At 71.4% G+C, this 111,121-nt stretch carries 106 protein-coding genes and 1 pseudogene (2 of these 107 cut by a window edge); 57 read left to right on the forward strand and 50 right to left on the reverse strand.

All coding sequences use genetic code 11. The features are described 5' to 3' along the window. Positions 1 to 854 carry the 5' portion of a fumarylacetoacetate hydrolase family protein gene (locus tag ACWDY5_RS00280; RefSeq protein ID WP_449720181.1) on the reverse strand. The gene continues 592 nt to the left of window position 1, outside the view, so 854 of the gene's 1,446 nt are visible here — the first part of the coding sequence; its start codon is at positions 852 to 854; its stop codon lies off the left edge, out of view. A gap of 136 nt (positions 855 to 990) precedes the next feature. On the opposite strand from ACWDY5_RS00280, the gene ACWDY5_RS00285 reads away from it, so the two are divergent. The 4 genes from ACWDY5_RS00285 to ACWDY5_RS00300 all read left to right on the forward strand — a co-directional run bounded on the left by ACWDY5_RS00285 (position 991) and on the right by ACWDY5_RS00300 (position 6,034). Further along, entirely contained in the window at positions 991 to 2,577 is a 1,587-nt protein-coding gene (locus ACWDY5_RS00285) for a PucR family transcriptional regulator (RefSeq protein ID WP_449720182.1), read from the forward strand. A 155-nt stretch (positions 2,578 to 2,732) separates the two neighbouring features. Beyond that, positions 2,733 to 3,005 carry a hypothetical protein gene (locus tag ACWDY5_RS00290; protein ID WP_449720183.1) on the forward strand — a complete coding sequence of 91 codons (273 nt, stop codon included), beginning with the start codon at positions 2,733 to 2,735 and terminating at the stop codon, positions 3,003 to 3,005. Continuing rightward, entirely contained in the window at positions 2,998 to 3,609 is a 612-nt protein-coding gene (locus ACWDY5_RS00295; protein WP_449720184.1) for a DUF6879 family protein, read from the forward strand. Before ACWDY5_RS00290 ends, ACWDY5_RS00295 begins: the two co-directional genes overlap by 8 nt. A 4-nt stretch (positions 3,610 to 3,613) precedes the next feature. Then, positions 3,614 to 6,034, forward strand: coding sequence for an ATP-binding protein (locus ACWDY5_RS00300; RefSeq protein WP_449720185.1), 2,421 nt, complete (start codon positions 3,614 to 3,616; stop codon positions 6,032 to 6,034). On the opposite strand, the gene ACWDY5_RS00305 is transcribed toward ACWDY5_RS00300, so the two are convergent. The 3 genes from ACWDY5_RS00305 to ACWDY5_RS00315 form a co-directional block, all read right to left on the reverse strand. Beyond that, positions 5,994 to 6,857, reverse strand: coding sequence for a methionyl-tRNA formyltransferase (locus ACWDY5_RS00305; protein WP_449720186.1), 864 nt, complete (start codon positions 6,855 to 6,857; stop codon positions 5,994 to 5,996). The two genes, ACWDY5_RS00300 and ACWDY5_RS00305, sit on opposite strands and share 41 nt — an antisense overlap. Positions 6,858 to 6,887: 30 nt before the next feature. After that, positions 6,888 to 7,427 (reverse strand): DUF2017 family protein, encoded by a 540-nt coding sequence (locus tag ACWDY5_RS00310; RefSeq protein WP_449720187.1) that lies wholly within the window; start codon positions 7,425 to 7,427, stop codon positions 6,888 to 6,890. 131 nt (positions 7,428 to 7,558) lie between these two features. After that, on the reverse strand, positions 7,559 to 7,948 hold the full coding sequence (locus tag ACWDY5_RS00315) for a glycine cleavage system protein H (protein ID WP_449720188.1): 390 nt from the start codon (positions 7,946 to 7,948) through the stop codon (positions 7,559 to 7,561). 112 nt (positions 7,949 to 8,060) lie between these two features. Here ACWDY5_RS00315 and ACWDY5_RS00320 point away from each other — a divergent pair. Beyond that, positions 8,061 to 8,436 (forward strand): annotated as a pseudogene (locus ACWDY5_RS00320) (RNA polymerase sigma factor). Positions 8,437 to 8,487: 51 nt separating this feature from the next. Then, entirely contained in the window at positions 8,488 to 9,015 is a 528-nt protein-coding gene (locus ACWDY5_RS00325) for a hypothetical protein (RefSeq protein WP_449720189.1), read from the forward strand. A 12-nt stretch (positions 9,016 to 9,027) separates the two neighbouring features. Here the strand turns inward: ACWDY5_RS00325 and ACWDY5_RS00330 are convergent, their stop codons facing one another. Beyond that, positions 9,028 to 10,239 (reverse strand): cytochrome P450 family protein, encoded by a 1,212-nt coding sequence (locus ACWDY5_RS00330; RefSeq protein ID WP_449720190.1) that lies wholly within the window; start codon positions 10,237 to 10,239, stop codon positions 9,028 to 9,030. Positions 10,240 to 10,348: 109 nt separating this feature from the next. On the opposite strand from ACWDY5_RS00330, the gene ACWDY5_RS00335 reads away from it, so the two are divergent. Next, a complete protein-coding gene (locus ACWDY5_RS00335) occupies positions 10,349 to 11,005 on the forward strand; it encodes a GNAT family N-acetyltransferase (RefSeq protein WP_449720191.1) in 657 nt (218 codons plus the stop codon). Positions 11,006 to 11,008: 3 nt separating this feature from the next. Here the strand turns inward: ACWDY5_RS00335 and ACWDY5_RS00340 are convergent, their stop codons facing one another. Next, positions 11,009 to 12,493: an FAD-dependent monooxygenase gene (locus ACWDY5_RS00340; protein ID WP_449720192.1), complete on the reverse strand. Its 1,485-nt coding sequence runs from the start codon at positions 12,491 to 12,493 to the stop codon at positions 11,009 to 11,011. A gap of 86 nt (positions 12,494 to 12,579) precedes the next feature. On the opposite strand from ACWDY5_RS00340, the gene ACWDY5_RS00345 reads away from it, so the two are divergent. Then, a complete protein-coding gene (locus ACWDY5_RS00345) occupies positions 12,580 to 13,209 on the forward strand; it encodes a TetR family transcriptional regulator (protein WP_449720193.1) in 630 nt (209 codons plus the stop codon). A gap of 179 nt (positions 13,210 to 13,388) precedes the next feature. On the opposite strand, the gene ACWDY5_RS00350 is transcribed toward ACWDY5_RS00345, so the two are convergent. Then, positions 13,389 to 14,369: a LacI family DNA-binding transcriptional regulator gene (locus tag ACWDY5_RS00350; RefSeq protein WP_449720194.1), complete on the reverse strand. Its 981-nt coding sequence runs from the start codon at positions 14,367 to 14,369 to the stop codon at positions 13,389 to 13,391. Between the two features lie 195 nt (positions 14,370 to 14,564). Between ACWDY5_RS00350 and ACWDY5_RS00355 the strand changes: the two genes are divergently transcribed. Continuing rightward, positions 14,565 to 15,737: a Gfo/Idh/MocA family protein gene (locus ACWDY5_RS00355; RefSeq protein WP_449720195.1), complete on the forward strand. Its 1,173-nt coding sequence runs from the start codon at positions 14,565 to 14,567 to the stop codon at positions 15,735 to 15,737. Here ACWDY5_RS00355 and ACWDY5_RS00360 read toward each other — a convergent pair. After that, positions 15,730 to 16,761 (reverse strand): LacI family DNA-binding transcriptional regulator, encoded by a 1,032-nt coding sequence (locus ACWDY5_RS00360; RefSeq protein ID WP_449720196.1) that lies wholly within the window; start codon positions 16,759 to 16,761, stop codon positions 15,730 to 15,732. The genes ACWDY5_RS00355 and ACWDY5_RS00360 overlap by 8 nt on opposite strands. Positions 16,762 to 16,900: 139 nt before the next feature. Between ACWDY5_RS00360 and ACWDY5_RS00365 the strand changes: the two genes are divergently transcribed. The 14 genes from ACWDY5_RS00365 to ACWDY5_RS00430 all read left to right on the forward strand — a co-directional run bounded on the left by ACWDY5_RS00365 (position 16,901) and on the right by ACWDY5_RS00430 (position 29,078). Next, positions 16,901 to 18,184 carry an ABC transporter substrate-binding protein gene (locus tag ACWDY5_RS00365; RefSeq protein WP_449720197.1) on the forward strand — a complete coding sequence of 428 codons (1,284 nt, stop codon included), beginning with the start codon at positions 16,901 to 16,903 and terminating at the stop codon, positions 18,182 to 18,184. A 3-nt stretch (positions 18,185 to 18,187) separates the two neighbouring features. Further along, positions 18,188 to 19,153, forward strand: coding sequence for a carbohydrate ABC transporter permease (locus ACWDY5_RS00370; RefSeq protein WP_449720198.1), 966 nt, complete (start codon positions 18,188 to 18,190; stop codon positions 19,151 to 19,153). Continuing rightward, entirely contained in the window at positions 19,150 to 19,980 is an 831-nt protein-coding gene (locus ACWDY5_RS00375; protein WP_252478734.1) for a carbohydrate ABC transporter permease, read from the forward strand. Before ACWDY5_RS00370 ends, ACWDY5_RS00375 begins: the two co-directional genes overlap by 4 nt. A 5-nt stretch (positions 19,981 to 19,985) precedes the next feature. Beyond that, positions 19,986 to 20,525: a DUF624 domain-containing protein gene (locus ACWDY5_RS00380; protein WP_449720199.1), complete on the forward strand. Its 540-nt coding sequence runs from the start codon at positions 19,986 to 19,988 to the stop codon at positions 20,523 to 20,525. Then, positions 20,522 to 21,637 carry a Gfo/Idh/MocA family protein gene (locus ACWDY5_RS00385; protein ID WP_449720200.1) on the forward strand — a complete coding sequence of 372 codons (1,116 nt, stop codon included), beginning with the start codon at positions 20,522 to 20,524 and terminating at the stop codon, positions 21,635 to 21,637. Before ACWDY5_RS00380 ends, ACWDY5_RS00385 begins: the two co-directional genes overlap by 4 nt. Then, positions 21,625 to 22,671 carry a DUF6807 domain-containing protein gene (locus ACWDY5_RS00390; RefSeq protein WP_449720201.1) on the forward strand — a complete coding sequence of 349 codons (1,047 nt, stop codon included), beginning with the start codon at positions 21,625 to 21,627 and terminating at the stop codon, positions 22,669 to 22,671. The genes ACWDY5_RS00385 and ACWDY5_RS00390 overlap by 13 nt, the downstream gene beginning before the upstream one ends. Further along, positions 22,671 to 23,927 (forward strand): pectate lyase family protein, encoded by a 1,257-nt coding sequence (locus tag ACWDY5_RS00395; RefSeq protein ID WP_449720202.1) that lies wholly within the window; start codon positions 22,671 to 22,673, stop codon positions 23,925 to 23,927. The genes ACWDY5_RS00390 and ACWDY5_RS00395 overlap by 1 nt, the downstream gene beginning before the upstream one ends. Before the next feature lie 30 nt (positions 23,928 to 23,957). Then, complete coding sequence (locus ACWDY5_RS00400; RefSeq protein WP_449720203.1) at positions 23,958 to 24,749, forward strand: pectate lyase; 792 nt, start codon at positions 23,958 to 23,960, stop codon at positions 24,747 to 24,749. 130 nt (positions 24,750 to 24,879) lie between these two features. After that, positions 24,880 to 25,383: a hypothetical protein gene (locus ACWDY5_RS00405; protein WP_449720204.1), complete on the forward strand. Its 504-nt coding sequence runs from the start codon at positions 24,880 to 24,882 to the stop codon at positions 25,381 to 25,383. Positions 25,384 to 26,063: 680 nt separating this feature from the next. Further along, positions 26,064 to 26,672, forward strand: a complete 609-nt coding sequence (locus ACWDY5_RS00410; RefSeq protein WP_449720205.1) for an RICIN domain-containing protein — start codon at positions 26,064 to 26,066, stop codon at positions 26,670 to 26,672. A 106-nt stretch (positions 26,673 to 26,778) separates the two neighbouring features. Beyond that, positions 26,779 to 27,261, forward strand: a complete 483-nt coding sequence (locus ACWDY5_RS00415) for an SRPBCC family protein (RefSeq protein ID WP_449720206.1) — start codon at positions 26,779 to 26,781, stop codon at positions 27,259 to 27,261. Between the two features lie 161 nt (positions 27,262 to 27,422). Then, on the forward strand, positions 27,423 to 27,722 hold the full coding sequence (locus ACWDY5_RS00420; protein ID WP_283665567.1) for a putative quinol monooxygenase: 300 nt from the start codon (positions 27,423 to 27,425) through the stop codon (positions 27,720 to 27,722). Continuing rightward, positions 27,719 to 28,471 (forward strand): AraC family transcriptional regulator, encoded by a 753-nt coding sequence (locus tag ACWDY5_RS00425; RefSeq protein WP_449720207.1) that lies wholly within the window; start codon positions 27,719 to 27,721, stop codon positions 28,469 to 28,471. The genes ACWDY5_RS00420 and ACWDY5_RS00425 overlap by 4 nt, the downstream gene beginning before the upstream one ends. A 37-nt stretch (positions 28,472 to 28,508) precedes the next feature. Further along, complete coding sequence (locus tag ACWDY5_RS00430) at positions 28,509 to 29,078, forward strand: GrpB family protein (protein ID WP_449720208.1); 570 nt, start codon at positions 28,509 to 28,511, stop codon at positions 29,076 to 29,078. On the opposite strand, the gene ACWDY5_RS00435 is transcribed toward ACWDY5_RS00430, so the two are convergent. Then, entirely contained in the window at positions 29,075 to 29,680 is a 606-nt protein-coding gene (locus ACWDY5_RS00435) for a TetR/AcrR family transcriptional regulator (RefSeq protein WP_449720209.1), read from the reverse strand. The two genes, ACWDY5_RS00430 and ACWDY5_RS00435, sit on opposite strands and share 4 nt — an antisense overlap. Positions 29,681 to 29,773: 93 nt before the next feature. On the opposite strand from ACWDY5_RS00435, the gene ACWDY5_RS00440 reads away from it, so the two are divergent. After that, positions 29,774 to 30,556 carry an alpha/beta fold hydrolase gene (locus tag ACWDY5_RS00440; protein ID WP_449720210.1) on the forward strand — a complete coding sequence of 261 codons (783 nt, stop codon included), beginning with the start codon at positions 29,774 to 29,776 and terminating at the stop codon, positions 30,554 to 30,556. A gap of 7 nt (positions 30,557 to 30,563) precedes the next feature. Here ACWDY5_RS00440 and ACWDY5_RS00445 read toward each other — a convergent pair whose 3' ends face one another. The 5 genes from ACWDY5_RS00445 to aztB form a co-directional block, all read right to left on the reverse strand. Then, positions 30,564 to 31,367: a class I SAM-dependent methyltransferase gene (locus ACWDY5_RS00445; RefSeq protein ID WP_449720211.1), complete on the reverse strand. Its 804-nt coding sequence runs from the start codon at positions 31,365 to 31,367 to the stop codon at positions 30,564 to 30,566. A 68-nt stretch (positions 31,368 to 31,435) separates the two neighbouring features. Further along, positions 31,436 to 32,623, reverse strand: coding sequence for a zinc metallochaperone AztD (gene aztD / locus ACWDY5_RS00450; RefSeq protein WP_449720212.1), 1,188 nt, complete (start codon positions 32,621 to 32,623; stop codon positions 31,436 to 31,438). A 48-nt stretch (positions 32,624 to 32,671) separates the two neighbouring features. Further along, a complete protein-coding gene (gene aztC, locus ACWDY5_RS00455; protein ID WP_449720213.1) occupies positions 32,672 to 33,583 on the reverse strand; it encodes a zinc ABC transporter substrate-binding protein AztC in 912 nt (303 codons plus the stop codon). Beyond that, on the reverse strand, positions 33,580 to 34,794 hold the full coding sequence (locus ACWDY5_RS00460) for a hypothetical protein (RefSeq protein WP_449720214.1): 1,215 nt from the start codon (positions 34,792 to 34,794) through the stop codon (positions 33,580 to 33,582). Before ACWDY5_RS00460 ends, aztC begins: the two co-directional genes overlap by 4 nt. Before the next feature lie 43 nt (positions 34,795 to 34,837). After that, the gene (gene aztB / locus ACWDY5_RS00465) at positions 34,838 to 35,659 is read right to left on the reverse strand and encodes a zinc ABC transporter permease AztB (RefSeq protein ID WP_449720215.1); all 822 of its coding nucleotides are present in this window, start codon (positions 35,657 to 35,659) and stop codon (positions 34,838 to 34,840) included. Between the two features lie 47 nt (positions 35,660 to 35,706). On the opposite strand from aztB, the gene aztA reads away from it, so the two are divergent. Continuing rightward, on the forward strand, positions 35,707 to 36,417 hold the full coding sequence (aztA, locus tag ACWDY5_RS00470; RefSeq protein ID WP_449720216.1) for a zinc ABC transporter ATP-binding protein AztA: 711 nt from the start codon (positions 35,707 to 35,709) through the stop codon (positions 36,415 to 36,417). Here aztA and ACWDY5_RS00475 read toward each other — a convergent pair whose 3' ends face one another. Then, positions 36,418 to 37,578, reverse strand: a complete 1,161-nt coding sequence (locus ACWDY5_RS00475; RefSeq protein WP_449720217.1) for an FAD-dependent oxidoreductase — start codon at positions 37,576 to 37,578, stop codon at positions 36,418 to 36,420. A 267-nt stretch (positions 37,579 to 37,845) separates the two neighbouring features. On the opposite strand from ACWDY5_RS00475, the gene ACWDY5_RS00480 reads away from it, so the two are divergent. The 4 genes from ACWDY5_RS00480 (at position 37,846) to ACWDY5_RS00495 (ending at position 39,903) form a co-directional block, all read left to right on the forward strand. Further along, complete coding sequence (locus ACWDY5_RS00480) at positions 37,846 to 38,328, forward strand: hypothetical protein (protein ID WP_449720218.1); 483 nt, start codon at positions 37,846 to 37,848, stop codon at positions 38,326 to 38,328. Positions 38,329 to 38,331: 3 nt separating this feature from the next. After that, a complete protein-coding gene (locus tag ACWDY5_RS00485; RefSeq protein ID WP_449720219.1) occupies positions 38,332 to 38,895 on the forward strand; it encodes a hypothetical protein in 564 nt (187 codons plus the stop codon). Positions 38,896 to 38,982: 87 nt separating this feature from the next. Beyond that, positions 38,983 to 39,450 carry an ATP-binding protein gene (locus tag ACWDY5_RS00490; RefSeq protein ID WP_449720220.1) on the forward strand — a complete coding sequence of 156 codons (468 nt, stop codon included), beginning with the start codon at positions 38,983 to 38,985 and terminating at the stop codon, positions 39,448 to 39,450. Positions 39,451 to 39,504: 54 nt separating this feature from the next. Beyond that, entirely contained in the window at positions 39,505 to 39,903 is a 399-nt protein-coding gene (locus ACWDY5_RS00495) for an STAS domain-containing protein (protein WP_449720221.1), read from the forward strand. Between the two features lie 16 nt (positions 39,904 to 39,919). On the opposite strand, the gene ACWDY5_RS00500 is transcribed toward ACWDY5_RS00495, so the two are convergent. Together ACWDY5_RS00500 and ACWDY5_RS00505 are read right to left on the reverse strand one after the other, a co-directional pair. Continuing rightward, positions 39,920 to 40,519, reverse strand: a complete 600-nt coding sequence (locus ACWDY5_RS00500) for a response regulator (protein ID WP_449720491.1) — start codon at positions 40,517 to 40,519, stop codon at positions 39,920 to 39,922. A 47-nt stretch (positions 40,520 to 40,566) separates the two neighbouring features. Beyond that, positions 40,567 to 41,757: a sensor histidine kinase gene (locus ACWDY5_RS00505; protein WP_449720222.1), complete on the reverse strand. Its 1,191-nt coding sequence runs from the start codon at positions 41,755 to 41,757 to the stop codon at positions 40,567 to 40,569. A gap of 242 nt (positions 41,758 to 41,999) precedes the next feature. Between ACWDY5_RS00505 and ACWDY5_RS00510 the strand changes: the two genes are divergently transcribed. After that, positions 42,000 to 43,637 carry a carboxylesterase/lipase family protein gene (locus ACWDY5_RS00510; protein ID WP_449720223.1) on the forward strand — a complete coding sequence of 546 codons (1,638 nt, stop codon included), beginning with the start codon at positions 42,000 to 42,002 and terminating at the stop codon, positions 43,635 to 43,637. 28 nt (positions 43,638 to 43,665) lie between these two features. Here the strand turns inward: ACWDY5_RS00510 and ACWDY5_RS00515 are convergent, their stop codons facing one another. Then, positions 43,666 to 44,262 carry a molybdopterin-dependent oxidoreductase gene (locus tag ACWDY5_RS00515; protein WP_449720224.1) on the reverse strand — a complete coding sequence of 199 codons (597 nt, stop codon included), beginning with the start codon at positions 44,260 to 44,262 and terminating at the stop codon, positions 43,666 to 43,668. Positions 44,263 to 44,602: 340 nt separating this feature from the next. On the opposite strand from ACWDY5_RS00515, the gene ACWDY5_RS00520 reads away from it, so the two are divergent. From ACWDY5_RS00520 to ACWDY5_RS00530, 3 genes are all read left to right on the forward strand, one after another. Continuing rightward, the gene (locus ACWDY5_RS00520; protein WP_449720225.1) at positions 44,603 to 45,559 is read left to right on the forward strand and encodes a hypothetical protein; all 957 of its coding nucleotides are present in this window, start codon (positions 44,603 to 44,605) and stop codon (positions 45,557 to 45,559) included. 76 nt (positions 45,560 to 45,635) lie between these two features. Beyond that, entirely contained in the window at positions 45,636 to 46,358 is a 723-nt protein-coding gene (locus ACWDY5_RS00525) for a class I SAM-dependent methyltransferase (RefSeq protein ID WP_449720226.1), read from the forward strand. A gap of 92 nt (positions 46,359 to 46,450) precedes the next feature. Next, positions 46,451 to 47,074: a TetR/AcrR family transcriptional regulator gene (locus ACWDY5_RS00530; RefSeq protein WP_449720227.1), complete on the forward strand. Its 624-nt coding sequence runs from the start codon at positions 46,451 to 46,453 to the stop codon at positions 47,072 to 47,074. Between the two features lie 119 nt (positions 47,075 to 47,193). On the opposite strand, the gene ACWDY5_RS00535 is transcribed toward ACWDY5_RS00530, so the two are convergent. The 8 genes from ACWDY5_RS00535 to ACWDY5_RS00570 all read right to left on the reverse strand — a co-directional run bounded on the left by ACWDY5_RS00535 (position 47,194) and on the right by ACWDY5_RS00570 (position 58,470). Beyond that, positions 47,194 to 50,406: a bifunctional cytochrome P450/NADPH--P450 reductase gene (locus tag ACWDY5_RS00535; RefSeq protein ID WP_449720228.1), complete on the reverse strand. Its 3,213-nt coding sequence runs from the start codon at positions 50,404 to 50,406 to the stop codon at positions 47,194 to 47,196. 393 nt (positions 50,407 to 50,799) lie between these two features. Further along, complete coding sequence (locus ACWDY5_RS00540) at positions 50,800 to 52,326, reverse strand: golvesin C-terminal-like domain-containing protein (protein WP_449720492.1); 1,527 nt, start codon at positions 52,324 to 52,326, stop codon at positions 50,800 to 50,802. Between the two features lie 2,451 nt (positions 52,327 to 54,777). Further along, positions 54,778 to 55,344 (reverse strand): RICIN domain-containing protein, encoded by a 567-nt coding sequence (locus ACWDY5_RS00545; RefSeq protein WP_449720229.1) that lies wholly within the window; start codon positions 55,342 to 55,344, stop codon positions 54,778 to 54,780. A 191-nt stretch (positions 55,345 to 55,535) separates the two neighbouring features. Then, complete coding sequence (locus tag ACWDY5_RS00550; protein WP_449720230.1) at positions 55,536 to 55,931, reverse strand: MmcQ/YjbR family DNA-binding protein; 396 nt, start codon at positions 55,929 to 55,931, stop codon at positions 55,536 to 55,538. A 39-nt stretch (positions 55,932 to 55,970) separates the two neighbouring features. Then, entirely contained in the window at positions 55,971 to 56,891 is a 921-nt protein-coding gene (locus ACWDY5_RS00555; RefSeq protein WP_449720231.1) for an SDR family oxidoreductase, read from the reverse strand. Positions 56,892 to 56,943: 52 nt separating this feature from the next. Next, a complete protein-coding gene (locus ACWDY5_RS00560; RefSeq protein WP_449720232.1) occupies positions 56,944 to 57,375 on the reverse strand; it encodes a MarR family winged helix-turn-helix transcriptional regulator in 432 nt (143 codons plus the stop codon). A 58-nt stretch (positions 57,376 to 57,433) separates the two neighbouring features. Continuing rightward, positions 57,434 to 57,559, reverse strand: a complete 126-nt coding sequence (locus ACWDY5_RS00565; RefSeq protein WP_449720233.1) for a hypothetical protein — start codon at positions 57,557 to 57,559, stop codon at positions 57,434 to 57,436. A gap of 5 nt (positions 57,560 to 57,564) precedes the next feature. Continuing rightward, positions 57,565 to 58,470 carry an NADP-dependent oxidoreductase gene (locus ACWDY5_RS00570; RefSeq protein WP_449720234.1) on the reverse strand — a complete coding sequence of 302 codons (906 nt, stop codon included), beginning with the start codon at positions 58,468 to 58,470 and terminating at the stop codon, positions 57,565 to 57,567. A gap of 204 nt (positions 58,471 to 58,674) precedes the next feature. Between ACWDY5_RS00570 and ACWDY5_RS00575 the strand changes: the two genes are divergently transcribed. Further along, positions 58,675 to 60,912 (forward strand): NACHT domain-containing protein, encoded by a 2,238-nt coding sequence (locus ACWDY5_RS00575; RefSeq protein WP_449720235.1) that lies wholly within the window; start codon positions 58,675 to 58,677, stop codon positions 60,910 to 60,912. Then, positions 60,905 to 62,689 carry an NACHT domain-containing protein gene (locus ACWDY5_RS00580; RefSeq protein WP_449720236.1) on the forward strand — a complete coding sequence of 595 codons (1,785 nt, stop codon included), beginning with the start codon at positions 60,905 to 60,907 and terminating at the stop codon, positions 62,687 to 62,689. The genes ACWDY5_RS00575 and ACWDY5_RS00580 overlap by 8 nt, the downstream gene beginning before the upstream one ends. A gap of 4 nt (positions 62,690 to 62,693) precedes the next feature. On the opposite strand, the gene ACWDY5_RS00585 is transcribed toward ACWDY5_RS00580, so the two are convergent. Continuing rightward, entirely contained in the window at positions 62,694 to 63,275 is a 582-nt protein-coding gene (locus ACWDY5_RS00585; protein WP_449720237.1) for a dienelactone hydrolase family protein, read from the reverse strand. Between the two features lie 102 nt (positions 63,276 to 63,377). On the opposite strand from ACWDY5_RS00585, the gene ACWDY5_RS00590 reads away from it, so the two are divergent. After that, positions 63,378 to 63,563 (forward strand): hypothetical protein, encoded by a 186-nt coding sequence (locus ACWDY5_RS00590; RefSeq protein WP_449720238.1) that lies wholly within the window; start codon positions 63,378 to 63,380, stop codon positions 63,561 to 63,563. Between the two features lie 2 nt (positions 63,564 to 63,565). Here ACWDY5_RS00590 and ACWDY5_RS00595 read toward each other — a convergent pair whose 3' ends face one another. Further along, a complete protein-coding gene (locus ACWDY5_RS00595) occupies positions 63,566 to 64,531 on the reverse strand; it encodes a tetratricopeptide repeat protein (RefSeq protein WP_449720239.1) in 966 nt (321 codons plus the stop codon). Between the two features lie 165 nt (positions 64,532 to 64,696). Between ACWDY5_RS00595 and ACWDY5_RS00600 the strand changes: the two genes are divergently transcribed. After that, positions 64,697 to 64,831 (forward strand): hypothetical protein, encoded by a 135-nt coding sequence (locus tag ACWDY5_RS00600; RefSeq protein WP_449720240.1) that lies wholly within the window; start codon positions 64,697 to 64,699, stop codon positions 64,829 to 64,831. A gap of 351 nt (positions 64,832 to 65,182) precedes the next feature. Next, on the forward strand, positions 65,183 to 66,166 hold the full coding sequence (locus ACWDY5_RS00605; protein ID WP_449720241.1) for an aldo/keto reductase: 984 nt from the start codon (positions 65,183 to 65,185) through the stop codon (positions 66,164 to 66,166). 31 nt (positions 66,167 to 66,197) lie between these two features. Here the strand turns inward: ACWDY5_RS00605 and ACWDY5_RS00610 are convergent, their stop codons facing one another. Continuing rightward, positions 66,198 to 66,953 carry an SDR family oxidoreductase gene (locus ACWDY5_RS00610; protein ID WP_449720242.1) on the reverse strand — a complete coding sequence of 252 codons (756 nt, stop codon included), beginning with the start codon at positions 66,951 to 66,953 and terminating at the stop codon, positions 66,198 to 66,200. A 9-nt stretch (positions 66,954 to 66,962) separates the two neighbouring features. Continuing rightward, complete coding sequence (locus ACWDY5_RS00615; RefSeq protein ID WP_449720243.1) at positions 66,963 to 67,370, reverse strand: RidA family protein; 408 nt, start codon at positions 67,368 to 67,370, stop codon at positions 66,963 to 66,965. 143 nt (positions 67,371 to 67,513) lie between these two features. Here ACWDY5_RS00615 and ACWDY5_RS00620 point away from each other — a divergent pair, with 143 nt between their 5' ends. After that, on the forward strand, positions 67,514 to 67,849 hold the full coding sequence (locus ACWDY5_RS00620; RefSeq protein WP_449720493.1) for a winged helix-turn-helix transcriptional regulator: 336 nt from the start codon (positions 67,514 to 67,516) through the stop codon (positions 67,847 to 67,849). Between the two features lie 11 nt (positions 67,850 to 67,860). Further along, positions 67,861 to 68,334 (forward strand): GNAT family N-acetyltransferase, encoded by a 474-nt coding sequence (locus ACWDY5_RS00625; RefSeq protein WP_449720244.1) that lies wholly within the window; start codon positions 67,861 to 67,863, stop codon positions 68,332 to 68,334. Here ACWDY5_RS00625 and ACWDY5_RS00630 read toward each other — a convergent pair. Continuing rightward, on the reverse strand, positions 68,331 to 69,344 hold the full coding sequence (locus ACWDY5_RS00630; RefSeq protein WP_449720245.1) for an RNA polymerase subunit sigma-70: 1,014 nt from the start codon (positions 69,342 to 69,344) through the stop codon (positions 68,331 to 68,333). The two genes, ACWDY5_RS00625 and ACWDY5_RS00630, sit on opposite strands and share 4 nt — an antisense overlap. Positions 69,345 to 69,417: 73 nt before the next feature. On the opposite strand from ACWDY5_RS00630, the gene ACWDY5_RS00635 reads away from it, so the two are divergent. Further along, positions 69,418 to 70,083 (forward strand): maleylpyruvate isomerase family mycothiol-dependent enzyme, encoded by a 666-nt coding sequence (locus ACWDY5_RS00635; protein WP_449720246.1) that lies wholly within the window; start codon positions 69,418 to 69,420, stop codon positions 70,081 to 70,083. A 68-nt stretch (positions 70,084 to 70,151) separates the two neighbouring features. On the opposite strand, the gene ACWDY5_RS00640 is transcribed toward ACWDY5_RS00635, so the two are convergent. Further along, complete coding sequence (locus tag ACWDY5_RS00640) at positions 70,152 to 71,342, reverse strand: cytochrome P450 (protein WP_252478654.1); 1,191 nt, start codon at positions 71,340 to 71,342, stop codon at positions 70,152 to 70,154. Next, on the reverse strand, positions 71,339 to 73,246 hold the full coding sequence (locus ACWDY5_RS00645; protein WP_449720247.1) for a B12-binding domain-containing radical SAM protein: 1,908 nt from the start codon (positions 73,244 to 73,246) through the stop codon (positions 71,339 to 71,341). Before ACWDY5_RS00645 ends, ACWDY5_RS00640 begins: the two co-directional genes overlap by 4 nt. 203 nt (positions 73,247 to 73,449) lie before the next feature. On the opposite strand from ACWDY5_RS00645, the gene ACWDY5_RS00650 reads away from it, so the two are divergent. Genes ACWDY5_RS00650 through ACWDY5_RS00670 form a run of 5 tightly spaced genes read left to right on the forward strand, consistent with a single transcriptional unit; the run spans position 73,450 to position 79,730 of the window. Continuing rightward, complete coding sequence (locus tag ACWDY5_RS00650; protein ID WP_449720248.1) at positions 73,450 to 74,640, forward strand: cytochrome P450; 1,191 nt, start codon at positions 73,450 to 73,452, stop codon at positions 74,638 to 74,640. 14 nt (positions 74,641 to 74,654) lie between these two features. Next, on the forward strand, positions 74,655 to 75,812 hold the full coding sequence (locus ACWDY5_RS00655; protein WP_449720249.1) for a cytochrome P450: 1,158 nt from the start codon (positions 74,655 to 74,657) through the stop codon (positions 75,810 to 75,812). A gap of 42 nt (positions 75,813 to 75,854) precedes the next feature. Further along, entirely contained in the window at positions 75,855 to 77,804 is a 1,950-nt protein-coding gene (locus ACWDY5_RS00660) for a KedN5 family methylcobalamin-dependent radical SAM C-methyltransferase (protein ID WP_449720250.1), read from the forward strand. Next, complete coding sequence (locus ACWDY5_RS00665) at positions 77,797 to 78,501, forward strand: class I SAM-dependent methyltransferase (protein WP_449720251.1); 705 nt, start codon at positions 77,797 to 77,799, stop codon at positions 78,499 to 78,501. Before ACWDY5_RS00660 ends, ACWDY5_RS00665 begins: the two co-directional genes overlap by 8 nt. Then, positions 78,498 to 79,730 carry a cytochrome P450 gene (locus tag ACWDY5_RS00670; RefSeq protein WP_449720252.1) on the forward strand — a complete coding sequence of 411 codons (1,233 nt, stop codon included), beginning with the start codon at positions 78,498 to 78,500 and terminating at the stop codon, positions 79,728 to 79,730. Before ACWDY5_RS00665 ends, ACWDY5_RS00670 begins: the two co-directional genes overlap by 4 nt. Here the strand turns inward: ACWDY5_RS00670 and ACWDY5_RS00675 are convergent. Continuing rightward, positions 79,651 to 80,826 carry an FAD-dependent monooxygenase gene (locus ACWDY5_RS00675; RefSeq protein ID WP_449720253.1) on the reverse strand — a complete coding sequence of 392 codons (1,176 nt, stop codon included), beginning with the start codon at positions 80,824 to 80,826 and terminating at the stop codon, positions 79,651 to 79,653. The two genes, ACWDY5_RS00670 and ACWDY5_RS00675, sit on opposite strands and share 80 nt — an antisense overlap. 23 nt (positions 80,827 to 80,849) lie before the next feature. Between ACWDY5_RS00675 and ACWDY5_RS00680 the strand changes: the two genes are divergently transcribed. Continuing rightward, positions 80,850 to 81,830 (forward strand): UbiA family prenyltransferase, encoded by a 981-nt coding sequence (locus tag ACWDY5_RS00680; protein ID WP_449720254.1) that lies wholly within the window; start codon positions 80,850 to 80,852, stop codon positions 81,828 to 81,830. On the opposite strand, the gene ACWDY5_RS00685 is transcribed toward ACWDY5_RS00680, so the two are convergent. The 3 genes from ACWDY5_RS00685 to ACWDY5_RS00695 are packed head-to-tail and all read right to left on the reverse strand — an operon-like array spanning position 81,827 to position 85,861. Then, on the reverse strand, positions 81,827 to 82,831 hold the full coding sequence (locus ACWDY5_RS00685) for a polyprenyl synthetase family protein (protein WP_449720255.1): 1,005 nt from the start codon (positions 82,829 to 82,831) through the stop codon (positions 81,827 to 81,829). The genes ACWDY5_RS00680 and ACWDY5_RS00685 overlap by 4 nt on opposite strands. Before the next feature lie 10 nt (positions 82,832 to 82,841). Further along, positions 82,842 to 84,161: a cytochrome P450 gene (locus tag ACWDY5_RS00690; RefSeq protein WP_449720256.1), complete on the reverse strand. Its 1,320-nt coding sequence runs from the start codon at positions 84,159 to 84,161 to the stop codon at positions 82,842 to 82,844. Next, positions 84,158 to 85,861 (reverse strand): hypothetical protein, encoded by a 1,704-nt coding sequence (locus ACWDY5_RS00695; RefSeq protein WP_449720257.1) that lies wholly within the window; start codon positions 85,859 to 85,861, stop codon positions 84,158 to 84,160. The genes ACWDY5_RS00690 and ACWDY5_RS00695 overlap by 4 nt, the downstream gene beginning before the upstream one ends. A gap of 435 nt (positions 85,862 to 86,296) precedes the next feature. On the opposite strand from ACWDY5_RS00695, the gene ACWDY5_RS00700 reads away from it, so the two are divergent. Then, on the forward strand, positions 86,297 to 88,180 hold the full coding sequence (locus ACWDY5_RS00700; RefSeq protein WP_449720258.1) for a BTAD domain-containing putative transcriptional regulator: 1,884 nt from the start codon (positions 86,297 to 86,299) through the stop codon (positions 88,178 to 88,180). Here the strand turns inward: ACWDY5_RS00700 and ACWDY5_RS00705 are convergent. After that, the gene (locus tag ACWDY5_RS00705) at positions 88,162 to 89,502 is read right to left on the reverse strand and encodes a glycosyltransferase (RefSeq protein ID WP_449720259.1); all 1,341 of its coding nucleotides are present in this window, start codon (positions 89,500 to 89,502) and stop codon (positions 88,162 to 88,164) included. The two genes, ACWDY5_RS00700 and ACWDY5_RS00705, sit on opposite strands and share 19 nt — an antisense overlap. Positions 89,503 to 89,689: 187 nt before the next feature. On the opposite strand from ACWDY5_RS00705, the gene ACWDY5_RS00710 reads away from it, so the two are divergent. Further along, positions 89,690 to 91,402, forward strand: coding sequence for a tannase/feruloyl esterase family alpha/beta hydrolase (locus ACWDY5_RS00710; RefSeq protein WP_449720260.1), 1,713 nt, complete (start codon positions 89,690 to 89,692; stop codon positions 91,400 to 91,402). 500 nt (positions 91,403 to 91,902) lie between these two features. On the opposite strand, the gene ACWDY5_RS00715 is transcribed toward ACWDY5_RS00710, so the two are convergent. From ACWDY5_RS00715 to ACWDY5_RS00725, 3 genes are all read right to left on the reverse strand, one after another. Further along, positions 91,903 to 92,502, reverse strand: a complete 600-nt coding sequence (locus ACWDY5_RS00715) for a transglycosylase family protein (protein WP_449720261.1) — start codon at positions 92,500 to 92,502, stop codon at positions 91,903 to 91,905. A 386-nt stretch (positions 92,503 to 92,888) separates the two neighbouring features. Next, positions 92,889 to 93,236, reverse strand: a complete 348-nt coding sequence (locus ACWDY5_RS00720) for a hypothetical protein (RefSeq protein WP_449720262.1) — start codon at positions 93,234 to 93,236, stop codon at positions 92,889 to 92,891. Positions 93,237 to 93,273: 37 nt separating this feature from the next. Beyond that, positions 93,274 to 94,647 (reverse strand): FAD-dependent oxidoreductase, encoded by a 1,374-nt coding sequence (locus ACWDY5_RS00725; RefSeq protein ID WP_449720263.1) that lies wholly within the window; start codon positions 94,645 to 94,647, stop codon positions 93,274 to 93,276. A gap of 369 nt (positions 94,648 to 95,016) precedes the next feature. Here ACWDY5_RS00725 and ACWDY5_RS00730 point away from each other — a divergent pair, with 369 nt between their 5' ends. Further along, positions 95,017 to 95,400 (forward strand): STAS domain-containing protein, encoded by a 384-nt coding sequence (locus tag ACWDY5_RS00730; protein WP_449720264.1) that lies wholly within the window; start codon positions 95,017 to 95,019, stop codon positions 95,398 to 95,400. Here the strand turns inward: ACWDY5_RS00730 and ACWDY5_RS00735 are convergent. Further along, the gene (locus tag ACWDY5_RS00735; protein ID WP_449720265.1) at positions 95,397 to 96,068 is read right to left on the reverse strand and encodes a hypothetical protein; all 672 of its coding nucleotides are present in this window, start codon (positions 96,066 to 96,068) and stop codon (positions 95,397 to 95,399) included. The genes ACWDY5_RS00730 and ACWDY5_RS00735 overlap by 4 nt on opposite strands. A gap of 112 nt (positions 96,069 to 96,180) precedes the next feature. Here ACWDY5_RS00735 and ACWDY5_RS00740 point away from each other — a divergent pair, with 112 nt between their 5' ends. Next, positions 96,181 to 96,384 (forward strand): hypothetical protein, encoded by a 204-nt coding sequence (locus ACWDY5_RS00740; RefSeq protein ID WP_449720266.1) that lies wholly within the window; start codon positions 96,181 to 96,183, stop codon positions 96,382 to 96,384. Here ACWDY5_RS00740 and ACWDY5_RS00745 read toward each other — a convergent pair. Further along, entirely contained in the window at positions 96,381 to 97,757 is a 1,377-nt protein-coding gene (locus ACWDY5_RS00745; RefSeq protein WP_449720267.1) for an ATP-grasp domain-containing protein, read from the reverse strand. The genes ACWDY5_RS00740 and ACWDY5_RS00745 overlap by 4 nt on opposite strands. After that, positions 97,754 to 97,915, reverse strand: a complete 162-nt coding sequence (locus ACWDY5_RS00750; RefSeq protein ID WP_449720268.1) for a hypothetical protein — start codon at positions 97,913 to 97,915, stop codon at positions 97,754 to 97,756. The genes ACWDY5_RS00745 and ACWDY5_RS00750 overlap by 4 nt, the downstream gene beginning before the upstream one ends. 191 nt (positions 97,916 to 98,106) lie before the next feature. Here ACWDY5_RS00750 and ACWDY5_RS00755 point away from each other — a divergent pair, with 191 nt between their 5' ends. After that, positions 98,107 to 98,541: a hypothetical protein gene (locus ACWDY5_RS00755; protein ID WP_449720269.1), complete on the forward strand. Its 435-nt coding sequence runs from the start codon at positions 98,107 to 98,109 to the stop codon at positions 98,539 to 98,541. 173 nt (positions 98,542 to 98,714) lie between these two features. Continuing rightward, positions 98,715 to 99,380 carry a dioxygenase family protein gene (locus tag ACWDY5_RS00760; protein WP_449720270.1) on the forward strand — a complete coding sequence of 222 codons (666 nt, stop codon included), beginning with the start codon at positions 98,715 to 98,717 and terminating at the stop codon, positions 99,378 to 99,380. Between the two features lie 81 nt (positions 99,381 to 99,461). On the opposite strand, the gene ACWDY5_RS00765 is transcribed toward ACWDY5_RS00760, so the two are convergent. Then, entirely contained in the window at positions 99,462 to 99,644 is a 183-nt protein-coding gene (locus tag ACWDY5_RS00765) for a hypothetical protein (protein WP_252478631.1), read from the reverse strand. A 135-nt stretch (positions 99,645 to 99,779) separates the two neighbouring features. Between ACWDY5_RS00765 and ACWDY5_RS00770 the strand changes: the two genes are divergently transcribed. Continuing rightward, the gene (locus tag ACWDY5_RS00770) at positions 99,780 to 100,793 is read left to right on the forward strand and encodes an NAD(P)/FAD-dependent oxidoreductase (RefSeq protein ID WP_449720271.1); all 1,014 of its coding nucleotides are present in this window, start codon (positions 99,780 to 99,782) and stop codon (positions 100,791 to 100,793) included. A 2-nt stretch (positions 100,794 to 100,795) separates the two neighbouring features. Here ACWDY5_RS00770 and ACWDY5_RS00775 read toward each other — a convergent pair whose 3' ends face one another. Further along, on the reverse strand, positions 100,796 to 101,557 hold the full coding sequence (locus ACWDY5_RS00775) for a maleylpyruvate isomerase family mycothiol-dependent enzyme (RefSeq protein ID WP_449720272.1): 762 nt from the start codon (positions 101,555 to 101,557) through the stop codon (positions 100,796 to 100,798). Between the two features lie 89 nt (positions 101,558 to 101,646). On the opposite strand from ACWDY5_RS00775, the gene ACWDY5_RS00780 reads away from it, so the two are divergent. Beyond that, the gene (locus ACWDY5_RS00780) at positions 101,647 to 102,762 is read left to right on the forward strand and encodes a nucleotide disphospho-sugar-binding domain-containing protein (protein WP_449720273.1); all 1,116 of its coding nucleotides are present in this window, start codon (positions 101,647 to 101,649) and stop codon (positions 102,760 to 102,762) included. Here ACWDY5_RS00780 and ACWDY5_RS00785 read toward each other — a convergent pair. The 4 genes from ACWDY5_RS00785 to ACWDY5_RS00800 form a co-directional block, all read right to left on the reverse strand. Then, on the reverse strand, positions 102,752 to 104,785 hold the full coding sequence (locus tag ACWDY5_RS00785; protein WP_449720274.1) for a serine/threonine protein kinase: 2,034 nt from the start codon (positions 104,783 to 104,785) through the stop codon (positions 102,752 to 102,754). The genes ACWDY5_RS00780 and ACWDY5_RS00785 overlap by 11 nt on opposite strands. Then, entirely contained in the window at positions 104,782 to 105,411 is a 630-nt protein-coding gene (locus ACWDY5_RS00790) for a hypothetical protein (protein WP_449720275.1), read from the reverse strand. Before ACWDY5_RS00790 ends, ACWDY5_RS00785 begins: the two co-directional genes overlap by 4 nt. Before the next feature lie 75 nt (positions 105,412 to 105,486). Next, positions 105,487 to 106,665, reverse strand: a complete 1,179-nt coding sequence (locus ACWDY5_RS00795; protein WP_449720276.1) for a S8 family serine peptidase — start codon at positions 106,663 to 106,665, stop codon at positions 105,487 to 105,489. A 211-nt stretch (positions 106,666 to 106,876) separates the two neighbouring features. After that, complete coding sequence (locus ACWDY5_RS00800) at positions 106,877 to 107,284, reverse strand: winged helix-turn-helix transcriptional regulator (protein ID WP_449720277.1); 408 nt, start codon at positions 107,282 to 107,284, stop codon at positions 106,877 to 106,879. Here ACWDY5_RS00800 and ACWDY5_RS00805 point away from each other — a divergent pair. Continuing rightward, positions 107,261 to 108,493: an MFS transporter gene (locus ACWDY5_RS00805; protein WP_449720278.1), complete on the forward strand. Its 1,233-nt coding sequence runs from the start codon at positions 107,261 to 107,263 to the stop codon at positions 108,491 to 108,493. The two genes, ACWDY5_RS00800 and ACWDY5_RS00805, sit on opposite strands and share 24 nt — an antisense overlap. Before the next feature lie 48 nt (positions 108,494 to 108,541). After that, positions 108,542 to 111,121: the 5' portion of a BTAD domain-containing putative transcriptional regulator gene (locus tag ACWDY5_RS00810; RefSeq protein ID WP_449720279.1), read on the forward strand. The gene runs 390 nt beyond the window's last position; 2,580 of the gene's 2,970 nt are visible here — the first part of the coding sequence; the start codon lies at positions 108,542 to 108,544; its stop codon lies beyond the right edge, outside the window.

Below are 111,121 nucleotides of genomic sequence, written 5' to 3' on the forward strand. Positions count from 1 at the left end.
AGGTCGCCCCGGGTGGGGCGCACGCCGGTGATGAGGTGGTTGGTGACGCCGTGCTGGCGCAGCTGCGCGGCGACCGTGGCGGTGCGGACCTCGCGGAAGCGGGCGGCGGTCTCCGCGGTCAGCGGCAGGCCGCCGGGACCGTGCGCGGCCAGGCGTTCCCGGTCGCCGAAGACGGGTTGCGCGCCCGGCACGCCAAGGGGTTCGGGGTCCTGTTCGATCCGGGTGCGCAGCGGCGGGCACCCGGTGAGGGTGACCTCGATCCGGTCGCCGGGTTCGACCAGTGGGACGCCCGCCGGGGTGCCGGTGAGGATGAGGTCGCCGGGTTCCAGGGTGAGGGTGCGGGACAGATCCGCGACCAGGTAAGCGAAATCGAAGATCAGCTCGGCGGCGGTGGCGCGCTGCGCCGGTTCGCCGTTGACGTGGCAGGTGAGCTCCAGTCCGGGGACGCCGGCCGCCCTTAAGTCCACAAAGGACTGTCCAATCGGGGTGGAGCCGTCGGAACCGTTGCTGCGCAAGGCTGATCCTTCGTCGGCGGCATGCAGGTCGAACACGGTGAGCTCCAGGGCCGGGGTGAGCCAGCCGATGTGGTCGAGGGCCTCGGCCTCGGTGACCCGGCGGGCGGGTTTGCCGATCACCAGCGCGATCTGCGCGGCCGCGCCGAAGGCCGCACAGCCCTGCGGCCGCAGCACCACCTCATCGTCGCCGGTCAGCGAGGTGGCCGGTTTGAGGTAGTAGGCGGGGTGCGCGGGCGCGCAGCCGAGCTCCGCCGCGCGGCCGTGGTGGTTGAGCCGGACCGCGATGACCTTGCCGGGGCGCGCGGGTAGCGGACCGTCGGCATCGGCGGCAGCGGACATGGGCGGACCCTTCCTCATGGCGGTGAGTGCAGGGTGTACGCAGCTTCCTACTCCGGCAGGACGCCGGGCAATGGCGGACTCGCCATACTTCACCAAACAACCACTGTCGGATCCGACATCCGCGCCGGGAGGCGGCATGACGGCCCGCGTCGCACTCGCCGAGCTGGTCGAGGTGCTGGGCCCGGCCGTGCTCAGCGTGGTGTGCGCGCCGCGCGGCCTGGACCGCCCGGTCAGCGCGCCCGAACTGCTGGACATCACCGACCCCGCCCAGATCGAACCCGCCGCGCTGCTGCTGGGCATCGGGCTTTCCCCGGGCCAGGATCGGCTGAGCACCGCGATCCGGCGGGCCGCGGCCGGGCAGGCGGCCGCGTTGGTGATCAAGAGCAGGGGCCTGCCGCTGGCGGAGGTGCGCGCGGTGGCCGAGCAGGCCGGGCTCGCGGTGCTGGACGCGGCCGCGGAGATGCCCTGGCCGCGGCTGCAGGTGCTCTGCGGCGCGGTGTTGCGCTTCGGACCGGCCAGTGCGGCCGGCCTCGGCCCGCCACTGGCCACGGTGCCCACCGGCGACCTGTTCGCGCTGGCCAACGCCACCGCCGCACTGGCGGGCGGCGCGGTGGCGATCATGGACACCGACCACGTGATGCTGGCCTACTCCAGCCTGGACGGCCAGCGCATCGACGAGACCCGGCGGCGCGGCATCCTGCTCCGCCGGGTGCCCGAGGATGCCCTGCCTTACCACCTGCTGGCCGAGGTGTGGAACAGCCAGGAACCGGTCCGGCTGGCCAGGCCCGGCGACATGGTGCGCTTCGGCCTGGTCATCCGGGCCGGTCCGGAGGTGCTGGGCTCGATCTGGGTCGCGGTGGAGGACGACGCCGACCTGTCCCGGTGCGCGCCCGCACTGCAGGAGGCCGCGAAACTGGCCGCGCTGCACCTGGTGCGGCTGCGCCGCCAGGCCGACGCCGACCAGGACCGCCGCAACGCGGTCCTGGGCTCGGCACTGGACGGCGCGGGCGGGGCCGCCGGGCTCGAACTGCCCGCGCACCTGCTCGCGCTGGCCCCGCCGGTGGCCGCCGACCCGATCCAGCGCAGGCTCACCGGCGGCCAGCTGCTCGACCTGGCGGTGCTGGCCGGGCGCGCCATCGGCGTCGAGATCGCCGCGAGCCTGGTCCAGGACCGGCTCTACCTGCTGCTGCCCGGCAGCCACGCCCAGGCCACCATCTTCGCCAGGCAGCTGCTCGACCGCGCCGGGGCCAGCCTGCGCACCCCGGCCCGCGCCGTGCTGGGCCCCGCGGTGACCACCCCGGCCCAGCTGCCCGCCCAGCGCGCCGACGCCGACGCCGCGCTGGACCACTTGCGGGACAACGGGATCACCGGCCTGGTCGAGCTGGACTCGGTGCGCACCCAGCTCGTGCTGCACCGCCTGGCCACCCTGGTCCGCACCCGCCCCGACCTGCGCACCGGCCTGGCCGAGCGCATCCGCGCCCACGACGAGCGCGGCGGCGCCGACTACGCCCGCACCCTGCTCACCTACCTGCGCGCCGCCGGCGACATCAGCACGGTCGCGGAAACCCTGCACCTGCACCAGAACACCGTCCGCCAGCGCCTGCGCCGCGCCGAGGAGCTCTTCGCGCTGGACCTGGCCAGCCCGGAGCTGCGCCTGACCCTGTGGCTGGAACTGACCGCGGATGTTCCACCCGGACGCGGCCGCGGGACCCACACGGAGTGAACTCGCCGTCAAATCGGCAATTGTAAGACAGTTATTACAACTGCACGCGATCGGCGATTACTGCTTTCGGTCTATACACTCCCCCCAATGTGTGCAGCGATTACGTGCGACAATTTGCGTGTTGTCGTGGATTTTTTCCAAGAGGGGGGAGTGGCATGCCACAACGCAGGTGGGAAGCTGATCCGGCGGCCTTGTTGAACCGGAGATGGGGAAGGCCACCGGGAGATCTCGGCACGACCAGCGGGGAGAACAGTTGTCCGGACATCTGGGAACTGGACAACGGTGATGTCGCGGTGATCGGGCGCGACCTCACCGAAGCGCACCGGTCGCGGCTGCCGGCCGGAGTGTCCATTGCGGAGGATGAGCGACTCGTGGTCATTCCGCGGATTACGATGCTGGCCGCGAAGGGGGATATCCCCGATGCGTGAACTGCTCGCCGGCGCACCCGGCGCCGAGCTGACGCTGGCGGAGTTCGACCGGCTCTCCGAGCGGGACATGGGACGGATCGGGCCGCCGGGTTTCTGGAAGCTGGAACGGCAGCAGAGCTTCGCCGAACCGGACAACGACAGCTGGGTGGCCTTCGACCGCGGCGACTGGGCCGAGGCGCTGCGGCTGGTGGCGCGGCAGCGGGCCGGGTTCCTGGACTACTACCGGCGGGCCGCGGCCGGTGGGTCGCGGTACTGGCGGGTCCGGGTGGTGGAGTCGCCGCTGACCCCCTACCTGCGCTGGGAGCTGGAGGTGCTGCGCCTGCGGGCGGCTTGCGGCGCGCGGATCCGGGTGGTCGGGCCGGAGCAGGTCGAGCCCTTCGAGCGGGCCGGGCCGCTGCCGGAGGTCTTCACCGTGGGCACGGAGGTGATGTACGAGGCGGTCTACGACCAGCAGGGCAGGCTGGCCGGTGGCAGGCGGTTCACCGACTGCGACCTGGTCCGGCGCTGCCAGCGGCTGATCCAGGAGCTGTACGACACCGGGGAGGAGCTGGCGGCCTTCTTCGACCGGGAGGTCGCCCGGCACCGGGCGCCGTGCGGAGGATGACCCGGTGAGCCACGGCGGGCCGGAGGAGCAGGACCGGGCACGGCCGGAGAACCGGGCTGAGCTGTCCGGTCCGGCCGCGGAGGTGGTGCAGGCCGGTGCGGTGCACGGCGGTGTGCACTTCCACGGCGCACCCCGGCCCCCGGGTCCCATGCCGAGGCAACTGCCGGGCGAGGTGCGCGGCTTCGTCAACCGGCAGCCGGAGCTGGACCGGCTCACCCAGATCCTCACCGGTGACCCGGACGAGCCCGCCGCGGCCGGGCTGCTGGTGCTCACCGGCACCGCGGGCGTGGGCAAGACCTCGCTGGCGCTGCACTGGGCGCACCGGGTGCGCGAGCGGTTCCCGGACGGCCAGCTGTACGTGAACCTGTGCGGCTACGACCCTGGTCCGCCGGTCACCGCCGGGCAGGCGCTGGACCGGTTCCTGCGCGCGCTCGGCGTTCCGGTCACCGGCATCCCGGCCGGGGTCGAGGACCGCGCCGCGCTGTACCGGTCACTGCTGTCCGACCAGCGGGTGCTGGTGCTGCTGGACAACGCGGCCACCCCGGCCCAGGTCCGGCCGCTGCTGCCGGGCACCCCGGCGAGCCTGGTGGTGGTCACCAGCCGGAGCAGGCTGTCCGGGCTGGTGGCCAGGGACGGGGCCTGGCGGGTGCCGGTGGACGTGCTGCGCGAGGCCGACGCGGTCTCGTTGCTGCGCAAGGTCACCGCGGGCTACCGCGCCGAGGACGAGGCGGCCGAGCTGGCTGAGCTGGCCCGGCTGTGCGCCCGGTTGCCGCTGGCGCTGCGCATCGCCGCCGAACGCGCGGCCAGCCGTCCGCACCGGCGCCTGGCCGAGCTGATCGACGACCTCAGGGACGAGTCCGGGCTGTGGGACGCGCTGACCGCGGACAACGACGAGGAAGCCGATGCCGTGCGCACCGTCTTCGCCTGGTCCTACCGAGCGCTTGGGGCTGCGGCGGCCCGGCTGTTCCGGCTGCTGGGCCTGTGCCCGGCCGGGGAGTTCAGCGACGCGGCGGCGGCCGCGCTGGCCGGTACGGAGCTGGCGCAGGTCCGCCGGCTGCTGGACGTGCTGGCCGGCGCGCACCTGATCGAACAGGGCCCCGGCGACCGGTACCGCTTCCACGACCTGCTCCGCGCCTACGCCACCGACCAGGCACAGCGGATGGAGAGCGAGGCGACCCGGCTGGCCGCGCTGACCCGGTTGTGCCTGTGGTACCTGCGCACCACCGATGCCGCGGTCGCCGTGCTGACCCCGTTCGCCGCGCGGGACCCGCTGCCCGAGCAGGCGCTGACCACCCCGTCGCCGCGGTTGGCCACCGAAGCCGACGCCCTGCGCTGGTTCGCCGAGGAGCGCGCCGCGCTGGTGGCGATGACCCGGCTCGCCGCCGACCACGGCCTGCCAGGGCCGGCCTGGCGGCTGGCCGCGCTGCTGCGCGAGTTCTACCAGCACCGCAACATGTTCGACGACTGGATCGACACCGCGCGGACCGGCCTGGACGCGGCCAGGAGCCTCGGCGACCGGGCAGGCGAGGCCGAGACCCTGACCAGCCTCGGCGTGGCCTACCTGCAAAGCGGACGGCTGGCCGAGAGCGCGGACTGCCACCGCACCGCACTCGCCCTGCGGCGCGACGCTGGCGACGAACCCGGCGCCGCCCGGTCGATCAACTCCCTCGGCCTGCTGGCGCTGCGCCAGCGACGGCTGACCGAGGCCAGGTCGCAGTTCGAGCGCGGACTCGCCGCGTTCGAGGCACTGGGCGAGCGGCGCTGGGCCGCGGTGCTGCGCGGCAACCTCGGCGACGCGTGCCTGGAGGAAGGCGACCTCGACCAGGCCGCCGACCACCTGACCAGGGCGCTGGCCGTCTACGCCGACCTTGACGACCAGGTGAGCCGGGGCAACGCGCTGCACCTGCTGGCCAGGGCACACCGGGAACGCGGACGGCTCGCCGAGGCCAGGGCCGCGATCGAGGAGGCACTGGAGATCGCGCGGCAGGCGGACAACCAGCTGTGGGAGGCGCACTGGCTGATCGAGCTGGCCCGCCTCCAGGTGGCCGAGGGCGCCGCCGAGCTCGCCCTGACCTCCTGCCAGCACGCCGTGACCATCCAGCGCCAGCTCGGCGACCAGGGCCGGGAGGCGATCGCGCTCAACGCCACCGGCGAGGCCTACCGCGCACTGGGCCGCCCGGCCGAGGCGGTGCGCTTCCACCAGGTCGCCGCGGTCACCCGGCGCAGACTGGGCCAGGACTGGCAGCTGGCGGTCACGTTGACCAACCTGGCCGACGCGCACGCCGAGACCGACCCGCCCGGCGATCCCGTTCCGCTGTGGACGGACGCGCTGGCCAACCTGGACCGCTTCGGCGACCAGCGCGCGGCGGCGTTGCGCGAGCGGATCAGGACGAGGCTGGCTCAGTGGCCGGAACGGACTCGGTGATCCAGATCGGCGCGTCCGCGCACCGCACCCGCAGGCCCTCGGCAGGCGTGAGACTGGTGCGCAGCAACCGGATCCGCGCTCCGTCCACTTCGGCCACCGGACCGCGCCCAGGCCCCATGAACCGGTGGGTGCGCACCTGGTTGTGCACGGCGGCCGCGGTGTCCGACCAGTCGACCTCGCCGAAGTCCGCACCCAGCGGCCCGGCGTAGGAGGCGCCGGCCTCCTGCTGCGGCTCGCCGGGATGACCCGCGACCACCCGGTCCAGCGCGGTGGTCAGCAGCTTGGTCAGCACCGGCCGGGTCAGCTGCCACAGCCCGGCCGCGGTCACCTCCTCCGCCAGCGGAATGCCGCCCCGGCTGGCCAGCACCGGCCCGGTGTCGAAGCCCTCGTCCATCCAGTGCACGGTCAGCCCGATATCGGGGTCGCCATTCCGGATGGCGTGCAGCAGCGGCGCGGGACCGCGATAGCGCGGGAGTAGCGAGGGATGGATGTTGATAGCGCCCAGTCGGGTCATCTTGCGTACCGCGGCGGTAATTTTCCAGGAGAAACCGTAAACAACAAGAAGGTCCGGACGGTGACCGGCGATGCTTTTCGCCAGTCCCTGGGCGCTGCCCGGGAGAATGAGGTCCATGCCCGGCGGCAGCGCGTCGGTGATTTCCGCGGCCGCTTTCGCGCTGCCCGGATCGGTGGGAGTCCCGGGTTTGAGGGAACGTGAGTAGGCGTAGGCGACCGGGATGTGGCCGCCGCGCGCACAGGTCTCGTGCAGGGCGGCGAACCGGTCGGCGGAAAAGGAGACGAGAACGATTCGCAGTGGCGCGTCCACACACACATGCTCGCACTCCCGGCCGGGTGGTCAGCTGACCGCGAAGGCGTGCAAGGTGTTCACCGCGTCCCACAACCAGGCCGCGTGCTCATAGACCAGCCGCCGATCATCGGACGGGTCCGGCAGTTCCCCGGCGGTCAGCAGTTCCGGGGTGCGGGCCGCGGCGTAGGCGATCCGCAGGTTCAGCAGCACCGAGCTCCACTGCCGCACCGCCTCCGGGTCCACCGCCACCGTGATCAACCCGTACTGGTCCTCCAGCGTGGCCAGGGTGGCGGTGATGCCGTCCTGGAGCCAGGCGAGGAACTCCGGTTCGTGCCAGAGTTGGATCTCCGGGGGTTCGTCCGGGTCCAGCAGGCCGGTGCGCAGCAGGGTGGCCAGGGCGGGGTCCGCGGGCGGGGCGCAGGGCATGGGCAGGCCGAGGCGGTCACCGAGGGGGTAGTCGGTGGAGTACTCGGCGGTGCGGCGGTCCACCAGTTCGCGCAACAGGATCAGGCGGGCGTGCAGCCAGCGGATGCGCTGCGGCTGGGTGATGCCGACGAAACGGCCGCCAGCGCGTCCCCAGCGGATCACCCGTTCCACCCCCGTCGGCCATGGTCAGTACCGCCGGACGTTACCCGTACGGGTTGTCGGTCCGGAGTGAAGGGAGCCGGGTGCCGGAAATGTCGCCCGCGCGGACACCGCACCGCGCGGCGTTGCCCGCCTCAGCCCTGCTGGCTGGTCAGCTCGAGGTAGCCGAGGCCGTCGAGCAGCCGGTGGGGCACCGTGGTCACGCGCACCTCGAACAGCCAGCCCGCGCCGTAGGGCTCCCGGCGGAGCAGGCCCGGCTGGTCGAGCACGAGGTGGTTGACCGCGGTCACCGTGCCGGTCACCGGGGCGAACAGGTCCCCGCACCAGTGGCGGGTGGCCAGCAGACCGCACGGATCCCGTTGGCGCACCAGGGCGCCGGGGTCGGGCAGGGTCAGCTGGCGCAGGCCGGTGAGCCGTTCGGCGAAGCACGCGGTGAGGCCGATCCGCGCGGTGCCGCCGTCGAAGCGGACCCAGTTGTGGTCCGAGGTGAAGTGCACCGCCTCGAAATCAGTGGACGCGGCCATACCGATATGGATCGACCGATCCTGGCCACATCTTGAGCCGTGGCCGGGATGGCCGGAAAAAAGTCTGGTGACCACCCGACGGAGTTCCGGTCCGGGCGACGACGGTATGGATGTGAGCAAGCCGCGGGTGCAGCCAGATCCGGCGCTGGCGCTGCTCGACGTCTACGACGCCGCGCTGCCCCAGGTCTACGGCTACCTGCGGTCCAGGTGCGGCAACGACACGGTGGCCGAGGAGCTGACGGCGGAGACGTTTCTCGCGGCCGTTGGCGCCGCTCGCCGCCAGGACGCGCTGGAGGTCAAGTTGGGTGCTGGCTCGGCTCTGCGCCCAGCACCGGGCCGCGCTGACCTTGCGCTACCTGGACGGGCTGCCCGTCGCGGAAGTCGCCGAACACCTCGGCCGCACCGTGCACGCCACGGAATCGCTGCTGGTGCGGGCGCGCAACGCGTTCCGGCGCGTCTACCAGGGACGGGAGGGTGGCCATGACTGATCCGTTCGACGCCCTCCACGAGCCGGTACGTCCGCTCGCCCCGGATCCGCGGTGGTCCAGTCGGCGGACGGCGGTCCCGGCTCCGCACTGCGCATCGCCGAGTCCGATGTGGACGGTCTGATCAGTCGGCTCGTCGAGCATGGCGGGCAGCTGGTGGGGACCACCACCGTCCGGGACCCGTTCGGCCACCAGTGGACGGTGACCTCGGTCGAGCCGGCCGCGGCGGAGGAGCAGGTGCAACCGGCGCACGGGGAGGTGGGCAACTTCACCCTCACCGTGGCCGACGACGAGGCCGCGAAGGAGTTCTACGGTGGCGTCTTCGGCTGGCGGTTCGAGCCGGGGCAGCTCGCCCGCGCCTGGGGTGTCGACGGCGCCGGGCTGACCGTGGCCGGCCTGTGGGGCGGTCAGCGGCAGAGCGGCTGGCGGCCGATGTACGCCGTCGAGGACATCGAAGCGGCGGCGCGCACCGTGCGCAGGTACGGCGGCCAGGCCTCCGCTCCGAAGCGGGAGTCCTACGGGCTCACCGCGGAGTGCGCCGACAACCAGGGCATCGAGTTCTGGCTGTGGCAGCGCGCCTGAGGGCCGGTCGGCTCAGAACGTGACCGGCAGGGCGTAGAGGGCGCGGATGATCGGGCTCGGCCACCAGCGCAGCCGGTCCACCGGCTCGGCCAGGGCCAGGTCGGGGAACCGGCACAGCAGCGCACCGAGCAGGGTCGCGCCCTGGATCCGGGCCAGCGTTGCGCCAAGGCAAGCGTGCCTGCCGCGGCCGAACGCGAGATGGTCCTCGGGATCGCGGCCCAGCCGGAAGGTGTCCGGGTCGGTGAACTGCTCGGCGTCCCGGTTGGCCGCCAGGATCGAGAGCAGCACGGGTTCGCCGGGCATCAGGTCCTGGCCGCCCAGGCGCATCGGCTCGGTGGGGAAGCGCCAGCTGACGTTGCGCACCGGGCAGTCCCGGCGCAGCGACTCCTCGATGAAGCCGGCCAGCTGGATCTCGTCCTCGCGGATCCGGGTGGCGAGGTCGGGGTGGGTGAGTGCGGCCAGGACCGAGTTGCCGACCAGGGCGGTGGTGGTCTCGTGCCCGGCGATGAGGATGAGGAAGGCGGTGGAGGTCAGCTCGTCGTCGGTCATCGCGCCGTGGTGCTGGCGCTGGATCATGTGGCTCATCAGGTCATCGCCCGGTTTGGCCTTCTTGCGGGCGAGCAGGTCCGCCAGGTACGCGTCGATCGCGTCGGTGGCCGCCAGCAGGTCCTCGCGGTCGGTGGCGTCGGAGGCGTCGATGACCGCGGCCTGGCGCTGGAGCTCGGCGCGGTCCTCGGCAGGCACCCCGATGAGGTCGCAGATGATCGTGGTGGACAGCGGGTAGGCCAGGTCGTTGACGATGTCGGCCTGGCCGTGCGGTGCGATGCGGTCCAGCAGCTCGTCGGTGACCTGCCGGACGCGGATCTCCAGCCGGTGCAGGCGTTCTGGGCTGAACATGCCGCTGGCCAGCCGCCGCAGGTCCTGGTGCCGGGGCGGGTCGGCGTTGGTCATGTGCTGGGCCAGCGACGGCCGGTGGTCCAGCGGCAGGCCCATGCCCGAGTTCCGCCAGAACGGGCAGCCGCGCGCCGGGTCCTTCGCCAGCCGGGGGTCGGTCAGGGCCGCGTGCACGTCGGCGTAGCGGGTGACCAGCCAGGCGGACAGGCCGGCCGCGAACTCCACCCGGTGCACCGGCGAGTGCTGCTGGAGCCAGTGGTAGGCCGGGGCCGGGTCCGCGTCGAACTCGGGTCCGTGGAGCTGTGGTGGCTGGGAATCGCCGGATGCCATCGGAGCCCTCTCGGTGGGCGTCTTGCTGACCGGACCTCGCGGCCACCACTATCGCACGTGGACCGCACTGGTCCGGCTGAGTCCGAAGTGGACGAGAGGACAAGAACACATGTCGGAGTTGGTCCGCCGCTGGCAGCGCGGCTGGCGCGAGTGCCGAGGCTGGCCGGAGCCGGTGGAGGCGCGGGGCGCGATGGACTTCCTGCTGGGCCAGCCGGACCGGCACCGTGAGCTGATCGCGCTGGACGTCGACGCGGACCCCGGCTCGGTGCGGCCACTGGCGGATGAGGTTGCCGCGCAAGCGGAACCGACCCTGCTGACGGTGCCGACGCACCGGCCCGAGGAGGTGCAGCAGGTGCTGCGCGCGGCGGGACTGACCCTGCGGGCTTACCGCGAATGGATCATGACCCGCGAGCTCGGCACCCACCCGCGTCCGCCCGCCGCCGCGCCGTACACCTGCGCCACCACGGTGACCGGCCGGGTGCTGCGCGCCGAGGTCCGGGACGAGACCGGGGCACTGGCCGCCAGCGGCCTGGCCGCGGTGATCGGCACGGACGCCATCCCCGACAAGATCGAGACCGATGGCGCGCACCGTCGCCGCGGCCTGGGCAGCGTGGTGATGGGGGCGCTGATGGCGGAGGCGGTGGCCAGGGGCGCGACCACCGGCATCCTGTTCGCCAGCCCCGACGGCGAGCGGCTCTACACCCGGCTGGGCTGGACGAGCCGGGCGACCGTGGTCATGGCCACCAGCCCCCGCCGCGCCGCCTGAACCTCAGCCGGTCCGGGCCCCGAACCAGCGGGTGAGCGCCGTGGTCAGCGCCGAGGGATCGGATCCGGCCCAGCACACGTGCCCGTCCGGCCGCAGCAGCACCGCGGCCGCGCCGGGGTCCTCGGCGGTCTTGGCCGTGACCTCCTCGACCCGGTCCGCCCAGCCCTCGGCGGTGACCTCGGTCCGGTCGTCGAAGCGCAGCAGCAGGCCGCGGCCGGTGTGGGTGAGCGCGGAGACCCGGTCCGCGCCGCCGGCGGTCACCAGGTCCAGGTCGGGCATCCGGCGGCCGGTCAGCGGGTGGTCCGCGCCGGCCAGGTCGTAGCGGATGTCCAGGCCGGACATCATGCCGGAGAGGTGCCGGTTGACCTCGGGCAGGCGCATCAGCTCGGCCATCAGCGCGCGCAGCTGGGCCACGTCCGCGCTGCCCTCGGGGTTGAGCAGCACGCCCTGGGCCTGGGTGTTGGCGAGCACGCCCGCGGCGACCGGGTGGCGTTCGCTCTGGTAGGTCTCCAGCAGACCCTCCGGCGCCCATCCGCGCAGCTGGGCGGCGAGCTTCCAGCCCAGGTTCATCGCGTCCTGGATGCCCAGATTGATGCCCTGGCCGCCGACCGGCAGGTGGATGTGCGCGGCGTCCCCGGCGAAGAACACCCGGCCCTGGCGATAGTTCTCCAGCTGCCGTGAGGCGTCGGAGAACCGCGAGGCGGCGCGGATCGCGGTCAGCTCGGCGCTCGGCCCGTACACCGCGAGCAGCGCGGCCCGCACCTCCGCCTCGGTGACCGGCTGCTCGCGCGGCGGGTTCGGGTCGGCGATGCTGCCGAAGATGAACCGGAAGACGTTGTCGCCCAACGGGTGTAGCACGGTCCAGTAGCCGTTGGCCGCGCGGATGCGCTCGCTGAAGTGGCGCCTGCCCTCGGCCAGGGTGTCCGGGTGCGCGGCCAGCACCACGTCGGCGACCACCGAGCGGGCGGTGGCGGCCTGGCCGGGGAAGGGCAGGCCGAGCAGCTTGCGCACCGTGCTGTGCGCGCCGTCGCAGGCCACCAGGTACTCGGCGGACAGGGTGCGGCCGGTGTCGGTGCTGACCTGGACGTCGTGCGCGGTCTGGCCGACCTCGACCACCGCCGTGCCGCGCAGCACCGTGCCGCCGCGCGCGCTGACCCGCTGTGCCAGGAAGCCCTCCAGCGTGCCCTGGGAGACCGGCACCGGCACGGGGTAGCGGGTCTGCCACGGCGTGCAGTCCAGCGGCACCGGCAGCCCGGCGAAGTGCCCGCCCAGCAGCCCGGTCAGCGGCACGCCGGCGAGCAGCGGCGCGAGGAGTCCGCGCAGGTCCAGCACCTCGGCGGTGCGCGGTTGCAGGCTGTCCGCCCTGGACTGGACGTTCGCCCTGGGCAGTCGCTCCACCACCACCGTCGACACCCCGGCCAGCAGCAGCTCGTGCGCCAGCATCAAGCCGGTCGGCCCGGCGCCCACGACGATCACCTGAGTTCGCATGACTCTCCCTCCAAAAGGTCCACTCAGTAGAAATATATACCAGGTTTACTTATCGCCCCGGTGTACGAGCTGGCTAGGATGGGCGGGTGAGTGAGCCAACGGGACTGCGCGAACGCAAGAAGCAGCGGACACGCGAGGCCATCGCCGCGGCCGCGATCGAGCTGTTCCTGGACCGCGGCTTCGACCAGGTCTCGGTCGCCGACGTGGCCGCGGCCGCCGAGGTGTCCAAGCGCACCCTGTTCAAGTACTTCCCGAGCAAGGAAGACCTGGTGGTGCAACGCTTCGCCGACCACCAGGACGAGTCGGCCCGCCACGTGCGCGCCCGGAAACCGGGGGAGTCCCCGCTGGCCGCGCTGCACCGGGGCTGGCTGGACGCGCTGCGCCGCCAAGACCCGATCAGCGGCCTGTGCGACGAGCCGGAGGTGGTCCGCTTCTACCAGTTGATCACCGGCACGGAGAGCCTGACCGCGCGGCTGCGGCGGTATGCCGAGCAGTCGGAGGCGATGTTGGCGGAGGCGCTCACCGAGGCCGGCTATCCGCTTCGGCGGGCGCGGTTGGTGGCCGTGCAGGTCGTGGCGCTGGAGGAGTTGCTGATGGGGCAGAACGCGCGGGCCATGGCCGAGGGACGGTCGGCGGCGGAGGTGTATACGGAGGCGGTGGCGACGCTGGGGGAGGCGTTCGAGCTGCTGCGGCACGGGGCCGAGCCCGACGACTGACGAACCAGTCGATGGTGGGGGCTCGATGAGGTCCGCGGCGGGCGGCGGCTGCACGAGGTGTTCCTCGACCTGGCCGGCGGGTTCACCGCAGGCCGTCAGTGGCTACAGTGCGGCGTGGGAGCGCTCCCGGTTTTCCCGATGCTCGGTTCTCGAGGAGGGGGACGGCATGGCGGACGCCTCTAGGCGGTGGGAGGGGCGGTGGTGGCGCGCACGATGAGGTATGTGTCCAGCGACTGGTGCATGCTCACCCGGTGCTCGCCGTCCAGTTGCGCGAGCAGGACGTTGACCGCGGCGCGCCCGGCCGCCTCCGCGGGCATGGCCACCGTGGTCAACGGTGGCGCGGAGACCGCGGCGAAGACCAGGTCGTCCGAACCCACCAGGCTGACCTCCTCCGGCACCGGCACGCCGCGGGCGTTCAGCCTGGCCAGCACACCGAAGGCGACCAGGTCGTTGTACGCGATGATCGCGGTGACCCCGGCGGCCAGCGCGAGATCGGCACCCTGCAACCCGCCTTCGAACCGGGGCGGGAACGGCCCGAACTCCACCAGTTCGATGCCGTACTCCTCGGCCGCGGGCCGCAACCCGCTCAGCCGGGCCTCGTTGGGCCAGGAGTCCCTGGGGCCGCCGATGAACGCGCATCGCCGGTGGCCCAGCGCGGCCAGGTGCTGCACGGCCTGGCGCATCGCGCCTGGGCTGTCCATCACCACCGACGGGATGTCCTCGATCTCGCGGTTGAGCAGCACCAGGAAGGTCTGCCGGGCCAGGTCGTGCACCTGCTCGTCGGACATGCTCGGGCTGCACAGCACCAGCCCGTCCACCTGCTTGGCCATGTTGCGGGCCAGGTTCTCCTCGACGACCGGGTCCTCGTCGCTGTTGGCGAACAGCACCGCGACATCGTCCTGCCTGGCCCGCGCCTGGACCCCGTTGAGCACGCCGGTGAAGAACGGGTTGTCCAGGTCGGAGACGATGATCCCGATGTGCCCGGTGCGACTGGTGAGCTTGCGCGGCCCGCCGGGCGGCTGGTACCCGAGTTCTTCCGCCGCGGCCAGGATGCGGCGGCGGGTCTCGGGCTTGACCACCTCGGGTGAGGTGAACGCGCGGGAGACCGTGGAGATGGAGACCTTCGCCCGGCCGGCGACATCGTGGATGGTGACAGTCACAGGGCTCCTCCGGCGCGCACTTGCGCTCATCATGTAAACCGTCTGCTTTCCTGTCAATTCAACGCGCCCGGACCGCTGACTTCGCGCTGCCTACGATCAGGCTTCTACCTGCCCCTTTGTTCTTGACAGCGCTTCCGGTGCGCACTTAGCGTCGTTTGCAGAAAGTAGCCGGACGTTTGCAGGATCGGAGACCCAATGGCGGGTACCGCACGTCTTGCCGTGATCGGCATGGCCGGGTACGCCTTCACCTACCTGCGGCGGGCGCGGGATCTGCACGATGAGGGCCGCGCCGAGTTCGTGGGCGGGTGCGATATCCGGGAGCCCTCGGCCGAGGCCGGCGCGCTGCTGCCGCCGGGCGCCGGGGTGTACCGCGACGTCGAGGCGTTGCTGCGCGGGGCGAAGCCGGATGTCGTCGTGGTGGCCACGCCGCCGCACGCGCACGTGCCGCTGGCCGGCGCGGCGCTGCGAGCCGGTGCGGACGTGCTGGTGGAAACCCCGCCGGTGCTCGACCTGGCCGGGCACACCGAGCTCACCCGGCTGGCCGCCGAGGCCGGCCGGGTCTGCCAGACCGGCTTCCAGAGCTTCGGTTCCGCGGCGATCCCGGTGCTGGCCCAGGCGATCGAGCGCGGTGAACTCGGCCTGGTGACCGGGGTCGGCGCCGCGGGCGCGTGGATCCGCACCGACGCCTACTACGCGCGCAACCCCTGGGCCGGGCGGCGCTGGCTGGACGGCCAGGCCGTGGTGGACGGGGCGCTGACCAACCCGTTCTCGCACGCGGTGGCCACCGCCCTGCTGGTGGCCGGGGTCGCCGAGTCCGAGCCAGCGGACATCGCGGTCGAGCTGTTCGGGACCAGGGACCTGGAGGCCGACGACACCGCCTGCGTGCGGCTGTGCTTCGAGACCGGGCCCGAGGTCGTGGTGGCGGCTTCGCTGTGCGCGGAACAGGACCACGAGCCCTACGTCGTGGTGCACGGCACCGAGGGCAGGGCGAAGTTCTGGTACAAGACGCACCGGCTGGAGATCAACGACGAGCGGATTCCGGTTGCCCCGCCGGCGGATCTGCTGCGCAACCTGCTGGCGCACCGCGCCGATCCGGACACCGTCCCGCTGCTCGCGCCGCTGAGCCGCACCAGGGCCTTCACCTGCCTGGCGCAGGCGGTGCGGGACGCCCCGGAACCGGTGCCCATCCCGGAGGGCTGGATCCGCACCGTGGGCGTGGGCCCGGGCCGTCATCCGGTGGTCCGCGGGATCGGCGAGGAGGTGGCGGTGGCCGCCGAACGCCTCGCGCTGTTCTCCGAGATCGGTGTGCCCTGGGCCGGTCCGCACCACCGGCGGCGCGGGTCGCCCAGCCAGCCCGCGATCACCTGACCCGCCCGGTGGTCTCGCGCACCACCAGCTCCGCGCCGAGTGCGATGCGGCCGGCGGCCGGTGGTGCGTCCCGGCCGCAGGCGATCCGGCCCGCCAGCGCGCCCGCCTCGCGCAGCGGCAGCCGGACCGTGGTCAGCGGCGGATTGGTGTCCTGGCAGAACTGCGTGTCGCCGAACCCGGCCACGGACAGCTGCGCCGGCACCCGGCGGCGCTGGGCCGCGGCGGCGGCGAGTGCGCCCGCGGCCATCAGGTCGCTGGCCGCCACGATCGCGGTGATGTCCTCCTGCCGCAACAACTCCAGGCCTGCCGCGTAGCCGGACTCCCTGGTGCCGGAGCCCTCGATGATCAGCCTGCGCGCCAGCCCCCTGGCGGCCAGCCGGAAGCCGTGCCGCCGTTCCCAGGCGGTGCTGCGCAGCGCGGGCCCTGCGAGGTAACCGATGCGACGGTGGCCGAGGTCGATCAGGTGCTCGACCAGCCGGACCGTGCCACCGGTGTTGTCGAAGGTGATCGCGGTCGCCTCCGGCACACCCGGGATCGGCGGCCGCCCACACAGGACGACGCGCGCGCCGCGCCGGAGGAACTCGCCAAGCTGGCGGTTCAGCTCCACCTGGTGCGCGGCCTCGCGCAGCGCCCCGCCGACCAGGATCACGCCGCGGGCGCGCAGCCTGCGCAGCTGCTCCAGCTGGTCGATCTCCCGGTGCGGGTCGCCGCCGGTGCCGCACACCAGCGCCAGCTGACCGGAGGTCATCGTCTCCTCCTGCACCCCGGCCACGATGGGCGGGAAGAACGGGTCGGACAGGTCGCCGACCAGCACGCCGACCAGGTCCGACGTGGCGGCCGCCAGGGCACGGGCGTGGCCGTTGACCACGTATCTGAGGTCGGTGATCGCCTGTTCGACGCGCTCCCGGACCTCGGGGGAGACCGGTGCGCTCCGGTTGAGCACCCGGGACACCGTGGCGGTGGAGACCCCGGCCCTGGTGGCCACGTCGACCACCGTCGCCGGCCGGCTGTGATCCCCGCGCATGCCCACCTCACGTCGTTTTCAGAAAGTGCTCAGCCACTCACTAACCGTTGACAGGCAAGGAAGCCGGGTCTTACGGTTTCGAGCCAATGTCAGAGTTTGCTGAAAATCCACAAATCATGCAAGCGAACGGAGCCACGTGATGGTCGCTGCAGGACTCAGGTGGCGGACGGTGGTCGCCGCGCTGGCGGTGGCACCGCTGCTGGCCGCGTGCGGCGGGGCGGCGGGTGGGGGCGCCGGCGGTGAGGTCACCATCTCCTTCGCCTGGTGGGGCAGTGACGGCCGGGCCAACATCACCAAGCAGGCCGTGGAACTGTTCGAGCGGCGCAACCCCGGCATCAAGGTGAACACCACCTTCGCCGCCTACAACGCCTACTGGGACAAGGTCGCCACGCAGACCGCGGGCGGCAACCCGCCGGACGTGATGACCATGGACACCCGCTACCTGTCCGAGTACGGCGAGCGGCGGGTGCTGCTGGACCTCAACGAGGGCGCGGGCAAGCAGGTCTCGCTGGCCGAGATCAACCCGGAGCTGGCCGCCACCGGCACCCTGAACGGCAAGCGGTACGCGGTGCCGTGGGCGCAGAACGCCTCCTCGCTGGTCTACGACCCGGCGGCCTACCAGGCGGCCGGGGTGGACATGAGCAAGCCGATGACCTGGGAGCAGTTCCGCGCCGCGGCCGAGAAGGTCAGCGCCGCCAACGGGTTCAACCGGCGCGGGGTGACCGACTTCGGCATCCTGGACAGCGCGCTGGAGATCTGGCTGCGGCAGAACGGCAAGACGTTCTACACCCAGGACGGCAAGCTGGGCTTCGGCGCCGAGGACCTGCGCCGGTTCTGGCAGCTGGCGAGCCAGTTCCGCACCAGCAAGGCCGGTTCGACCGCCGAGGTCACCGCCTCCAACAACACCTCGCCCGAGCAGTCCCCGCTCGGCAAGAAGCTCACCAGCGCCGAGTTCGCCTACGACAGCGTGTACCCCAGCTACGAGAAGGCGCACGGCTCACCGCTGATGGTCACCGCCTACCCGACCGACAACCCGGCTAGCACCGGGCAGTACCGCCGCCCGGCGATGTTCCTGTCCGTCTCGGCCAGGGGCAAGGCTCAGGAAGCCTCGGCCAAGCTGGTGCACTTCCTGATCAACGACCCGGAAGCGGGCAAGATCCTCGGCACCGACCGCGGCCTGCCGCCGAACCTGAAGATCCGGGGGCAGCTGGCCGCGGAGGCCACTGGCACCAACAAGACGGTCTTCGACTACGAGGCCCGCATCGAGAGCCGGCTCGGCCCGGCGCCCGCGGTGCCGCCCAAGGGCGCGGGCGCGATCCAGAAGCTGCTGCAGCGTTCCTACGAGGAGATCGCCTTCGGGCGCCTCAGCCTGGACGACGCGGTCAACCGGTTCATGTCCGAAGCGCAGAAGGACCTGAAGTAGCCCATGTCGCTCCTGCAGGAAACGCCACCGCCCAGCGCCGGCGCGCCGCCGGCCGCACGGGGCCGCCGTCCCCGTGTGCCCGGCCGGAGCCGGAGTCACCAGCCACAGGCCTACGTCTTCCTCACCCCCTGGCTGATCGGCGCCATCGGGCTCACCGTCGGGCCGATGATCGTCTCGCTGTACCTGTCCTTCACCGAGTACGACCTGTTCACCGAGCCCCGGTGGATCGGCCTGGACAACTACGTCCGGATGTTCACCGAGGACGACCGCTACCTCCGCTCGGTCCAGGTGACGCTGGTCTACGTGCTGGTCGCGGTGCCGCTGAAGATGATCGTCTCCCTGTTGGTGGCCATGGCGCTGAACACCAAGGTGGCCTCCAGCGGCTTCTACCGCGCCGCGTTCTACGCGCCCTCGCTGCTGGGCGCCAGTGTGGCGGCCGCGCTGGTGTGGCGAGCGATGTTCGCCGAGGGCGGCACGGTCAACGAACTGCTGGACTCGATCGGCCTGGAGACGCCGAGCTGGGTGGACGATCCGGGCTACACGATATGGGCGATCATCCTGCTCGCGGTGTGGCAGTTCGGCGCGCCGATGGTGATCTTCCTGGCCGGGCTCAAGCAGATCCCGCGTGAGCTGTACGAGGCGGCCGAGGTGGACGGGGCCAGCGCGGTGCGCCGGTTCTGGCACATCACGCTGCCGATGCTGTCCCCGGTGATCTTCTTCAACCTGGTGCTGGAGGCCATCCACGCCTTCCAGGTGTTCACCCCGGCCTTCGTCATCGGCGGCGGCCGCGGCGGACCGGCGGACTCGGCGCTGGTCTACACCCTCTACCTGTACCAGGCCGGGTTCGAGGACTTCGAGATGGGCTACGCCTCGGCGATGGCCTGGGCGCTGCTCGTGGTGATCGCGATCATCACCGCGGTGATCTTCCGCAGCGCGAAGCTGTGGGTGTTCTACGGAGACCGGTCATGAGGGCCAAGGCGGTGCTCTGGCACCTGGTGTGCCTTGCCGCTGTCGCGGTGGTGCTGTACCCGTTGGTGTGGCTGGCCTTCGCGTCGGTGAAACCGCCGGAGGAGGTGCTCTCCAGCCTGTCCCTGCTGCCCAGCCGGTTCGTGCTGGACGGCTACCGGCAGGGCTGGGAGGGCGCGGCCGGGATCGGGTTCGGCACGTTCTTCCTGAACTCCTTCATCGTGGCCTTCGCCTCCGTGCTGGCCAACGTGTTCTCCTGCACGCTGGCCGCCTACGCCTTCGCCCGGCTGCGCTTCCGGCTCGCCGGGCCGCTGTTCGTGTTCATGATCGCGACGCTGATGCTGCCGCACCACGTCACCCTGATCCCGCACTACGTGATCTTCCAGCAGTTCGGGCTGGTGAACACCTTCGTCCCGCTGGTGCTGCCGAAACTGCTGGCCACCGAGGCGTTCTTCGTGTTCTTGATCGTGCAGTTCATGCGTGGCATCCCGCGCGAGCTGGACGAGGCGGCCACCATCGACGGCTGCGGGGTCTACCGGACCTTCTGGCACATCGTGCTGCCACTGGCCAAACCGGCGCTGGTCACCACCTCGATCTTCACCTTCATCTGGACCTGGAACGACTTCTTCACGCAGATGGTCTACCTCAACGACGCGGAGAAGTTCACCGTCCCACTGGGACTCCGGCTGTTCGTGGACACCAGCAGCCAGTCCAACTTCGGCGCCATGTTCGCCATGTCGGCACTCGCGCTGGTGCCGATCGTGTTGTTCTTCCTGGCCTTCCAGCGGTTGCTGGTGCAGGGCGTGAGCACCAGCGGTTTGAAGGGGTGAGTGCGATGTGGCGGGACCGGCTGACCGAGTTCGCCGACTGCCTGCAGCTCGGGATCCTGGTGTGCGTGGCGGCCGTCCCGGTGGTCACCATCGGGCCGTCGCTGGCGGCGGGCTGCCAGGTGGTCCGCCGCTGGCGGGACGGTGACTCGCCGCCGCTGCTGCGCACCTTCGCCGCGGAGTTCCGCCGCCAGGCGGGCGGCGGGATCCCGTTCACCGCCGGGGTGCTCGCGGTGGTGCTGGCGCTGAGCGTGGACCTGGCGCTGCTGGGCCACGGCCTGCCTGGCGCACGGGTCCTCTCCGTCGCCCTGCCGGTGCTGCTGGCGGTGCTCCTGGTGGTCGCGGTGCGCACCTGCGCCCTGGTCGGCGCACAGCGGGGCTGGCTGGCCGCGGCGCGTGCGGCGGCCGACTTCAGCCTGAACCCCAAGGGATCCCTGCTGCTCGCCGCCGCGGTGGCCACCGCAGGGGTGCTGGTGTGGCTGCAGCCGCTGATGCTGCTGCTGGTCGGTGGGCCGCTGACGCTGGCCGCCGTGGGGACCACCCGATGACGCCCCGGGTGGTGGTCTTCGGCACCGCGGGATACGCCACCACGCACCTGCGCCGGGCCAGGGCCATGCACGAGGCGGGCGAACTCGTGCTGGCTGGCGCCTGCGACGTGCGGGATCCCGCCCCGGAGGCCAGGGAGCTGCTGCCACCCGGCGCGGTGTTCGCGGCCGAGGCGGCGGAACTGCTCCGGCGCACCACCCCGGACATCGCGGTGGTGGCCACCCCGCCGCAGACCCACCTGCCACTCGCGCTGATCGCGGTGGAGGCCGGCTGCCACCTGCTGGTGGAGAAACCGCCCGTGCTGGACCTGGCTGGGTTCGGCGAGCTGGCCGCCAGGGCCGAGCGCGCGGGCGTGCGGGTCCAGGTCGGTTTCCAGAGCTTCGGGTCCAGGGCACTGCCTGTGCTGCGCGAGGCGATCGGCGCCGGGGCGCTCGGCGAGCTGATCGGCATCGGCACGGCGGGCGCGTGGATCCGCCGTGATGCCTACTACGCGCGCAACCCGTGGGCGGGTCGCAGGCGGCTGAACGGGATGTCCGTTGTGGACGGTGCGCTGACCAACCCGTTCGCGCACGCCATCGCCACCGCGCTGCTGCTGACCGGCCGGGCCGACCAGCTCCCGGCGGAGATCGAGGTCGAGCTGCACCACGCCCGCCCGATCGAGGCCGACGACACCGCCTGCGCCCGGGTCCTGCTGCCCGGCGGCCCTCCCGTGGTCGCCGCGGCCACCCTGTGCGCGGAGCTGGAGAGCGCGCCCCGCGTCGTGCTGCACGGCAGCAGGGGCAAGGCCAGGTGGTGGTACAAGACGGACCTGTTGGCGCTCAACGGCGAACGCGTGCCACTGGGCACGCCGGTCGACCTGTTGCGCGACCTCGTGCGGCACGTCGGCGAGGGCACGCCACTGGCGGCGCCGCTGGACCAGACCCGGGCCTTCACCGCGTTCGTGCAGGCGGTGCGGGACGCGCCGGAGCCCAAGGCCATCGCGGCGGAGTGGGCCGAGCAGCTGGAGAGCGGGCCGGAGCGGCGCTACGCGGTGTGCGGGATCGGCGAGGCGATCGAGTCCGCGGCCGAGCGGCTGCGGCTGTTCTCGGAGCAGGGGGTGCCATGGGCGGGGTGAACGAGGCGGCGGAGGTGGCCGCGGCCACGGCGAGGGCCGAAACGGCCGGGGGAGTCGAGGTGATCGCGGCGGCCGGCACCGCCACGGCCGCCAGCGTGAGCGGCGCGGCGGGAGTTGTGCGGCTGGTCGTCGACGACGGCCAGGTGCGCGTCCGGGCGGGCGCGATCGACCTCGCCGAGTACGTGGTCACCCCCAGCAGCCCCCGCGCCGACTCACCCAAGCCCTATCTGCATCCCCTCCGCACCACTGCCGGCGAAGTGGTAAGCGCCTTCCGGCCGCACGACCACACCTGGCACAACGGGCTCCAGTTCACCGCGGCCAACCTCTCCGGCGAGAACTTCTGGGGCGGCCGCACGTTCGTCCGCGGCCAGGGCTACACAGACCTGGACAACAACGGCTCCATCCAGCACATCCGCTGGCACGAGGCCGGATGCGAGGACGGCCGCGCCGAGCTGGCGCACCGGCTGGAGTGGCTGACCCGGCGTGGCGAGTGCTGGCTGGTGGAGGACCGGTCCATCGAGGTGGACGAGGTCGACCCGCTCGACGGTTCCTGGTTGCTCACCTGGCGGACCCGGTTGCACAACACCAGCGGGCGGCGGCTGCGGTGGGGCAGTCCGGTGACGGAGGGCAGGCCGACCGCGGGGTACGGCGGATTGTTCTGGCGTGGCCCGCGGTCCTTCACCGGTGGTTCCGTGGTCACCGCCACCGGTGTGCACGACGACGAGGCCATGGGCGTGCGGGCGCCCTGGCTGGCCTTCACCGGCAGGCACGACGTGAGCCTGCGGCAGTCCACGGTGGTGTTCGTCGACTGCCCGGCCAACATCCGCTACCCGACGCCCTGGTACGTGCGCACCGAACCGTTCCCGGTGGTCAGCTTCGCCGCCACCTTCCACGAACCACTGTTCATCGAACCCGGCGCGACGCTCGAACTGACCCACCACGCGATCATCGCCGACGGCCACTGGGAACCCGAGCGGATCGAGCGCTACCTCGTGCTGCGGGTAGTTCCCCGCTGGGACAAGGAGAACGCCTGATGCTCAACCGGCTGCTGGCGGTCGTGACCGCCCTGATGCTGTTACCCGGGCCGGCCGGCGCCGGCGATTTCGAACACCTCGGCAGGCAGGTGGCCGGTCCGCGCGACGGCTGGGGCGCGGGCACCACCGGCGGTTCGGCCGCCACCCGGGACCAGGTCGCGTACGTGGACAACCGTGCGGAACTCGTGGCCGCGCTGGCCGGTGGCCAGAGCAAAATCGTCTACCTCCGCGGCACGATCGACGGCAACACCGACGACGCGGGTCGCTCGATCAGCTGCGAGCAGTACGCCGATCCCGGCTACAGCCTGCCCGCCTACCTCAAGCAGTACGACCCGGCGACCTGGGGCCGGGCCGAACCCTCCGGACCGCTGGAGGAAGCCAGGGCACGTTCCCAGGCCAACCAGGCCCGCCGGGTTGTGGTGCCGGTGGGATCCAACACCACGATCATCGGGCTCGGCGACGACGCCACCCTGCGCGGACTCACCCTGCGCGCCTCCGGTGCGCACAACCTGATCATCCGCAACCTGCGGTTCGAGGACGCGCACGACTGCTTCCCGCAATGGGATCCGACCGACGGGCCCACCGGCAACTGGAACTCCGAGTACGACAACCTGGTGCTGACCGGCGCCACCCGGGTCTGGGTGGACCGCTGCGAGTTCAGCGACGGCGGCAACACCTCGAAGCCCACCTACTTCGGCCGCGGGTACGAGGTGCACGACGGCCTGCTGGACGTGGTCAACGGCGCGGACCTGGTGACCCTGTCGTACAACCACTTCCACGACCACGACAAGGCCCTGCTGATCGGCAACACCGACCGCCCGGCGCACGATGCCGGCAAGCTGCGGGTCACCCTGCACCACAACCTGTTCGAGAACCTCGGTTCCCGCGCCCCCCGGGTCCGCTACGGACAGGTCCACCTGCACAACAACCTCTACGTCATCCCGGAGGCGGCGGGCTACGAGTACTCCTGGGGCGTCGGCGTGGAGTCCAGGATCTACGCGGAGAACAACTACTTCGAGACCGCCCGTGCGGTGTCCCCGGCCACCTTCGCCAAGTGGTGGAAGGGAATCGCGTTGCACGCCACCGGAACCGTGGCCAACGGGCGGGCGGTCGACGTGGTCGCGGCGCACAACGCCGCCTACGACCCTGATCTGGGCACCGACGTGGGGTGGACGCCCACCCTCGTCGCCCACCTGGACCCGGTCGGGTCCGTCCCCCGCCTGGTGCGGGACAAGGCGGGTGTCGGCCGGAACTGAAAACCCACCAGTACCAAAGGAGGTACTACGGTGTTCCCTGCAACACTCAAGAAACTGTCCACTGTGGCCGCTTCGGCGGTCGCCATGGCCGCCGCGGTCTCGCTCTCCCTGCCCGCGATCGCGTCGGCCGCGCCGTGGCCCAAGCCCACCAGTTCCCAGGCCGTGCCGAAGACGATCAAGGTCAACGGCACGTTCGACGGTGGTCTCACGCGGTTCTACGGCACCGGCGACCTCGGTACCGGTGGCGGCAGCGAGAACCAGGGCGCGATCTTCGAGCTGGCCGACGGTTCGGTGCTGAGCAACGTCGTGCTCGGCAGCCCGGCCGCCGACGGTGTGCACTGCCTCGGCACGTGCACGCTGCGGAACGTGTGGTGGGAGGACGTCGGCGAGGACGCCGCGACCTTCAAGGGCACCTCGGCCAACCAGACGATGACCATCGACGGCGGCGGCGCGCGCAAGGCCTCGGACAAGGTCTTCCAGCACAACGGTCCCGGCACGATGATCATCCGCAACTTCCAGGTCGAGGACTTCGGCAAGCTGTACCGGTCCTGCGGCGACTGCCGGGCGCAGCACAAGCGCTCGGTGGTGCTGGAGAACATCACCGCGGTCGTGCCGGGCAGCGCCCTGGTCGGCATCAACACCAACTACGGTGACACCGCGCGCTTCCGCAACATCACCATCGTCGGTGACAGCAACAAGAAACTGACGGTGTGCGAGAAGTACAAGGGCGTGATCAAGGGCCAGGGCTCGTCCAAGAAGATCGGTTCGGGCGCGGACGGCACGCACTGCCTGTACCAGTCCTCGGACATCACCTACAGGTAACCCCGGCCAGCTGAACCGGAGCGAGCCCGCCGAGGGGCGGTGGGCTCGCTCCAGCACATACTTGACACGATCTACAGTCGTGGCTATAAGAAAAGTATTCGGTCAAGGACCTGGTGATGGTGAGCTGGGAGTGATCGAGATGCGTGGCGTGAGCACCGGACGGGCCGGTTTCGCCGACCTCATCTGCGCCGACCCGGCCTGGCTGCACGCGGAGTTCGACGCCATCATCGCCGCCAACTTCGGTGTCGCGGCAGGACAGCCGCCGCTGCGCGGTTCGCCCCGTCCCGCACCGGAAGCCCGCGACCGGCCTGGTGACCAGACCCAGGGGCGCGGCCCGGCAGCACGGACATCTCCCGATGATCTCGCGCGGACGGCGCGCCGGGTCAGGGCTCGGGAGCGATCTCCTCCGCCGCGCGCGGTGTGGCCGTCGGAACAGGTGACCGGCCAGCGAAAGGAGGTGGTGTCAGGAGGTGTGACGGAACCGGCCCGCGAGCCTGCGGTGGCAGCCTTCGCCCCGCTTCGTTCGCCGGCATCCACCCGCGAGGAAGCCGGCCCGGCGTCTCGCGACGTGACCAGGCGAGGTACCCAGCAGCGCTCGCGGCGGTGGCCGTCGATCCCTCTGGTGCCGGTGTGACTCCCTTTGCTTCCGCTCGACAGCTGAGTCCGTCCTGCCCGCCACGGTGCGCGTTGCCGTGGCGGGCATCGCGCTGACCCGACTGGTGTGGAAGGAGACAGCGAGATGTTGATGCGTACCGCCCCGTCCCGCGGGCACGGGGCGGGAGCGGACACCAGGGCGGCAACGAACTTGCTGGCGAGCTCGCCGATCTTCTCCGCGTACCTGCTGAGGAACTCGATGTTCGCCTGGGCGATCTGGATCAACCACTTGCTGATGGCGTCAGTCATGTACGCCTCCCAGCGTGCGGTGGTCCGGTCAGCCTGGCCCGGAAGAGGGAGTGGCCACGGCAACCAACTGCCGCGCCTTTCCTGAGCCGCCCGAGAAGGTGGGGACCTGAAGGTGGTCAGGAAGCGGCGCACGGCCGGTCGGTGGCCGCCAAGGTGCCGCTGCCGTGATCGGTGTGCCGCGGGCGGCCGCCATCGAGCACGAACGGTTCCTCCGTCGTGCCGCAGCTGCAACTTCGACGGCGACGCCGCGACCGGCGGCGGTCGCTGCTCCAAATCGGTGATGCGGCAGGTGTCCCTTGACTTCATTGCGATGGCAACGATAGAAATAGTTGCTTTCCTGCGGAAGGAATGCGGCATAACGGGGGCGTTTGATTATCGCGACGAGCGCCATGTCGCTGCCTACTGCTCCGGGTGCCGGAAAAATCCATTAGCGAATCGCGGATGTTTGTTCAAGGGGGAAAAGTGTCATCTGTTCGTGCGTCGTTGGCTGTGGTCACCATGTCCGCAGCCGTTGCGCTCGCGTTACTGACCGCTCCGACTTCTGTTGCTTTCACCAGCGATGCGAGCACGACCGCGGCGCATCCGCCCACTCGGGGCACGAAGGCGCCGCCGTGGCTGAGGAACGTGCACAGCGGACAGTGCCTCGCCATCCCGAACGGAGATCCCGCGGACGGGCTCGGCGCGATCCAGTATCCCTGTGACCAGGCAGAGAGTGACAAGTACTGGTTCTTCGATCCGGCCCCGGACGAATACACGATGCTGCGCAACGAGCGCACGAACAAGTGTTTGGCCATCGCGCAGGGCAATCCGGCAGACGGAGTCCCGGTCATCCAGTTCGAGTGTCACGAAGAGTGGACCGATCAGCACTGGAAGTCCAATGCCATTGGCGAGGACGCCTTCGAGATGCGCAATCGAGTCACCGGCAAGTGCGTCACCGTCCGCGATGGCAGTGTCAGTGACGGGGCGCCGGTGATCCAGCAGGGTTGCCTCAACCAGACCTATCAGCACTGGTACCAGTAGTCCCGTCCTGGTCTGGCTCGCCGGCGCGACGATGAATTAGCGTGAATTCATCCAAGGCGGAGCTGTTAGTGTGCGTCCGTTCCCTCGAGAACTGGAGCGCTCCGCCATGAAGTACACCGTCTCGATGGAGATCGCCCTGCCGCGGGAGCGGGTGGTCCAGCTGCTCGCCGACCCGGAACACCTGCCGAAGTGGCTGCGGGGCCTGGTGCTGCACGAGCCGCTGAGCGGGGTGCACGGGCAGGTTGGCACCACGTCGCGAGTGGTGCTGCAGACCGGGCAGCAGAAGATGGAGTGCACCGAGACCATCACCCGCCGGGAACTGGTGGACCTGGACGGGATGGGCGTCGTCCATTACGAACGCGAGATCGTCGGCAACGGCATGTGGAGCGCCGCGCGCGAGCGCCTGACCCAAACCGGCCCGGAGACGACGCTCTGGGTGAGCGAGAACGAGTACCGGTTCAGCAGCCTGCTGATGCGGCTGGTGGGGCTCCTGATGCCCGGCACCTTCCGCAAGCAGTCGCTACAGCACATGCGGGACTTCAAGGCCTTCGCCGAGCACGGAAAGGACGTCCGCGAGGCGAAGGGCTGAACCGCGGTCTCGACCAAGGCCGGACCGGCTCGTCTTCGACTGCCGCATCGCGGGTCCGAGCAGCTGTCCGATAGGAGCGTGAAGCTGTCCGACTGACGGCAGCGTGCCATGTGGTGCTCGGGCGAGGATCTTCTCAGCAACCACGACAGAGGAGACGCCACATGTTGATCGCCACCGTAGACTTCAGCACCGCGCCCGCCGACCGGGCCGCCGCGCTCGCCCAGTTCGACGCCGAACGGGACCGGGTGCGGGCCATGCCGGGCAACCGCGACTTCCGGGTCTTCGCCTCGCGGGAGGACGAAGGGCAGATCACCGTGCTGCACGAGTGGGTGGACGAGGAGTCCTTCCGCGGCTACCTGGCTTCGGAGTCCTTCGCCAGCTTCGGCGCGGTGGTCCGGCCGCTCACCGTGGGGGCGCCGGTGAGCCGGCGTTTCCTGGCCGAGCCGGTCGAGATCGGATGACGGCCAAGGCGTACAGCTTTGTGCGGGAGGTCGAGGCCGGTCCCGAACGGGAGCTTCGCACCGACCGGCACTACCTGCTGTACGCCTCGGCCGGGGCCCTGCGGCTGACGGCGCAGGGCCAGGTGTGGCTGCTGCCGCCGGCCAGGGCCGCGCTGGTGGAGGCGGGGCGGCCCATCCAGGTGAGCATTCCGCGGCCGGTCCGGACGGCCTCGGTGCTGTTCGACACCGGGTTCGCCCCGCCCCCGCCCGCGCCGCTGACCGTGTTCGACCTCAGCCCACTTGCCCGGTGCCTGGTGGCCGAGTGCGGCGCGTGGGGCGATCCCGACGCGGTCCTCTCGCCCTACGCCGAGACCATGTTCGCCGCGCTCGCGGCGGTGACCTGGCGGCTGGCCGAGCAGCCGAGCCCGGTCACCATCCCGGCCGGGCGTTCGCCGGAGCTGCGGTTGGCGCTGCGGCTGACCGAGGCGCGGCTGGCTGAGGAAGTGCGCTTCGAGGAGGTGGCGGCGCAGGTGGGGCTGGCGCCGCGGTCGCTGGCCCGCCGCTTCGCCGAGGAGACCGGGACGACGTGGCGGGCGGTGCTGCGGCGGATGCGGCTGGCGCGCGCGATCGAGGAGCTGGTGGCCGGTGACGACCCGGTGACCGAGGTGGCGTTCCGGGTCGGCTACGCGTCCCTGTCGGCGTTCAACGCGGCCTTCCTGGAGCTGACCGGTCGCACCCCGACGGAGTACCGGGTCAGCTGCCGGGGCTGAGGTACGTTGGCCTGATGCCCACCGGAAGGGACCCACCATGTCCAAGCCGCTTGACGACGCCGCGTTGGCAGCCGTGCTCCTCCGTCCCCTGCAACCGGCCCAGGTGACGCTGGCCGAGTACGACCCGGACTGGCCGCGGCGTTATGCACGACGGGCCGGAGAACTCCGGGAAGCGTTGGGGGACAGGCTGCTTTCCGTCGACCACATCGGCTCGACCTCGGTGCCGGGACTGGCCGCCAAGCCGGTCGTGGACATCATGGTCAGCGTCGCCGACCCCGAGGACGAAGCCGCCTACCTCGCCGAGCTGACCGCGCTGGGCTACCGGCTCAGCGCCCGCGAACCCGGACACCGGTGCCTGCGCGGGTTCGACCCCGAGGAGCCGGTGAACCTGCACGTCTACGCGCCCGGGCACGTGGAGCTGGCGCGGTGCCTCGCCTTCCGCGACCGGCTGCGCGCGAGTGCGGCCGACCGGGAGCGGTACGAGGCGGTCAAGCGCGAGCTGGCGCGGCGGGAGTGGCGCGACATGAACTACTACGCCGAGGCCAAGCGCCCGGTGATCTTCGAGATCCTGGCCGCGGCGGGCTGGCAGGAGCCCGCGGAGTCCTAGACCGGGTCTGGCCAAGCTCGCATGGCCAAGTCCACGACCTGCTCCAGCTCGCTACGGGACGCTCCATCCCGCGCCTGCTGGCTCATGCCTTGGATGATGGACGCGTAGAAGGCCGCGAGGCCTGCGGCGTTCGTCTCCGGGGGCAGGCGTCGCGCCTCGACGTCCTGGCGGATGCGGGCCGCGATGGCCGCCTTCCCCGCCTCGCGCATCGCCCGAAGCTCCAGTTCCACCTCGTGCGACTCGGGTCCGCAGTTGGTCGCCGCGGTGACGATCATGCAGCCCGGCGGGTGGCGGGCGTCGGTGTAGTCCGTCGCCAGCTGGCGGAGCATGTCCTGTATCGCCGTGCGCGCGTCCGGGGCCTCTGGTGACAGCACTCTGCCGTGGGTGCGCTGGTACAGCCGCACCGCTTCCTCGAAGAGCCGCCGCTTGTCGCCGAAAGCCGCGTACAGGCTGGGTGGGTTGATGCCCATGGCCTTGGTCAGCGCGGCCACCGAGGTCGCCTCGTACCCGTGCGACCAGAACTCGCGCAGCGCCGTGGCCAGGGCCTTGTCGCGGTCGAAGGCGCGGCGGGACCGCGTTGCGGAGGGGCGGTTCTGGGTCACAGGGACATGGTAGCCGGACTGTAGCGATCGCTAAAGATCCGTGCTACGGTCTGCGTCGTTCCCCAGTTGTAGCGATCGCTAAAGGAATCCTTCATGACCACAGCGACCTCGTACGCGCGCACTGTCCGCGGCTCCGGCCCCGGCCTGCTCCTCGCCCATGGCGCCAGCGGAGGCATCGAGGCCAACTACGGGCCGATCCTGGACGGGCTCGCCGCCCGGCACACCGTTGTCGGCGTCGACTACCCCGGTTCCGGAGCCACGCCGGCCACGCAGAACCCGCTGGAGCTGGACGAACTGGCGGACCAGCTGGTCGCGGCGGCGGACGCGGAAGGGCTGGACACCTTCGCCGTCTCCGGGTTCTCGCTGGGGGGCCCGGTCGCCATCCGGGTGGCCGCGCGCCATCCGGAACGCGTCACCGCTGTTGTCCTGAGTGCCACGTTCGCCCACCTCGACACCCGCACCGAGCTGGCCATCGACATCTGGCACGAGCTCATGGCGACCGGGCAGCACCACCTGGTGGCCAAGTACGCGACCCTGCTGGCCCTGGGCGCGCCCACGCTGAACTCCCGCACCCTCGAGCAGGCCCTCGCCATCGCCGACCAGACCGCCCAGGGCATCTCCGCCGGCATGGTCGCCCAGATCGACCTGGTCGGCCGCGCTGACGTGCGCGCGGACCTCGCCGCGATCACCGTGCCGACGCTCGTGATCGTCACCGCGGACGACGACCTCGTCCCGGTCGCGCTCCAGCGCCGGCTGGCGGCCGGCATCCCGGGCGCGCGGACGGCGGAGATCGCCACCGGGCACCTGCCCTTCGCCGAGCAGCCCGGGCAATGGCTGAAGCTGATCACCGACTTCCTTGGCCACACGGCCCGGTGAACGCGGGCTACCGCCGCCCGAAGCCGATCAACGTCGTGGCGTCCAGCTCGGTCACGCCCTCGGCGCGCAGCGAGGCCAGGTAGCGCTGGCGGACGTCCGCCACGACCTCGGCGGACAGCTTCGCCAGCGCACCGCGGAAGCCGGAACCCAGGATCACCAGCCACGCCACCTCGGGGGTCATCGTCAGGCGCTTCTCCTCGGTGGTGACCTCGACCTCGCGCAGGCCGCGTTCGGTCAGCCAGGCCGCGAAGCTGTCGGCCTGGTTGACGCGGTCGATCAGGTGCGGTGGGCGTGGCGCCGCGGGTTCGGTGTTCGTGGCCTCGGCGATGGCGCGGCCGAGATGGCGACCGGCGGCGGCCATGGCATCGCCGCGCCAGATGGTGAAGACCACCCGGCCGCCGGGGCGCGCGAGGCTGATCAGGTGGTCGGTGCCGGCGGTCATGTCCGGGAAGAAGAAGATGCCGAGGGCGCACTGGACCACGTCGTAGTCCGCGGTGGCCCACGTGGTCACGTCCGCCTGGTGGCGGTGCAGCTGGGGCAGCCCGGTGGCCAGCCTGCCGAGCTCGGCGAGCAGGGGACCGGACATGTCGATGGCGTCGACGAGGCCCTCCGGTCCGACCGCCCGTGCCGCGGGAATGGCGGAAGCGCCGGTGCCGCAGCACGCGTCGAGCACGCGTTCGCCGGGGACCGGTGCGGCGACCCCGACCATGGCGGCGCCGATGGGGTTCCACAGGTGGCGGCCAAGAGCGGTGAAGTCGGCCGCGGCCGCGTCGAAGGCGGCGCGGAAATCGTTCTGTCGAGTGTCAGCCATGAGGTAATGATCCATTTCTGGCCGGCGCGGTCCCCACCGTGGCGGCGGCGGGGACCGCGGGCAGCCGGTTAGGCGGGCAGGCCGGTGAGCTCGTTCGGCACGGCGGGCAGCGCGCCGGTCACGGTCTTCGCACCAGAGGCGAGGTCGACCGCGTGGATCTCCTTCTTGCCAGGATCGGTGACGTAGGCGGTGCCGCCCCTGACGAAGATGGTCGGACGCGGCTGCTGCCACTCCAGCGGCTCCTGCCAGGAACCGAGCACCGGGATCTTGCGGGTCACCACGCCCGCCACCGGGTCGATCACGTGGATCTGGCCGTCGGTGCCCAGCACCAGGCCCTCGCCCTGCGGGCCGCGGGCCAGCGAGCGGAAGGAGTAGCTCGCGCCGAGGTCCACGTGCCGGAGCGTCGCCTTCTCGGTGTCGATCAGCGACACCCTGGTCGGGCGCTCCAGCTCCGCGTCCTTGTCCACCTTGTAGTCGCCCAGGGTGATCGGCGAGTTCTCCGCGCCTGCCTGGTTGCCGATGCGCCCGTACGGGTCGGGGCTGCTGACCTTGGTGATGGCGCCGTTGCGGTAGATCAGCACGCCGGTCTGGCAGCCGATGACCACCGCCTCACCGCGCGCGGCCGCTTCGCCGTGCACGCCGGGGCACTGCTCGTTGCGGGCGATCTCCTTGCCGTCCTTGTCCAGCACCACGATCCCGGGACGGGCGTCCTCGTTGCCGATGGTGGTGACCAGTTCGCCGTTGGCCAGCTGGACCGCGACGCCGTGGTGCGCCTGCGGGGTCCGGTGCTTCGGTGCGGGAATCTTGCCCGCGCCCAGTGCGGCGGGCTCGACCACGGTGACCTCGCCGGTGCCGTCGGCGAAGAGCACGGTCTTGCCCGCGTGCCGCACCACGTGTCCCGGCTTGGCCGCCTTGACCTCGATGTCGGTCAGCACCGCGCCCTTGGCGTCGAGCACCCGGAAACCGGTGGCGGTGGAGACCAGCACGTGCCGGTCGTCCCCGGCGGGGTTGAGCCGGTTGAAGCCCTCCAGCTTGATGTCCTTGGCCACCTTGAGGGTTGTGCCGTCGAGCAGCTGGATCCCGCCGTCGTAGGTGACCGCGATCGGATCGGTCACCACGGCCTCGGGCTGCGCCGCGGCGTTGGTCTGCGGCGGCGCGGCGGGCTCGGTGCCGCAGGCCGACAGGGCGAGCGCGGCCACCGCGGTGAGCGCGGCGCCCCGGGCGGTCGATCGCCGGGGGAGAAGCGGTGTTGCCATGTTCCTTGCACCTTTCGTCAGGTCCATTTGTTCTGCCGTCCCCGGTGGTCAGGGCCGCGTCAGGCTGGTCGCGATCGCCTCGGTGTTGGCGCGCATCATGTCCAGGTAGGTCGGCGCCCCCTGGCCCGGTTCGGTGAGCGACTCGGTGAACAGCGGCGTCACCGCCACGTGCAGCCCGGCCTGCTCGGCCAGCACCCGGGCGAGCCGGTCCGGCTGGGAGGAGTCGGCGAAGATCGCGGGCACCCCGGCCGCGCGGACGGCATCGGCCAGTGCCTTGAGGTCGGCGGCGCTGGGTGAGGCCAGCGTGGTGCCGCCGGGGATGACCGCGCCGATGATCTGGAAGTCGAACCGCTGCGCGAGGTAGCCGAAGACGTGGTGGTTGGTCACGAGTTTCCGGCGCTGCGGCGGGATTTCGGCGAACCGGCGGCTCATCGTCGTCTCGACCGCGCCGATCTCCTCTCGGAGGCGGTTGGCGTTGGCGCGCACCACTTTCTCGTCCACGCCGCGCACGTGCGCGATGACCTCCTCGGCGATCACCGTCACCGCCTCGCGCACCCGGCCGGGGTCGGTCCAGAAGTGCGGGTCGGGCTGCCCGGCGTTCTCCCCGCCGGAGTAGCTGATCGGGTTGACCCGCTCGCCCACCGGCAGGGTCGCCACCCCGCTGCGCTCGGCCGCCTGCACCGCGCGCAGCACACCCTCCTCCAAGCCGAGTCCGTTGTGCACGACCAGACCCGCGCGCTCCAGCTGGGCCGCCTGCTGGGCGGAGATGCCGAAGGAGTGCGGGTCGGCGTTCGGTTTCATCAGCACCGTCACCGCGGCCTGGTCGCCCACCACGGTGCGGGTGAGGTCGCCGAGGATGTTCGTGGTCACCACCACCGAGGAGCGGTCACCGCCCGAGCTCGCGCAGCCGGTGAGCAGCAGCACCGCCGCGAGAGCCGCCGAGAGCAGGGCGCGGCTCACCGGCCCGTCTCCACGATGTGGCTGGCCTTGCCGCTGACGGTCAGCGTCCTGGCGCGGCGCAGGTTGTCGTTGTAGTCGATCTCGTACACCTCTCCCGAGCTCGGGTTGTTGACGTAGGCGCGGGTGGTGTCGACCTGGATGCCCGGGGTGGCGAGGGCGGTCGCCTCCGGCGGCATCAGCTGGGTGCGCGCCTGCTCCGCGCCGGTGGCGGCGTCGAAGGCGCGCAGCACCCCGTCCCTGGTCAGCGCCAGCACCGGAGCGCCCTCGCCCACGGCGTTCACCGCGGCGAGTGGACCGGTTTCCACCTGCCGCCAGGTCCGGCGGGCGGCGTCGAGCACCCACACGGCGCGTTCCCCGGCCGGGGCGGCGAGGGTGGCGCTGCCCGGCCGGTGGGTGAACCGGGTGGCGCGTTCGGCCGGGCCGACCTGGCGCGGGTACGGGATCTTCTCGCCGGTGAACGTGCCGTCCTTCTCGGTCACCAGCAGCGCCCCGTCCGCGCAGCCGAAGACGACCCCGCGCCGGGTGACCGCCTGTCCCTGGAGCTCGGGGCAGGCTGTGGCGATCTCGGCGACCGGCTTGCCCTGCCGGTCGTGCACCCGGACGCCGCGCGCGTGCCGCTGCCCCGGATCGGCCACCGAGGCCAGCACGCGCTCGCGGTAGGGCACCGCGGTGCTCAGGTGCGCGGGGCGGACGATCTTGCCCAGCTCGGCCACGGAGCCCTTGTCCAGCTTCGCCCGGTCGAGCAGAGTTGTGGTGCCGTCGGGGAAGGACACCGCCGAGACCACCGGATCGCTGACGGCGGCCAGCGGCTCCTTGCCCGGCAGCGCACCGACCTCGCGGGCCGGAGCGCGGTAGTAGTGCACGTGGTCGCCGTGGTCGACCATCCAGGAACCGCTGTCGACCACCCGCACCGACTCGTCCCGGCCGGTCAGGTAGCCGAACCGGCCGTCGCCGATGATGCCCCGCACGCCGTCCACCCGACCGGCGGGCACCACCTTCTCCGTGATCAGGTCGAGCACGTGCACCGCGCCGGTGTCCGCGTCGGCCACGACCAGCCTGGACTGCGCCTCGGCGGTCTCCTCGGCGCCTTCGACGTAGCCGTGCGGCGCGTCCCCGGCGGGATCGCTGGTCTCCGGCCGCGCGCCACAGGCTGCCAGCAGCAGGGCGGCGACGGCGAGCAAGCCTGCGCTGCGGCAGGTCCTCAGTGTCATGGTGAACGCTCGATCTCGGTTGGGGGACAACGGATGTGCGGGCTCAGCCGCGGGCCGGCCGGAGGGCGGAGAGCCCGGCGGAGAGGAAGAACAACAGGACCGCGCTGACCGCGATGCTCGCGCCGGCTGCGGTGCCCCCGTGCCAGGAGACGAGCAGCCCGATGAGGGTGGCCAGGCTGCCCAGCAGCGCGGCCAGCAGCATGATCGTGCTGATCCGCCGCGCCCAGAACGTTGCGGCCGCCGCGGGCGCGATGAGCAGGCCGAAGACCAGCAGCGTGCCGACCACCCGGAAGGAGGCGACGATGGTCAGCGTCACCAGCGCCAGCAACAGCGCGTTCGCCAGCCCCGGACGCAGGCCCAGGGTGCGCGCCTTGCGGGCGTCGAAGGTGAGCGCGACGAAGGACCGGTGCCCCAGCGCGGCCACCACCGCCACCAGCGCCAGCGCCGCGGCCAGGCCTGCCAGGTCACCCGCGCCGACCGCGAGCACGTCGCCGAAGAGGAACCCGGTGAGGTCGACCGCGAAGGACCGGGAGTGCGAGACGATGATCACCCCGGTGGCGAGCATGCCCACGAAGAGCAGCCCGATGCCGGTGTCCTGGGACAGCCGCCGGGAGCGACCCAGCGCGGTGAGGCCCAGCGCCATGACGCCGGCGCTGAGCAAGGCCCCGATCACCAGGTTCACCCCGGCCAGCGAGGCGAGTGCGATCCCAGGCAGCATCCCGTGCGAGAGCGCGTCGCCGATGAAGGCCATGCCGCGCAGCACCACCCAGGTGCCAACGATTGCGCAGGCCACCGAGACGAGTACCCCGGCCACCAGCGCCCGCTGCACGAACGACACCTCGAAGGGGATGAGCAACCAGTCCACGCCGGTCACTATAGTGACAACGATTTTCATTCCAAAGAGTGGTGGGCATGAACGAGTACGCGACGGCGGTCACACTGCGTGAAGTCAGCGCCAGCTACGGGCGGCAGGAGGTGCTGCGCGGGATCACCGCGGTGGTGCCGGAGGCACGGGTCACCGCGATCGTCGGCCCGAACGGGGCCGGGAAGTCCTCCCTGCTCAACGTGATCGCGGGCGTGCTGCCCACGACCTCGGGCGAGGTGGCGACCACCGATTCCGGCCGCCCCGCCTACGTGACCCAGCACAGCGAGGTCTCCGACACCCTGCCGATCACCGTGCGCGCCGCGGTGACCATGGGGCGGTGGGCGCACCGGCGCCCGTGGCACCGGCTGACCAGGCAGGACCGGGAGGTGGTCGAGGAATGCCTGGCGCGGCTGGACATCACCGCGATCGCCGGCCGCAGGCTGGGCACCCTCTCCGGCGGGCAGCGCCAGCGCGCGCTCGTCGCCCAGGGCTTGGCCCAGCAGTCCGACCTGCTGCTGCTCGACGAGCCGTCCGCGGGCCTGGACCTACAGGCCCAGGCCCGCATCGAGGACGCGCTCGACGAGGCCCGCCGCGAGGGCGTGACCGTGCTGCGCGTCACCCACGACCTCACCGCCGCCGGCCGCGCCGACCACTGTCTGCTGCTCGGGGCGGGCGCGCTCGTCGCGGAGGGGCCGCCGAGCACGGTGCTGACCCCGGAGCGGGTCGCCACGGCGTGGGGCGTGCCGCAGGTTCGGTGATCATGGCGTGGCGAGGGGGGTCTCCCCGAGTAGCCGGACTCCGTTCGCCGACGAGCGTCGCACCGCGTCAAAGCCCTCCTCGACCAGGTGCCGCTCGTAGTCCCGCACTACGTCCACCAGCGAGGTGCCTGGGGCGGCGCAGGCCAGTGCGGCGGAGAGCGCGGCCGCGTCCCGCAGCGCCATGTTCGCGCCGGCGCCGGCCGCCGGACTCATCGCGTGGATGGCGTCGCCGAGCAGGGTGACGTGCGAGCTGGCCCACGGCGACAGCGGAACGCTGCTGCGCACCGTGATCGGGTACAGCGTCGAGGTGTCCCATTCGGTGACGATGCGCCGCAACAGGGGATGCCACCCGGTGATCTGGTCGAGCACGACCTCGCGCAGCCGGGTGCCCGCCGCCGTGCGCAGGTCCTCCTCGGACAGGCCCAGCGACTCGCGGCGCCGCCCGAACATGACCGCGAGACTGTCCGGCGGCAGCTCCAGCCGGGCCGCCGCCGCACGTGGTCGTGCCCGGTACTCCACCGGCGCGATGCCGAGGAACCGTTGCCCCGGCCCGGAAACGGAGTTGAAGACGCTGATCATCGCGGGCGGCAGGGCAGCGCGCAACGCCGGTGTCAGCGGCACTCGCCCGTAGATCAACCGCACCCCCGAGTCGACCACCCGGGCCTGCGGGAGGCGCTGCGCCCGGATCACCGACCCGATGCCGTCCGCGCCCACCAGCAACGTGCCCTGCCTGGCCGAGCCGTCCTCGAAGTGAGCCGTGACCACCTCCCCGTCGGTTCGATAGCCCACACACCGGCGGCCGAACTCCACGACCTCGTCCAGCCCGCGCAGGAGCACCTGGCGCAGGACATGCCGGTCGAGCACGACGTGCGCCGGCAGCACGCCCGAATCCGCGGCCAGCTCGAACACCGCGGTCTGCCGCAACTGCTCGTCGAAGCCGGTCACCCGCGGTGCCGGACGGCCGGCGATCGCCCCGATGAGCGCGAACAGCTCCGGCGGCAGGCTGGCGGCGAGTGCCCTGCGGCCCTGCGCGTCGAGGTGCAGCCGATGCCCCTGCGCGCGGACCACCGGTGCGGCGTCGCGTTCGTAGACGGCGACGCTGACTCCCGCGCGGCGCAAGCCCTGCGCCAGACAAAGACCGCCGAGACCGGCGCCGATCACGATCACATGCTGAGTCAAGACAGACCTCGCCAGAGTCGAGTACCGACTCCCACCTCCCCGCCACGGTGCGGCGGGGAACCCATCAGCGAGGCCAAAGCCCTTGAGGACTCAGCGAGCCCTCCGGTGAGAAGACGCCGCGAGCATACCGAAACTGTCAGCGCGAGGAGCGGGGCCGCGCTGGCAGGTTGCTGCCACCGTCGGCACTGCCCGCGCTTGTGGGTGTACAAGCAAGCGATGATCGCGCGATTCTCACCATGAGGTAGGTCCATGTTTGGCAAGCGGAGGCGGCGGCGTGCGGCATTCGAGAAGTTGATGGCCGCACTGGAAGACCGCACGGCCGAGCTGATCTTGACTTATGTCGCAGGCAAGTGGAATCAGGCGCTGGCGCTGGCGAGGGTGCTCGAGGAAGACTTGAAGCCTGTTGCCACCGTGCCGAGAATGGAAATATGCCTGTACCACGTCGAGTCGATTCAGCTGCGCATCGCCTTCGCGCGTGACGACGTCGACCTTGTGGGGGCCATTGCGCGCAAGGTCCATAATCCGGAGGTGTCGCGACTGGCCTTCGATGCCGTGCGGAAGTCGCTTAATCATCACAACCCGGGTCGGATATTTCGCGAAATCGAACGAGATATCAGTACGGCAAGCAATGCTGAGGGGCAGATCATGCGGATGCGGAATCCGGACCCAAGCTTGATCGGCACCAAGTTCTTTCCCAACCTCTATGTGCCTGGACAAAGTGACCAGGAGTAACCGGTGACCATGTGGCTCCTCATCGGCGCGGCGGTGGTGCTCCTGCTCGCGGTGCTCGCCCGGCGCTGGATCATCCGCCTGCTGGTCGCCCACGCATCCATGCGCAACGACGGCATCGGCCACTACCTCCGCCTGACCAAGACGGTCGCGCGCTTCGTCCATCCGGTCCGCCTCACCGGCGCCGGCGGCGCGGCAGACCGCTTCGACCTGTCGCTTCTCGGCAGGCGACCCGGACTTGACCTCTGTGGGGTACCGGCCGCCGAGCTGGCCTCGCTCAGCCGGCGGTCCTACCTCCTCGTGCACCCGGCTCACCTGGAGTTCTGGCAAAGGTCCGGACTGAGCTTTCGGCGCGTGGCCGCCTTTCCCAGAGAGAAGTTGCACCGCATTCAGGTGATCCGGCACGACCCCGACGGCATCGGAGTGATCGACGACGTGTACCGGGGCATTCACGGCACCCTCGAGGTCTTCGTCACGCGCACGATCCGCCTCTACTTCTTCGTCCTTGCCCGACCCGATCCCCGTGCGCCAGGCCTTGGTCAACACCTCGGCCGACCACAGTGGTACTGATCTCAGGGGTAGCCCGGCCGGCCAACGGGTAGTCGAGCAGCGTGGAGGCTCACTCCAATGCGCGAAATCGACGAAGGCGGGTGGGTGATGTCAGCACAGTCGTGGAGCCCGGCTCCCACTGGACCGAACCCCAGCGGCGCGACCCACGACCTGGACGCGGTCCCGAACAGGGACATCCGCCGTCTGGTCCGCGGCCTGTTGGCCAGCCACAACGGGCTCATCGTCGACGACGCCGTCCTGGTGGCCGACGAGCTGGTCAGCAACGCCCACCGGCACGGTGACGGCCCGCGCACGTGCCGGATCACCCTGGTCAACCAAGGCCGCTGCTTGCGGATCGAGGTGGCCGACACCTCCCCGCACCTGCCCAGGATCCGGACTCCAGACCGCTTCGGCGGGCGAGGGCTGGTGCTGGTCGACCGGCTCGCCTCCGCCTGGGGCGTGTTGCGGCACGCTCACCACAAGACCGTCTGGGCTGAGCTGGCGCTGGATCATGCGGGCAGCAGCGGCCACGCCGCGCACCTGGCCGCGGCCTCGGACTGGCCTCGGCGGAGTTGACCTCATCGCGCTGTGACCTGCTGAGACCGGTCACCGATCCGGTATGGTCCAGCCGTGGGTCATCCGCCGCACGCCGAGCCGTCACCACCGGGGCTGGACATCGTCCGCCATGTGGTGGCCGGAACCGTGGTCATCTCGGTTGTCGGCGACGTCGACACCGACACCGCGCCGGCGCTGCACGCCGCGGCAGCCAGCGCCATCGACGACACCACGGGCGAGGACTGCATCCTGGACCTGACCGAGGTCACCTTCCTCAACTCGGCAGGCCTCACGGCCCTGGTGGAGGCCACCGCCCGTGCGGAAGCGCGACGGGAACCGCTGCGCATCGTGGTGGACTCCAACCGCCCGGTCATCCGGCCGATCGAGCTCACCGGCCTTGACGAGCTACTTCGGCTGTACCACACAGTCGAGGAAGCCCTGACAGCCGGAAACCAGTCGCACCACGAGAGCTAGTCCCGCTGGCCCCGCCTTACCTGGGCCGGTCGGCGCGCAGTGCCAGCTGGGTGCGGTTGGCACACCGCAACCGCGTCATGAGCCGGGACACGTGCCCTTTCACCGTGCCCTCGCTCAGATACAGCCGGGTGGCGATGTCGGCGTTGGACAGTCCTTCGGCCAGCAGCGCGAGCACGGCACGTTCCCGTTCGCTGAGCGCGTCCAGCTCCGGGTCGGAGCGCCTCGGTGGTTCGCCGGAGCGATGCCTGCGCAACCGGTCCAGCGCTTCGGGGGAGAGCACCGACGCGCCGGTCGCCGCGGCCAGCACCAGCGGCACCAGCTGCGCCGGCGGGGTGGTCTTGAGCAGGAAGCCGTGCGCGCCGGCATCCAGCGCGGCCAGCACGTGCTCGTCGGTGTCGAAGGTGGTCATCGCGACCACCACGGGCGGATCGGGCAGCGCGCTGATCTCGCGGGTCGCGCTGATCCCGTCCAGCCCCGGCATGCGCAGGTCCATCAGCACCACCGCGGGCCGGTGCCTGCGGACCGCCGCGATGCCCGCCGCGCCGTCGTGGGCCACCGCGACCACGGTGATCTCGCCGGTGGCCGAGAGGATGGTGCGCAGGAACTCACAGACCATGGGCTCGTCATCCACCACCACGACCGGCACCGGTCCGGGATGCGTGCTCACCGCTGGTCCACCGTCCCCGCAGAATCTCGCTCATCGGGCTCGGCAGCGCCGCCCATGGGCAGGCTGACGCGCAGAGCGTAGCCACCCTCCGAAGTGGGCCCGTGCTCGCAGGTCCCGCCGAGCACGGCCACGCTCCGGTCCAGGCCGGTCAGTCCGCGACCGGAGCCAGGGTTGGGGCCGGCTCCGCCGAGTTCGTTGCGCACCAACACTTCCACGGTGTCACCGATGGTGATCCGCACCTGCGCAGGCGCCCCCGGGGCGTGCCGTCTGGTGTTGGTCAGTCCTTCCCGCACCACCTGGTCCACGGTACGGGCCAGGGCGGGGGGCAGCCGGTCGAGACCACCGGTGAGGTCCAGTCGCACGTCCTGCCCGGCGGCACGCGCGTCGGCCACCAGCGTGTGCAGTGTCGATGTGGCCGGCTCGGGCGGGCCGAGCAGGTCGAGCAGCTTGCGCAGCTCGGCCAGGCCGTCGTTGCCCAGCCGGCTCATCCGCTCGGCGGCGGCGCGAGCGTGCGCCTCGGCGGCGGTGACGGTCAACGCGTTGGCGTGCAACACCAGCAGGGTCAGCACGTGCCCCAGACTGTCGTGGATCTCCGCGGCCAGCCGTTGCCGCTCCTGTTCCCTGGCCCGCCTGGCCACCTCGGCCCGGTCCCTGGCCAGCGCGGCCACCCGGTCCCGCCGGGCGCGCTGCAGCCTGGCAGCCAGACTGACCGCCACGCCACCCAGGATCGGAGTGGCCGTGCTGGCCAGCAGGTTCAGCACGGACGGGCCCGCGCCGTCCAGCATCGTGTGCACGACCGCGGCCAGCGGATAGCCGAAGGCGAACGCCGCGGCGATCCGCAGCTGGCGCGGGGTGCGCGCGTGCTCCACGGTGAGCACCGTGGCCCAGGTCAGGGCGAGCGGGACCCACGGCACGCCCTGGGCGATCAGCAGCGGTCGCCACGGGGAGTCCAGCAACAGCAACGAGGTCGCGACCACCGTCACCGCCGCCATGGCCAGGTGGGGCGAGGTGCGGAACCGGGTGACCACGGCGGTCGCGGCCAGCTGCGCGAGCAGCCCGAGCGCGATCGGCAGTGCCCGGGAGCTGGGCGGGCCGGGCAGCACCACGAGTCCGAACCACGCGCCGAGCACGGCCAGCAGCGTCATGAGCAGCGGCAGCCAGCGGACCAGGCGGGGGTTCTCGACCACTGCGCGATGGTAGGTCGACCGGTGCCGCGGGTGTGCCGTCCGCGCCGCAGGACCGGTCTTTCGTCGCGCCGGGACTGACTTTCGTCGCGCGAGGCTGACCGAGTGGCGCACCGGGGTTGCCCGTTCGCCGCTGGTGGCGGTGGTGACCGGGCAGCAGGCTGGGTGGCCCGGGAGATCTGCTGACGGAGCGCGCGGATCACGGGGCAGGCCAAGGGAAGAACCGATCGGACGGGGGAACGGCGATGGTCAGGTGGCGACTCGCGGCGGTGGTCACAACGGTGGTGGCAGGACTTGCGGCAGGGCTGCCGACGGGACCTCCGACGGCCGCCGGTCACACCGGGGGAGACACTGCGCGCACCACCGCGGGGCTTGTCCGTGGCGTGGTGGACGACCACGTGCGCCGGTTCTCCGGGGTGCCCTACGCCGCGCCGCCGGTGGGCCCGCTGCGCTGGCGCGCGCCGAGACCGGTGCGGCCGTGGCCGGGCGTACGGGACGCCGGCAAGTTCGCGCCGCCGTGCCGGCAGGCCGTTGGCGAGATCCAGCACAGCAGCGAGGACTGCCTGCACCTCAACGTGACCACACCGCTGCGCGGGCACTGGCCCAAGCCGGTCATGGTGTGGCTGCACGGCGGCGGCAACTTCGGCGGCACCGGCAACGAGGTCGACGCCCAACGGATGGTCACCAGCGGCGACGTCGTGGTGGTGACGATCAACTACCGGCTCGGTGTGTTCGGCTTCTTCGGCCACCCCGGGCTGGCCGACTCAGGCTCCTTCGGGCTGCTGGACCAGCAGGCGGCGCTGCGCTGGGTGCGGGACAACGCCGCGGCCTTCGGCGGCGACCCGCACAACGTGACCCTGTTCGGGGAGTCCGCGGGCGGCATCGACGGCTGCGCCCAGCTGACCTCACCGCGGGCACTCGGCCTGTTCGACAAGGTGATCCTGCAAAGCGGCAGCTGCTCGTTCCCCGGCTGGGGGATCGTGCCGGAGATCTGGGGCACGACGCCGGAACCCGCCCGTGCCGGGGGCGGGGCGCGCTCGTACTGGCCAACCCGGCAGGAGGTGGTGGCCAGCGGCGCCAAGGCGGCCACCGAGCTGGGCTGCCCGGCCGGGCCTGACGCGCTGGCATGCCTGCGCGAACTGCCGGCGGAAGCGTTGCTGGGCAGGATGACCGAGTTCGGCGCACCGGCCGCAGGCACCGCCACTCTGCCGCTGGACCCCGGCCACGCGGTCGCGGCCGGGGCCTTCCACCGGGTGCCCGTGCTCACCGGGCACACCCGCGACGAGGCCCGGCTGGTCACCGCCTGGTCCGAGCTGCCCGACAAGCCGATCACCGAGCAGCGGTTCCACGCACTCACCGAGCAGGCCTTCGGCGCACAGGCCGAGCTCGTGCGGCGACGTTATCCGCTGGCGGACCACGACAGCCCCGCGCTGGCCTGGGCGGCGTTGGACACCGACCGCAGTATGGCCTGCCCGCAGCTGCGTGACGCACGCGCGTTCGCCGCGCGGATGCCCGCCTATGCCTACGAGTTCGCCGACCGCACCGCACCGGCGTACGCACCGCTGCCGCCGGGTTCGATGCCCGACGGCGCCGGGCACGGCGCGGAACTGACCTACCTGTTCGACATGGCAGGGAAACCCGTGGACTGGAACGGAAAACTGGTGCCGCACACCGAACCCCAGCGGGCACTGGCCGCCACCATGATCGGTTACTGGACCCGGTTCGCGCGCACCGGCGATCCCAACGGCCAGGCTCCGCGCTGGCGGCCAGTGCACCGGGACGCACCGCGCTCCCAGGAGTTCCGCACTGGCGCCGACGGTGTCGGGCCGGTGGACGCCTGGAGCGCACATCAGTGCGCCTTCTGGGCCACCATCGGCGCTTGAGGTGTCCACTGTGGAGGGTGCGCAGCCGTCAGTTCGAGGAGCGGGGCCGCTCTGGCTGACGGTCGCGAGCGCCACGGGCACTGAGGAACCTGATGGGACGAATCAACGCCCGGTAGAAGGGTCGCACCACCCGGCCCGGGAGCAGACCGTGCCGCTCCTCTTCCCACACCCTGCCCCGGGGATGACTCTTGAGCAGAGGGCCTTCGGTATTTGCCGGAGCCGTGGTCAGGAGTTCGATGCCGGAGAGGTGTTTGACGTTGATGTAGCCGTACTGGCTGGGGCTGACCAGGCGGACCGGTGCGCCGTGGTCACTGTCGAGCGGGCGGCCGTTGAGGTTCTGCGCGATGAGCACGTCCTCGGCCAGGATGTCCTCGATCGTCGCCGTGGCGGCAAACCCGTCGAGTCCGCGACACGTGATGTGGGTGATCGATGTTCCGGCCGGCAACGCCGGTTCGAGGTGAGCGCGGTAGAACGTCGCAAACGAGACACCCTCCCAGCGCAGGCCGGTTGCCGACCAGCCGGCCACGCAATGGAAGTCGGCGGTGATCTCCTTGCGGGGCAAGGACAACAGCGAGCCGAGCGACAGGTCGAACTCCTTGGTCACCGCCCCGCGCACCTCGATCACCGGGTCGAGCGGAACGGGCGGGGCGGGCCGGGAAAGGTGGGTGCCGAACCTGGGGAACCCCTCGACCCGGCGTTGTCCCGGCGGAAGCTTGTTGCCGTGCCTCATTGACCATGCCTTTCGCATCCGTCACCAGTCACTGGACCACCATCTCCTCAGCCGCCCGGCACGGGGTCACCCGCGAGAGTGAGGCCGCTCCCTCGCAGGAGTGGCGCGGGGTACCCAGGGTTCTCAGCCACGCTGGTCAGTCTGGGCGGACCGGTTATCCGCTCGTTCTCAAGCGCGTATCACCGCGGCAGCGCACCCCCGGACGGCAAACGCACTAGCGCGTTAGGCTGTGCGGATGGGGAGTTCTTTCGTCCGGGCCGCCGCCGCTGCTTGCGCTTTGATGCTGGTCGCCACCGCCTGCGGCGGGTCCCAACAGCCGCCCAAGCCGTCCGCCCCGCCCGAGCTGAGCGTCGCGGACTACCAGCAGAAGCTCGATGGCCTGGTGGCGGCGATCCGTCCGCTCACCGAGCAGCTGAACCCGGCCACCACCCTGGATCAGGTCAACCAGATCCGCGGCCGGCTCAGCACCGTGCTGCGCGAGCAGCACACCGCCTTCAGCGCGTTCGCGCCGCCCAAGTCCGCCGCCGCGCCCCACCGGAGCCTGATCGAGGACCTGTCCTCCTTCGGCAACGACCTGCGCACGCCCATCTCCGGCACCGGCAAGAACTCCTGCGGCGTGCCCTCGCCGGAAGCGCTCAGCCTGCACGAGGCCAAGGTCGCCACCCGGCGGACCCTGGGCCGCCCCACCACCTCGCCGCTGCCCGAGGCATTCGCCAAGGTCAACGTCCAGTTCGCCGGTTGGCCGGTGCCACCGGAACCGGCCATGCCCGAGCTCGAGACCCGCAGGCCCGGCAACGGCGAGCTCCTGCAACGTGGCCCCGGCGGCCCCACCACGGTGACCATCGCCAACAACAACGGCAAGCTGGACGCCGTGGTCTCCGCCGTGGCCGGCGAGGACCCCGCCCGTCCGCTTGCCAGCGTCTTCGTGCGCAGGGACAGCACGGTGACCCTCTCCGGCCTGCCCGTCCCGTTCGAGCTGTACTACAAGTTCGGCAACGACTTCGACTCCCAGCGCCGCGGCTTCACCCGGGACTGCGAGTACCGCAGGATCTACGGCGCACTCGACACCCCGGGCCGCTGGTCGGCCGGGATCAGCGAGAGCACCCTCGGCAGAAGCATGCTGATGAGACTGACCCCCAGCGGCGCCAGCGACTACCGGCAGGTCAGGATCGCCGAAGCCGCCCCCTTCTGACCACGCCGCCTACCTCACCCAGTCACCGCGGTTCCACTGTGGCACCGGTTCAAGTACGAGCTGAGAAGATGCCGGGATGGGCTACACCGAGGCGTACGAGTCCGACCTGCTCCGCGGCGACCAGGAACCCCCGCCCTGGCAACTCCGCGAAGAGATCACCGCGCTGGCCCGCAGCACCGACCGGTTGCTGGACATCGGATGCGGCACGATGTTCAAGACCCTCGCCCTCGCTCCGCTGGTCGGACAGGTCGTCGGCGTCGAGCCCAACCCGCGCATGCTGGCCCAGGCCCAAGCCAACATCGCGGCCGGCACGGCTGACAACGCGCTCGTCGTAGGTGGCCGCGCCGAGCAGCTCCCGTTCCCGGACGCCTCCTTCGACCTGGTCACGGTGATGCTGGCCCCGCACGACACCAGCGAGATCAGCCGGGTGCTGCGCCCCGGCGGCCGGGCAGTGCTGGAGAAGATCGGCGACCGCGACAAGTCGAACCTCAAGACGGAGTTCGGCGCCGATGAGCACGGCCTCCGCGGCCAGTTCGCCGACCTGGCCGCCGGCGAACGCGCCCGCGGGTACGAAGAAGAGTTCGCCGGGTTCTTCGACCAAGTCCAAGTGCGACAGGGGTTCTGGGCGACCTACTACGCCCGTGCCGGCCTGGAGCTGCTGCTGGAGCAGACCTCGACCATCCGCGGCTTCGACCCGGTTGCGGACAAGACGGTCATCGACCGGATCTGTCAGCGGTGGGCTACCGGCCGAGGAATCAGGACCACCCAGAACCGCATCCTCATCCAGGCCTGGAAGTGACCAGGTTCTCTTGTGTCGCGGCGATCGAGTGTCCGAAAGCCATGACTTGGTCGATCGACTTGCTCACTGGACTAAGTCAATATAATGCCTCAATGGCCCATGTTTCCGCGGCAGAGCGCCGCCCTCAGCTGATCAAGGCCGCCGTCGACCTCATGACCAGGGAAGGCGTAGCTGCCGGAAGCACTCGTGCCATCGCCGCCGAGCTGGGCGTGGCCCAGGCGACGGTGCACTACACCTTCGGCACCAAGGAAGATCTGTACCGGGCCGTCATGGAGCAGCTCACCCATGATCTGATCGCACAGGTCGAACGGGCGGCGCACGGGGACGGCGGCTTCGAGGAGACGGTCGCGGCACTCGCCGCCGCCCTGTGGCGGACCCTGCGCGAGCAACCGACCACCCACCAGCTGCTCAGCGAACTGTTCATGTTCGCGCTCCGGTCACCGCGGCTGCAGCAGGCCCTGGAGAGCCACTATCGCGAGGTGACGGCCGTGACGGCGAAGCTGGTGGCCGAGGCGGCCGAGCGCACCGGTCACCAGCTCGCCCAGCCTGCGGAGACCCTCGCCCGGTTCTTCCTGGCCGGCTTCGACGGCCTCTCGATGCACCATCTCTCGCTGCCCGACGAGGCGGCCGAACTCACCTGTCTGCAGGCCCTGGTCTCGGCTGTCGTCGCGCTCGCCGGAGGCCGAATGGAGCTCGTGACGCTGCCGACGAGCTGACGGCAGGCTGGAACAGGGTCACTCCGGTGATGAGCGCGACCGCCCTCGCTGGAGCGCCGAGTGTGCGACAAACACGTTTCGAAGGGGGACAGGGGCGTCGGCCATCGCGACCTGGGTGGTCAGCCGGCCCAGACGTCTTCCACGTAGTGGCCGGACTCGATCAGCGCGGCCAGCCAGGCGGTGGCCTCTTCCTCGCCCGCACCGGTGTGCGTTCGGTAGATCGCCATGAACGCCTCCCGCACCGCGGGGGCCATGCGGAGGCCGTCGCCGCAGACGTAGACACGTCCGCCGGTCTCCAGCACTGCCCAGACCTCCTCGCGCTCCTGCCTGATGCGGTCCTGGACGAAGCGGGCACCGTTCTCGGGGGCGCAGGCGAAGGTGGGCCGCATGCTCACCTCTCCGGCGGCCTCGGCAGCCTCGAGCTCCGCGCGGTGCAGGTAGTCGACGTCGGGGTGGTCGCAGCCGAAGTAGCACAGCAGCGTTCCGGTCGACCTGGTGTGGCGGCGGTCGAGGACGGCGCCGCGGAAGGGGGCGAGGCCGGTGCCCGCGCTGACCAGGATCACCGGCACCGACTCGTCCTCGGGCAGCCGGAAGGCCTCGCTGCACGGCAGCACCCGGGCCTGGACGGTGTCGCCGGCGTTCACGGTCTGCAGGTAGTGCGAGGCGACGCCGCGGAACGTGCTCTCGCCGGCGCGGTGGGGCGCGGCGAGCAGCGACACCATCAGGTCCACCTCGCCGGGTGCCGCCCTGGCGGAGGAGGAGATCGAGTAGTGGCGCGGGCGCAGCACCGGCAACAGCTCCAGGAAGACCTCGAACGGCAGCTCGCAGGCCCGGTAGCACTCCAGCAGGTCCAGGACGCTGCGTCCGGCGACGGTCACCTGCGCACGGAAGGTCTCCGCGTCCGCCGCCGCGAGCTCCGCCAGGGGCCGCTTCTCGGGCGGGCACGTGGTGTGCTCGGCGAGCACGGCGACCTGCTCCTGGGTGGCGGCATCCTGTAGTTCGACGAAGTCGGTGAGCAGGCGCCGCAGGGTCAGCGGCCGGTCGACGGGCAGGGCGCCCCGGCTGCGACGGCGGGCACGGAGCCGGACTGTGCGGTCCAGGTCGAGGCCGAAGCGGTCGGCGACCCGTTGGACGAGATCGCCGGGGTTGCTCGGCAGCACGGCGATGTGGTCGCCGGTGCGGTAGGTGACGCCCTCGGGCAGCCGCAGCCGCAGGAAACGCTTGGAGCGGCCCAGTTCGCGGCTCATGTCGACGAGTTCGTACGCGTCGAGCACCTCCATCGGCGCCAGGCCGTGTCGTGCCGCGAGGCCGCCGATGACCGAGTCGGTCGCGTCCTGAAGCTCGTACAGTCCCGCTTCCTGGTCGGCCTCCGGCTCCGCGGCGGTCGTTTCCCCGGCGACCCCGTACCGCTCCAGCAGAGCGGTCCACAGCTCGCCGGACCACCGGTCCACCGTGCCGGCGAAGTCTCCGGCGGCGTCCGCGGCGCCGCGCTCCAGCAATGAGGTGGCGCCGGCCGCGGTCAGCCGCTCGTCGATGAGGGTGGGCACGCGCTGGTAGGTGGCGGCCCAGTTGCGGTCGCCGACGCCGAGCACGGCGTACCGCAGGCCGTCGAGCGAGCCGGGCTCCAGGTCCGCCAGCCAGGTGAGGAACTCCGTGGCGTCGTCGGTGGGCCTGCCGTTGTAGGAGGCGGCCACGATCACCACCGGTCCGCCGTCGGCCGAGAGCTTGCCCACGGCGTCGCTGAGGGCCGCGACGGCGGGGGCGAACCCGCGTTCCTCGCCGTCCACGGCCAGATCGCCCGCGATGCCCGCGCAGGTGCCCAGGTTGGAGCCGTGCAGCAGGGTCAGCGCGGTTCCCTTGGCGCGCCGGGCGGTGGGACGGTCCCCGGCGGCGGGGGCGTTGCTCGCGGTGACGGTCGGCAGGCGCCGCTCGCCGCTGGTGCGCCGGGCCAGGTTCAGGGTGAACTCGTCGGGCTTGAGGGTGAGTGTCTGCTTGATCTTCAGCTGGTAGTTGGTGTGGTCGATCAGGCGGTAGCGGTGGATCACCAGCGCGAGCACCAGGGTCGCCTCGTGCAGCGCGAACTGGCGGCCGATGCAGGCCCGTTCACCGCTGCCGAACGGCTTGAACAGATGGACCGGACGCTCCTGCTCGCGCTCGGGCAGGAATCGGTCGGGATCGAACAACTCGACGTTCTCGCCCCAGGCGGGGTCGCGGTGCAGCTGTGGGATGAGGATCTGGATCGGACCGCCCTTGCGCACGGCGTACTTGCCGCCGACGACCGTGTCCTCAATCGGCTCCACCGCGAAGGCGGGCGCCGTCGGCCACAGCCGCAGGCCCTCGTTGAGCACCTGCCGGATGTAGGACAGCTTGCCGATGTCCCCGTAGTCGGGCTCGGGGAGGTCCGCGTCACCCCACAAGGCGTCGACCTCGGCCTGGGCTCGGGCCAGCACCTCGGGGTGCTTGGTCAGGTAGTAGATGGCGAATGACAGGGCGCCACTCGTGGTCTCGTGGCCGGCGATGAGGAACGTCATCACCTGGTAGCGGATGTTGACATCGTCCAGGGTCTCGTCCGTCACCGGGTCACGGGTGTGCAGCATGCGCCCGAGCAGGTCGTCGGTGCGCTGATCACCGGAGGCCCGGCGCTGCCGGATCACCTCGTCGACCAGTTGCTCCATGAGGGTCACGTCCTCGCGGAACTGCTCCGCCTGCTTCCACTTGAACAGCTCCGTGCCGGGGATGGACTCCTCTTTGTTCTGGACGAAGCCGAGCGCCCGGGACAGGGCGGCGATGAAGGGATGCGGTTCCGCTCGGCTGAACGACTCGAAGTCGTAGCCGAAACCGCACAGGCCGATCGTGTCGAGGGTCAGCCGGGTCATGTCGTCGGGGACGTCCACGGACTCGGTACCCGCCGCCTGGTCCCACTTTCCGATCAGCTCCCTGGCGACGTGGCGCATCGTCGCGTGGTAGCCGCGCATCGCGCCAAGGGAGAACGCCGGCATCAGGACGTCGTGCGCCTTGCGCCAGTTGGGCTCGTGGTTGAACGCGGTGAAGAGCCCGTCGCCACCGATCGCCCGGAGGATCACGATGGTGTCGTGCACGTTCTTGCGGAACCGGCTCTCGTCCGCCAGTTCGGTGACCAGGTCGAGGCCGGAGGCGAAGTTGATCTCGTTGCCGAAGACGCGGAGCTTGAACAACGGCCCCAGCTCCGTGGCCTGCTTCATCAGGTAGTACAGGCCGTCGACGCCACTGGGGATGTCGAACGCGTGGCCGACCAGGGGCAGGGCGGGACGCTGGGGAACCGGTTCGGTTCCACGCAGGGCCTCGTGGGTCATGAGCTGCCTTTCCTCCGGCGCAGGGTCGCTTGCCAGCAGCGTACAAGCGACCTTGTCGACCGACCATGTCATTCGATCGTGTTAACTGACACAGTCGATTGATGGAACTACTGGGCGCGGTGAAACGTCCGACCGGACCAACACGCGGGGCTCCTGGGCAGGGGTCAGCGGGCGTCAGGGGACACGAACAAGCCGGATCGGGGGCGCTGGTGAAGCCGGAACGGCTCGCGCTGGTCTACCGGTCGCTGCTCCCGCTTGCCGGGGCCCAGCAGGTGCCCGGGAGCCGGGATGCCGTGCGACGACTGGGAATGCGCGATCACCACCACAGCTCCGGCGCTGGGCGCCCAGCATGGCTCCCGGCCAGGACACGCCGGAAGCCATGCCGAGCCACCGTCAGCCCGCGCCCAAGACCGGCGGCCCGGGCTCGCCGTACCGGACCCGTCGGAGCGCTGCCTCCATGGCCCAGGCGAGACCGGTGGTGCCGACCGCGTTGGGGTGGAAGCTCTCCCGGCTGATGCACTTCCCGGTCAGCGGGATGCAGAACAGACTGCTCCTGTCGCCGGAGTGGAAATCCCCGGGGCCGTTCGGCCCGATGGAGATGTTGTTGATGTACGGCGTCTCATCACAGCCGCCGTGGTCCTTGAACTCCGCGGCGGAGTCGGCGTAGGCGACCTTGATGCCACGCCTGGCGGTTTCCTCCACCGCGGCGCGCTGGATGTTCGCCATCTCCTCGGCCAGCTTGTTGGCGGCCTTGGCCTCCTCCAGGCTGACCGTCTGGGCGCCCGCGCAGGTGGTCTTGTCGCTGAACAGCGGTGGATAGCCCATCAACATGATCTGCGCGTTGGGCGCCTTCGCCGCGATCTCCTTGACCGTGGCCACCATCTCCGGCATGTGAGTCCTGATCACCGGACCCCAGTCGCGCACCAGAGTGTCCTGGCACGGCGAGACCGGCGTGACGCAGGTTGCCAGGGCCTTGGCGAAGGTGTCGCCGTCGTTGCCGCCGATGGAGAGCACCACCAGGGTGGTGTGCTCGTCGAGCACCCCTGACTTCACCTGCGCGATCTCGCGGAACTGGCCGTCACCCGTCTCGTACTCCGCGGGCTTGAGCCAGGACGTCGGGAAGACGTCCCTGACGACCTCGACTCCCGCCTTGCCGCGCGCGTGCCAGCTCTTGGCCCCGGAGCAGGCGATGAAACCCAGCTCGGCGTTGGGGTGCCACTCGTCGGCGAGTTTGCCGAGGCCGCCGGAGAAGCCGGGCAGTACCAGCTTGCGCGCCCAGGCGTTGCGACTGCGGCGGCAGGCCGCCCACTGCGCGGTGCCGTGGTTGTTGTCGGTCTCACGGTAGTAGTCCTTGGCGCCCTCGCCGGAGCTGAAGGAGTCACCCAGGGCGGCCACGATGTGCCGTGGCTTGCCGGGCAGTGGCTGGAAGGCCACCGCGTCGTAGGCGACGTCCTCCTTGCCGTAGCCGTCCTGGGTGACGGTGCTCAGGCGCACCCGGGGTGTGCCGGAGAGCTGGTACACGCCAAGGGAAACCCACCGGTTCGCCAGTCCCGCCTGGGAGAGGTACCGGTCCTTGGTGAAGCTCCCGGTCCCGGTGTCGATCTCATAGTGCGCCTGCTGGGTGTGGGCGCCGTGATCGGGCAGGTGGACCAGGACGCGGGTCCAGCCGGGCAGCCCGCGGTTGAGCGTCCAGGTCCCGGTGGTCTTCAGCTTGCCACCCTCGTCGCCGCTCTTGCGGGTGTGCCCGAACCAGAAGTGCCCGCCGAACCCGGCGCCGATCTGATGAAAGTCCACTTTGGACGGATAGAGTCCCTTGGCGTCCGAGGCGAAGTCCAGGGTGAACTCGCCCTCGCTCCGCCACTGGTGCGCCGCGCACTCCGGCCGCACCACGGGTGCGTCGTCTGGGACGTCGTCGACCACGATCGCGTTGTCCGGCAGGCCCCCGCGGTCACATTTGGGTGGATAGCTGGCCGCGTCCTCCTGGTAGGCGTAGCCGGGGTCGAAACGCAGCGTCTCCCGGCCGCATTCCTGGTCGCAGTACTGCTTCCAGGTCGCCGGGCGGTTGTACCAGCACTTCAGGTCGTACTTGTCCCGCACGCTCTTGTGCGCGCAGGGACCAGCAGGTTCGCCGATCACGCCGCTGCCGGGCTTGCCGGGTTCCCCGGGGTCGTCAGGGACGAACTTCTGTCCAGGTTGACACCAGTTGGTGTCATCGCAGAACAGAGTGGCGGGTGGCTTGACCCGCTTGCGGTTCTGCACCGCCGTGCCGGAGTCGCCCAGCCACCACGCCTGCCGATAGCCCACGATCGGCTTGTCCGGACCCTCGAAGGACTGCAGCGGATGCCCGGCCCAGCCCATCACCTTCTCCGGGTACGGCCACAGGTGCGGAACCCTGGCGTCGTCGTAGCTGACCTCCAGGAACGGGGTGCGGTTGGCCGGGTACTTCGGATTGACCGGGTTGTTCGACCAGCCGACTCCCCAGGGGGAGCCGTCCTTGCGGTCGGGGTGGAACCCGGAGTTGTAGGCCCACACCGCGAAGAACCAGTTCTCCAAGTAGCGAGAGTCCCCGTTGTTGATCACCAGGCCCGCGCCCCTGGTCTGGTTCCACTTGTCCTGCAGCACGTGCACGCCAGCGGCGATGTTGGCGGCGAAGTCCAGTGCCACCGCCCGCTGCGTCTGGTAGGGCAGCGCGGTCTCCCCCTCCTTCTCCTTTCCCTTGAGCCGCATGCCATCGGTGAACTGCGAGACACCGTAGCCGCAGTCGGCCAGAGCCCAGCGGATGTCCCAGTCGTCAGTCTCGATCGGCTTTCCGTCCGGACCCCGGTTGTAGTAGTCGATGCCGTAGTAGTTGCCGATCAACGGATTCGCGGTCACCCCTGGCATCGCGTGCCGGGATGCCTGCCACAGGTTGGATTCCTGGGCCAGGATGCCCAACATGACCTGGGCCGGGATGAAGCCGCCGCCGAGGAGCTCCCTGGGCGGGAACAAACCCTGTGGGGAGTAGGCGGGCATGCCGAGGTTCTTCCAGTTCGCCGGCCGCGCGACGGTGAGCACGTTGCGCACCGCCTGGTTGGCCGCCCACTCCACCTGGCGGGGTTTGGGTTGCATCGCCTGGTTGCGCACATCGTTGCGCGGCACCGAGCAGGTCCGCTCGGCCTCCACCGGCTCGCCGGAGTCGCGCCCACGAGGCGGTGGCGCACCGCCATCGAGGTGTGGGTGCGCGAGCCGGCCGCTGCCGGCCCGCGGCGCCTGGACGGCCGCGGGATCGACGCTGAACTCGACCTGTTTCCCGGTCTGCGGCACGGTGGCGGAGATCCGCACCCGGTGCGGTCCGGGCGTGGCGGGCTCCTCGTCGGCCACGCGGGTGAGCGCGAGTCCGCCCCGGGTGGAGAGCTCGGTGTTCTTGGGCACCTCCGGTCTGCTGACCGTGCGCGGAAGGCTGGTCAGCGGCTGCGCCTTGCCGGTGATCACGACGGAGCCGGTCGGCCCGCCGGTGAGCCCGATCTCGGTCAGCTCGCCCTTGGCCAGGGTCGTGCTGCCGCCGCGGTCGGCGGCGAGCCGCCGGACGAGTCCCTGATCGCCCTCGCGGTCCAGGTACACCACGCCACCGTCGGAGTCGGGGCGAAGCAGGAAGGGAACACTCGCCGAGCGGGCCACCAGCCGCCGGGCGCCGTCGGCCGCCAGCCGCACCAGGCCCTGGCGGTCCGCGGCCACGATGCCCGCGGGCGTGGGCACGGCCGAGGTCAGCTGCCCCGGTGTCTCGATGGGTTTGCCGAGGGCACCGGTGACCGCGTCGACCTCCAGCACCCGCGTCTTGTCCAGGGCGTCCCCGCCTTCTTGCGTCACGATCGCCTTCTCGCCCGCGCCGCAGCCCGGGTTGTAGTAGGCGAGCGAGGAGCGCACCGGCAGCTTGCGCACCTGCCCGGACTCCAGGTCCACCACCGCGGTGAAGGCGCCGCGGTCGAACAGCTCCGCGCGGTTGGTGAAGGTGCGCGGCGCGTAGACCACCACCAGGCGCTGCCCGGAGCCGGTCACACAGCCGTGGCCGATCCACTGGTCGACCTCGAAACCCGGTTCCGACAGCGAGGACGCGGTGCGCCACTGGTAGCCGGTCCGGGCCTCCGCGACCAGCACGTGCAGCCCATCGGCGTCGCCGGAGACCGTCCACGCCCGATCGTCGGAGGAGCGCCACGCCCCGCCGAGCAGCTCATCGCGCCGCTCGGCGGCCACGGCGGAGTCCACGGGCTCGGCCCGCGATGCCTCGGCGTTGTTCTTCGGGGTCGGAATGGCGGCGTGGGCGGCAGCGGGCAGCAGCGTGCTGAACGCCATCACCAGACACGCCACGCGCCACCGCAGCCTGGGCACGGACACTCACCAGTCCCAGTTCATGGTGTTGATGTTGGCGCACTGCCACTGCTGGGCGCGGGCCCCGTTGGCTTTCGAGGAATCGGCGATCTCCAGACAGCGGGTGGAGACGAACCCGTTCTCCAGCGAACCCCGCCGCAGCGGGAAGGTGCTGCCCGAGGTGTAGGCAATCGTCCAGATCTGCCCCCCGGCCCGGCCGTCGCAGTCCCACTGCTGTGCCCGAGCCCCGTTGGCGGTCGAGGAGTCCGCGATCTCCAGGCATTTCCCGCTGTGCCGGTTCTTGAGCCAGTAGTGCCGCCACTCGATCGATCCCTGGGTCGAGTTGCTCAGGTAGTGCCAGACCCAGTGCTGGCTGTGCACGCCCTCACATCGCCACTGCTGCGCGCGGGCCCCGTTGTGCGTGCCGTAGTCGGCGATCTCCAGGCATTTGCCACTGTTGACGTTCACCAGCGGGGTGATGTCGCCGTGCTTGGGAAAGTGCTGGTCGGGAAAGCGCTGCTCCGCCTGTGCGGGCTGCGCGGTCAGCACGCCCGCCAGCAGGACGCAGGCGAGCAAGGACAACGTGCGTCTCATGGTTCCTCCCCATTTGTGGCGCCCAGTCCGTGCCGGCTGGTCCACCGCGGCCCATGGTGCGAACCAGGGTGTGAAGGAACTTTGAGGAGCTCTGGAACATGCTGGTCACGGGCACGGGCCGGCTGGCGTGGTACGGCCGGTGGAGCAGGTCGGCACCGCGCCGGTGACTGTCGTGGGGTCGCCGGCCGCGCTCACCGGCCGGCCCGCGTGCTGGTGCCGTAGGTGTGCGGGTCGACGGGCTGCTCGGCCTTGGGCAGGCGGGAGACGACGAGCAGGTAGGAGTCGGTGACGAGTTCCCTGACCAGCTTCTTGTCGACGCCTGTCCCGCCCTCCAGCGTGATCCAGTGTTTCTTGTTCATGTGGTAGCCGGGGGTGATGTGGCTGTTGTGTTCCCGGAGAGCGCGGGCCTCACTGGGATCCGCCTTGAGGATCACCACGGGGCGCCCGGGCACCTCGGTCATCAGCATGAACACCTTGCCGCGTACCTTGAAGACCTCCCAGTCCGGGCCGAAGGGATGCTCCAGCCGGGCTCCGGGAAGTTCGTCCGCGCACTGGGCGGCGAAGGTCTGCAGGGTCGATCCGTTCATGAGTGTTTCCTTCCTCGGCGAGAAGGGGACGCGGGCCTGTCACCGGTGCGGTGCGGTGCGCAGCTCGTCGGTGAACCGGGCGAGGGCTTCCTCGGCCGTGGGGACGGGGCCGAACAGCTGCTCCTGGCGGCCGGGATCGGCGACGTAGCGTCCGGTCTCGAACCAGCGGAACATCGCGGCCATGTCCTTGACCACGGGCATGAAGCGGCCGGCGACGGCTCCGGTGGCGCGGGCGACGGCGGACGGGACGGCCCACACCTTGATCTTCTTTCCGGTCCGGCCGCCCATCACCTCTGCCACCTCTCGCATGCTGACCGGACGGTCCCAGCCGATGTCGATCCGCTCACCGGCCTGGGCCTCGACGTCGACCGCGGCTGCCAGGTACGCCGCGAGATCGGAGGTGTGCACGAAGGTCAGGGGGACGGTGGCCTTGCCGATCCACACCATGCGGCCCTTGCCGACCGGGTCGCCCGCCAGGCTCGCGACCTGGTCGAGGAACGCCCCCGGGCGCAGGGCGAGGAACGGGACGCCGAGCTGTTCGAGCTTGTCCTCGGCGAGCTTCTTGTGCCAGAAGTGCGGGACATCGGGCGTCTGGTCGCTGGTGAGGATGCTGGTCAGGACGAACCGCCGGATGCCGGTGCGGTGGGCGGCCTCGGCGAGGTTGGCGTTGCCGAGGGTGTCGATGTCGTTGGCGTTCTTGCCGCCGCGGGTGTAGCCGGCGGCGGTGGTGATCACGGCGTCGGCGCCGTTCATGGCGGCCACGAGCGAGTCGACGTCGAGCATGTCGCCGCGGGCGATCTGCACGCCCCGGCTTTCGAGCTGGCTGGCGTCGCTGGCCGGCCTTACCAGGGCGCGGACTTTCTTGCCGCGCCCCAGGAGTTCGTCGACGACCTTGCGTCCCAGGAAGCCGGTCGCCCCGACGACGAGGACCGGGAGGATGGTTGAGTCGGTGGCCGGCATGGGGCCTCACTTTCCGTTGGCGTACGCGGGCCTGGGGTGTCCACCGGCGAGGTCACGCGGACTCTTCTGCCGGCAGCGCGCGGCCGCCGATCGCCTCGGTGATGGCGTACGCGGTCTCGACGAAGAGCTCTGCCTGCTGCTCCGACAGATTCCGGGCGGAGGTCTCCTCCAGGGCTTGCCACAGGGCCGCGATGGGCTCGCGCATCGCCCGGCCCTTGTCGGTGAGGTGGACCACCATGACGCGCCGGTCATGTGCGGCGGGCTCGCGGATGACCAGGCCGGCGTCCTGCATGCGGCGTAGCGCCTTGGAGATGGTGGAGTGGTCCACGCCGAGGCTTTCGAGCAGCTCGGACTGGGACTGGCCGTCCCGGTCCAGAAGGTGCATCAGCAGCAGTTCCTGTCCGGGATGCAGGTCCACCTCGCGCAGCAGGGTGGCGGCGTAGGCGCGGTGGGCGCGGGCGAGTTGGAAGATCGCGTAGCTCATCGGTCCTGCACCGGCCGTCGTGGGGATGCGGGGTCCGGGGGTGGGCATGGTTCGGTCCTCAGCCGGTGTGGGCGGGGTAGTCGGTGCAGCCGGCCGGGTTGGCGAGCGCGAGGCGAGAATCCAGCATGAGGGCGTCCTTCGATATGGCGGTGACCGGCCGGTCACCGTAAAAGCGGCGGGTCATCGTGCTCAGTCGACGGTCAGGACGAGCTTGCCCCGCACGTGCCCGGCGTCGCTGACCTGCTGGGCCGTGGCCGCCTGGGCGAGCGGGTAGGCGGTGACGGTGGTGACGAGCTTGCCGGCCGCGGCGTCCTGGGCCAGGGCGGCCAAGCGGTCGGTCGATCGTTCCTGGAACCCCTGGGAGAAGGTGATGCCCAGCTGCCGTGCACCGAAGTCGGCGATGGTGACGATGCGGTCGGTGCTGCCCCGCAGGGTGATGGAGTCCTCCAGGGCGCCCTTCCCGGCCAGGTCGAACACCGCGTCCACGCCTTCGGGGGCCAGCGCCCGCACCCGCTCGACCAGACCGTCGCCGTACACGGTCCCGGTGGCGCCGAGCGAGGCGAGATAGTCCTGGTTGGCGGGGCCCGCGGTGGCGATCACGCGCGCTCCGCGGGCCGTGGCGAGCTGGACCGCCAGGGTGCCCACCGCCCCGGACGCGCCGTGCATCAGCACGGTCTCCCCGGCGACGACCCCCAGCAAGTTCAGAACCCGCTCGGCCGTCTCGCCGGCCACCGGCAGCGCCACCGCGTGCTGCCAGCCGAGCCCGGAGGGCTTGGGGGCCACGGCAGTGGCCAGCGCGTACTGGGCGTACGAGCCGGTGTCGGACCAGCCCAGCACCTCGTCGCCGACCCGCAGGTCGCGCACGCCCTCCCCCAGGGCGTCGACCACGCCGGCGAGCTCGCCACCGGGGACGGCGGGGAAGGTCGTCGGGCGGATGGCCGCCATCATCCCGGCGCGAATCTTGCCGTCCAGCGCGTTCACCCCGGCTGCCTTCACGCGGACCCGAACCTGGCCTGGGCCAGGCCGCGGGACTTCGATGTCCGCCTCGTGCAGGACGTCCGGGCCGCCGAACTGGTCGAAAACGATCGCCTTCATGATGACTCCATTTCCGTGGCCACCAGAAGTGTGGCTGGCCACATAACTACCGTAACACACTTGTGTGGCTAGCCAAGTATTCGCGGAAACGGAGCGAGGACGGCTCGGCGCACGGTTGGCCCAGTTGCCTAGTCCGAAGGTGACAAGGCCGCCACTGAGCGTGATACTCCCGTGCGACCAGGGAGGTGAGCTCCGGTAGTGGGGGTGTTGGCGGCCGCTGCGGTGAAGCTCGGCGAGACCCTGGTCAAGCTCGCCTGCGAGGCGGTCACCGGGTCCAAGGCCGCGGGCGAGGTCGCGGGCGGGTTGACCGCGGTGCTGGGCGGTCACGGGGCTGGCAAGCTGGACCAGCGGCGGGCCCGCAGGCAGCTGGAGACCGTGGCCGACACCGTGGCCGGACGGGTGATGACCCGCTATGGCACGGAGTTCCGTGGTCTGGACGAGGAGTCCCGCGCGGTGGTGGTCGAGGCGGTGGCCGAAGCCTGCCAGGCCCTGCCGCCGCTGACCGAGCTGGTGCTGGCGGCGGGTTGCCGGCCGGATCGGCTGGCGGCGCGGGTGCGGCAGCTGACCGGGGACCTGGTGCGCGGGCGCTACTTCGGGCGGGCCGAGACCGACCTGTTCGAGCTGCTGCTGGACACCGCCTGCGCGGAGATAACCCAGATCTGCCAAGGCTTGCACGGGCTGGCGAACCTGGCCGTGCCCGAGGTGCTGCGGCAGCTTTCCGGGCTGGCCGAGGAGGTCCGGACCGCGCCGGTGCGCGCGCTGGCGGCGGCGACCGAGGCGGGGGAGGCCCGGTTCGCCCGGATATACCGGGAGTTCGTCGCCGACGAGCTGGCCGGGGCCGATCTCGACTGCGACCGGCTGACCCCCACCAGCTGCCGCTACTCGCTGGACACCGCCTACCTCGCCCAGTCCGTGCACTGGCAGGGCGCGCCGGTCCCGGCGACCGCGCTGCTCAGTCATTCGCGGCTGCTGCTGACCGGGCCGTGCGGTGCCGGCAAGACCACGCTGCTGCGCTGGCTGTTCACCGGCATCGCGCGGCGCGGCCTGGCCGGGTTCGAGCACCTGGTCCCGTTCTACCTGCCGCTGCACCGCTACACCGACCGCCCGCCGAGGCTGGATGACCTGCTCACCGCGCTCGGCCAGGACATCGCCGCGGAGATGCCCGCCGGGTGGGTGCAGCGGCAGTTGCGGGAGGGCGACAGCCTGGTGCTGCTCAACGGATTCGACGAAGTGCCCTCGGCACACCGGCGGGCGGTGCTGGACTGGATCGAGAAGCTGTGCGCGAAGTTCAGCCGGGCCACGGTCGTGCTGGCCAGCCGCCCCGACCCGATGTTGCCCGGCTGGGCCGCGGGCGCGGGCTTCACCGTGGCCGAGCTGGCGCCGATGGGCCCGGCCGAGGCGCACCAGTTCATCCAGCGCTGGCACGCCGCGGTGCTGGCTCAGCTGCTCGACCCGGCCGAGCGGGCCTGGGTGGCCGAGTGCGAGCGCCGCCTGCTGGACGCGCTGGCGGGTTGCCACGCCCTGCGGGTGCTCGCGGGCAACCCGCTGACCTGCGCGCTGATGTGCGCGCTGCACCGCGACCGCCTGGTCCGGCTGCCGGACTCCTGGGTCGACCTGCTGCGGATGATCACCGAGATCCTGGTCGAGGAACGCGACCGGGTGCGCGGGATCGCCGACGAGCTGCCGGTGCCCAGGGAGGAGCGGCTGCGCGTGCTGGCCGACCTGGCCTACTGGATGAGCAGCCAGGACATCGCCCGCGCCAAGCCGGCGGAGCTGCTGGACCGGGTTGGTTACGCGGGCGGGACCCAGCTGGCGAGCACCGATCCGGCGCGGCTGGTGCGCGGCCTGGCCGAGCGCAGCGGCCTGGTGCGGCTGGACGCCGAGGGCGGCCTCACCTTCCCGTCGCCGGTGCTGCGGGACTACCTGGTCTCGCGCGAGGTGGTGGCCGGCAACTACGTGCGGGCGCTGGCACGCGCCGCGCACCGGCTCGACCTGCACCAGCTGGTGCTGATGGTGGCCGCCCAGCTCACCGGGGACCGGGCGGCGGAACTGCTGGCCGAGCTGTCCCGCGAGGCCGCCGAGAACAGCGCCTGCTGGACCTGGCAACTGCTGGTCAACGCCTGTGCGCACCGGCCAGGCCCCCAGTTGCCCGAGGATGCCTTGGCGCAGCTGGCCATCGAGCACCCGGCGGTGCTGGTGGACGCGCTGGCCCGGGAACCGGTTGAGCGGGCGGCGGAGGTGGCTCGCCTGGCCTCCGCTATCCAGCACTGGGAAGCGCTGCCGCTGCTGGCCAGGCTCGCCAGGAACGGCGGGCCGGAGGTGACCGAGGTGCTGCGCCCGGATCCTCGGTGGTTCGATCCGGTGGACTTGCGCTTCTTCCTGCCCGGACTGCGGGAGGATGCGGTGGCCGACAAGGTGCCGGGAGGTGGCGCTGGTGACTGAGCAGGAGAAGCTGGCGACCGGCGACCGGATCATCCGCACCGCCCTGGCCCGCTGGCTCGGCGACGAGGCGCTGGCACGGACCGAGGACCTGGCGGACGGGCTGGCCAGGCACATCGCGGATCCCCTTGTCCGGCGGCGGTTGTGCCGGGAGTTGGCGGAGACCGCCGAAGTTCTCGGGATGCGCGCGTGGGCTGGACCGTCGCCAGGGGCGGAGGAGTTCGAGGCCGTGGTCGCCTCGGTGGTCAGCGCGTTGCGCGGCGGCGAGCCACTGCCGGTCTCGATCGATGACGACCGGGACCTGGACCAGCTGGTCGAGCCGTTTGTGTTCGTGCGCAACGAGATGGTGCCGCTGGGCCAGGTGGTTGATCGGCATCGGATGGTGGTGTTGCTGGGTTCGCCGGGGGCCGGGAAGACCGCGGCGCTGCGGTGGCTGGCCGGTGCGCATGGAACGGAGCGGACTCCGGTGTACGTCCCGCTGCGGGAATGCGCGCTGCGGGGTTCGCTGGACGGACTCCCGGCACGGGTTGGGGACCGGGCCCTGCTGTTGCTGGACGGTCTGGACGAGGAGCCCGGCATCCGATCCCAGATCCTCGACCGGCTCAGGCGGGTCATGAATGACCACCCGGGCTTGCGATGTGTGCTCGCGGTCAGGAACTACCCAGCGGACCTACCTCTCGCCAAACCCGCGGTGGCCCGGTTGCAGCCCATGGCAGCGGCGGAACTCGCCCGGTTCGTGCGGTCGTGGCCGTGGAAACCCGTTGCCGGAGAAGCGGATCCGGGTGCGTCGCTGCTGTCGGCGATCCAGGCGAGCCCGCGGCTGACCTGGCTGGCGACGGACCGGATGCTGTGCGCCGCACTGTGCACCCTGTACCAGCGGCAGGGCGGACGGCTGCCCGCTGACGGCGACATCCGCGCCGCGCTGCTGGACCAGTGGCTTGAACCACCGCCGACCCGGACCCCGGCGGAGCGGCCGGAACCGTTGTCCCGCACGGAAAAACTGACGCTGCTGAGCGGATACGCCAAGGGTGCCGGACTGTCCGAGACGCTGGCGACCATGCCCAGAGTGCGGCAATCGGAGGCCGAGGTGGTCAGCCAGCTCTCCGGTGGCGGGCAGCTGCTCAGGGAGGTCGAACCCGGCCGGTTGTGGTTCGCGCACAACACTTTCCGGGAGTACCTGGCCGCCGGAGGCCCGTGCGAACTGGGCGGCAGGCTGACACTCCTGTTGGAGTTCCCCACAGCGTCCCCTGGCCAGCACTCGTACCGCGAGATCCTCGACGGCCCGTTGGCGCAGGCAACCATACGGGCCGGACTGGAGTGGCCACCGGGCGAGGTCGTGATCCACGATGCGCGCGTCCAGGTTGCCCTGCCGCCGTTGTCCACGCGATTGGCCCGATTCTTGGAAAGCTTGTACGAAGTGCTGACAGAGCAGGGGCTGGGGCCGAGGCTGCGGGCGGTGCTGGCCGTCGGTTCGGAGCTGGAGCGGCTGGCCGTGGTGGCCGACAGTCCGGTGGTGCACCGGCAGTTGCCGTACGGCCGGATGGACTGGCCGGTGGCGCTGGTGGTCTCCAGCCGGTTCTACACCGAGGTGCTGTGGTGGCAGGGGATCTCCTGGACAGGCCATCTCATCCAGGTGCAGTCACCGGGACCGGACGACCATCTGTGGCTGGGTGCCCTCGGGAGGGGTCCCAGGGCGGCACCCGAGGGCCTGCGCTTGCACGGGTACGCCGAGGACATGCCCCGATCCGAACTGCCGCAGTCGGATCGGGGCACGACCTGATGAGTCACGGCACCGAGCGCAGGAAGTTCAGCGTGCGTTCCATCAGCAGCGCGGCGGCGGCCGGGTCGTAGGAGTCGAGGGTGGCGTCGGCGAAGTAGTGCTGGTCGCCCGGGTAGAGGAACAGCTCGGCCGGGGCCGCCGCCGAGGCGACCAGGTCCCGGGCCGCGTCCAGGTCGCCCTCATCGGCGAAGAACGGGTCCGCGTCCATGCCGTGCACCTGCACCGGCACCCCGGCCGGCCAGGCCGGGCTGAACTCGGTGACCGGCACGCACGAGTAGTAGAGCAGCGCGCCGCGGGCGCCCTGCCTGGTCTGGGCCAGCATCTGCGCGGGCAGCACGCCCAGGGAGAACCCGGCGTAGACCAGCTCGGCAGGCAGGTCCGCCACCGCCGCCGCGCCACGGTTCATGGCCTCGCCGAACCCGATCTGCCGCACGTGCGCCATGCCCTCGTCCAGGGTGGCGAAGGTGTGGCCCTCGAACAGGTCCGGTGTGTGCACGGTGTGCCCGGCCTGGCGCAGCTGGTCGGCGAAACCGGTGATCCCCTGGGTACGGCCCAGGGCGTGGTGGAACAGGACTACCTCAGCCACAACAACCCCCTGCTCGGACGGACGATGAAGTCACTACGGTAGGGCTTTCCAGGTCCGGGTTGTCCCACAATGGTCAGACCATCGACCCTGGGGAGAGCGGAAGTGGCGGACTTCGCCTGGTTGCACGGCCGAGCGGAGGAGCTGGTCGCCGCCGTCGAGCGCGGGGACGCCGCCCGCGCCTGGCAGTTGGTGGCGCACGCCAAGGCCGAGGGCGGGATGGCCGCCGCCGAGCACCTGATGATCGAGCTGTGCGCCAAGGTCCGGATGGTGGCCGACCACAACGCCTGAGATCAGCCGCGGCGCGCGCCCAGCTCGGCGAGCAGCTCCTCGCTGGCCCGGCAGTGCCGGTGCCGCTCGCCCAGCACGCGCCTGCGCATCGGCAGCAGCTCGCGCAGCCGGTCCACCGCGAGGCCGGTCCGGCCGCAGGCGGCCTCCCAGTAGGCCAGCTCGTGCCAGCTGAGCAGGGTCCGCGGATGCCACGGGCCCTGCGACTTGCGACGGCGCGCCAGCAGATCGGTGAGCATCGCGGCGGCCCGGTCCGCGCTGCCGGCCAGGCCGAGGCAGCGGGCCAGCTCGTGCCAGCTGCCCAGCGTGGTCGGGTGTTCGGTGCCCAGCACCCGGCCCTGCGCCCGGCAGATCCGTTGCAGCCGGGCGGCCGCGGACCGGGGATCACCCAGCCTGCCTTGGAGTTTGGCCAGTTCGCGCGCGGTGACCAGGGTGTCGGGGTGGTCCGGGCCGAACAGTTCGGTGCGCAGCGCGAGCAGTCCGGCCAGCATCTCCTGGGCCTGGCCCTCGTGGCCGGTCTCGGCTAGCCAGTAGGCCAGGCGGTGCCGGGTGCGCAGGGTGGCCGGGTGCTGCTCGCCGAGCACCTTGGCGCGCACCGGCAGCAGGGTGCGGCACAGCTCCGCGGCCCGGTGCACGTCGCCGGCCTCGCCGCTCCAGTAGCCGAGGCTGTGCCAGTTGCGCAGGGTGTGCGGGTGCTCGGGGCCGAAACAGGCGCGGAAACGGGGCAGCAGCTCGTCGAACTCCGCGCTGGCCAGCACCGGGTCACCGGCCTCACCGGCCCAGCGCGCGGAGAGATCCCTGGTCAGCAGGCTTTGCTGGTGCCCGGCGCCGAAGCGGTCCTCGCACTCGGCGACCAGCCGGTGCAAGGCGGAGGCCGCCTCCCCGGCCTGTCCGCCGCGGCCCAGCGCGTCGGCGAGCTCCCGCCGCGCGGGCAACGTCAGTTCCCGGCCTGCTGTGCCTTCCGGTTCCACCACTGCCTCCCGTGCCGCCCACCCGGAACGGGGGAGCCTAGCGCGCCGGACGCGGGGGAATCACAAGATCGCGAATATCGGTTTCGGATCAGCTCGGTTGCGCGAACGCGGCGGCGCGTTCGTCCGGATGGGCTCGCCCGTGGCGAACCACGTCCCATCCCTGACATGGGGGAGGCATTCCGTGGCACGTCGTCCACGGCTGGTCCAGCGAAGCTGACCTTCCGCTACGCCAACGGCGTGAAGACCGACTGGGGTGGCGACATCCTGCGGATCGCCAGGTACATCCAGGAAGGCGGCTAAGACCTGCGCCGAGGAGCTGATCCCGGTGATCCGGGCGCACCGGCACGGGCGTGCAACGCCGTGGACAGCGACCTGCGCATGACTCTTCCTCCCTGGGAGTGACCGGCCTGACACGCACAGTAGGATCGGTTTCTCCGGCGGGGGAGGTGTCCCCACGGAGGTCAACCCGGCCGAGCACGAGGTTGGATCGCCCGTGCGACAACGGCTTTCACGCCCGGTGGCTGAACTCCACAGTGGAGGCTCGGCCCGCCGCCGGAGCGGGTGAGGTCGCACCGTGGTGTGGTTTACCTGGATATCTCGGCGGTGCTTGATAATGAGGGCCGCATCCGGGCGGACGAAGGAGCACACACGGTGGAGCAGCGAGTACTGGGCCGCACCGGCAGGCAGGTCGGCGTGGTCGGACTGGGCGCGTGGCAGCTGGGCGCGGACTGGGGCGAGGTGGACGAGGACCAGGCCCTCGCGGTGCTGGCCGCCGCGGTCGAGTCCGGGGTGACCCTGATCGACACCGCCGACGTCTACGGTGACGGCCGCAGCGAACGCCTGATCGGTCAGTTCCTGAAGTCCCACGGCGGCGACGGGATCACCGTGGCCACCAAGATGGGCCGCCGGGTCGAGCAGGTCCCGGCCAACTACACCCTGGACAACTTCCGCGCCTGGACCGACCGCTCCCGCGCCAACCTCGGCGTGGACACCCTGGACCTGGTGCAGCTGCACTGCCCGCCCACCGCGGTCTTCGCCGCCGACGAGGTCTTCGACGCGCTGGACACCCTGGTGCAGGAGAAGCGGATCGCCGCCTACGGGGTGAGCGTGGAGACCCGCGCCGAGGCGCTGACCGCGATCGCCCGGCCGGGGGTGGCCAGTGTGCAGATCATCCTCAACATGCTGCGCCTTGGCCCGCTGGCCGAGGTGCTGCCCGCCGCGCGGGCGGCCGGGGTCGGCATCCTGGCCAGGGTTCCGCTGGCCAGTGGCCTGCTTTCCGGGCGGTACAACGAGAACACCACCTTCGCCGAGAACGACCACCGCAGCTACAACCGGCACGGCGAGGCCTTCGACGTCGGCGAGACCTTCTCCGGCGTGGACTTCTCCGTTGGCCTGCAAGCGGTCCGCCGGTTGGCCCCGCTGGTGCCCGAGGGCGCGACCATGGCCCAGTTCGCGCTGCGCTGGATCATCGACCAGCCGGGGGTGAGCGTGGTGATCCCCGGCGCGCGCAACGCCGAACAGGCCAAGGGCAACGCGGCCGCGGCGGAGCTGGCTCCGCTGGGCGAGGACACGCTGGCCACCGTGCGGGCGGTCTACGACGAGCTGATCGCGCCGCAGATCGCCGACCGCTGGTAGCTCCCGTCGGCTGACCCCGGGCGGTCCGGGGTCAGCCGCGGCCGATCAGCGGCATGGTCGTGGCCATCACGGTGATGGTCTGCACGTTGGCCGACAACGGCAGTCCGGCCATGTAGCGCACCGCCTCGGCCACGTGCGCCACGTCCATGGTCGGCTCCGGCGCCACCGAACCGTCGGCCTGGAGCACGCCGGAGCTCATCCGCTCGGTCAGCTCGGTGGCCGCGTTGCCGATGTCGATCTGCCCGCAGGCGATGTCGAAAGCCCTGCCCTCCAACGAGATCGACTTGGTCAGGCCGGTGATCGCGTGCTTGGTGGCGTTGTAGGCGATCGCGTTCGGCCGGGGGACCTGGGCGGAGATGGAGCCGTTGTTGATGATGCGGCCACCGCGCGGACGCTGCTCGCTCATCACCCGGAACGCCGCGCGGGCGCACAGGAACGCGCCGGTGAGGTTGGTGTCCACCACCCGCTGCCACTGCTCCAGGGAGAACTCGGCCAGCGGGGTGGCAGGCGCGTTGACCCCGGCGTTGTTGAACAGCACGTCGACCCGGCCCCAGCGCCCGCGCACCGCGTCGAACAGCGCGTCCACCGATTCGGCATCGGTGACGTCGGTCGGGGCCACCAGCACCGAGTCCGACTCCGCCGCGGTCTCCCGCAGCGCCCCGGCCCGCCGGCCGGCCAGCGCGACCCGGTGCCCGGCGGCGAGCAGTTCGCGGGCCACCGCGCGGCCGATGCCCGAGCCCGCGCCGGTGACCACCGAGACCGGGGCGGCGTGCTGTGGGGTTGCCATGGGATCTGTCTAGTCCAGGACGGCGGTGGCTTCCACCTCGACCAGGTGTTCGGGCACGTCCAGCGCGGCCACGCCGATCAGCGTGCCCGGTGGCGCCGGCGTCGCGCCAAGGGTCGCGGCGGCCCGGCCGATGCCGTCCATGAGCTGCGGCATCTTCTCCGGGGTCCAGTCCACGACGTAGATGGTCATCTTCGCCACGTCGGCGAACGTGCCACCCACCTCGGCCAGCGCGGTGGCGACGTTGCGGTAGCACTGCTCGACCTGTGCGGCCAGGTCACCGGGACCGACGGTGACCCCGTCGGCGTCCCAGGCGACCTGGCCCGCCAGGAAGACCAGCCGGGACCCGGTCGCGACGGCGACCTGATGGTAGGCGTCGACCTCCGGCAGTCCGCTGGGGTTGACCAGGGTGATGGTCATGCTCGCTCCTCCGTGCTCTCTTGCGGTTACTGGAGAACCGTAGGAGAGTGACCGCTGACCTGGAAGAACGCACTTTCGAGTGACTGGGGAACTTTTCGGTGACCAAGCAATACGCGGGCACGCCCGAGCAGCAGGCGGACCTGATGCGCGCGGACTCGCTGGCCAGGGAGATCTTCTCCGACATCGCGAACAAGTGGGCGTTGCTGATCATCGAGGTGATCGGGGACGGCACGCTGCGCTTCGGCGAGGTGCGGGACCGGGTGCAGGGCATCAGCCACAAGATGCTCACCCAGAACCTGCGGCTGTTGGAGCGCAACGGGTTGGTCGAGCGGTTCGTGCACCCCACCGTGCCGCCGAAGGTCGAGTACACCCTCACCGAGGCCGGGCACGGGCTGCGCAAGACGGTGGACGGCATGTGCGACTGGACCCGCCGGTTCCTCGGCCACATCGAGCAGTCCCGCCGCCGCTTCGACGCCTGAAGGAGAACGCTGTGAGCACCGTGGCCCTGCGCCCGGTCCAGGACACCGACCTGGACGCGCTGTTCGAGCAGATGCGCGACCCCGAAGCGGTGCGGATGGCCGCCTTCACCGCCAGGGACCCCAACGACCGCGCCGCCTTCGACGCGCACATGCGCAAGCTGCGCACCTCGCCGGAGGTCGCCCTGCGCGCGGTGACCAGCGACGGCCGGCTGGTCGGCACCATCGGCAACTTCGTGATGGACGGCGACACCGAGGTCACCTACTGGATCGACCGCTCGGCATGGGGACAGGGCATCGCCAGCCAGGCGCTGGCCCTGGTGCTGGCCGGGCTGCCGGTGCGGCCGGTGTACGCGCGGGCGGCCAGCGACAACCTGGGCTCGTTGCGGGTGCTGCAGAAGGCAGGCTTCGCGGTCATCGGCACGGAGGTCGGCTACGCCGCCGCCAGGGACGCCGAGATCGAGGAAACCGTGCTGCGCCTGGACTAGGCCGGTCCGGGTAGTGCGGTGGGCAGTCCGAACGGCGGGAAGTGGTCGGCGCCGATGAAGGACGTGATCGTGGCGATCAGGCCGTGCTGGGCGGTGAAGGCGGTGATGGACCACGGCTGGTGGCTCGCCTCCGGGTGCTCGCCGAGGTAGAAGGCGACGGCGGGTAGTCCGTTGGCGGTGGTGATCAGGTAGCGCCAGCTGGGACAGCGGGTCATGGGGACCGCGACGGCGAAGTCCACGACGGCCGCGCGGCCGCGGTACCAGTGCGGCAGCGGCGGCATGGTCCAGGTGACGTCCTCGCACAGCAGCGCGAGCAGGGCGTCGGGGTCGCCGTTGATCAGGGCGTCGGCGAAGCCGGTGGCCAGGTGGCGCAGCCGGGCGTCGCCGGCCGAGGGTGGCGAGGAGCGGGGCACCTTCGCCTCGAGCGTCCGCCTGGCGCGGGCGATGGCCGAGCTCACCGACGTGGCGGAGGTCTTCATGATCCCGGCGATCTCGGCCGCGGAGAAGCCGAGCACCTCGGCCAGCACCAGTGCCGCGCGCTGGTTGCCGGGCAGGTGCTGCAGGGCGGCCACGAAGGCCAGCTCCACCGACTCGCGGCTCAGGTACCGGTCGCTGAGGTCGTCGGCGGCGCTTCCGGGATACGGGCCGAGCCAAGCCACGTCGGTGACCGGGTCGTTGCCCTCGACCACCGCCCGTTCGCTGGCCGGGCCGAGGTCCATCGGCAGGGCCCGCCTGCCCCGCGCCTCGGCCAGGTCGAGGCTGGTGCGGGTGGCCACGGTGTAGAGCCAGGTGCGCAGCGAGCTGCGGCCCTCGAACCGCCCGAACGCCCGCCAGGCCCGCAACAGGGCGTCTTGCAGGGCGTCGTCGGCGTCGTGCACCGAGCCGAGGATGCGGTAGCAGTACGCGCGCAACTCGGTGTGCAACGGCGCCACCAGGCGGGTGAACGCGGCCTCGTCACCGGCACGCGCGCGGTCGACGTCGGCGACCTGCGCGGAAAGAGTGTCGTCCATCACCGACGATTCTGCCCGACGGCCGCGGTCTCACCCCGTGACAGCACTGATCACCGAGGAAGGACCACAAACGATGGCCGACCCCCGCAGCCGCCCCGCCGAGATCTGGCCGCTGGTGCACGCCGAACGCGCCGCCCTCGCGACCGACCTGACGCACCTCACCGACGAGCAGTGGTCCACCCGGTCGCTGTGCAGCGAGCTGTCCGTGCGGGAGGTGCTGGCCCACCTGACCGCCGCGGCGAACCTGAACGGCCTCCGCTGGTTCGCCGGGGTGGTGCGCTGCCGCTTCGACTTCGACAAGCAGGTGGCCCTGCGCCTGGCCGAACAGCTCGGCGACTCACCCGCCGAGACACTGGCACGCTTCCGCCGCGCCGTCACCAGCACGACCAAGCCGCCACTGCCGGTCCTCGCGATGCTCGGCGAGACGATCGTGCACGGGGCGGACATCCGCCAGCCGCTGGGTATCCGCCACGACTCCCCGATCGGGACGCTCACCCGGGTCGCGGAGTACTACCGGAGCACCGACCAGGTGGTCGTGGCCAGGAAGCGGGTCGAGGGCCTGCGCCTGGTCGCCACCGACGGCCCCTTCACCGCGGGGGAAGGGCCGCTGGTGTCCGGCCGCACGCTCGCGCTGATCATGGCCATGACCGGCCGGGCCAGGTTCTGCGCTGAGCTGCACGGGGACGGGGTCTCCACCCTGCGCGAGCGTTCACCCGCACCGGGCACGCCGCGGACCTGACAGCGCGAAACCTGGCCAGGACCCGGTGTCCCGGCCAGGTTTCGCGCCGTCGAACTAGCCTTGCCGCATCACCACTTCACCGGCAGGCTCACCAGGCCGCCGGGCAGCAGGTTGTCCAGGAGCTCCAGTTCCTCCACCGGCACCGCCAGCTCCAGGTTCGGGAACCGTTGGAACAACCGGCTGAACACCGCCTCCAGCTCCACCCGCGCCAGCGTGGCGCCGATGCACAGGTGCCGTCCGCTGCCGAAGGACAGGTGGGAGTTGGGTTCGCGGGTGACGTCGAAGGTGTCCGGGTCGGTGAAGAAGCGCGGGTCCCGGTTGGCGGCGATGCCGCTGATCAGCACCGCGTCGCCGAAGTTGATGGTGACATCGCCCATCTTGATCTCGTCGCGGGCGTAGCGGACGAAGTTGCCGCCGCCGGCGTCGGTGAAGCGCAGCATCTCCTCCACCGCGGACTCCACCAGCGACGGGTCCTCCACCAGGCGCTTGCGCTGCTCGGGATAGGTGAGCATGTGCAGGGTGCCGAACTCCACCAGCACCACTGTGGTCATGTGCCCGGCGAAGAGCAGGCCGGTGGCCAGACCGACCGCGTAGTCCATGTTCAGCTTGCCCTCGTTGTAGGCGCGGGCGATGTCGGAGATCACGTCCTCGCCCGGGTTCGTGCGGCGCGCCTCGATCAGGGAGCCGGTGTAGGCGCGCAGTTCGGTGAGCTGCTCAAGGGAGTGCTCGCCGTTGAACATGTCGGCCGCGCCCTCGGACCAGATGCGGAACTGGTCGCGGTCCTCGTACGGCACGCCGAGCAGCTCGCAGATCACCAGCACCGGCAACGGGAACGCGAGCTCCTGGTGCAGGTCGGCCGGTGGCGTCTTCTTGGCCATCTCGTCGAGCAGGTCGTCGACCAGGCCGCCGATGCGGGGCCGGAGCATGCGCATCCGCTTGGCGGAGAAGGAACCGCCGAGCAGGGAGCGCATCAGGGTGTGGTCGTAGTCCTCGGTCTCGTAGGTGCCGACCGGGCCGCCCATCATGGCCGACTCGCTGACCTTCGCCGCGTTCTCCGGGTCCGGGTGCGAGCGGATCAGGCGGTGGTCGGTGAACAGCGACTTGGCCTCTTCGTAGCGGGTGACCAGCCAGGCCTCGTCGCCCATCATGGTGCGCACCTTGGTGATCGGGCGCTCGGCCTGGAGCTGCCGCAGCATCGGCGGGATGTCCAGGATGGTGGGGCGGTCGAAGGGGAGGGCGGGCATGTCCTGGGTGGTCATCGGGCGTCTCCCGTCAGTGCGGTGTCACAGACCTGGTACTCGGGCAGCATGTCCAGCATCTGCTCCAGCAAGTTGGCGCAGTACAAGCCGTTGGCGAGCGAGTCGTTCTCATCCGCGCAGACCTGCTTGTTCTTCCCGGTGAAGTCCAGGCGCACCCGGTGTGCCGAAGGGTCCGCCAGCAGTTGGCGCTCGACCAGCTCGGCGACCAGGTGCGGCGGCAGGTCCACGGTCACGTGGTGCTCGCCCAGCTCGAAGATGTTCATCTCCTTCAACGGAACCCCGGGTTCCTGCACCGGTTCGATGTAGGGGTAGGGCCGGGCCACCATGTCCAGCTCGAACAGCGCGCGCACGGTCGGGTCCGACCACCACGGCTGCGCCGAGGCGAACTCGTGCATCAGCCGGTCCGCCTCCTGCCGGTGGCTGTGCTGGATCTGGTGGGCCACCATGCCGCCGTTGCTGTACTCGTAGTGGTCCAGGGTCTCCACCGAGCGTTTGATGTAGCGGGCGAGCTCGTAGTCCTGGTGTTCCCGGTAGAAGGCCACCACCGCCCAGAACAGCTCGTCGAAGGACATGATGCCCTTGCGGTCCAGGTAGCTGGAGACGAAGTACAGCCCGCGCGAGTCGTAGACCGACAGCAGCGCGTACCAGAACCACACGCCCTCGTCGTACTGCTCCCGGTTGACCCACTTGGTGCGCACCACCAGCTCGGCCTCGCCCACCGGGTTGGGCACCCGCTCGGTGTGCACGCCGAAGAGCTCGCGCTGCTCGTAGATCGGCGTGTTGTGCAGCAACAGCTGCGGGTACACGTTGATCATGTCCGCGCCGGTGCGGCACAGCTGCACGATTCCGTCCACATAGGACCCCAGGGTCTCCCCGGGCAACGGCCAGATCAGCTCGATGAAGGAGGGGATGTTCCTGGCCCGCAGGTCGCGCTGGAGCTCGGAGTAGGTCTCCCGCTTGATGTTCTTGCGCTCGATCAGGGTGAGCGCCTCGTCGCTGACGCTCTGCAGGGAGATCGGCTGACGGGTGATCAGCCCACCCCGCAACAGGATGTCCACGATCTTGGACACCCGCTCCGGGCTGTTCTTGGCCGACTGGATGGTCACCCAGTACGGGAACCCGTACTTCTCCTTGCACTCCACGATGTACTCGGTCAGCTCCACATCGCGTGCGGACAGGCCCCAGTTGGCATCGGCGATCATGACCGCGTAGATGTTGTTCTTGGCGATCCACTCGATGTCGGCCTTGACCCGGTCCATCTCGAAGCGGTGCACCTTGTCGTTGGTGGCCGCGCCCCAGTAGCAGAACCCGCAGCGGAACGGGCAGCCGCGGTTGGTCTCCAGCACCGCCACGTGATAGGTCGAGTCGGTGAACAGGTTGGCCACGAACGGGCTCGGCACCTCGGTGAGCTCCTTGATCCGCGCGGCCGGCAGGGTGGTGGTCACCCGGCCGTCCCGGCGGAAGCTCAACCCCGGCACCTTGCCCAGATCCGGCGAGTCGCCGGCCAGTTCGCGCAGGTACTCCAGGAAGGTGATCTCGCCTTCGCCGTTGCACACCGCCACGTTCTCCGCGCCCGGCGGGATGTAGTCCTCGCCGTGGTTCATCACCTGCGGGCCGCCCAGCAGGTACTGCGCGTCCGGCCGCAGGCGCACCAGGTCCTCCAGCACCTCGCGGACCAGCTTGCCGTTCCAGATGTAGCAGCTGAACGCGTAGATGTCGCAGTCCAGCTCGGCCAGCTCCGCCACCAGCGCCACCCGGCCGTCGGAGGTGTGCCGGGACAGGATCTCGAACTCGTACTTCTGCGCGACCACCTCGTCCTGTCGGGCGTAACTCTGGAGGTATCCGGATACCAGCGGGAGGAAGCTGTGCCAGGAGTGGATCTCCACTAGCGCCACGGTTGTCATCTCGGTGTGCCTCCGTCCACTGGACTTGCAGCCCAAGGCGATGTCGGCCCGGAGCCTACGGACGCCCGCTTGGCGCCCGGCTGCACCAGAGCTGGACGCGCGCCCCGGTCCGCTCCAGCGCGGGTGCAGCCGCATGACCAGCGCGGTTCTCTAGCGTCAGCACTCGAATCCGGATCCGGCGACGGCGGTGTGAGGAGACGTGCATGAGCGCACCCGAGCGGGCCCCCGCTGTGTCCCTGCCCCTGGCCCAGCCCTCGATCACCGAGCCACCGGCGGAGTACGCCCGGCTGCAGGCGGAGTGCCCGGTGGCGAGGGTGGTCACCGAGAACGGCACGCAGGCCTGGATGGTGACCCGGTACGAGGACGTGCGTTTTGTGCTCGCCGACCCCCGGTTCAGCATCCGCTTCGCCGGCGCGGCCAGCGACAACGCCGAGGACGCCCCGGAGGAGTCGCTGTTCCAGGACCCGCCAGGGCACAGCCGGTTGCGCCGACTGGTCGGCCGGGCGTTCACCGCCCGCCGGATGGCCGAGCTGCGGCCCGCGGTGCGGCGTACCGCCGAACGGCTGGCCGCGGAGATGGCCGATGACTACCCGCCTGCCGAGCTGGTCAGCGACTTCGCCTTCCCGTTGTCCATCAACGTGATCAGCGAGCTGCTCGGCGTGCCCACTCCTGACCGGGCGGACTTCCGCGCCTGGTCCGAGGCGGTGATCAGCCTGACCGCGCACACCCCCGAGCAGATCGGCGCGGCCTGGAACAACCTGCAGGGCTACGTGGCCGAGCTGATCGAGGCCAAGCGCCGCGACCCCGGCAGCGACCTGATGAGCGCGCTGATCGCGGTGCGGGACAACGAGGACGACAAGCTCAGCACCGGCGAGCTGCGCACCATGGCGGTCACCCTGCTGGTGGCCGGGCACGTCAGCACGGTCAACGCGATCACCATGGGCATGCTCACCCTGCTGACCAACCGCGCCCAGTACGACCGCCTGGTGGCCGATCCCGGGCTGATCGAGGGCGCGGTGGAGGAGATCCTGCGCTGCCAGTTCGGCAAACGCGGCCTGATGCGCATCGCCAAGGACGACGTCCAGGTCGGCGAGGCGCTGATCCGTAAGGGCGACACCGTCTTCGCCGAGCTGGGCGCGGCCAACGTCGACGCCAGCCTGTTCCCCGAACCGGCCCGGTTCGACATCACCCGGCCGGAGAACCCGCACCTGGCTTTCGGCCACGGCATCCACCACTGCCTCGGCGCCGCGCTGGGGCGGATGGAACTGCACGTGACGCTGGAAGTGCTCAGCTCGGCCTTCCCGCTGATGCGCACCGTGCTGCCGGTGGAGCGGATCCCGCTGCGCACCGGCCTGCTCGACCAGAGCCCCGCCGCCCTGCTCGTGACCTGGTAACGAAGGAGACGCCGATGGGGGCACCGCCCTTCCCGTTCGCCCGACCGTCGGTCACCGAACCGCCGGTGGAGTACGCGCGGCTGCGCGCGCAGGAGCCGGTCAGCCGGGTCACCACCAGCTCCGGGGAACCGGCCTGGCTGGTCACCCGCTACGAGGACGTCCGGTTCGTGCTCTCCGACCTGCGCTTCGGTGTGCGCGCCCCCGGCGCGGCCGCGGCTACCGAGGACTCGCTGTTCCAGGACCCGCCGGGGCACACCCGGCTGCGCCGCCTGGTGTCCAAGGCCTTCACCGTGCGCGGGGTGGAAGCCTTGCGCCCCAAGGTGCAGGCCCTGGCCAAGCAGCTGGCCGGTGACCTGCGCGCGGCCGGTCCGCCCGCCGACCTGGTGGAGATCTTCGCCTTCCCCATGTCCATCGGGGTGATCACCGAGCTGCTCGGCGTGCCCGTGGTCGACCAGGCCGACTTCCGGCGCTGGTCGGAGGCGATCCTGTCGCTGGACGCCTTCAGCCAGGAGGAGGTGATGGCCGCCGGCAAGAGCCTGGACGAGTACTGCGCCGGGCTGATCGCGGACAAGCAGCGCAACCCGGGGCCTGACCTGCTCAGCGACCTGATCGCGGTGCGCGAGCAGGACAACGACCGGCTCAACGACCGGGAGCTGCTCACCATGGCGGAGAGCATCCTGATCGCCGGGTACGTGACCGCGGGCAACACCATCGGCCTGGGCGCGCTCACCCTGCTCACCCATCCCGAGGACTACCAGGCCCTGGTCGATGATCCCGAGCTGGTGCCGGGCGCGATCGAGGAGATCCTGCGCTACGCCTCGGAGATCGGCGGCCTGGTCCGGATCGCGCAGGACGACGTGCGCATCGGCGAGGTGCTGATCAAGGCCGGGGACATGGTGATCGCGCCGCCGGCCTGCGCCAACCGGGACGAGCGCCGCTTCCCCAACCCCGGCCGGTTCGACCGCACCCGCCCCGGCAACCTGCACCTGGCCTTCGGGCACGGCGTGCACCACTGCCTCGGTGCCGCGGTGGGAAGGCTGGAGCTCCAGGTCGCCTTCACCGAGCTGGCCACCAGCTTCCCGGGCTTGCGCCTGGCCGTGCCGGTGGACGAGCTGCCGCAGCGGGCCGGACTGCTCGACCAGGGTCCCAGCGCGCTGCCGGTGGCCTGGTGACCACGCACTGTCTACTTCGGACACACAGGTGAGGACGAGCCGATGACGCGGAGACAGGTGTGGTTGATCCAGCAGGGCATCTGGGAGATGGCCCTGGAGTCCATGCCGCTGGCTGCCGGCTATCTCAAGGCGACCGCGCTGCAGGACGAGAAGCTGGCCGCGAACTTCGACATCAAGATCATCAACTTTGACGGTGGCAAGACGCTGTTCGGCATGGCCAGCGAGCTGTTCGCCGGTGCGGCGCCGGACATCATCGCCTTCTCCGTGCTGGGCTGGAACTTCCGCTCCTTCGCCGCGCTGGCCGAGACCTACAAGCAGCTCAAGCCGGACGGCTGGGTGGTCTTCGGCGGCAACCACGTGGCCAACCAGGCCAAACGGGTCTTCGGCATGTTCCCCGACGTGGACATCGTGGTCAACGGCGAGGGTGAGTTCACCTTCTGCGACCTGCTGCACGCGCACCTGGACGGCAAGGCGCGCAACGAGCTCGGCGGGATCCTGGGCATCTCCTTCCAGAGCGGCCACGGCGGGTACGTCACCACCGAGGAACGACCGCGGATCGAGGACCTGGACGCCATCGCCTCCCCGGTGCTCACCGGCACCCTGGAGCTCACCGACGACGAGGGCAACTTCCGCTACGACGTGGCGCTGATGGAGACCAACCGCGGCTGCCCCTACCGCTGCTCCTTCTGCTACTGGGGCGGCGCGGTCGGACAGCGGGTGCGGGCCTTCTCCAGGGAGCGGCTGCGCCAGGAGGTGGAGCTGTTCGCCAAGCACAAGGTGCACACCATCGTCATGTGCGACGCCAACTTCGGCATGCTGCCCATCGACCTGGAGTTCGTCGAGGACGTCATCGAGATCCGGCAGCGGCTCGGCTTCCCCAAGAGCATCGAGACCTCCTGGGCCAAGAACAAGTCCAAGCTGTTCTACCAGATCGTCAGCGCGATGAAGGAAGCCGGACTGCACAGCTCGTTCACCCTGGCCCTGCAGACCCTCAACCCGGACGCGCTGGAGGGCATGCAGCGGCGCAACATGAAGGTCAACGACTGGGAGAGCCTGGCCGAATGGCTCGGCAAGGAGGGCATGGCCTGCTATGCCGAGCTGATCTGGGGCGCGCCGGGGGAGACCGTGGAGTCCTTCATGGAGGGCTACGACCGACTGGCCAACCACGTCTCCAGGGTCGCGGTCTACCCGATGCTGATCCTGCCCAACACCGCCTACGCGGAGAAGCGGGCCGAACACGGGCTGATCACGGTGCGCGGCAACAACGACGACTTCATGTACCTGATCGCGCACAACACGATGACCCCGCAGGACAACCGGTACATGCACCGGTTCATCTTCTTCTCCAGGCTGGTCGCGGAGAACCCGGTGTTCCGGTTCCTCTGGGGCCCGCTGCGCGAGCTCGGCGGCCTCACCCAGTCCGAGACGATCCGCTCGCTGATCGACTGGTTCGAGCGCAGCACCGACCCGGCGGCCGAGCCGTTCCAGCACGGGCTGAACAGCTCCTTCACCGACTCCGACGTGCTGGGCCCGGTGGTGGAGTACGTCTACGGCACGGTGGAGGCCAAGGAGGAGCTGCGCCGCTGGTGGCGCGAGTCGATGCTGCCCAGGGTGCCGGGCGAGCACGTGGCCCTGCTGGACAACGCCTTCGAGTACGACCTGCTCACCCTGCCCGCCTACGCCAGTCCCGGCCGGGAGCCCTCGCCGTTGTACGCCAACGAGACCCTGCCGCTGGTGGAGGTCGAGGGCGACATGTTCCACGTGCGGCACAACGTGACCATCGCCTGCGACGTGCCCGCGATGTGCCTGGCGCTGCGGCGCGGGGAGTCCTACGCGCACACCGTGGGGGAGCAGGAAACCTCCCTGTACTACAAGGCCGGCGCCCGCAACTTCGTCACCTCCACCAACCACGAGGAGATCGTCTACTACATGGGCAGGCTGGCGCGAGAGATGTTCAGTGACAACCGGAGAGGCGTGGTGTCCCATGACTGACCGCTATTCCTACATGGCCCAGTACCACGAGCTCTTCGCCTTGCCGTACAAGGAACCCACCCAGCGCGCGGTGGCCAAGGCGGTGGCCGACTGCGCCAACGGCGTGCTGGAGATGGGCGCGGGCACCGGTCTGGTCACCGAGACCATCGCCGATGCCTGCCCCGGTGAGATCTTCGCGGTGGAACCGGCCGCGCCGATGCGCGCGGTGCTGATGTCCCGGCTGGCCCGGCGGCCCGACCTGCAACGGCGGGTCACCGTGCTGCCGCAGGACGCGGTGACGGTGAAGCTGCCGGTGAAGGTGGACGCGGTGGTGCTGATCAGCATGCTGCTCTGCTTCTCCCCGGAACGCCGCGCCCAGCTGTGGCGGGTCTGCCGCGAGTCGCTCAACCCCGGTGGCCTGCTGGTGCAGGACCGGCCCGAACCCTCCACCGCGGACCCGATCCCGCCCGCCGCGGGCAGCCTCCAGGTGGGCCGGGCCCGCTACGACATCGAGTACGCGGGCGTGCCGGCCGGTGCCGGCGTGCTGCGGCTGAGCTGGTCCTACCGGATCACCGTGTGCGATGAGGAGGGCATCGAGGAGCGGGAGGAGATCGACGCCTACCCGATCAGCGAGCAGGAGCTCAACGCCGAGCTGGACGAGGCCGGGTTCGAGCGCGCCGACGCCCCGGACGGGCTGCTCGGCTGGCGCCTGCGATGACCGCCGATCCCGCGACGCAGGCGCGGGCCTTTCCGTTCTCCGCGGAGGGCCTGCGCCTGGACCCGCTCTACCAGCGCCTGCGCCAGGAGGAGCCGGTGCTGAAGGTGCGGTTGCCCTTCGGCGAGCAGGCCTGGCTGGTGACCCGCTACCAGGACGCCAAGCTGGTGCTGGTGGACCCCCGGTTCTCCAGGGCGGCCATGCACGGCCGCGACGTGCCGCGGTCCATGCCCTACAACTCCACCACCGGCATCGTGACCATGGATCCGCCGCAGCACAGCCGGGTGCGCACGCTGGTGGCCCGCGCCTTCACCCAGCGCCGCGCGGAAGCCTTGCGCCCCAGGGCGATCGAGGTGGCCGAAGAGCTGCTGACGGAGCTGCTGGCGGCCGGACCGGCGCAGGATCTTGTGGCCAGGTACTCACTTCCGCTGACCAACACGCTGATCTCCGAGGTGCTGGGCATCCCCAGGGAGGACCAGGACCAGTTCCGCGAGTGGTCGGACATGGCGCTCTCGGCCGCGGTCAGCCCGGAGGAGTCCGAGCGGGTGGCCGGCCAGATGTGGGACTACCTGGAGACCTTCCTGCGCCGCCGCCGCAGCGAGCGCACCGACGACGTGCTCGGCGCGATGGTCACCAAGGGCGAGGCCGAGCTGCCCGAGCACGAGCTGATCATGCTGGCGATGACCGTGCTGGTGGCCGGGTACGAGACCACCGCCTCGCACATCCCCAACTTCGCCTACGTGCTGCTGACCAACCAGCCGCTGCTGGACTCCCTGCGCGCGGACCGGGAGCTGATCCCGGCCGCGGTGGAGGAGCTGCTGCGCTGGGTGCCGCTGGAGGCGGGCGCCGGGCTGCCCCGGTACGCCACCGAGGACATCGAGATCGGCGGCGTGCTGATCAGGGCGGGGGAGCCGGTGCTGGTGGATCCCGCTGCGGCCAACCACGATCCGGCCGTGTTCGCCTGCCCGGAGAAGGTGGACTTCCACCGGGTGGACAACCCGCACCTGGCCTTCAGCCACGGCCCGCACCACTGCCTCGGCGCCTCGGTGGCCAGGATGGTGCTGCAGGTCGCGCTGGACCGGCTGCTGCTGCGGCTGCCGGACCTCCGGCTGGCGGTGCCGGAGGACCAGCTGGCCTGGAAGTCGCAGATGCTCATCCGCGGGCTGACGGCGCTGCCGGTGACCTGGACGGCGGCCACCAGTCCACCGAACCGTCCAGCGCCCGCGCGGTGACCGAGGCGGGCAGCAGCCCGCCGAACCGGATGCCCAGGTTCCGCGCGGCCACCGCGGGCGGCCAGGTCCACTGCCCGGCCAGGCCGACCCGCCGGGCCCGCCGGGCCAGCGCCACCGCCCTGGGCAGCCGCAGCGCGGTGTACCCGGCCAGCGCACTGTCCAGATCGGACACCCGGTCGGCGGGCAGCAGCAGGCCGAGGGTGACCGCGTCCTCCATGGCCAGGCAGGCCGGTCCGATGTTGGGGGTCATGGCATGCGCGGCGTCACCGACCAGCACTATCCGTCCACTGTGGAACGTGGGCAGCGGGGTGGCCAGCTCGGCCACGTCGTGGTGCAGCACCTGTCCCGGCTCCACCGCGGCCAGCAGGTCCGGGATCGGCGCGTGCCAGTGCCCGAACCGCCGCAGCACCGCCTGACGCTCGTCCCGCTCCCGTTGCCTCGGCGGGGCAACGGAGTTCGCGGACAGGTGCAGCAACCCGTCCGGCAGGTGCATCAGGCCGAAGCGGGTGCCCCGGCCCCAGGTCTCGGTGGCCTCGACCAGGTAGTCCGGCACCGGCACCACCATTCGCCAGCTGGTGTACCCGGCGTAGACCGGCCCGGGGTGCGCCGGGAACAGCGCGGCCCGCAGCCGGGAGCCGATCCCGTCGGCGGCCACCACCAGATCCGCGTCCAGCTCACCCTCGCTGGTGCGCACCACCCCCTCCCGGGTGGCCGAGGTCACCGCGACCCCGGTGCGCAGCGACCCGGCCGGCAGCGCCCCGGCCAGCATCGTGATGATGTCCCTGCGGTGCAGGCCCACCACCGGATCGCCGAAGCGGGCCCGGATGAAGGCCAGGTCGGAGCGGGCCAGCCAGCGCCCGTCCGGCCGCCGGATGCCCCCGGTCTCCTGCACCGCCCCGCGCTCGCGCACCGCGTCGCCGAGACCGAGCACGTCCAAGGCGCGCAACGCGTTCGGGGTCAGGCCGAGACCCGCGCCGAGCGGTTCCAGCACCGGCGCCCGGTCGAACACGCTCACCCGCCAGCCGTTCTGGTGCAGGGCCACCGCACTGGTCAGCCCCGCCACCCCCGCCCCGGCGATCACCGCGTGCGGGGTCATGACCGTTCCCCGAGGGAGGCATTGTGAACGCCCGACGAACCCTGCTCGCCCACCTGGAGATCTGCCGCCCGGACTCGATGTTCTACGCGGGCCTGGTCGGCCTGGCCGGCGCGGTGCTGGCCGCCCGGCTCAACCAGACCGACCCGGAGACCTGGCGGCTGTTCGCCGCCTGGGCCGCCCCCACCTTCGGCTGGATCGCCTCCCTCTACGGCGGCGACTACTTCGACCGGGAGCTGGACGCCACCGCGAAACCCCATCGCCCCATCCCGTCCGGCCGGATGAGTGCCCGGACCGCGTTCACCGGCATGGTGCTCACGATCGGGCTCGGACTGGTGTTCGCGGTGGCGCTGACCCCGCTGAACCTGGCGCTGGGGGTGGTCGCCGTGGTCACCGGGGTCTCCTACAGCCGGACGTTCAAGGCCCGCGGCTTGGCGGGAAACCTCATGCGCGGCGTCCCGACAGCGCTGGCCTTCCTGGTGGGGACCACGGCGAGCGGTCCGGTGCCGCCGTGGGAACTGCTGCCGCTGGCACTGGCGTTCTGGGTGCACGACTCCGCGTCCAATCTGGTGGGGGCGCTGTGCGATCGGGACAGCGACCGGGAGGGTGGCTACCGGACGTATCCGGTGCGGTACGGGGACGGCTCGACGCTGCGCATGCTGACTGTCCTCAATGGAGTGTGGATCGTGTTGGCCGTCGGCTGGCCACTGGCCCTGGACACCGAGGCACTCGACCTCTCCCTGTTGTGGCCCTTCCTCTTGGTGGCCCTGCCGCTGTGCTGGACCTGCTTCCTGATGCTGGCCCGCGCCGCCCGCCCGATCCCCCGGCTGGCCGCCCTGCGCGCCCACGAGGTGCTGGTGGGGGAGCGCCTGGTGCTGGCCTGCGGGTTCATCGCGCTGGGCGGCGGCCTGGTGCTGGCCCTGGCCGTGCTGGTCCCGGCTGCTGTCCTGACCGCCGCGGCCAGGTCGGTGATGCGCAGGCGGGACCACCCCAGCCTGGCCCGCTAGCGGTCCCGGTCGATGGCCAGTTCGGCGAAGAAAGCGAGACGGTCCCGGCTCGGCGAGGGTGGCAGCTTCACCAGCGCCGAGCCGGAGTTCTCCGCGTAGGTCCAGGCCATCTTGGCCGCGGACTCCAGCGCGCCGGTGCGGTCGAGCACCTCCAGGATCTGCTCGTGGCGGTGCCCGAGGTTCTCCTCGCCGGTGAGTGCCTGGCGCAGCAACCGGCGCTCCGGGTGCCCGCCGGCGCGGTAGGCCAGCAGGACCGGCAGGGTGAGCCTGCCGTTGCGGCTGTCACTGGTGTTCTCCTTGCCCATGGTGTCCGCCTCGCCGGTGTAGCCCAGGATGTCGTCCTGGATCTGGAAGGCCGTGCCCAGCGCCAGCGCGTACCGGGACAGCGCCTCCACCTGCTCCGGGGTGCCACCGGCCAGGATCGCGCCGCTCTCACAGGCGCCCTGGAAGAACGCGGCGGTCTTCAGGCTGATCATGGTCAGGTAGCCGTCCAGGTCGAAGCGCAGTCCCCGGCACAGCTCCTCCTCCATGCTCTGTCCCCGGCACAGGTCCAGGCCGCAGCGGGCCACCGCCTCCAGCGCGGCGGCCACCCTGCTGTCCGGCACACCGGTCCACCGGCACTCGGCGAGCCCGGCGAACAGGTCGAAGATCAGCGCGTCCCCGGCCACGATCGCGTTGCCCACGCCAAAACGGCTGTGCACCGAACGCCTGCCGCGGCGCAGCTCGTCGCCGTCGATGATGTCGTCGTGGATCAGGCTGGCCACGTGGCCGCACTCCGCGCCTACCGCGGCGGGCAGCACCATCTCCGCCGAGCCGCCCACCGCGCAGGCGGACTCCAGCAGCAGGATGGGCCGGAACAGCTTGCCGCTGGGCACCAGCGCGTAGTGGCACATGGTGCTCAGCAGGCTGGAGGTGCGGGACCAGCGGGTGCGCAGCTTGCTCTCGGCCAGCTCGGTGAGCGCGGACAGGGCGAGCTCGGGGCGGGGGTCAGCGGACTGCATGTTGTTCTCCTCAGCTGGTTCGGAAAGCCTTGCGGCGCTGGAGAACCACCTCCGCCCCACGGGCGGGCGTGAGCACCGGGCCCATGGCTCGTTGGCGCTCCGGTTCCGGGGCCGCGGCCCGGAGCCGGGTGTGTGCCAGCACGGTGCTGATCACCGTGCGCATGGTGGTCATGGCGAAGGCCGCGCCGAGACACCGGTGCGGGCCGCCGCCGAAGGGCAGGAACAGTTCCGGTCCCGGCGCCTCGCCGAGGAAGCGCTCCGGCCGGAACTCCTCCGGTTCGGGATAGCGCCGGGGGCAGGAGTGCAGCAGCCCGAGGGAGAGCGCGAGCATGATCCCGGCGGGCAGCCGGTAGCCGTCGATGGTGGCCGGTGCGGCCAGGATGCGGGCGATGTCGCCCACCACCGGCCGCACCCGCAGCGTCTCGTTGATCACCGCGTCCAGGTACTCGTGCTTGCCCTCGGCCAGCTCGCCCTCCAGGCGGGCCAGCGCTTCCGGGTGCCGCACCAGCCGCTCGAAGGCCCAGGACAGCGTGGTGGCGGTGGTCTCGTGGCCGACCGCGAGCACGGTGATCAGGTTGTCCCGCAGGTCCTCGTCGGTGGCAGGCTGCCCGTCGGCGTGCCGCATCCGCAGCAGCAGCGAGAGCACGTCGGATCGCTCACCGTCCACTTCGGAGCGTCGACGGGCGATCTCGGTGTAGAGGATCTCGTCCACCGCGGCCTTCACCCTGGCGAACCGGCCGCCCGGGCTGTACGGACCCCAGTCCTTGCGCAGCAACGGGAACAGCACCACCGCCGGGTTCATGTGCAGCAGCTTCGGCACCAGCGCGCGCAGCCCGGCCAGCCGCCTGAGGTCGGTGATGCCGAAGACCACCCGCATCATGATCTCCAGCGTCACGTGCTGCATCCTGGGCAGCAGCGGCACCGGAGTCCCGGCCGGCCAGCGGCGCACCGCCTCGGCGGTGACCTCGGCGATGGTGTCCTGGTAGCGCTGCACACTCGGCCCCCGGAAGGGCGGCAGCAGCACCTGGCGGCTGCGCACGTGCTCCGGCCCGTCCAGCAGCAGCACCGAACGCGGCCCGACCACGAAGTCCATCACCCGGTTCGCGTCCCCGGCCAGCAGGGTCGCCGACTCCGCGGTGACCGCGCGCCGGATAACCGCCGGATCGGCCGCGCACACCACGGTGCCCACCGGGAAGACCTTGATGGTGAACAGGTTCCCGTACTTGCGCCGGCAGTCCTTGGCGAACTCCAGCGGCTGGATCGCGGAGAGCACGGTCTGGGCCAGCACCGGCATCCGCGGTCCCGGCGGCAGCGAGGTGGCCGGGTTCACGGGCGCTGGGACTGGCCGGCCAGGCGCAGCCAGCACGCCAGTGCCCGCAGCGTGTAGGTGTGCGCGATCAGGTCGTCGCTGTAGCAGAGGTCCTCGAAGTACAGGCCCACCGGCGCCTCCGGCCAGCTGCCCGCCTCGTTCTGCCGGGCCACCAGCCAGTCCACCGCGCGCACCAGCCGCGGGTCCCACGGCGAGGTGCCGGCCCGCAGCAGCGAGTACACCGCCCAGGCGGTCTCCTCCACGGTCTCGCCCGGCGCGCTGGTCTGCACGCTGACCGGCCACGCGCCCGAGGGAGCCTGGTTGTCCCACAACCACTTCCGGGCCCGCACCGCCACCGGGTGGTTCGGCGTGCCCAGCTCGGCGTAGGTCTCCAGCACCTTGGCGGTGCCGTGCGTGCCGTCCCGGAACCACAGCGAGGGCAGGGATCCGTCCGGCAGCTGGTCGCCGTGGTACCAGCGCAGCGCGCGGTCGATGGCCGCCCTGGCGCCGCGCGGCTCGCCGTGCTGGTGCAGGGCCATCACCACGTGCGCGGTGACCCCGGTGCACGGCCGGTCGTTGAGGATGAAGGAGTTGCGCACCCACTCCGACCAGGAGCCGTTGCGGTTCTGCCGCACCCGCAGCCAGCGCAGCCCGTCGGCCACCTTGGGGTGCTCCCTGGACAGGCCGAGCAGCCCGAGCGTGGACAGCGCCACCGCGGTGTCCTCGGACTCCGGCCAGCCCGAGGGCACGTTCCAGGACCAGGCTCCGGCCGGGATGTTCAACGGTTTGAACGGTTCGGTCCACTGGGTGGAGAGCAGCCAGTCGCGGGTGCGCCGCAGCCGGGAGTCGGTGGCCACGTCGATGTGCTCGGCCAGCGCGTGCACCGCGTAGCAGGTCACCGCGATCTCCAGGTCGCGGTCGATCGCCCAGGACCCGTCCGGCCGCTGGGTGTCCAGCAGGTAGTCCAGCGAGGCCTGCTGGATGTCCGGGCCGAGCTCGGCGGTGTGCAGCCCGAGGTACATCAGCGCGGAGATCATCGGGCACTCTTCCACGCCCCCGTTGGGCCCCATCACCGAACGCAGCCAGGCCAGCGCCCTCGGCCGGGCCAGCCAGCGCAGGAAACGCCGGGGCGCGCTGGCCGGGATCACCTTGGCCTGCATCAGTCCGAGGGCGAGCACCGCGGGCATGCCGATGGAGACCTTGTTGCGCAGCTTGGGCGGCAGCAACATGATCTCGATCGGCAGCGTGGGCTGGTCCTTGATGTCGCGCAGCCCCACCAGCGACCAGGCCACCGGCGCGGCCGCGGGCCAGGTTTTCGGCCCTGGGCCGCGCATGCCGGGGATGACGTCGAAGGAACCGTTGGCTTCGATGAACTTGTGGCCCCTGGCGATCCGCTCGCTGGAGCCCTCCCGGTCCAGCCGGTGGCAGGCGGCGATGGCGAAGGCGGTCATGCCGGGGCTGCTCGGCGCGAACTTGTCGGCCATGCTCCAGCCGCCGTCCTCGCGCTGGTGCGCGCGCAGCCAGTCCATGCCCAGCTCGATGCGGTCCCGGTAGCGCTGCTCATCCGCGGTGGCCAGGGCCAGCAGGCCCAGTGCGGTGGAAACCGTTGACGAGGAAAGCCGATCGGTCCACGCGCCGTCCGGCCGTTGCCGCGCAAACAGGTGATCCACCGCCTTGCGCACCACCTCAGCGGTCCGCCCGGTCAGCTCAGGGGAATTCACAACTGGTTCGTTCACAAAAACCATGCGCAGCCACCCCTATTTGCCGGTGTATCGGGTAAGGGCCCCGCTCAAAACCGTAGCGAGATCTCCTGGCCGTGCGGCTGGACTCGAACTGGAGTCGAGCCCTGCCGTTGACGCGCTCGCGACAGCCCTGCTGAGCTGCGCGGATGTCGGACGTCCTGCATTGGGCTGCATCCGGCTGCACCGGCACAAAGGCTGGCAGTGCGGAAGTCTGTACCGAGTAAGATCAAGATAACGCGGTTATTTCGTAACTATCACCGAACTGAGATCCGATCATTCTGTGGTCAATGTGGCCGAGTTCTGGCAGTATCGGCGACCTAGGTAAGCACATAGGGTGTTCGGAGGCATAACGCCAGGTCTGGGGGCTGGGGCGTGACTTTAGAGCATGGTTCGTTAACTAGTGTTGCCGGTGAGTTGCCGCGGCAACGCCGAGCCGCGTCGGGACTCGGGCAACGGGAACCGGTCCGGCCGGGCGGGGGTGGTCCGCCGCGCGGACGAAAAGGACTGCGCCTGAACATCCTCGGGCCGCTGACCGTCTACCACTCGCACCGCCCGGTGGACATCGGCCCGCTGAAGCAACGATGTCTGCTGGGCCTGCTGGCCCTGCAACCTGACCGGGTGGTCACCAGGGACGAGATCATCGACGTGCTCTGGGGCGTCAACCCGCCGCGCACCTGCGCGGGCCTGGTGCACTCCTATGTCTCCCGGCTGCGCCGCGGCCTGCAGCCCGGCCGCGAGAGCCGGGTCAAGGGACAGATCATCACCGCCGTGCGCGACGGCTACCGGATGCCGGTGGAGGCCGGACAGCTCGACCTGCTGGAGTTCGACGAGCTGGTGCACCACGCCGAACGCGCGGCCGAGGACTCCGGCGCCGCGCTGGAGCTGTTCGACTCCGCACTGCACCGCTGGCGCGGCCCGGTGCTCAGCGACCTGGTCGGCAGGCTGCGCCAGCACCCGGCCGCGATCGCGCTGTCCCAGCGCAGGCTTGGCGCGGTGCTCACCTACGCCGACCTGTCCATCGCGCTGGGACGCCCGGAACCCGCGCTGGAGCGGCTGCGCCCGCTGGCGCACGAGGAGTCGCTGCACGAGGGCCTGCACGCCAGGCTGATGCTGGCGCTGGCCGGCTGCGGACAGCAGGCCGAGGCGCTGCGGCTGTTCACCGAGCTGCGCCGCCGCCTGGCCGAGGACCTCGGCGTGACCCCCGGCGCGGAGATCCAGGAGGCGCACCTGCGGGTGCTGCGCGGCGAACTGCCGATGGCCGCGGTGGTGGTGCCGCGCAGCGCGCCACGGGAGACCAGTGCCCAGGTCCCCACCCAGCTGCCCGGCGACACCCCCGGCCTGGCCGGGCGGGACCGGTACCTGGCCCAGCTGGACGCGATTCTCGCCGGAGCGGAGGAAGCGGGCACGGTGATGACCACCGCCGTGGTGGGCGCGGCGGGGGTGGGCAAGACGACCCTGGCCGTGCACTGGGCGCACCGGGTCAGCAGCAGGTTCCCCGACGGCCAGCTCTTCGTGAACCTGCACGGCGCGGTGCAGCCGAACCGGGTGCTGGCCAGGTTCCTGCGCGCGCTCGGCGTGCCGGCCGATGAGGTCCCGGTGGAGCTGGACGAGGCCGCCGCGATGTACCGGACCGTGCTGGCCAACCGGAAAGTGCTGGTGCTGCTGGACAACGCGGTGCACGCCGCGCAGATCCGCCCGTTGCTGCCGGGCAGTCCGGGCTGTTTCGTGGTGATCACCAGCAGGCACCGGCTGGGCAGCCTGGCCGCCAGCGACGGCGCGCACCTGCTCGACCTGGACGTGCTCAGCCCGGTGGACTCGCTGCGCGCGCTGGCCCGGATGCTCGGCCCGGAGCGGGTACACGCCGAACCCGCGGCCGCCGCCGAGCTGACCAGGCTGTGCGCGCACCTGCCGCTGGCGCTCAGCGCGGCCGCGGCCAACCTGGTCAACCACCCGCACCAGCGGATCGCCGACTATGTGGTGGCCCTGCACAACGGAAACCGGCTGGCCGCACTGGAGGTCGACAGCGACGACCAGCTCTCCGTGCGCGCCGCGATCGACCTGTCCTACGCCAGCCTCGACCTGGCCACCCAGCGCCTGTTCCGCCGCCTCAGCGTCATCCGCGGCGGCTTCTCCGGCGAGACGGTGGCCGCCCTGATCGACGGCACCTCCCACGACGCCGACCACATGCTCGACCGCCTGGCCGCCCAGCACCTCATCCGCGCCTCCGCGGGCTTCTACACCCTGGACGACCTGATCCGCCTGTACGCCACCGAACGGGCTCAGGCCGAGGATCCCTGATGCCGCAAGCGATCCCGGACCGTGGCCCCCGGCCGCGGTCCGGGCTGGCGCACCAGCTCCAGGACCAGGTCCGCGGCCGTGCGCACCCCGCAGGTCCGGCGCTGCAACTCCGCGAACAGCTCCGCATGCTCCCGGAAGGACCGCTCCTCCAGCAGCCGCAACAGTTTCCGGTGCACGTCGTCCGGGTCGAGGGTCTCCGGCCGGTCCACCGTGAGACCGGCGCCGCTGTCCACCGCGCGGACCGCGTGGTCGTAGCAGTCCAGCCACAGCGGCCGGGTCAGCAGCGGTGTGCCGAAGTACAGGCCCTCGTGGAAGCTGTTGCTGCCCGCGTGGTTGAAGAACACCCGGACGCTGGGGTGGGCCAGCACGTCGTACTGCGAGGGCAGCCAGTCCTCGATCCGCAGGTTGCCGGGCAGCTTCGCCGGCAGGAAACGCTGCTGGGCGGCGGGCAGCTTACACAGCACCTGGTGCTTGCCGTCGAGCCTGCGCGCCACCTCGACCATCGCGCCGACCTCGGCCTCGGTCAGCCGGGTGATGGTGCCGAAGGCGACGTAGACCACCGAGTCCTGCTCGTCCAGCCAGCGCAGCACCGGATCGGTCCCGTCGGTCTCCGGCAGCGACGGCACCAGGGTGCCCAGCGGCTTGAGCTTGTCCGGCACCGGGAACGGATAGTCCAGCTCCAGCAAGGAGAAGCACAGGATCAGCTCGGCGGCCGCCACCGCGGTCTGCGGCTGGTAGCAGGACCGGTCCACGCCGAACTCCCGCATCACCTTGTCGTACTTCACCGCCTGGGCCAGCAGCGAGGGCCGCAGGAACAGGGTCCGCATCCGCCACCGGAACCACCAGTGCGCCAGCTTCTGCGCCCTGGTCATCACCCGCGGCAGCCCGGACTGCGGCACCGGGAAACCCGGGGGCAGGCTGCCCTGGCAGATGTCGCTGGGCAGGAACGGCGCGGTGAGCACAAACGGGATCTTGCGGGTCATCGCCACCAGCAGGGCGTGGTGGCACAGGCTGTTGATCACCATCAGCGCGGGCTGGATCTCAGTCACCGCTTCATCGAGGCGGCGGTAGCGGTCGCGGAAGTACTCCGGGTCCATCGACTGCGCGATCCGGGCCCGGTAGGCGGCGAACCGGGACCGGCCGGTGACCGCCCGGTAGGTCCGGTCGTCCCACATGGTCGCGGCGAAGGCGGGGTTGACCGCACCGAGTGAGACGAACTGGACAGACGAACGCGCGGCCAGCTTCTCGACCTCGACCCTGCGGTTCTCATCCGAGGCGAACCACAGGTCGGCCACACCCCGCCTGGCCAGCTCGCCCGCCACCGCGAGGCGTAAAAGGCGATGAGAGCCAGGGAAAACCTGGCAGCGGATGCCATTTGCCGATCGTTTGCGGTGGCCGGTCCGCCCGGATGGCGTCCGGCCACACCTCGGCGACGGCGATTCGGTGCCGCGGCCACATGGTGCGCCGGAGATCCGGCTGCCTACCGTGAGGGCCCCCAGGGAGGTGGCGATGCGAACACTCACCATTGGCCTGCTCACGCTCCTGCTGACCACCGCCGCGCCGCCGCCGGGTGCTCAGTCGGCAACCACGCCCTGCACGGGCCTGACCGGCCTGCGGATCCCCGCCGCCGCCATTGGCCTGCCCAGCTCAGGCGGCGTGGTCACGACAGCCGGCCAGGCGGCCGGGTACTGCCGGGTGGCGGCCGCGGTGCGCCCGGTCGACCCCGGCGCGCCGGAGATCCGCCTCCACCTCGGCCTGCCGGTCCGCTGGAACCGCAAGGCGATGATGTTCGGCGGTGGCGGCTACAACGGCACCATCCCCGACATCGCGGGCGCCGTGCCCTTCGGCCCCGCTGACCAGCCCGGCCCGCTCGCCCAGGGCTACGCCACCTTCGCCGGCGACTCCGGCCACCAAGCGGCCCCGGACTTCCAGCCCGCCCGGTCCCTGGACGGCTCCTTCGGCCACAACGACGAGGCCGTGCGCAACTTCGCGGGCGAGGCGCTGAAGAAGACCCGCGACGCCGCCCTGCACATCATCGCCCGCCACTACCGTGGAGCCAGGCCAGTGCACAGCTACTTCGCGGGCGGCTCCACCGGCGGCCGGGAAGCCCTGGCCGTCGCCCAGCGCTGGCCCGCTGACTTCGACGGCGTCATCTCCGTCTACCCGGCCTGGAACGCCGCCAGCCTCAACCTGTTCTTCGGCCACCAGGCCCAGGTCCTGTCCCAGCCCGGCGCGTTCCCCGGCCCGGCCAAACAGGCGCTGCTGCACCGCGCCGTGCGCACCACCTGCGACCCCGCGGACGGCCTCACCGACGGCGTCATCGCCAATGAAGCGGCCTGCCACTTCGACCCGCACACCCTGCGCTGCCCCAGTGGCGCCGACCTCGGCGACTTCTGCCTGTCCGACAAGCAGATCCACGCCGTGCGTGCCCTCTCCGCCCCGCTGCGCTGGCCGTACCCCCTGGCCAGCGGCGAAACCGGCTACCCCGGCTTCCCGTTCCTCTCCGGCGCGAGCATGACCACCGCCCTGCTCGGCATGGGCACCCACGCCCCCGCCAACCCGATGCCCAAGACCAGCGGCTACGGCGTGCAGTTCTGGGACCAGTGGATCCGCCACTTCGTCACCAGGGACCCGGCCCACAACCCCCTCGCCGTCGACCCCAGCCACCCCGGCCGCTGGCAGCAGCGGATCAGCGAGCTCTCCGCCTTGCAGGAGGTCAACAATCCCGACCTGAGCCGCTTCGCCCGCACCGGCGGCAAGCTGATCCTGTTGCACGGCACCGCGGACGAGCTGGTCAGCCATCGGTCCACAGTGGACTACTTCGACCGGGTGCGGCAGCGGATGGGCGAGCACGCGGTGCGCCGCTTCGCCCGCTTCTACCTGGTGCCAGGAGCCAACCACGCCAACGTGACTCCGGCGTTCATGGCCGGCTGGGACTCCCTCGGCGCACTGGAACGGTGGGTCGAACACGGCAGAGCGCCCCGGGATCCGGTGGTCACCGACAAGAACCCCGGCGCGCTCGGCCGGACCCGCCCGCTCTGTGAGTCCCCGTCCTGGCCGCGCTACCGCGGTACCGGCGATCCATTGGCGGCAAGCAGTTTCGCCTGCGTCAGGACGCCGGCTGCCACGGAGCCCGCAGCACCTGGTCGAGCAGACCGTTCGCGTAGTCGACCAGCCAGCACACTTCCCACGCCTCGAAGTTCCCCTGGTGCCACACCATGAGCTCGTTCGACCCGATGTGGTGCACCACCGCCCATGTCGCGGGATGGGCGAGTAACCGCCCCGCAGCCAGCCCCGCCGCCGCACCAGCAACGGCGGGCAAGGCGCGGGCAGGGGCAGCGTCACGACCACCTGCCGTGACGGGTACTCGACCGTGCCCTCATCGGTGGCCAAGGCCAGGAACGGTCGTCCGCGATGGTTGCCGTGCACCAGTTCACCGGTCGGCCTGCCGGGCAGTGGCGCGTTCATCCCGCCGAAGCGGTTGTGCAACAGAGAGGTGTCCGCCCGACGTCGTACCGCCACCCGAACCGCGCCAGCCGAGCCAGCCCGGCCTGACGACGCCCGTTGAGCCGGCACGCCACCAAGATCAGCGCCACCAGCGGGACGAACGCGAGCACCAGTAGCCATTCCACACCTGTATGGCCCCGCGGTGGCCCTCCAGGTTGCCAAGGCCACGCCTGGACCCGGGTGGCGCCGATGAGCAGCGCCACCCGGGCCTTCGCCTACTTCGTGGCGATCTTGTGGCCGGGGAAGATCAGCCCCGGCGTGGTGAGGAACTGGCGGTTCTTCTCCACCAGCGCCTGCCAGCCTCCCTCGATGCCGAGCTGCTCGGCGATGCCGGCCAGGGTGTCACCGGCCTGGATGGTGTAGTCGCCATCCGGGTTGCTGGTCGACCCCGTGGTGGGTTCGGCCGGCGCCGTCACCGTGACCGGTGCGCGGGCCACGGTCGACCTCGGTGCCGGTGCCGGTGTCCGTGGCTTGGGCGCGGCACCGGTTGCCCGGCGGCCGCACCGTCCCCAGGCGCCGATTCCCTGGCTGCGCAACACGTTCTCCGCCACCCGGATCTGCTCCTCGCGGGAGGCTTGATCCGCTCTGCCGGTGCCGCCGTTGGACCTCCAGGTGCCCGGATTGAACTGCAGGCCGCCGTAGTAGCCGTTGCCGGTGTTGGTGGACCAGTTCCGGCCACTCTCACACTGTGCGATACGGTCCCAGTCCACACTGGGAGCCGCCTGTGCCGTGCCCGACCCCAGAACGGTCAGCGCGGCGATCGCGGCGGCGGCCAGGCCAGCCGCCTGGCAGTGCTTGTTCCACTGAGCAGACATCTTTGTCTCGGGCCCGCCGCACCGTCAGCGCCACATCAGCGGCGTCGCGTTCCTGTCCAGCGGGTTGGCTTTCACTCGGCTTCGCTGGCCCGGAGACCTACCGGACAGGAACGTGGCGCTTCGGTCTCCCGGTTGTGCTGTCAACCGGACGTGAGCCCGGCTGGAACGGGACCGTACGGGCCGCGCGCCAGGTCGGCTCGTAACCAAGCCGTGATTGGTGGGAGTGTCGGCGGCCGGGGGTTTGACTCGGCGAGAGAGCGTTTACGCAGCTCACGGCCACAAACGCGAGGGCCGCTCAGGTGCTGTTCGACCGCCTGGACAATCACACGAAGTAGTGAAGTGGACACGCAGCGGAACAATCGGACCGCTGAGGCCCGAGTGCGTCCTCACCGCCGGGGCTCGTGGTAGCCGGTCACCGAGCCACCCTCGCCGACCTCGGTGATCTCCTGGCTGACCGTCAGCCCCGCGCCCGCGGGCAGGCCGCTCGCGCCCACCACCTCGCCGCTGACCCGTTCCGCACGCTGGTCCACCCGCACCCGCGCCTCGGTTTCCTTGCCGCTGGCCCGCCACCACTCCAGCCCCGCCCACACCAGCACCACCAGGGCCACGCCGGTGATGATCGCCCAGCCGGGGCTGTTGGTGGCGATGTTGATGCCCGCGCTGGCCGCGGCGCCGATCACGATGGAGGTCGCGGCGGCTGGGCCCCGACCGAGCCGGAAACGTCCTTGCCGCACCTGGACCTCCTTCTGCCGGCACGAAATCCGGTCAACCCTACCGCTGCCTGCTGCCCAGCACCCTGGCCTCGGCCGCGGTGAACGGCGGGGTCAGCCTGGCCGGGCCGGTGCCGGCGCGGGCGGCGTGCCAGAGCACCCTGGGGCTGAGCAGGCTGCTGGGTGGGGCGATGAGGTTGAAGATGTCGACCTGGGTGTCGGCGATGGCCCTGCTGTGCGCGCCCGCGGCGGAGATCCACTCGCCCAGGCGGTCGAAGAAGGCCTCGATCCGGCCGGAGGCGGCGCCTGCGTGCCTCTGGTCCTGGCCCGCGGCCATGTCCCAGGCGTTCGCGCTGGCCTGGGTGATGGCGCGTTGCAGGGCGCGGGTGTCCAGCTTGCGGCGGGCCAGCTGGGTGCGTACGGCCAGTGCGGACAGGGCAGCGGCGGACATGCCGTGGCCGTAGATCGGGTTGAAGGTGGCGTAGGCGTCGCCGAGCACGGCGAAACCGTGCGGCGCGGGGCTGAGGCGGTCGAAGTGGCGGCGGCGGTTGGCGTCGGCGCGGAAGCCGAAGGGCTGGCACAGCGGGGTGGCGGCGGCGATCAGGTCGGCCAGCACCGGGTGCGGCAGCCGCGCGGCGAAGTCGTGGAAGCCGTCCGGATCGGTGCTGGGCCTGCTGCCGGGGCCGCCGGAGAGGGTGATCATCCACTGGTCCCGCTCGATCGGGACCAGGGTTCCGTTGCGGCGCACCGGGTTGTCCGGTCGCGGGCTGCTCTGCACGGTGATCGCCGGGAAGTCGGGGACCGCTTCGGGCGGGGCCTGGAAGACCGCGGTGACGTAGAAGATGCCGGGGTCCACAATGGACTGTCGGACTGGCGGGAAACCCAGCTCGGTCAACCAGTTCGTGGCCCGGGAACGGCGGCCGGTGGCGTCGATGACCAGGTCCGCGGCCAGCTCGGTGTGCTCGCCGGAGTCCGGTCTTCGGGTGCGCACACCGGTGATCCCGGCCGGATCTCCGCGCAGGCCAACGACTTCGGACCGGCCGGCGATGGTCACGTTGGGCAGCTCGCGCAGCCGCCCGCGCAGCGTGGACTCCAGCAGCGAGCGGCTCGCGCCCACCAGGAACTGCCTGCCCTCATAGCGCGGGAACCAGCCGCGGGAGGTCAGGCCGAGGTAGCGGCCGGGCATGTTGAGGTGCTGCGCGCCCGCCGCGTACAGCTCGGCCAGCACCCCCGGCACCAGCGCCTCGATCGCCCGCGCGCCAGCGGAAACCAGCGCGTGGGTGTGCCTGGCCTGCGGCGCGCCCCGGCGCGGCACCGGGTCTGCGATGAAGCTGTCCTGCTCGACCACGGTCACGGTTTCCGCGTGTGGCGCGACGGCGAAGGCGGCCAGCATCCCGCCCATCCCGCCGCCGAGAATCGCGGCGTGCTGCACCACGACAGTCCTCCCCAGGGATGGTGTGCCTGCGCTTCCAGGAAACTCGCGCCCGCGTCCATTGACGATCGGCTGATCGGGGAGACTGTCAGTCCTCCGCAAAATTGTGTTGTGTCATAGCAAGAACTGTCGGCATTCCACGGAAGTTTGCGTTGGTCACCAGACAAACCGCAGGTCGCTGTCGACATTCCGCCATCCGCCACGCTGTCACACGATCGAGTGGTGAAAACCAGACCGGCAGTTTTGCAAGCGGTTACCGCACCCTGCTGGGCGCGGCCACGCACACCGAAGAGGCGGCGGTTCGGCGGCGACCCGATCGGGTAAGGCTGAAGGGCAGATGATCGTCGTAGCGCACCGTGGAAAGGGCCGAGCATGAGCAGCGCCACCCCGCAGGACCACACGCCCACCGCCGCAGCCGCCGCGCCGATGACCGTCACCGTGGTCAGCCACCCGGAGGGCGTGGTACTCACCCTGGTCGGCGAAGTGGACATGCTCACCACTCCCGACCTGCGGAAAACCCTCAAAGAGGTGCTCGCCACGGAACCGCCGGCCATCGTGCTGGACCTCACCGAGGTCGACTTCTTCGGCTCCAGCGGCCTGGCCGCGCTGGCCGAGACGCACCAGCAGGCCGGCCGCACCGACCTGCGCGTGGTGACTACCAGCGCCGCCGTGCTGCGCCCGCTGCACGTCACCGCGCTGGACCGGCTGATCGGGGTGTTCCCGACGGTGACCGCCGCGCTGGAGGCCTCGGTCTAGGCCACTGGCGGCCGCCGGCCCCGGCGGACCAGCAGCACCACCACGGCACCGCCTGCGAGCAGGACCAGCAGCGCGGTGCCGACCAGCACCCACCGCAGCACCACCGGAGCCGTGGAGCCGCTGACCGTGACCACCTCGACCGGGCCCTCCCCGCTGGGCGCCTCGGCGAGGTCGCGCGGCGCGCGGATGAGGTCCCCGGCGGTGAGCAGCGCGTTGTGCCGCCGGAACTCCGCCAGGTCGCCGCCGTAGGTCTGGCCTTTGGTGTCGACCACCGTCTTCGCGCCGCCTGGCGCCTCCACGACGTAGAGCTTCAGCAGCTCCATCTCGCCGTCGGCGCGCCGCACCAGTATCCGGCGCTCGAAGATCCGCGCGGGCGCGCCGACGGTCTCCCGGATCGCCGCGCTGGCCGCGCCGATCGGGTGGCAGTTCGCGCTCGTCGGGCAGAGGGTGGCGCGGAAGAGCACCGCGTCCAGGTGCCGCCGCCGGTGGGAGGCGAAGTTGGCCAGCCGGTCCGCCGGCGTGCTCCCGGCGCGCAGGTGGCCGATGGTGTCGTTCTTGACCGAGGGCGCCTGCACGTACTCCAGCAGCAGGTCCGGCTGCGGTTGCGGCGCGCCGCAACCAGCGGTCAGGGCCAGCAGGGCCGCGACGGGCCAGGTCCGAAGGCGCATGCGCGGCAGGCTAGCCAGCGCTTCGCCCAGGTGGGGGAGTGCTGGCCGCTAGCTGCCAGGCCTGTCCACAGAGGACGTTTGCCGGGTGACAACTAGTGGGTACTCCGGCGTCATGACAACCAGTCCTGACGGCGCGCGTTGCGCCGGCCGTGCCCGATGGCTCGACGAGGTCGACGGCGTGCTGGAGTGCGCCCGTCCGGCCGGACACCCCGGCGCGCACCGCGCGCACGTCGACCCGATGACCGAGGTGTCCTGGCGGGAGGACCAGTCCACGTCCACCAAGGGCCTGGTGGTCGTGGACTGGGAACCGGCCTAGCTCGCCGCTGGCAGACCGGACCGGTCGCTCGCGGGCAGCGCGGCCTCCAGTCCGTTGAGCACCGCGTTGCAGTCCCGGCGCAGCGTCTCGGCGTCCTCCGCGGTCACCAGGAACACGCCCAGCCAGTTGCGGGAGCCGCCGGAGGGGTCGTAGACCGGCACCGGCTCGCCCTCGGGCATGGCGAAGGCCCGCACCGGCTCGGCCGTGGTGCCGGGGGAGAGCAGCGCGGACCAGTCCACCGCGCCGGGCCGCCAGCGCGGGGTGCCCGACCAGGGCGTGCCCTGCGCGTCGGTCGGGATGACCGCCAGCGAGGCCGCCGCCCGCTTGCCCGCCACTAGCATCGCCGCCGGGTAGTCCACCGGCTCGCCGAGCAGCTCGCGGACCAGCATCGCGATCGGGTCGAGGCCGAAGACCTCCTCGATCTGCTTGGTCACCATCAGCCCGGCGAACCGGGCGCCGGTCTCGATCACCGCGCCGAAGCCGTCCGGGCCGAGCTTGATCTCGGTGTGCGTGCCGCAGGTGCCCAGGTCCAGCGCGTCCACCGCGCGGCGGGAGATGTCCTCCAGGTGCCGCTGCACCGGCTCGGGCAGTGTGCTCGGCATGGTGGAGGCGACCTCGGTGAACGGCGGGATCGCCGGCAGCTTCCCGGTGATGCACAGCGGGTGGTAGACCCCGTCGGCCACGATGCCCTCGACGCTGACGTAGTCGCCGTAGCCCGGTTCCGGGTACCAGCCCTCGGTCGACCCGGCCAGGATCTCCTCCACCAGCAGATCCCGGTCGGTCTCCGGCGCGTACAGCTCGTTCATGCCGACCTGGTGGCCCAGTTCCAGGGCCTCGGCCACCTGCCGCCAGGCCGGGGCCACGTCCTCGGGGGTGTGCAACACCAGCTGTGCCACCGAACCCGCGCCCCAGGCGGGCTTGAGCAGCAGCGGCGGGGTCAGCTCGGTCATCGCCGCGGCCAGGCCGGCCTCGGAGTCCACCCGGCGGAACCGGGGGATCGGCACCCCGGCGCGCGCCCAGGTCTCCCGCATCAGCCGCTTGTCCCGCGCGGTGACCAGGCCGGGGCCGCCGCCGCGCAGGCCGAGCCGCTCGGCGACCTTGGCCACCAGCAGCACCGCGAACTCCGACATGGACAGCACCGCGCCCGCGCCCAGCTCCCTGGCGTGCGCGGTGACCAGGTCGACCAGGGCTTCGCCACGGGCATCGGTGGTCAGCTCGGTGATCGAGGTGCAGGCGGGCCGCCAGTCCGCCTCGGCGGTCTCCGGCAACGGCATCAGCGCGAGCACGTGCAGCTCACCGCAGCCGGCGATGCGCGGGAACACGTGCTCCAGCGGTGCGCCACCCTTGACGTAGACGTAGAGGATCTTCTTCATCGAACGCTTCCTTCGGTCACGGTCTCCGCGGCGGCCCGGCGGTGCGCGCGGCGGAGGAATACGGCCGGCACCGCCATCAGCACGACCGTGCCGATGGCCAGGTGCAGGAGGAACAGGTCCAACGCCCCGGCGGAGAGGTAGGCGCCGAGCGCGAGCACGACCAGGGAGCAGACCAGTGGCAGGCCACCCGCCCGATCAGGCTGGCCGCACGCGCGTTGCCCTCGGCCTGCCGATAGCGCTCCGGCCGGCCCGAACGCGCCAAGTATTCGTACAAATAGGCACTGCCCGCACCGGAGACCAGCGAGTTCGCCAGCGCCACCAGCAGAGTGCCGGCCCCGGCGAGCAGGAAATGGCGGTATTCGAACCGGTCGGCCAGTGCGCCGGTGGGAATTTCCAGCACGCAGAAGAACACGTAGGAGATGCTCTGGATGGTGAAGATCCGCTCGTCGGTCAGACCGGCATCGCGCTGGTAGAGGTAGAAGACAGCCGTTGCACAGTCGGGTCACATTCGCTCAACTCGGTTAACGGGCTACCGCTGATCCCGCTGGCCACGGCATTCCGTGACCGCGGACACGTCATCGCTTTCGCCACCCTGGACGGCGGTGCGGCGGTCACCACCCTCGGCCTGCCGCACCTGCGTCGCCTGGGCGCGCAGCGGCGCGGGTTGCCGCCCTTTTTCACCGGTGGCGGTTCAGTAGTTCGATCTACAACAACATTATGGATTCGTCTTATGATGCATGGGAGTGAACTTTCTCGACGGAAGGCGGGTAGTGCTGGAAAATAGGATGAGCGCGACTTCCTGCAAATTGATCCCTGTCGCGCTCATTTTCCCTGCTCCCACCCAAAGGAAATCCCATGCATGACGACGATGAGCCAGTCGGCCGGGTACTTGGCAGGCGACAGGCGTTGATTCTGCTCGGTGCCGCGGGTGCCACACTCACGGTCGCGGGATCCACCATGGCCAGTGCCACCACATCCGCCGCAGGCGCGCCCGAGGTCTGCACGCTGGACTGTGTGGTCAAACCAGAGCAGATGGAGGGCCCTTACTTCGTCGACGAGCGGCTCAACCGCTCCGATATCCGCACCGAGCCATCCACCGGCCAGCTGGTGCCCGGCACCGCGCTGACCATCAACTTCACCGTCCAGCAGATTCGTCAGCAGCAGTGCACGCCGCTGCCGAACGCGATGGTCGACCTCTGGCAGTGTGACGCGTTCGGGCTGTACTCCGACATCCCGTCCCAGGGCAGCTCCGGCCGCCGGTTCCTGCGCGGTTACCAGAACACCGACCAGGCGGGCGCGGCGCGGTTCATCACCATTCTGCCGGGCTGGTACTCGGGTCGGACGCTGCACATCCACATCAAGATTCGCACCGTCGGAACCAACGGCCGGCCGTACGAGTTCACCTCGCAGCTGTACTTCACGCCCGAGTTCGGCGCGGCTTATCTGCGGACCGAGCCGTACCGTCGGCGGGGACCGGCGGACACCACCAACAACCGGGACTCGATCTACCGCAACGGTGGCGCCCAGATGCTGCTGCGCCCGCAGCAGGCCGGAACCGGCTACACCGCGGACTTCGCGATCGGCCTCGACCTGTCCAACACCCAGGTAGGCCGGCCCGACTAGGCGCAGTGGGGGGCGGCTCCGCGAGGAGCCGCTGGCACCGGGACACCGCCGAAGGTTGACAGGCGGTGCCCGGTGCGGCGGTCAGTGCTTGACCGCTACCTCCGGGATTGGCAGGCCCAGCATGGCCAGCAGGTCGTGCTGGTCCTGGTCGTCGGTGGCGTGGCAGGCGACCGTGCGCGCTGCGCGCAGCTGCTGCCCCCGCTCGACGCGGCTGGCGTTCTCCCGGGCTTCGGCGAAACCGGTGTGGCGGGTCAGAGTGCTCAAGCGAGCTCCGTTTCCGGACTGGCCGGGTTCGCCAGCGTGTTCGGTTGTAGTGGCTTGACTCTACCCTTAACCCCCAAATTGCCAAATCAGCAACGAACTTTGCCAAGTTTTCGGGGCTGAGCGCATGGTGGGGCCATGACTGACAACGTGGATGTCCTGGTAATCGGTGGTGGGGCCGCTGGGCTCTCCGGCGCGCTGACGCTGGCCCGCGCGCGGCGCAAGGTGCTGGTGCTGGACGCGGGGGAGCCGCGCAACGCGCCCGCGAGCGGGGTGCACGGGTTCCTCACCCGGGATGGGCTGCCGCCCGCGGAGCTGGTGCGGGCCGGAGTGGCGGAGGTGCGGGGGTACGGCGGTGAGGTGCGGGCCGGGACCGTCACCTCGGCGCGGCGGACCGGGGAGGGGTTCGAGGTGTCGACGGCGGACGGGCAGCGGGTGCGGGCGCGGCGGCTGCTGGTGACCACCGGGCTGACCGATGAGCTGCCGGAGGTGGCCGGGGTGCGGGAGCGGTGGGGACGCGATGTGCTGCACTGCCCGTACTGCCACGGCTGGGAGGTGCGGGACCAGCCGATCGGCGTGCTGGGCTCCGGGCCGAACGTCATGCACATGACGCTGCTGCTGCGGCAGTGGAGCCAGGACGTGGTGCTGTTCCGGCACACCGCGCCCGAGCTGACCGCCGAGGACCGCGCGCGGCTGGCCGCACGGGAGATCGCGGTGGTGGACGGCGAGGTGACCGGGCTGGAGATCACCGGGGACCGGGTGTCCGGGGTGCGGCTGGCCGACGGCCGGGTGGTGCCGAGGCGGGCGATCGCGGTGCTGCCGCGGTTCCTGGCCCGCGCCGGGTTCCTCGCCGAGCTGGGGCTCAAGGTGGTGCCGCACCCGATGGGCGAGCACGTGCAGACCGACGGCCGGGGCCAGACCTCGGTGCCAGGGGTGTGGGCGGCGGGCAACGTGACCGACCTGTCGGCCAGCGTGGTCGTCGCGGCGGCGGCCGGCATGGTCGCGGGGGCCGGCATCAACGGCGAGCTGGTGGCGGAGGACACCCAGCGCGCGGTCGGCCGCCGGGACTTCTCTCCTGAGCTGGAGGCCCGGCTCGCCGAGCGGGTGCTCGGCGAGCGGCGGCACGGGCTGGACTCGCTGCTGGCCGGTTGAGCTCAGCCGAAGCCGATGTGGGTCAGCCAGAACTCCAGCAGCTCGCGATCTCCGTGGATCTCGATTCCGTCGTCCCGCACCGGCTTGCGCCGGTACAGCACCAGCAGCAGGTCGGTCAGCGGGGCCCGCACCGACACCGCGGCCGCCCGGTGGCCCCGCCCGGAGACGATCACCTCGCCGGTGAGGTCGATGAACCAGGCGGCCTCGGCGTCGGTGGCGGCGAAGGACAACGTGCGGCCGGGGGCGAGTAGTTCCCGTTTGCCGGGGTTGTGCTCGAAGTGCTGAGGCAGCGCGTCGAGCATCAGCCACTCGTCCACCGCGTCCAGCGCGACCTCCGGGGTCAGCTCGAACCGGGTCCCGGCGGCCAGGGTCGCGTCGGCCCGGTGGATCACCGTCTCGTGTGCGAACCGCCGCGCCCAGAACCGCGTGCCGCCACCGGCCAGCGGCGCCCACACCTCGGCCGCCGGCCCGGCCGCGCGCAGCGCCCCTGCCAGTTCCTCGGCCCCCTCGACCAGCCAGTCCAGCGGGAACGAGCCGGAGTCGTCGCCGTCAAGCTCGCGCACCTGGTCATCCGGCCGGAACCCGGTCGCCCTGGTGCGCACGATCTCGGCGGCCCAGCGGTGGCCGCCGCCGAGGTGCCGCACCAGCATGCCCAGGGTCCAGCCGGGGCAGGACGGCACCGGCGCGTGCAGGTCCGCCCCGGCCAGCTCGGCCAGCAGCTCGGTCTGGGTGCGGATCTCGGTGTGGTGGCGGTCGAAGTCCATGGTCGCCTCTCTCGTGGTCCAGCGGTGTCACGAGCTGGTCGGAGCCGGAGCGGCGGTCTCGACATCGGGGCGAAGATAATCTGCGGGCCATGCGAGTGCTGTTCGTGACCTCCAACGGTGCCGGGCACGCGTTCCCGGTGGTGTCGCTGGCCAGAGCCTTTGTCGCGGCTGGGCACGAGGTGCTGGTGGCGACCGCGGGGGAGGGCCTGGCGGTGCGGCAGTCCGGGTTGCCGGTGGCCGATGTCGCGCCGGGGCTGACCAGGGCCGCGCTGGTCGAGCGGGTGCGGGCGGCGGAGCCGGAGGCGGTGCGGGCGATGCTGACCGGGCGGATCAGGGACCTGCGGGAGATGGCCCGGCCGATCAGTGTGCTGGTGCGGGCGCTGGTGGACGGGGTGCTCGAGCTGGCGCGCGAGTGGCGGCCCGGCCTGGTGGTGCAGTCCCAGGCCCAGCACGCCGGGCTGGTGTGCGCGGGGGCGCTGGGGATTCCGTTGGCGGAGCACAACTTCGGGCTGGTGCGGGCCACCGGCATGGCGGAGCTGATGCGGGAGCTGCTGGCCGATGTGTTCCAGCGGCACGGTGCGGAACTGCCGCAGCGGCGCACGGTCCTGGATGTCGCGCCGCCCAGCATGGTGCCGGGTCCAGCCGGTCGGTTGCTGCGGTACGTGCCTTACAACGGGTCCGAGCCGGCGCCGGACTGGCTGAGCGAGCCGGTGGACCGGCCGCGGATCGCGGTCACGCTGGGCACCGTCGCGCCGGGGGACAGCGGAATCGGGCCGGTGGAGCGAGTGCTGGCGCTGGCCGGGGAGATGGACGCCGAGTTCGTGCTCGCGCTGGGCGCGGTGGAGCTGGGTGCGCTGCCGGCCAACGTGCGCGCCCCGGGCTGGCTGCCGCTCAACGCGCTGCTGCCGACCTGCGCGGCGATCGTGCACCACGGCGGCGCGGGTAGCACCATGACCGCGCTGGATGCCGGGGTGCCGCAGCTCGTGCTGCCCAGCGGGGCGGACCGCTACGTCAACGCCGACGCCGTCCGCGAGCGCGGCGTGGGCCTGTCCGCGGCGGAGGACGAGCTGGATGCGCCGCTGCTGAACCGGTTGCTCACCGACGCCGGGCTGCGGGCCGAGGCGGCCGCGGTGCGCGCGGAACTGCGCGCGATGCCCGCGCCGGAGGTGGTGGCCGCGGAGCTGGCCGAGTGGGTCAGGGGCTGATCAGGTCGCCGCCGCAGGAACAGGACTGGCCGGTGCAGCGCAGGCACAGCGTGCGGTGGCAGCAGCCGCAGACGGCCAGTTCGGCGAGTGGGCCGCCGGTCCGGCAGTTGCCGCAGTACCGGGTGCCGGCCAGCAGCTCCGCGGACGGGGAACCGCTGTGTGCCAGCAACTCTCGGGCCTCGGGGGGCAGGTGCGCGGACCGGCGGTGCGCGGTGAGCAGGTCCAGGCCGAGCAGCGGGTCCGCCGGGCGGCCGTCGGCCACCCACAGCTCGGCCCGGTTGCGCAGCCTGGCGAACAGTGAGCGGTCGGCCGGATCTTGTTGGCGGGCAACGGCTTCCAGCACCGCGCGGTCGCGGTGGTTGACCGGGATCCTGGTCACCGGGCGGCGGCGGGCGATGTCGGCGCGGCTGCTCGCGTAGGCCAGTTCGCCGCGTTGGAAGGCGGCTTCGGCGAGCAGGCTGAGCTTCTTCACCGTGGTGGTGCTGCTGATCGTGCGGAAGAACTCGCGCAGCGCCTGCCACCCCGCATCCGGCGCGACCGGGCCACGCCGGCCGGCCAGCACGCAGCCGGCCAGCGCGACCAGGTCGGTGCGCAGCCCGGCGAGCTCGGCCAGCAGCCGGTCCAGCTCCGCGTACTGCCCGGCGTCCAGCAGATCGGTCACCTGGAGCAGCAGCCAGCGCAGGGTCATCCCGGGATCCTCGGTGCGCACCGGCTGCGCCGCCACCGTGGCCGCCGTCCCGTGCTCGCCGCTGACCAGGTAGTACAACCGCATCGCGGCCAGCGCGGAGGGGCTCTCCCGGTCCGCGGCGAAGGACCGCCGGACATACGGCAGCGCGCGCGGCGGATCGTCCAGCATCAGCCAGGACTGGGCCAGCAGCGCGGTGTCCAGCTCCTGCTCGAAGGCCCCCAGCCGCTCCCAGGCCAGTGCCGCCGCGCGCAGGCGTTCGGCGTCCGCGGGCTCGCCGGTGATCTCCAGCAGCTCCACCAAAGCCTTGACCCGCAGGCAGTGCAAGCTCGGCGCGATCCCGCCGGGCAGCGCCGGATCGGCCAGCGCGCGGCCGCTCAGCTCCTCGATCCGCAGCAGCGCGGGCACGGTGTGCAGCTGGTAGAGCTGGTGGCATTCCGGCAGCCAGGCCGCCCAGCCCAGGGACAGCCGTACCTCCGCCACTTCGCCCCGGCGCGGCCAGGAGTCCAGCTGGGGCAGCAAAGCAGCCAGCGGATACCGGGTCAGACCGGGGTCAGCGCCCAGGAAACTGGTGTGCTCGTCGCCAAAACCCAGGTGCTGCCCGAAGCAGTCGATGATCTCGGCGGTGTCCGGGCGGGCGGAGGGGTCCTCGGTCAGTGCGCGCTCCACCAGCTTCGCCAGCCAGTCCCAGCCGATCGGGCCGTCGCGCAGGGTCCGGCCCCAGGCCCAGACGTCCATTGCCGGATCCGCCGGCGCACCGGCGATCTGCTCCGGCGCGGCATAGCCCTCGGTCAGCCGCCAGCTGGTCGGCCCGCCCGTCTCGGCCAGGGTTTCCAGGTCCGCGAGGACCGTGTGCCAGCCGTCCTCGTGCGCGAAGAGCACGTTCTCCGGCTTGACATCGCCGTGTACCACCCCTTCCCGGTGCAACCGGCGCAGCGCGCAGGCCAGCGCCAGCCCGTGGTAGGCCAGCTCCGCCGGGTCGAGCCCGGCCGCGAGCCGGTCGCGCAGGCTGCCGCCGGGGCAGTGGGGCAGGCACAGGTAGTGCAGCGGGCCGCCGGGGTCGCCCACGGTCTGCTCGATCGGCAGGATGCCGCCGAAGCCGAACCGCAGCATCCGCAGCGCCTCGGCCTCGCGCCGGGCCAGCGACTCCGGGGTGCGCACGGTGAAACCCTTGAGCACCACCAGGTTCCGGTCCGCGCGCCGGGTCACCAGCACCGCCTCGGCCAGCTCGCCGACCACCTCGAACTCGCCGATCCGGCCCCGGCCCGGCGCTTCCCGCAACGCGGCCGCCGCGGTCAGCGCGCGCGAGAAGTACGGCGCGGCAAAGGGATCGATCATGCCGTCTGCAACGCCGCGTAGGCCTGGCAGACCACCCGCCAGCGCTGCCGGTGGAACTCCACGGTCTCCTCGATCAGGCTGCTCAGCTCCTGGCCCAGCTCGCCGTCCAGCGAGGCGTAGAACCGGTCCAGCACCGCGGTGCCCGAGGTCTTGAGCTGGTGCACCGCGCTGCGCTGGATCTCGCCGGTGGGGAAGTACTTGAGCACCGCCACCGCGAACGCGCGTTCCGGCTCGGTCAGGGTGGCGTCGCTGAAGGCGTGCGCCACCGCGTGCACCCGCACCCGCACCGGCTCGAACTCCAGCCGCAGCCGCCGCAGCAGGTTCGCCGCCGCGCGCACCTGGTCCGGGAAGTGCGCCATGCCGTGCTGCCAGGCGTCCGGGGTCAGCTCCAGGGCCTTGTCGAACATCAGCAGGTAGTCCCGGTGCACCGCTTCCAGGTCGGTCATCAGCTGGCGCAGCGCGGACCGGGAGCTGAAGGCGGTGGCCAGCTCGTCCACCGCGGCCAGTGCGGGAGCGGCGTTGACGTGCACGCCGCCGTGCACCACCCCGGCCTGCACCGCCGCGCCGTGCACCGGGCCGGAGACCGTGTTGGCCACCTGCGGCTGCTCGCCGCTGTCCGCGCTCATGGCGACACGTTACGTGAGGACAGGGCGGAGCCCCGCCACCGGAAGGAGATCCGGCAGCGGGGCTCGCGGGGTGGCTCAGAGGCCGGCGGAGAACAGCAGCCGGTTGACGGTGCCGCCGGTGGTGCCACCGGAGACCTTGTTCGGGGTCGCGTTGGTGTTCAGCCAGTTGTGCACGGTGGCCGAGGGCGCGTCACCGAAGCGGGCCTTGTACAGCGCGGCCACGCCGGCCACGTGCGGGGTGGCCATCGAGGTGCCGCTCATCGAGCCGCTGCCGCCGGTGCGCACGGTGGAGATGATGTTGCTGCCGGGGGCGTAGAGGTCGACGCAGGCGCCGGTGCTGGAGAAGGAGGAGCGGGCGTCGGTGATCTCCGAGGAGGCGACCACGGTCGCGGTCTCCACCTTGCGCGGCAGGCGGTCACAGGAGTTGCCGCCGGTGTTGCCGGCCGAGGTGGCCAGGAAGACGCCGGAGGAGATCATGTTGCGGATCGCGGTCTCCAGCGCCGCGCTGTGGGTGAAGTTCCACGAGGTGTTGGCCACCGCGGGCTTCTTCGCGTTCTGGGTGACCCAGTTGACGCCGTTCAGCATCGAGGTGGCGGTGGCGCTGCCGGAGCAGTTCATCACCTTCACGCCGTGCAGGCTGACCTTCTTGGCCACGCCGTAGGTCTTCGAGCCGATGGTGCCCGCCACGTGCGTGCCGTGGCCCTGGCAGTCGGTGTTGTTGGTGTCGATGGCGTTGTGGTCGAAGGTGGCCCGGCCCTCGAAGTCGGCGTGCGAGGGCGTGATGCCGGTGTCGATGATGTAGGCGTGCACCCCGGCGCCGGTGGCGTTGTAGGTGAAGCTCTTCGACAGCGGCAGGTCGCGCTGGTCGACCCGGTCGATGCCCCAGGACGGCGGGTTCAGTTGGGTGGCCTCCAGCGCGTCGGTGACCAGCACGTCCTGCTCGATGCTCTTGACCGCCGGGTCGCGCCGCAGCTGGCGCAGCTGGCCGGGGGTGAGCTTGGCGGAGAAGCCGGTGACCGCGGCGCTGAACTCGGCCGCGGGCTTGATGTCCAGCGCGGTGGTCAGGCTGCGGCCCCTGGCCTTGGCCGGGTCGGTCACCACGATGTAGGTGTCCGCGATGGGCTGGGTGGTCGCCGAGGCAGTGGCCAGCGACAGGGGCGCCTGGTAGGCGGGCTCGGCCATGGCGGTGGCCGCGGTCAGGGTGGACAGGGCGGCGGCTGAGAACACCGCGAGAGCACGGTTGAGCGGATGCACGTGGTGGCTCCTTCAAGGCCCCGCCGACCGGGCTGCTCACCGCAGGGTTGGTGAACGGACTATCGCCCGGTCGTGGGTCACCCAGAAGACTGACGAGTGTGTCATCGCAGGTCAATGGTGCTGATCAAATGTCTGCCACGGTCCATCCGTTCTGCGGTGCGGCTTCCTTCTTCCGGACGAGGCGAGTCGGGGGTTGCGCTCGGACCCCTGGTCAGGGCAGGGGGTCCAGCAGCAGGTGGCCTTCGCGCAGCGCGTCCTCCACTGGATCGGGGTCGGCGGTGCGCGCGCGGCCGGGGCCGTAGCGGAACTCGGTCTCGGCCACCCGCGGGACGACTGAGCAGGCCGGGCAGGGTTCGCCGGGGGTGAGGTCCTGGCCGCAGACGGTGTGCCGCAGCAGGGCGGGCGGGCCGTCGGGGGAGAGGTGCTTGTTCCCCCAGCGGGCCATCGCGGTCAGCACCGGCCACAGCTCCAGCCCGCGTTCGGTGAGCAGGTACTCCGCTCGCCCCGGCTGGTACTCCCTGCGCTCCAGCACACCCGCGGCCACCAGCGACTCCAGCCGGGCGGCGAGCACCGCGCGGGGCAGGCCGAGGTGCCGGTGCAGGTCGGTGAAGCGGCGCAAGCCCAGGAAGCAGTCGCGCAGGATCAGCGGGGTCCAGCGTTCGCCGATGACCTGGGCCGCCGCCGGGTGTTCAGCGCGGGCGCGGTGGTGCTGCTGCTGGCCTGCGTGCTCTCCGCGCTGGCCCCGGTGACCTGGCTGTTCGTGCTCGGCCGGGTGCTGGCCGGGATCGGCGGGGCCGCGGTGGTGGCCTGCGGGCTGGCGCTGATCGGGCACGCCGCCCCGCCCGGACCGCTGCGGATGCGGGCGATGGGCCGCTGGGGCGCCAGCCTGAGCCTCGGCCTGACCATCGGCCCGCTGCTGACCGCGGTGATCGCCCACTACCTGGACTGGCGGGCGATGTACTGGCTGCTGGCGCTGGCCGCCGCGGCGCTGGTGCCGGCCGCCCGCGGGCTCACCGAGTCCCGATCCGGGCAGCGCCGCCGCCTCGACCTGCCCGGCGTGCTGCTGCTGGCCGCCGGACTCGGCGCGCTGCTGGCCGGGCTCACCCTCGGCCGGACCGGCTGGCTGGCCCCGGCCACGCTCAGCCTGCTCACCGGCGGTGTGCTGCTGCTGGCAGGGTTCCTGCTGCGCCAGGCGCTGGCCGCCGAACCCATGATCGAGCTGAGCCTGTTCCGCGACCGCGCGCTGGTCTCGGCCACCGTGGCCGGGTTCAGCGCGGGCGCGGGGGTGACCGCGCTGATGTCCTTCCTGCCCATCGTGCTGCAGCAGGCGCTGGGCCTCGGCCTGGTCGCCGCCTCGGTGCTGGTGGCCGTCTGGTCCGGCGCCAGCGTGCTGGCCGCGCTGGCGGTGCGGCGGCTGCACCGGCTCAGCCCCGACCTCCGGCTGAGTCTGGGCATGATCCTGCTCGCCGCCGGGATGCTCGCCCTGCTCGCGCCCTCGGCCACCGCGCACGGCCTCGACCTGCTGCCCGGCCTGCTGGTCACCGGCATCGGCACCGGAGTGGCCAACGCCAGTCTCGGCGCGGCCGCGGTGGCCAGCGTGCCCCCGGCCAAGGCCGGGCTGGGCAGCGGGCTCAACCAGACCGTGCGCTACCTGGGCGCGGCCATCGGGGTGACCGTGATCTTCGCGCTCAGCGTGCGCTCGACGGCCGCGCCTGTTGACGAGCTGTTGGCGGGCTGGCGGATCTCGGTGCTGGTGTGCGCGATGGTGAGTCTGGCCGGGGGTGTGATAGCGCTTTCATTGCGACCGCGCACCACAATTGCCGGTTAGGTTTATCCGGGTATTAGCATCGCCATTGGCCGAAAGTGGGGACGCTGAGTGAGCCAGGGACTGTCATTCGCTGTGCTGGGGCCGGTGCGCGCCTGGCACAACGGGGCCGCCCTGCCACTGGGCTCGCCCCAGCAGCGCTTGACCCTGGCGGTGTTGTTGCTGGCCAAGGGCCGGGTGGTGGCCATCGAGGAGATCGTCCGCGCGGTGTGGGACGCGGACGAGCCCAGGGCCGCCCGCGGCACCATCCGCACCTACGTGCACCGGCTGCGCCGGACCCTGGAGGTGGCCGGCGGCGAGCCGGTGCTGATCTCTGCCAACGGCGGCTATTCGCTGCGGGTCGAGGAGGACAACTTCGATCTGGGCCGATTCCAGAAAGCCTTTCGGGTCTTCGAGAAATCCATTTCTTCACGCGATAAGGACGCCGCCGCGCGGGCACTGCACGAGGCCCGCGCGGAATGGCAGGGCGAGGCGCTGGCCGATGTGCACAGCGACTGGGCGAGCCGGGAACGGGGCAGGTTGCGCCAGCGCAGGCTGGCCGTGGTCGAGGAGCTGGCCGCACTGGAGCTGGACCTGGACCGCTGCCCCGGCCTGCTCGACCAGCTCGCCGCCGAGGCCGCCGCCCAGCCGCTGCGGGAACGATTGCAGGAGCTGCTGATCCTCGGCCTGTACCGGTCGGGGCGGCAGGCCGAGGCGCTGGCCGCCTTCGAGCGGGTCCGGCACAACCTGGCCGAGGAGCTGGGCGTGGACCCCGGCCCCGCGCTGCGCTTCCTGCACGAACGCATACAGCGCGCCGACCCGGCCCTGCTCGGCAAGGCCGCCCCGGCCGCGCCGGTCGTCGCCGCGGTGCCCGCCCAGCTGCCCGCCGACCTGCCGGTGTTCACCGGACGGGAGGCCGAGCTCGCCGACACCGTGGCCCGGCTCAGCTCGGCGACCTGCCGGCCGGGCGTGGCGGTGGTGCACGGCATGCCGGGGGTCGGCAAGACCAGCTTCGCGGTCCGCTGCGCGCACGAGCTGACCGGGCAGTTCCCGGACGGCCAGCTCTACGTGGACCTGCGCGGCTTCGAGGCCGATGACGCCGCGGTCGCGCCGGGCGAGGCGGTGCAGGGCTTCCTGGACGCCCTCGGCGTGCCCACCCAGCACCTGCCGGACCGCCTGGACGCGCGCACCGCGCTCTACCGCTCCGTGCTGGCCGAGCGCCGCTGCCTGATCCTGCTGGACAACGCCCGCGACACCGCCCAGGTGCTGCCGCTGCTGCCCGGCGGCAACCGCTCCCAGGTGCTGGTGACCAGCCGGGTCGAGCTGTCCGGACTGGTCGCGGGCACCGCCGCGCACACCGTCTCGCTGGACCTGCTCTCGGTGGCCGAGGCCAGGCAGTTCCTGGCCAGGCGCCTCGGCCAGCGGCGGCTGGCCACCGAACCCGGCGCGGTCGAGGACATCATCGCCACCTGCGGCAGGCTGCCGCTGGCACTGGCCGTGGTCGCCGCGCGCGCGGCCGCCAACCCCGGCTTCAGCCTGACCGCGCTGGCCGCCGAACTGGGCGGGGCCAAGGGCCGCCTGGACGCCTTCACCAGCGGCGACGGCCACACCGACCTGCGCAGCGTGCTGTCCTGGTCCTACCGGGCGCTCTCCGCGCCCGCGGCCAGGCTGTTCCGGCTGCTCTCGCTCTACCCCTGCCCGGAGCTGAGCCCGGACGTGGCCGCCACCCTCGGCGGGCTGCCCCGGCCCCGCGCCCAGGCGCTGCTGCGCGAGCTGGCCGCCGCGCACCTGATCACCGAGCCCCGCCCCGCCTGGTACGGCTGGCACGAGCTACTGCGCGCCTACGCCGAGGAGCTGCGGCTGGCCGAGGACAGCCCGCAGGAGCAGCGGGCCGCCCGGCACCGCGGCCTGCAATGCCACCTGCAAGCCGCCTACGCCGCCACCCAGACCATCTCCCGGCACCAGGACGGCCCGGCACTGGACGAGCCGGACCCGATGGTCTCGCCGCGCACCTTCACCGGCCACCAGCAGGCGCTGCGCTGGTTCGCCGAGCGGCACGCCGTGCTGCTCAACCTGATCGAGCAGGCCGCCGCGGACGGCTTCGAGCGCGAGGCCTGCCGGCTGACCTGGTGGCTCCGGCACTTCTTCGACCTGGGCGGGCACTGGCGCGACCTGGACTCGGTCAGCCGGATCTCGCTGCGCGCCGCCCAGCGGATCGACGACAAGAGCTTGCTGGGCTACGCCTACCGCGGCCTGGCCAGGGCCGCCGCGCACGAGGGCAGGCACGAGGCCGCGCGGGCACACCTGACCCAGGCGCTGGCCTGCTTCGAGGCCGAGGGCGACCTGCTGGCCAGGGCATACACCCACCGGCAGCTGGTCGGCGTGCGCCAGCTGGAACGCGACCTGACCGGCTCGCTCACCGAGGTCGCCGCCGCGCTGGAGCTGTTCCGCCAGGTCGGCTGCCCGATCGGCGAAGCGGGCGCGCTGGTGGCCAAGGCGGCCAGCCTGACCAGGCTCGGCGAGCACGAGCAGGCACTGGAGGCCGCGCACCGCGCGCTGGCCCTGCTGGAGGGCTCCGGCGAGCTGTACGACCTGACCACCGCTCTGGAGGCGATCGGCCGCGGCTACTACCACCTGGGCCGTTTCCAGGAG

The organism is Crossiella sp. NPDC003009 (assembly GCF_053591555.1).

Excerpts from the sequence above, each read along its gene's own strand:
- ACWDY5_RS00285 (WP_449720182.1), top strand. The coding sequence starts at position 991 with ATGACGGCCCGCGTCGCACTCGCCGAGCTGGTCGAGGTGCTGGGCCCG.
- ACWDY5_RS00290 (WP_449720183.1), top strand. The coding sequence starts at position 2,733 with ATGCCACAACGCAGGTGGGAAGCTGATCCGGCGGCCTTGTTGAACCGG.
- ACWDY5_RS00295 (WP_449720184.1), top strand. The coding sequence starts at position 2,998 with ATGCGTGAACTGCTCGCCGGCGCACCCGGCGCCGAGCTGACGCTGGCG.
- ACWDY5_RS00315 (WP_449720188.1), bottom strand. The coding sequence starts at position 7,948 with ATGGCCGCGTCCACTGATTTCGAGGCGGTGCACTTCACCTCGGACCAC.
- ACWDY5_RS00330 (WP_449720190.1), bottom strand. The coding sequence starts at position 10,239 with ATGGCATCCGGCGATTCCCAGCCACCACAGCTCCACGGACCCGAGTTC.
- ACWDY5_RS00335 (WP_449720191.1), top strand. The coding sequence starts at position 10,349 with ATGTCGGAGTTGGTCCGCCGCTGGCAGCGCGGCTGGCGCGAGTGCCGA.
- ACWDY5_RS00340 (WP_449720192.1), bottom strand. The coding sequence starts at position 12,493 with ATGCGAACTCAGGTGATCGTCGTGGGCGCCGGGCCGACCGGCTTGATG.
- ACWDY5_RS00355 (WP_449720195.1), top strand. The coding sequence starts at position 14,565 with ATGGCGGGTACCGCACGTCTTGCCGTGATCGGCATGGCCGGGTACGCC.
- ACWDY5_RS00360 (WP_449720196.1), bottom strand. The coding sequence starts at position 16,761 with ATGCGCGGGGATCACAGCCGGCCGGCGACGGTGGTCGACGTGGCCACC.
- ACWDY5_RS00365 (WP_449720197.1), top strand. The coding sequence starts at position 16,901 with ATGGTCGCTGCAGGACTCAGGTGGCGGACGGTGGTCGCCGCGCTGGCG.
- ACWDY5_RS00370 (WP_449720198.1), top strand. The coding sequence starts at position 18,188 with ATGTCGCTCCTGCAGGAAACGCCACCGCCCAGCGCCGGCGCGCCGCCG.
- ACWDY5_RS00375 (WP_252478734.1), top strand. The coding sequence starts at position 19,150 with ATGAGGGCCAAGGCGGTGCTCTGGCACCTGGTGTGCCTTGCCGCTGTC.
- ACWDY5_RS00380 (WP_449720199.1), top strand. The coding sequence starts at position 19,986 with ATGTGGCGGGACCGGCTGACCGAGTTCGCCGACTGCCTGCAGCTCGGG.
- ACWDY5_RS00385 (WP_449720200.1), top strand. The coding sequence starts at position 20,522 with ATGACGCCCCGGGTGGTGGTCTTCGGCACCGCGGGATACGCCACCACG.
- ACWDY5_RS00390 (WP_449720201.1), top strand. The coding sequence starts at position 21,625 with ATGGGCGGGGTGAACGAGGCGGCGGAGGTGGCCGCGGCCACGGCGAGG.
- ACWDY5_RS00395 (WP_449720202.1), top strand. The coding sequence starts at position 22,671 with ATGCTCAACCGGCTGCTGGCGGTCGTGACCGCCCTGATGCTGTTACCC.
- ACWDY5_RS00415 (WP_449720206.1), top strand. The coding sequence starts at position 26,779 with ATGAAGTACACCGTCTCGATGGAGATCGCCCTGCCGCGGGAGCGGGTG.
- ACWDY5_RS00420 (WP_283665567.1), top strand. The coding sequence starts at position 27,423 with ATGTTGATCGCCACCGTAGACTTCAGCACCGCGCCCGCCGACCGGGCC.
- ACWDY5_RS00425 (WP_449720207.1), top strand. The coding sequence starts at position 27,719 with ATGACGGCCAAGGCGTACAGCTTTGTGCGGGAGGTCGAGGCCGGTCCC.
- ACWDY5_RS00430 (WP_449720208.1), top strand. The coding sequence starts at position 28,509 with ATGTCCAAGCCGCTTGACGACGCCGCGTTGGCAGCCGTGCTCCTCCGT.
- ACWDY5_RS00440 (WP_449720210.1), top strand. The coding sequence starts at position 29,774 with ATGACCACAGCGACCTCGTACGCGCGCACTGTCCGCGGCTCCGGCCCC.
- ACWDY5_RS00445 (WP_449720211.1), bottom strand. The coding sequence starts at position 31,367 with ATGGCTGACACTCGACAGAACGATTTCCGCGCCGCCTTCGACGCGGCC.
- aztD (WP_449720212.1), bottom strand. The coding sequence starts at position 32,623 with ATGGCAACACCGCTTCTCCCCCGGCGATCGACCGCCCGGGGCGCCGCG.
- ACWDY5_RS00460 (WP_449720214.1), bottom strand. The coding sequence starts at position 34,794 with ATGACACTGAGGACCTGCCGCAGCGCAGGCTTGCTCGCCGTCGCCGCC.
- aztA (WP_449720216.1), top strand. The coding sequence starts at position 35,707 with ATGAACGAGTACGCGACGGCGGTCACACTGCGTGAAGTCAGCGCCAGC.
- ACWDY5_RS00480 (WP_449720218.1), top strand. The coding sequence starts at position 37,846 with ATGTTTGGCAAGCGGAGGCGGCGGCGTGCGGCATTCGAGAAGTTGATG.
- ACWDY5_RS00490 (WP_449720220.1), top strand. The coding sequence starts at position 38,983 with ATGTCAGCACAGTCGTGGAGCCCGGCTCCCACTGGACCGAACCCCAGC.
- ACWDY5_RS00500 (WP_449720491.1), bottom strand. The coding sequence starts at position 40,519 with ATGGTCTGTGAGTTCCTGCGCACCATCCTCTCGGCCACCGGCGAGATC.
- ACWDY5_RS00510 (WP_449720223.1), top strand. The coding sequence starts at position 42,000 with ATGGTCAGGTGGCGACTCGCGGCGGTGGTCACAACGGTGGTGGCAGGA.
- ACWDY5_RS00520 (WP_449720225.1), top strand. The coding sequence starts at position 44,603 with ATGGGGAGTTCTTTCGTCCGGGCCGCCGCCGCTGCTTGCGCTTTGATG.
- ACWDY5_RS00525 (WP_449720226.1), top strand. The coding sequence starts at position 45,636 with ATGGGCTACACCGAGGCGTACGAGTCCGACCTGCTCCGCGGCGACCAG.
- ACWDY5_RS00530 (WP_449720227.1), top strand. The coding sequence starts at position 46,451 with ATGGCCCATGTTTCCGCGGCAGAGCGCCGCCCTCAGCTGATCAAGGCC.
- ACWDY5_RS00535 (WP_449720228.1), bottom strand. The coding sequence starts at position 50,406 with ATGACCCACGAGGCCCTGCGTGGAACCGAACCGGTTCCCCAGCGTCCC.
- ACWDY5_RS00545 (WP_449720229.1), bottom strand. The coding sequence starts at position 55,344 with ATGAGACGCACGTTGTCCTTGCTCGCCTGCGTCCTGCTGGCGGGCGTG.
- ACWDY5_RS00550 (WP_449720230.1), bottom strand. The coding sequence starts at position 55,931 with ATGAACGGATCGACCCTGCAGACCTTCGCCGCCCAGTGCGCGGACGAA.
- ACWDY5_RS00555 (WP_449720231.1), bottom strand. The coding sequence starts at position 56,891 with ATGCCGGCCACCGACTCAACCATCCTCCCGGTCCTCGTCGTCGGGGCG.
- ACWDY5_RS00560 (WP_449720232.1), bottom strand. The coding sequence starts at position 57,375 with ATGAGCTACGCGATCTTCCAACTCGCCCGCGCCCACCGCGCCTACGCC.
- ACWDY5_RS00565 (WP_449720233.1), bottom strand. The coding sequence starts at position 57,559 with ATGACCCGCCGCTTTTACGGTGACCGGCCGGTCACCGCCATATCGAAG.
- ACWDY5_RS00570 (WP_449720234.1), bottom strand. The coding sequence starts at position 58,470 with ATGAAGGCGATCGTTTTCGACCAGTTCGGCGGCCCGGACGTCCTGCAC.
- ACWDY5_RS00600 (WP_449720240.1), top strand. The coding sequence starts at position 64,697 with ATGGGGGAGGCATTCCGTGGCACGTCGTCCACGGCTGGTCCAGCGAAG.
- ACWDY5_RS00610 (WP_449720242.1), bottom strand. The coding sequence starts at position 66,953 with ATGGCAACCCCACAGCACGCCGCCCCGGTCTCGGTGGTCACCGGCGCG.
- ACWDY5_RS00615 (WP_449720243.1), bottom strand. The coding sequence starts at position 67,370 with ATGACCATCACCCTGGTCAACCCCAGCGGACTGCCGGAGGTCGACGCC.
- ACWDY5_RS00620 (WP_449720493.1), top strand. The coding sequence starts at position 67,514 with ATGCGCGCGGACTCGCTGGCCAGGGAGATCTTCTCCGACATCGCGAAC.
- ACWDY5_RS00630 (WP_449720245.1), bottom strand. The coding sequence starts at position 69,344 with ATGGACGACACTCTTTCCGCGCAGGTCGCCGACGTCGACCGCGCGCGT.
- ACWDY5_RS00635 (WP_449720246.1), top strand. The coding sequence starts at position 69,418 with ATGGCCGACCCCCGCAGCCGCCCCGCCGAGATCTGGCCGCTGGTGCAC.
- ACWDY5_RS00640 (WP_252478654.1), bottom strand. The coding sequence starts at position 71,342 with ATGACCACCCAGGACATGCCCGCCCTCCCCTTCGACCGCCCCACCATC.
- ACWDY5_RS00645 (WP_449720247.1), bottom strand. The coding sequence starts at position 73,246 with ATGACAACCGTGGCGCTAGTGGAGATCCACTCCTGGCACAGCTTCCTC.
- ACWDY5_RS00650 (WP_449720248.1), top strand. The coding sequence starts at position 73,450 with ATGAGCGCACCCGAGCGGGCCCCCGCTGTGTCCCTGCCCCTGGCCCAG.
- ACWDY5_RS00655 (WP_449720249.1), top strand. The coding sequence starts at position 74,655 with ATGGGGGCACCGCCCTTCCCGTTCGCCCGACCGTCGGTCACCGAACCG.
- ACWDY5_RS00660 (WP_449720250.1), top strand. The coding sequence starts at position 75,855 with ATGACGCGGAGACAGGTGTGGTTGATCCAGCAGGGCATCTGGGAGATG.
- ACWDY5_RS00665 (WP_449720251.1), top strand. The coding sequence starts at position 77,797 with ATGACTGACCGCTATTCCTACATGGCCCAGTACCACGAGCTCTTCGCC.
- ACWDY5_RS00670 (WP_449720252.1), top strand. The coding sequence starts at position 78,498 with ATGACCGCCGATCCCGCGACGCAGGCGCGGGCCTTTCCGTTCTCCGCG.
- ACWDY5_RS00675 (WP_449720253.1), bottom strand. The coding sequence starts at position 80,826 with ATGACCCCGCACGCGGTGATCGCCGGGGCGGGGGTGGCGGGGCTGACC.
- ACWDY5_RS00685 (WP_449720255.1), bottom strand. The coding sequence starts at position 82,831 with ATGCAGTCCGCTGACCCCCGCCCCGAGCTCGCCCTGTCCGCGCTCACC.
- ACWDY5_RS00710 (WP_449720260.1), top strand. The coding sequence starts at position 89,690 with ATGCGAACACTCACCATTGGCCTGCTCACGCTCCTGCTGACCACCGCC.
- ACWDY5_RS00715 (WP_449720261.1), bottom strand. The coding sequence starts at position 92,502 with ATGTCTGCTCAGTGGAACAAGCACTGCCAGGCGGCTGGCCTGGCCGCC.
- ACWDY5_RS00730 (WP_449720264.1), top strand. The coding sequence starts at position 95,017 with ATGAGCAGCGCCACCCCGCAGGACCACACGCCCACCGCCGCAGCCGCC.
- ACWDY5_RS00735 (WP_449720265.1), bottom strand. The coding sequence starts at position 96,068 with ATGCGCCTTCGGACCTGGCCCGTCGCGGCCCTGCTGGCCCTGACCGCT.
- ACWDY5_RS00740 (WP_449720266.1), top strand. The coding sequence starts at position 96,181 with ATGACAACCAGTCCTGACGGCGCGCGTTGCGCCGGCCGTGCCCGATGG.
- ACWDY5_RS00745 (WP_449720267.1), bottom strand. The coding sequence starts at position 97,757 with ATGAAGAAGATCCTCTACGTCTACGTCAAGGGTGGCGCACCGCTGGAG.
- ACWDY5_RS00755 (WP_449720269.1), top strand. The coding sequence starts at position 98,107 with ATGGCGGTATTCGAACCGGTCGGCCAGTGCGCCGGTGGGAATTTCCAG.
- ACWDY5_RS00760 (WP_449720270.1), top strand. The coding sequence starts at position 98,715 with ATGGCCAGTGCCACCACATCCGCCGCAGGCGCGCCCGAGGTCTGCACG.
- ACWDY5_RS00770 (WP_449720271.1), top strand. The coding sequence starts at position 99,780 with ATGACTGACAACGTGGATGTCCTGGTAATCGGTGGTGGGGCCGCTGGG.
- ACWDY5_RS00775 (WP_449720272.1), bottom strand. The coding sequence starts at position 101,557 with ATGGACTTCGACCGCCACCACACCGAGATCCGCACCCAGACCGAGCTG.
- ACWDY5_RS00780 (WP_449720273.1), top strand. The coding sequence starts at position 101,647 with ATGCGAGTGCTGTTCGTGACCTCCAACGGTGCCGGGCACGCGTTCCCG.
- ACWDY5_RS00785 (WP_449720274.1), bottom strand. The coding sequence starts at position 104,785 with ATGATCGATCCCTTTGCCGCGCCGTACTTCTCGCGCGCGCTGACCGCG.
- ACWDY5_RS00790 (WP_449720275.1), bottom strand. The coding sequence starts at position 105,411 with ATGAGCGCGGACAGCGGCGAGCAGCCGCAGGTGGCCAACACGGTCTCC.